The sequence below is a fragment of the Jannaschia sp. Os4 genome, assembly GCF_016820245.1.
Lineage (GTDB): Bacteria > Pseudomonadota > Alphaproteobacteria > Rhodobacterales > Rhodobacteraceae > Jannaschia.
The window spans coordinates 260,833-370,997 of sequence record NZ_JAFCAR010000003.1 but is presented as its reverse complement, the minus strand read 5'-3'; the positions used below and the strand labels follow the sequence as shown (position 1 = coordinate 370,997).

The following is a 110,165-nucleotide window of genomic DNA, read 5'->3' as shown; positions in this document are numbered from 1 at the left end:
AGGGCGAGGAGCGTGGTCGCGCCGCGGGGGCCGGGCTGCTCGGGGGCGATCTCGCGGGTGAACTGCGCCACGGTCGCGGCGTCGGGGTTCAGGGCGATCAGCAGGAATCCCGCGACGGGGAGCAGGACGAGGTCCTGCAGGGCGCGGCTGCGCTCGGCCCAGACGGCGAGGGCGGCGATCAGGACCGCGCAGGCGGCGAGGCCGGGCGCGGTGGCCATCGACGGGTAGGACGTGGCCGCGTCGAACACGATCAGCGCGACGGCCCCGGCGACGCCCAGCATCGCGGGGCGGGCCTCGGGGCGCGGGCGGGCGCGGGGCGCCTGCCAGAGCATCGGCCCGTCCTGGTCGGGACGCAGCCGCCCGTTGGGCAGCACCATCGCGAGCAGCGCGATCGCGACGGCGGCGGCATAGGCGACAGGCTCCCGCGTGCCCGCCCCCATCAGGAGGAACGTGCCCGCGAGCCCGAGGCCCACGGCCAGCAGAGAGACCCACATCCAGCGCCGCAGCGTGTCCACGGCGAGGCCGGTGAGCGCCACGAGGGCGAAGTACGCGTGCAGGAGCGAGGGGTCGTCCGACGCGCCGCCCACGGCGAAGGGGGCGACGGTCGCGCCGACGAGGCCCACGGCCACGAGCAGGGGGCCGGAGAACCAGCCCAGCACGATGGCGAGGGCGGCGACGGCCACGAGGGCGACGAGGCCGGCGACCGGCCCGATCAGGGCGTAGAGGTGGATGGCCGCGAGGACGGCGGCGAAGAGGGTGACGACGCCCGCGCCCGACAGCACGGAGGGGAGGTGGCGCGTGGCGACGTCCCCTTCGTCGCCGAAGCGGCGGCGGAGCCATTCGCCTCCACCGATCAGGGCGGCCCCGAAGGCGAGGGCGGCGGCGACGCGCATGGCGGGCGGCAGGAGGCCGCGCTCGGCGCCCCACTGCACGAGGTAGATGCCCGCCAAGGCCAAGGAGGCCGCGGCGACGAGGTAGAACCAGTTCTGCGCGGCCCATCGCGCGGCGCGGTCGAGGGGCGAGGGGTCGACGGGCTTCGGCGGCGGCGCGACGGCGGGCGTGCGCGGCGCGGGCGCGACCGCGTCCGCCGTCCGGGATCCGGCGCGTCCCCACGGGTCGGCCCGCCGCTCGGGGTCGGGCGCGGTCGCGGCGGGGGGCGGGGCCGCGGCGGCGGCGGGGCGCGTCGCGGGGGCCGGGGCTGCGGACGGGGCTGCGGACGGGGCGGCCTTCGCGGGCTCGGCAGCGGGCCTCCGGCGCAGGGTCTCCGCGAGGGTCAGCACGTCCTCCTCCAGATGCGCGACGCGGCGCCGCAGGTCGGAGGTTCGGGACAGCGCGACGAAGGCGAGCACGGGCGCGGCGACGATCGCCACCAGCGCCGCGACGGCGAGCAGGATGAGGAGGTCTTCCATGCCCGCCGGGATGGCAGGCGCCCCCCGCCCGGTCGAGACGGGGCACGCGGGACGCCCCCCCGCGGGGCGCCGGGCGTGGCGCGGACGCTACTCGGCGGCCTGCGCCGCCCCGGTTTCGTCGCGGACGCGGGCCACGTGCTCCCAGACCTTGGAGATGACCACCGAGCCCTCGCCCACGGCGGAGGCCACGCGCTTCACGGACCCGGCGCGCACGTCGCCCACCGCGAAGATGCCGTCGCAGGACGTCTCGAAGGGGGAGTCGCGCCCCACCGCGTCCCCGGTCAGCACGAAGCCCTTGGCGTCCGTCTCGATCAGCCCGTCGAGCCAGCCGGTGTTAGGCGCGGCGCCGACCATGATGAAGAGGGCGCGGGTGTCGATGCGCCCGTCCAGCTCCGCCGCCCCGTCGCCCTTGAGGCGGACGGCGGAGAGGTGGTCGTCGCCCTCCAGCCCCTCGACCTCGGTGTTGTAGTGGATCGCGACGCCCGCGTCGGCCTCCAGCCGGTCGCGGAGATAGGTGGACATGCTGTCGGCGAGGCTGTCGCCGCGGATCAGCACGTGGACGCACTTGGCGTAGCGCGACAGGAACATCGCCGCCTGCCCCGCCGAGTTGCCGCCGCCCACGATCACCACCTCGGTGCCGCGGCAGAAGCGGGCCTCGACGTCGGTGGCGGCGTAGTAGGCGCCCGCGCCCTCGAACTCCTCGAGGCGGTCGAGCGGAAGGCGGCGGTACTGCACGCCCGTGGAGACCACGATGGCGCGGGCGCAGACGGGCGTGCCGTCGTCGAGGGTGACGCGGAAGCCGGGACCGCCCTCGCCCGCGCCGATCCGCTCGATGGCGGAGGCGCGGCGGGGGACGGCGAAGCGGGTGCCGAACTTCATCGCCTGCACCTCGCCGCGCCAGCACAGGTCGGCGCCCGAGATGCCCGTGGGGAAGCCCATGTAGTTCTCGATGCGCGACGAGGTGCCCGCCTGCCCGCCGATGGTCGCATCCTCGACCACCAGCGCGCAGAGCCCCTCGGCCCCGGCATAGACGCCCGCCGCCACGCCGCCCGGTCCGCCGCCGACGATCAGCACGTCGTAGGTCCGCTCCTCGTCGAGGTCGAGGTCGAGGCCGAAGAGCTGGGCCACCTTGCGGGGGGTGGGGTCGTGGATGACGCGGTCCTTGCCGAAGACCACCGCCGGGCCCTTCAGGTCGAGCGAGCAGGCCTCGGCCACCTCGTGCGCCTCCTCCGGGTCGTCCTCGGGGGTACGGAACGGGATGCGGTTGCGGGCGGCGAAGGCGGCGATGGCGCGGATCTCCTTAGATTCGTCCATGCCGATCAGGGTGAGCGAGGCGTCGTTGGACTCGAGGAGGCGGCGGCGGCGCGCGGAGATGACGGTCACGATGATGTCCGACATCTCGGGCACGCGGGCCATCGCCTCGAGCAGCGCCTCGCGCGGGACGGCGATCAGGCGGCTGTCCTGCACGAGCCGCATCGGCAGCATCGAGCCGCCGCCGGTCAGGAGCGAGATCTCGCCCGCGAACTGCCCCGGCCCCAGCGTCGCGCCGTCGCCGTAGCGCTCGCCGGTGACGGCGTCGACGGCCTCCACCTCGCCGTCGAGCACGTAGTAGAACGTGTCCATCGGGTCGCCGAGGTCGAAGAGCACGTCGCCCGCCTTGCGCTCGACGACCTCGCCGATGTGGCGGAGATGCTCGACGTGCGAGTCGTGCAGCGGGGTGCGCTGCATCGTGCGGAGGTCGTGGGCGAGGCTTTCCATCGGGGTCAGTCCTTCCTGTCGGGCGTGTCTGGCGTGTCGGAGGCGGGGCCGAAGCCCGTCAGGGCGCGGCCGAGGAGGGCGGTGACGCGGGGCGGGCGCTCGGCGGCGAAGGGCAGCGGGCGGCAGACCTCCATCGCGGCGACGCCCACGCGGGCGGTGAGCGCGCCGTTTACCACGCCCTCGCCGAAGCGGCGCGAGAGCCGGGCGAGCACGGAGCCCCCCGCGAGGGAATGGATCACGTCGTCGCCCACCGCGACGGCGCCCGTGGCGACGAGATGGGCGGCCACGGAACGGGCGAGGCGCCAGTTGCCCAGCGTCCCGGAGCGCCCGCCGTAGATCTCGGCCACGCGGCGGATCATCCGCAGGTTGGCGGCGCCCGCGACCGCGACGTCGGCGAGGGCCAAGGGGACGAAGGCGGTGACGGCGGCGACCTGGCGCACGGCGGCCTCCACCTCGCGGGCGGCCGCGGCGTCGAGGGGGGCGAGCAGCGTGCGCTCGGCCAAGGCGATCTGGGCGTCGGCGTCGAACGTGTCGGCGGCCCCCTCGCGCAGCGCGTCGCGGCCCCAGCGCAGGTCGGGGCGGCGGGCGTAGAAGCGCAGCAGGCGGTCGGTGAGGACGCGGGCGCCCGCGAGGTCGGCGACGGAGGCCGCCTCGCGGTGAAGCGCGTCGATACGGCCCAGCCGCGACAGCGCGGCGAGCTCGCGGACCACGACTGCGAGGCAGGCGAGCACGAGGCTGCCCACGAGGGCGAGGGCGACCCAGCCCAGCCATTCGCGCTCGGCCATGAGCCCCTCGACGAAGGACCACGCAGCGACGGAGGCGGCGAAGAGCAGCAGCGCCCCGAGGCTGGCCCAGAACCACCGGGCGAGGCCCGAGCGCGGGCGCGCGGCCAGCGCCAGCGCGCCGCGCACGGCCCGCCCCTCCGCGGCGTCGGGGACGGCGGGGGCGTCGGCGGGCGTGCGGGCCGTCCCGTCGCCGTCGTCATGCTCGATCAGCAGCGCGCGGCGGGGGGTCTGCTCGGTCATGCGGCCCTCCCGGTCCGGTGCTGCCCCCCGGAGATAGGGGGGCGGGGACGGGGGGACAACGCCGCCCCCGCCGGGCCGTTTCCAATCGGGGCGCCCCGCCCGCCCCATGTCCGCCCCCGTTCCGCCCGAATCGGCGCGCATCCAGTCTCGCCATGTCCTGCCGCTCCCTGCCCCCCGCGCTCCGCCGCTTCGCCGCCGCCACCTCCGGCGCGGTGACGGTGGACTGGACGGTGCTGACCGCCGCCCTGGTCGGGATCGGGCTGGCGACGGGCGGCCTTCTGTCGGTGGCCGCCCAACGGCAGGGCGAGGGGGTCTCGGACCACTTGGACGGGCTGGAGCTGAACGACCGCTTCCGCACCGAGCTGGCCGACATCCAGTTCCTCGACGGGCCGGACGGGTTCCTGAACGACGGGCCGGGCGTGCTGTCCCACGCGGACGGGCCGGGCAGCGACGGCGCGCCGGGCTTCCTCCACTACCGGGACGGGGGCGGGACCGGCCTGATCCTCGCGCCGGAGGTGCTGTCGGGGGATCTGCGGGATCTCTACGGCGGGACGATCGCCTTCGACATGGCGGCGCTGGAGGGGTCGGGCGCCGGCGGGCCCACGGAGGCGGTGCCGCTGCTGACGATGACGACGGCGGACGGGCGGCGGCTGGAGCTGCATTCCGACTACGCGCCCGCGGGGGCCGGCTGGTCCTCGGCGGAGGTGACGCTGCGCGCCGACGCGGGCTGGCGGCTCGACGGGGCGGCGGTGACGGAGCCGGAGATGCGCACCGCGATGGCTGACGTGACCGAGACGCGGCTGCGGATGCAGCATCTCGACGGGCGCCCGGAGGCGACGGGGCTCGACAACCTGACGGTCACCACCGCCGGGTTCTGAGCCCCGCCCCCCTCAAATCGTGGCGTTGGTCGCGCCGCCGTCGAGCAGGACGTTCTGGCCGACCATGAACCCCGCGTGGACCGAGCACATGAAGGCGCACATGGCCCCGAACTCGTCGATCGTGCCGTAGCGCCGGGCCGGGATCGTCGCCTCGCGCTCGGCGCGGGCCTCCTCCATCGAGACGTTCTTCTGGCGCGTGACGGCCGTGTCGAGGGCCGTCGCGCGGTCGGTGTCGTGGATGCCGGGCAGGAGGTTGTTGATCGTCACGCCCTCGGGCGCGACCTGCCGGGCGGTGCCCGCGACGAAGCCCGTCAGCCCCGTGCGCGCCGCGTTGGACAGGCCGAGGACGGGGATCGGCGCCTTGACCGACTGCGAGGTGACGTTGACGACGCGGCCCCACCTGCGGGCCATCATCGCGGGCAAGGTGGCCTGCATCAGCGCGATGGGGGTGAGCATGTTGGCGTCGAGCGCGGCCACGAAGTCGTCGCGCGACCAGTCGGACCACATGCCCGGCGGCGGGCCGCCCGCGTTTGTCACGAGGATGTCGGGCTCGCCCGCCGCCGCCAGCACCTTCGCCCGGCCCGCCTCGGCGGTGATGTCGGCGGCGACGGCCTCGACCGACACGCCGAATTCGTCGCGGATGGCCTGCGCGGACGCCTCCAGCGCCTCGGCGCCGCGCGCGTTCATCACGAGGTCGACCCCCGCCCCGGCCAAGGCGCGGGCGCAGCCCAGCCCCAGCCCCTTGGACGACGCGCAGACCAGCGCCCGCTTGCCCTTGATGCCCAGATCCATGTCGCCCCCTTCGCTTGGTGTCAGGCGCTGTATGCCCGGCCTCGGCGGCGGCGTCCGCCCCTTTTCGCCGGGGGTGCGCCGATTGCCTGTTGACCCTAGGTCAGCTTCCTTTACGTAAGCCCCGTCCTTTACTTTAGGTCACGTAACCCGATTCGCGGGGCGCGCCGGATATGCCGTGCGCCTATGCGGACATCCCTCGGCGAAACATCCACCCTCCCCGGCCCGACGCGCTGCACCGTCTACTTGGCGGACGCGCTGCGCGTGGAGACGGGCGTGATGGAGGGCGAGGCGCTCGGCGCGGTCGAGGACTCGATGGCGGGGGATCTCTTCCGGTTCGAGGGGCGCGCGGTGCCCGCCGAGCTCCTGCTCGCGGGCGGCACGGTCGCGCCCGGCTCCTCGGTGGGCCGGCCCGGCGCGGCGGTGGCGGCCTTGGCCCGGCATCAGCTGATGGGCGAGCGCGGGGCCTTGGTCGAGGCGCTGGTGCTGGAACTGGACGGGGTGCGGCTGCTGATGCCGTTCGGGCCGCTCTCGGAGCGGGACGAGTACACGCTGCTGCGCTCGCGCCCCGCGACGGAGGGGGAGCTCGCGGGCGCGGCCTCGGTCGCCTTCGCCGCCGGGACCCGGATCACGATGGCGGGCGGCGCGCAGGCCGCGGTCGAGGACATCCGCGCGGGCGACCGCGTGCTGACGCGGGACAACGGCCCGCAGGCGGTGCGCTGGACGGGGCGGCGCACGGTGACGGCCGAGGGGTCGGACGCGCCGGTCGTGCTGGCGCCCGGGGCGATGAACAACGCCGACGAGCTCGTGCTGTCGCCGGACCACCGTCTCTACGTCTGGCAGCGGACGGACTTGCTGGGCGCGGGTGGCGCGGAGGTGCTGGTCCGCGCGCGGCACCTCGTGAACGGAACGAGCATCGTGCGCCGGGACATGCCGTCGCTGACGCTGTGCCACCTGCTGCTCGACGCCCATGAGATCATCTACGCGGAGGGCATCCCGGCGGAGTCGCTGCTCGTCGCGCCCGAGGTGCTGGCCGGGATGGGCGGGACCTTGGCCGAGGACCTCTCGGCGGCGGCGGGGGACGTGGACCACACGCCCCGCGCCGCGTGGGAGCCGTCGGCGGCGGACCTCGACGGGCTCGACGCGGCGGACGCGCTGCGGCGGGCGTCGCGGCGGTAGGGACTGGACCCTCCGCGCGAAACGCGGTCCCCTCGTCCGCGGGAGGATCGCGGATGACCGACAGGCTCAAGGACAAGGTGGCGCTCGTGACGGGGGGCGCGTCGGGCTTCGGCCTCGGGATCGTGCGCGCCTTCGCGGCGCAGGGGGCCTACGTCGTCGTCGCCGACTTGGACGGCGGCGGGGCCGAGGACGCGGCACGTGAAATCGGCGGCGACGCGATGCGGATGGACGTCTCGAAGGACGCGGACTGGCGGGACGTGGCGACGCGCGTCCTCGACGACCGGGGGCGGATCGACGTGCTCGTGAACAACGCCGGGATCACCCACCTGCCGCAGCCGATGGAGGAGGTGGAGGAGGCCGAGTTCGACCGCGTCCTCGCGGTGAACGCGAAGTCGGTCTACCTGTCGGCCCGCCACGTGGTGCCCGCGATGAAGCGCGCCGGGGCGGGCGCGATCCTGAACGTGGCCTCGACCGCGGGCGTCTCGCCCCGGCCCCGGCTCAACTGGTACAACGCCTCGAAGGGCTGGATGATCACCGCTACGAAGGCGATGGCGGTCGAGCTGGCGCCCCACGGCGTCCGGGTGAACGCGATCAACCCGGTGGCGGGCGAGACGCCGCTGCTCAAGTCGTTCATGGGCGAGGACACCCCGGAGGTCCGGGCGAAGTTCCTGTCCACCATCCCGCTGGGCCGGTTCTCCACCCCGGAGGACATGGGGCACGCGGCGGTGTTCCTGTGCTCGGACGAGGCGTCGATGGTGACCGGCGTGGCGATGGAGGTGGACGGGGGGCGCTGCATCTGAGCGCCGGGGGCGCCGCCCCCGGATCCCCGGGGCGTTCCCGGACCATCGAAGCGGCATCACGGATCGGCGTTGGACGCGGGCGTGCGCCTCGTGCGAGGCGGGCGGCATGGCCAAGATCACGCTCTCCGAGAAGCTCGCCCTGTTCGACACCCACTGGGACCCGAAGGTCGTCGCCGGCTACAACGGCGACGACGTGATGGTCGTGAAGGTGCTGGGGAAGTTCCCCTTCCACGCGCATGACGACACCGACGACCTGTTCCTGATCCTCGAGGGCGAGGTGGTGATGGACTACGAGGACGGGCCGTCCGAGACGCTGCGGGCGGGCGACCTCTGCGTCGTGCCGAGGGGCCGGATGCACCGTCCCCGGGCCGCGCGGGAGGCTAAGGTGCTGCTGATCGAGCCGCGCGGCACGCCGAACACGGGCGACCCGGCCACGGCGGCGGCCAAGGACCGGATCTGAGCCTGCTGGACGCGCCGGGCGGGCTGGGCCACGCTCGCGCGATGCGCCTCGCCGCCTCCATCGCCGTCCTCGCGGGGGACTTCGCCTCGCAGCAGCTGGCCTACGCGCACGTGCTGGACGCCTGCGAGCGGCAGGGCCTGTCGCCGGACCTCGACCACGTGGAGGTGGTGCGCGCGCCGTTCGGGCCGCGGCTGGCCGGCTGGTTCCCCGACGAGGTGGCGAAGGAGGTGGAGGCTGCCGCCGACGGGGCCGACACCTTGATCGTGGTGCTGCCGGGCGCGCTGCTCGGGCGGGAGATGGCGGCGACGGCGCGGCTGCGCGCCTTGGGGCGGTTCGACGGCACGGTGGTGCGGGCGTGAGGGCGGGGGCGCGGAACGCGATCACGGACGTTGCGGGCCTGCGCGTCGGGTGCGCCCATGACGAGGGCTTGCGGTCCGGGGTCACCGTCCTGATGGCGGATGCCCCCTTCGTGGCGGGCGTGCACGTGATGGGCGGGGCACCGGGAACGCGGGAGACGGACCTTCTGGCGCCCGACAAGCTGGTGCAGGAGGTGGACGCGCTCGTCCTCGCGGGGGGGTCCGCCTTCGGGCTGGGGGCCGCCGACGGGGTGGCGGACGGGCTGCGGCGGATGGGGCGCGGCTTCGCGGTCGGGGACGTGACCGTGCCGATCGTGCCGGCGGCGATCCTGTTCGACCTGCTCAACGGCGGGGACAAAGGATGGGACGGCTCGCCCTACCCCGCACTCGGGCGCGCGGCGCTGGAGGCGGCGTCGGAGGACGTGCCGTCGGGGAGCCACGGCGCCGGCCTCGGGGCGACGACGGACGGCCTGCGCGGGGGGCTGGGGACGGCGTCGGCGGTGCTCTCGACGGGGCATACGGTCGGCGCGCTCGTCGCGGTCAACGCGCTGGGGGCGGCGGTGGACGGGGCGGGGCGGTTCCTCGCCGCGCCGCTGCCGGGGGACGGCTTCGCGGGGGGCGGCGCGCCCGACCCGACCGCCGAGGCCGCGCCCCCGGGCGCGCCGGGCACGAACACCACCATCGCCATCGTGGCCACCGACGCCGCCCTCACCCAAGCGCAGGCGACGCGCATGGCGGTCGCCGCGCATGACGGGCTGGCCCGGTCGCTCTGGCCCGCCCACACGCCCCTCGACGGGGACCTCGTCTTCGCGGCCGCGACCGGCGCGCGGCCCGTCGCGGACCCGGTCGGCGACCCCATGCGCCTGGGCCACGCGGCCGCCGTGACGCTCGCCCGCGCGGTGGCGCGGGGCGTGCGCGCGGCGTCGCCTCCGCCGAAGGGGATGCCGCCCTCGTGGGCGGAGCGCTTCGGATCGTGATCGAACGCACCCGCCGCCCGCGGCGTTGAGGGGGCGATCCCACAGGAGGACCGACCATGCTCATGCGAACGCTCGCCGCCACCCTGATGCTCGCCCTGCCCGCCGCCGCGCAGGTCGCGACCCCGACGCCGGGGAACGACCGGCTCGCGCCGGTCGACACCTATCCCGGCGCCGACATCGAGCTGCCCGTGGCCGTCGCGCCGGAGTTCCGGCCCGCCGTGCCCGGCTGCGTCGGGGTCGGCCTGCCGGACCGCGGCTACGGCGACATCCTGTCGTGCCATTCCGTGACGGGGCGCCCGGAGCCGCGGCCCGGCATCGTGACCGTCCCGATCGACTGACCTACCGGCGCGCGGCGAAGAAGTCGCGCAGGAGGGCGGCGCAGGCCTCGGCCTCGACGCCCTGCACGATCTCGACATCGGCATGGGCCTGCGGTCGCGACAGCACGCGGGCCCCGTGCGCCACGCCGCCCGACTTCGGGTCGTCCGCCCCCCAGACGAGGCGGGCGGGCCGGGCGTGGGCGATGGCGCCCGCGCACATCGCGCAGGGCTCCAGCGTGACCCACAGCGTGCAGCCCGTCAGCCGCTCGGAGCCGAGCGCGGCGCAGGCCATGCGGATCGCGCGCATCTCGGCATGAGCGGTGGGGTCGTACCCGCCGCGCATCGCGTTGGCGGCGCGCGCGAGGATCTCCGTGCCGCGCGTGACGACCGCGCCGACGGGCACCTCGCCTGCGGCGGCGGCGGCGCGGGCCTCGGCGAGGGCGTCGAGCATGAAGGAGCGGAACATCCGGGCAGGCCTATTCCGGTTCCCCTGCCCGGTCCACGGCTGTAGGGGCGCGGGATGGACACGGAACGCATCGCCAAGCGCATCGCGCGCGCCGGGCTCGCCTCGCGGCGGGAGGCGGAGGCGTGGGTGGCCGAGGGCCGCGTCGCGGTGAACGGCGCGACGATCTCGGAGCCGGGGACGGTGGTGGGGCCGCGCGACCGCGTGACGGTGGACGGCGCGCCGTTGCCCGCGCCCGAGCCCGCGCGGCTCTGGCTGCACCACAAGCCCGCCGGGCTGGTCACCACCGAGCGCGACGAGAAGGGCCGCGAGACGGTGTTCGACGCGCTGCCCGAGGAACTGGGGCGCGTGCTGTCGGTGGGGCGGCTGGACCTGACGTCGGAGGGTCTGCTGCTGCTGACGAACGACGGCGGGCTCAAGCGCGAGCTGGAGCTGCCGGACACGGGCTGGATGCGGCGCTACCGGGTGCGGGTGCATGGGCGTCCCACCGAGGCGGCGCTGGACCGGCTGCGTCGGGGCGTGACCGTCGAGGGGCCGGACGGGCCGGAGGACTTCGCGCCGATGACGGTCGCGCTGGACCGGGAGACGGGGGCCAACGCGTGGCTGACCGTGGGCCTGCGCGAGGGGCGCAACCGCGAGGTGCGTCGCGCCTGCGAGGCGGTGGGCCTGACAGTGACGCGGCTGATCCGGGTGAGCTACGGTCCGTTCCAGTTGGGCGACCTCGCCCCCGGCGCGGTGGAGGAGGTGCGGCCCAAGGTGCTGCGCGACCAGTTGGGGCCCATCTGGGCCGAGAGGATCGACATGGCGGACGAGACGAAGGACGGGCCGAAGCGCGGGGCGCCGCGCGGGCCGAAGGGCGCGGGCAAGGGATCGGGCAAGGGACCGGGCCGGGACGGGCCGCCGAAGGGCAAGGGCGGCGGGCGCGACGGTGGCCCCGCGCGCGAGGCGCGGAGCGGGGGCGGCGGGCGTCCGGACCGGGCGAAGGGCGGTGGCCCCGGGCGGGGCGACGCGCCGCGCGGGGACCGGCCCCGGCGGGACGATCGGCCGAAGCGGGACGGCGGCGGGCCGAAGGGGGGGCGTCCCGATCGGGGCGAGCGGCCCGACCGCGGCGGTCCCCGCCGGGACGACCGGGGGGACCGGCCCGCGCGCCCCGCGCGCGACGACCGGCCCGACCGGCCGCGCCGCAGCGATGGCCCGAAGGGGCCGCGCCGGGACGGCGACGACAGGCCGTCGCGGGGACCGGGGCGTCCCCGGCCCGGCGGCGACCGGGTGGCGCGGGACGGCGCCCGCTCGGGCGAGGGGTTCGGCGACCGGCCCAAGGGCGGGCCGCGCGGCAAGCCCGGCGGCAAGCCGGGGACGCGGCCCGAGCGGACGGAGCGCCCGGCGCGGAAGGGCCCGCCGATGGGCAAGCCGCCGGTCACGCGCAACGACCGGACGGAGGCGGACAAGCCCGCGGAGCGGACGAAAGCCGAGAAGAAGCGCGCGCTGCGCGAGGACAGCAACGTGAGCCTGCGGACCAAGCGCATCGGATCGGGCACGCGACGGTTCAAGCCGAAGCCGAAGGGCTGAGACGATCCGCAGGGCGGACCTCGACCTCGCATGGAACCTAGTCGATCCGCGAGCGCATCGCAGGGCCGTGGCGCGGCGATCCGCCCCTCCCACGAAGCGATTTATCCCTCACCCCCGCACGACGCCCCGGCGGAGCGCCGTCGGAACGGGATCGCCGGGCCGGGGGACGGCCCGGCGATGCGCGGACCGCTGCGCGGTCGTATCGCGCGGTGGCATAGCTCATGGGCACCATGCGTGGGATAGGCGTTAGGTCCTACCGCCGCAGCCGCAGCACCCCCGCCGCCGGCACCGCGTGCCCCTCGAACCGCCGCGCGACGCTCGCATAGTTGGTCACGATCCGCTCGGCCCCGCAGTCGCGCACCCGCACGCCGGGCTCGAGGCCGAGCACCTCCAGCCCCGCCGCGCGGCACAGGCCGGTGACGATCCGCTCCGCCGCGTCGTCGTCGGGCCAGCCCGCGAGGTGCCAGCGCCGCCCGGCGCGGACCAGCACGGGATCGCCCTCGACGGTCCGCTCCACCACCTCCGCGCCCGTCTCCAGCCGCTCCAGCCAGACGCGCACCGCGCCGCCCTCCTCCAAGGGCCGCGCACCGGGGAACGTCTCGACCAGCACGGCCGTCGCCTCCAGCCCCGGCACGTCCGGCCCCAGCGGCGTGGGGATGGACAGCTCCGCCGTCGTCAGCGCCGTCCTCGGACCCGTTACGACATGTCCGGGGCAGTCTGCCATCGCGGCGCGCAAGCCTTCGGACAGCGTCTGCACCCCCGGCACGAGGACGAGCGAATAGGCGGAGAGGTCGGCGTGGTCGGGCGGCACGACGTCGACCGACTGCCCTACCCGCCGCAGCGCGCGGTAGAGCGAGAAGACGAGCGCGAAGTGGTCGAACCCCTGCCCCTGCGGCTGCACCTCCCACGCCCACTGGCTGCCGTAGTCGAAGACGAGGGCGACGGGCGACGGCCCCTCGGGCACCTCCGGCGCCTCGGCCAGCTCGCGCGCGACCGCCTCCACCTCCGAGAGCGCGGGCGCGGCGACGCTGTCGGGCCGCAGCAGGCCCGCATGGTGCTGCTCCTGCGCGAAGGGGGCCTGCCGCCAGCGGAACCAGCACACCGCCTCGGCCCCGTGGGCGAAGGCCTCCCACGCCCAGAGCCGCTCCATCCCCGGCAGGGGCGCGGGGTTCCACGGCGCCCAATTCACCGGGCCGGGCTGCTGCTCCATCACCCACCACCGGCCCTTCCCCACGGCGCGATAGAGGTCGTGGTGGAAGGCTTGGAAGTCCGGGTCGCCCTGCCGGAGATAGGCGTCGGCGTCGCCCTCCGGCACCCGGTCCAGCAGGAAGCCCAGCGGGTAGCTGTCCCACGTCGCGATCTCCATGTCCGCGCCCAGCGCGTAGTGGTCGAACTCGGTCACGCGGCCCATGTAGTTGTGAGAGACCGGCGCGTCCGTGTGGGGGCGGATCGCGTCCAGCTGTGTGCGGTTCCAGCGGACCACCTGGTCCGACGAGAAGCGGCGGAAGGCCAGCGCGTGCGACGGGTTCGGCTCGGTCACCGTCAGGTTGGGCAGGCCCACCTCCCCGAAGGAGCGATACTCCATCGACCAGAACACGTTGCCCCACGCGACGTTCAGCGCCTCGATCGCGCCGTAGCGGTCGGCCAGCCAGAGGCGGAACGCGTCGAGGGCGGCGTCGGAGTAGCTGACCACCGTGTCGTGACACCCGTACTCGTTGTCCGTCTGCCATGCGCCCAGCGCCGGGTGACGCCCGTAGCGTTCCGCGTAGAGCCCCGCGATGCGCGCCGCTTCGGCGCGGTAGCCGTCGTGGGAGAAGCAGTAGTGCCGCCGCGACCCGAACCCGCGGGGCCGGCCCTCCGCGTCGACGGCCAGCATGTCGGGATGGCGGTCCAGCATCCAGCGCGGCGGCGTGGCGGTGGGCGTGCCCAGCACCACGCGCAGCCCCGCCTCACCCAGCACGTCCATCGCCCGGTCGAGCCAGCCCCAGTCGAGGCGCCCCGGCTCCGGCTCAACCCGGGACCACGCGAACTCGCCGATGCGGACCCACGCGAGGCCCGCGTCGACCATGCGGCGGGCGTCGTCGGGCCACGTCGCCTCGGGCCAGTGCTCAGGGTAGTAGCAGACCCCCAGCGTCCGCTTCACGCGATCACCACGCGCGGCTCGTCCCGCCCGCGTCCGGTCACGTCCAACTTCCAGACCATGCCCGCACCGGGCATCGCCTGCAGCGCGACGGGGTCCATCCCTTGCGTCGCCGTCGTCACGAGCAGCCGCCCCTCCCCCGCGAAGCACGGGCAGGTCACGTGCGGCGCGGGCACGGAGGCGGCGCGCAGGAACCGCCCGTCGGGCGCGTGGACCGCCACCCGCGACGCGCCCCACTGCGCGATCCAGAGGTTGCCCTCGGCGTCGGTCACCGCCCCGTCGGGGGCGAGGCCCGCGGCGCGCAGGTCGAGGAACGGCTCGCGCTTGAGCGAGGGCCAGCCCGCCCGGTCCAGCCGGACGCGCCAGACGGTCGCCGCCGCGCTGTCGGCCATGTAGGCCCACGCGCCGTCGGGGCTGAAGCACAGGCCGTTGGGGATGGAGGCCGGGGCGTAGAGCTTGCGGACCTCCCCCCGGTAGTAGCGGTAGAACGCGCCGCGCCCGCCCTCGGCGCCGAGCCCCATCGTCCCCATCCAGAATCCGCCCATCGGGTCCGCGCGCCCGTCGTTGGAGCGCGTGCCGGGGTCGTCGGCCTCGAGGTCGACGAGCTTGGTCGGCTCGCCCGTGCCGAGGGCGAAGGACCAGAAGCCCGTCTCCCCCGCGAGGAACAGCGTCGCGTCGTCGATCCAGCCGAGGGCGGAGACGATCTCGGGCATCGCCCAGTCCGCCGGCCCGGTGCCGTCGGCGTCCCGCGCGAGCAGGCGGCGTCCGAGGATGTCGAGCCAGAACACGCGGTCGAGGCCGGGGTGGCGGAGGATGCCCTCGCCCAATTCGCAGCGGCGGTCGTCCCAGAGCTTCACGCCATGCGCTCCCCCTGAAGGGCATCCCATGCGGCGACGATGCGGCGGGCGCGGGCGGCGATCTCCTCCGTGGACAAGCCGGGGGTGAAGAGCGCGGTGCCCAGCCCGAAGCCGTCGGCCCCCGCGGCGACCCATTCGCCGAAGTTCTCGGCCCCCGCGCCGCCGACGGCGTAGACGGGCACGTCGCGGGGCAGGACCGCGCGCATTGCCTTGAGCCCCGAAGGCCCCGCCATGGACCCGGGGAAGAGCTTGAGGCCCGTCGCGCCCCAGCGGATGGCGCTGAACGCCTCGGTCGGGGTGAAGACGCCGGGCCACGACTGCAGCCCGCGCTCCCCCGTCCGGCGGATCACGGCCTCGTTCGCGTCCGGCGAGACGATCAGCGCGCCGCCGGCATCCGCCACGGCGTCGACGTCCTCGGGGGCGAGCACGGTGCCCGCGCCGATGGTGGCCGTGCCCCCGTGCGCGTCGGCCATCGCGGCGATCGAGCGGAGCGGGTCGGGCGAGTTCAGCGGCACCTCGACGGTCGTGATCCCCGCGTCGATCAGCGCGGCGCAGGCATCGACGGCTTGGGCGGGCTCGATGCCCCGCAGGATGGCGATCAGCGGTCTCATGCGTCCTCAGGCGGTGCGCGCGGCCGACAGGCCCGCGATGGTCGCATCCTTGGCCGGGATGGCCCGCGCGGTCACGCCTTGGGCGTCGAGCGCGGCCATATAGGCGGGCGTCGTCCGGTCGGAGCCGCAGACGACCACCTCGCGGCCCAGCCACCACGGGCGGGCGGCGGCGAGCTCCGCCCCGAGGAGGAGGCCCGACAGGGTCGCGCGGGCCGTCGCCGGATCCTGCCGGTCGAGCAGGTCGGCGGCGCGCAGGCGGAACAGGCGGGCGGTCAGCGCCTCGGGCCGGGAGAGCGCGTCCGAGACGGAGGCGGCGAAGGCCGCGTCGTCCCAGCCGTCGGCCCCGACGGAGTGGCGCAGGACGGATCGCTCGGAAAGGAGCGCGAAGACCTCGCCGGACATGACGGTCAGGAAGGAGATGACCTCGCCCGCGCTGACGTGGACCCATTTCGTGTGCGTGCCGGGCAGGCACAGGCAGCCGTCGAACTCGCCCGAGATGGCGAGGCATCCGGCGATCTGCACCTCCTCGCCGCGCATGACGTCCGGGTGGGGCGCGCGCTGGGACAGGCCCGGCACGATGCGGACGTCGAGGCGGGGATCCTTGGTCGGGACGGCCACCGCGTCGCCCAGCGGGGTGCAGGGGACCGCGCGGTAGGGCGCCTCGTGCCAGCCTTGGCGCGCGCCGACCATGCCCGCCGCCCGGACCTCCGCGGCGCCTTCCAGCCAGTCGTCGATCAGGGCCACGAGCGCGGGCTCGAACCCCTCGCGCGCGAGGCCGCCCATGCCGTCCGCGCTCTCGCGGGTCTCCAGCGGGCGGTCCCCCTCCATCAGGGTGGCGCGCAATCGGCTCGTGCCCCAGTCGACGGCGATCCACCTCATGCGGCGACCGTGACCACGCCGCCGTCCACGGCCATGACCTGCCCGGTCATCATCTTGGACGCCTCGGAGGCGAGGAACAGGGTGGGGGCGACCATGTCCTCCGGCTTCAGGTGGTCCTTCAGGCACTGCCGGTCGAGATGGGCCGCGAGCGCCTCGGGCGTGGCCCACTTGTCGAGCTGCGCCTGCGTCAGCACCCAGCCGGGGGCGAGGGCGTTGAGGCGGATGCCCTTGGGGCCGAACTCGCGCGCGAGCGACCGGGTGAGGCCCGTGATGCCCGCGTTGGCCGCCGTGTAGATCGCGTAGCCCGCGTTCCCCATCATGTAGCTGATGGAGGAGTAGTTCACAACGTGACCCGCCACGCCCGCGTCGAGCATCCCCCGGATCGCGTGCTGGCAGGCGAAGAGGTAGGACTTGAGGTTGATCTCGATGGACCAGCGCCAGAAGTCCTCGTCCACGTCGAGGGTCTCGTGGCGCTTGTCGTTGGCGGCGTTGTTGACGAGGCGGGTGACGGTGCCGTGCCGCGCCGACGCCTCGTCGAGGGCGGCCCGGAGCGCGGCGGTGTCGGTCACGTCGCATTGCAGGAACAGCGGCTCGTTGCCCGTGGCCTCGGCCATCTCGGCTGCGAAGGCGGCGTAGTCCGAGCGGCCCACGAAAGCGACCCTCGCGCCTTGGCGCAGGAAGCCCTCGGTCAGCGCGGCGCCGATGCCGGAGCCGCCGCCGGTGACGAAGACGGAGGCGCCCTCGAGGTCGGGGAAGGTGGGGGTCATGCGGGCCTCCTCGAATTTCCGTACGGAACGTGAAGCCGCCGGGGGCGGGTCTGTACAGTGTTCACAGGCGTCGGCCCTCCACGACCCACATGGTCTCGGGGAAGGACCACGGCAGCACCAGTCCATGCTGCATGAGCCAAGTGCCCGACAGCTCTACCGGGCCGTCCTTGAGGAGCGGCATCCCCCGGCTGAGCGCGGGGGCGTCGGCGCGGTTGACCAGCTCGATCCGGTAGGTGGCGTCGGCCTCCAGCGCGGTGAGGCGGAGGGGGCGGGGCGCGATCTGGGCGGAGGTGGCGGCCTTGCCGGCGAAGCAGACGAAGCGGGAGCCGTCGCGGGCCTGCTGCTGCTCGGCGAGCACGGCGGGGTCGGCGCTGTCGAGGCGGTGGATGTCGGCGGAGGTCATCCAGTCGCGGTTGGCCTTCCACCACGCCGCGACGTCGCGCAGCACGCGCGCCTCGCGGTCGTCCAGCTCGCGCGGGTCCATCTCGAACCCCATGTGCCGCTGCGCGGCGACCCACGCGCGGAACGCGATGTCGAGCACCCGCCCCGACGTGTGGCACCGGCGCGGCCCGACATGGGAGCCGGTCACCGCGAGCGGCAGCCACAGCGCGCCGTCGTGCTGGATGCGGAGCCGCTCCAGCGCGTCGTTCGAGTCCGACAGCCACACCCGCTGGGTGCGCTTCAGGATGCCGAAGTCGATGCGGCCGCCGCCCGACGCGCAGGACTCGATCTCGACCTGCGGGAAGTCCGTCCGCAGCCGGTCGATCAGCGCGTAGCTGCCGCGCGTCTGGTCGGCGTCCGGCATCGGCAGGACGCGGTTGTGGTCCCACTTCACGTAGTCGATCGCGTGACGCGACAGGATCGCGGCCATGCGATCGTAGATGAAGTCGCGCACCTCCGGCAGCGCCATGTTGAGCGCCTTCTGCTGGCGCCCCAGCGTCTGGTCCTCGCCGCCCAAGGCCCAGTCCGGGTGGGCGCGGTGGATGTCGCTGTCGGGGTTGATCATCTCGGGCTCGAACCACAGGCCGAAGGTCATCCCGAGGCCGTGGACGTGGTCGATCAGGGGGCCGAGGCCGTCGGGATACTTGCGCGGGTCCACCTCCCAGTCCGACAGCGACCGGGTGTCGTCGTCGCGCTGGCCGAACCAGCCGTCGTCGAGGACGAAGCGCTCCGCCCCGAGGTCGGCGGCGCGTTCCGCGATGTCCTTCAGCACGGGGAGCTTGTGGTCGAAGTAGACCGCCTCCCAGCAGTTGTAGTGCACCGGGCGCGGATGGGCCGCGCCCTTGGGCCACGTCACGATGCGGTCCCGGACGTGGCGCTGGAAGGCGACCGCGCAGCCGTTGAGCCCGTATTGCGAGTAGGTGACGTAGAGGGTCGCGCTCTCGAACCGGGTGCCGGGCTTCGTCTCCATCCGGGCGGCGTGGCCCCACTGGATCTGGCGGCGCCCGTCGGGCAGCTCCTCGGCGATCATCTTGTGGCCGCCGGACCAGCCGTAGTGGAAGCCGTAGCACTCGCCTTGGGTGTTGGTGGCGCCGCGCAGCGGGACAAGCAGGCCGGGGAAGTGCTCGTGCCCCGTCCGGCCCGTGCGGTTCTCGCGGTAGCGCATCCCCGGCGACCACGCGGTGCGGTTGAGCTGGAACTCCCCCACCCACCGCCCGGAAACGTCGATCATCTCGTCGGACTGCTGCGGCGCGGGCAGGACGGGCGCGGCGAGCCAGTGCAGGTGGACCGGGCGGTCGGCCTCGAGGACGGTCTTGGCCTCGACGATGCGAGTCGAGGGGTCGGGGCGGAAGCGGAAGGTCAGCCGCAGGCCGTTCTCCGCGTCGGCATAGGTAAGGGAGAGGCCGTCCGCCGCGTCCTCGGAGGCGTAGCGGAACTTGGGCAGCAGCGGCGTGCCGCCCTCGTCGCGCAGGATCAGGCCGGGCTGGCCGGGGAAGGTGCGGACCGCCTCGGGGGACAGCGACAGGTCGGGGTTCTCGTCCAGCATCCCGCCGGTGACGTCGATGGCGGCCGCCGCGTGGAGCGTGGCGAGGTCCGCCTCCGCGGGCAGCGGCGCGCCCCAGTAGACCACCTCGGGCAGCCGGTCGCCGGTCGCGGCGAGCACCATCGTCTGGCGCGCTCCCGTCTCCGGGTCGCGGTCGTCCAGCCGCCATGCGCGGGCGGCGCGGCGGGGGGCCGGCGGGGCGGGGGCGGTGCCGACGGGCAGGGCATCCGCCGTGGCGGGGGGCGGTGTCGCGGTCATGGTCGCGCGGCTCTACTTCACGGCGCCCAGCGTCAAGCCCGCGATGAAGTGCTTCTGCATCAGGAAGAACATCAGCACCGGCGGCAGGGCGGCGACGATGCTGCCCGCGCTCATCAGGTGGTAGGCCGCGCGGAACTGCGAGTTGAACGAGGTGATGCCCGCCGTGACGGGCTGGGCGTCCGGGCCTTGGGTCAGGACGATGGCCCAGAAGTAGTCGTTCCAGATGAAGGTGAAGATGAGCACGGCCAAGGCGGCGAGCGCGGGCTTCATCAGGGGCAGCACGACGAACCAGAAGATGCGCCACTCGGACACGCCCTCGACCCGCGCCGCCTCGATCAGCGGGAAGGGCAGCGCGCGGATGAAGTTGCGCATGAAGAGGGTGCAGAAGCCGGTCTGGAAGGCGACGTGGAACAGGACGAGGCCCAGCTTGGTGTCGTAGAGGCCGAGGTCCACGGTCAGGTCGCGCACGGGGACCATCAGGATCTGGAAGGGCACGAAGTTGCCCGCGATGAACATGAAGAAGATCCACAGGTTGCCCTTGAACCGGTAGATGCCCAGCGCGAAGCCGGTCATGCACGACAGCGCCACCGCGCCCACCACCGTGGGGATGGTGATGAGGAAGCTGTTGAGCAGGTAGCGCGGCATGTCGCTGTCGAAGAACACGCGCCCGTAGTTGGCCGCGAGGTCGAAGGACGACGGCATCCCCCAGTAGTTGCCGGTGGCGAAGTCGGCCTCGGGGCGGATCGAGAAGATGGCCACCGCGATCAGCGGCAGGAGCCACATGATCAGGGCCAGCGGCAGCAGCGTCTTGTAGGCGGTCTGGACCGCCGCCGACTGGGTCTGGATCGGGCGCGGGAACATGGTCAGAGCGCCTCCCGGACGCGCTTGGGCAGGGTGGCGACGATGGTGTCGTAGCTGACGGCGATGCGGTGGGCGGCCTCGTCCGCATCCGTGCCCTCGAAGGGGACGCGGACCCACGAGCGGTGGAAGTAGGGCGCGCGCCGCGCCACGCCCGCGTCGATCAGCATGGCGGCGGTCTCCACGTCGGGGCACTTCACGGAGAACCCGCTCGCCCCCTCGGTGGGGGCGGAGGGCTTGGACGCCTCGCCCGAGAAGCAGCAGAACATCTTGCCGCCCACCTTCCACGCGACGAGCTCCCCCGGCGCGGGGGGCGTGGCGCCGGGATGGGCGGCGCAGAGCGCGTCGACGGCCGCCCGGTTCACCGCGCCGCCGCCTTCTCGTCGCGCCACATCGACCACAGGAAGTAGGCGATGAAGAACAGCATGATGAAGAACAGCACCACCGCGATGGCCGAGCCGTAGCCCATGCGGAAGCCGTATTCCGACAGGGCCTTCTCGAACATGTAGAAGCTGAGCACCCGGGTGGAGCCGAACGGCCCTCCGTTGGTCATGATCGAGATCAGGTCGAAGGACCGGAGCGCGCCGATGATCGTGACGACGAAGGCGATGAAGGTCGCGGGCCGCAACTGCGGCAGCACGACGTGCCACAGCATCCGCCAGCCCTTGGCCCCGTCGAGGCGGCCCGCCTCGATCTGCTCGGGGTCCACGGCGTTGAGGCCCGTCAGGTAGAGGATCATGCAGTAGGCCGTCTGCGGCCACAGGCCCGCGGCGATGATCGCGTAGGTCGCGATGTCGGGGTCGCCGAGGAAGTTGACCCCGTCGATCCCGAACCAGCCGAGGACCACGTTCAGGAGCCCCACGCGCGGCAGGTAGAACCACGAGAACACGAGGCCCACGACCACTTGGCTGATGACGAAGGGGAAGAAGAACAGAGACTTGTAGAGGCGGATGCCCGTCACCGTCTGGTTCAGGAACAGCGCGATGAAGAGGCCCGCCGGGATGGCCAGCAGGTAGAGCACCAGCCACTTGAGGTTGTTCCAGAGGCTGATCTCGAACGCCCGGTCGGTGGCCAGCTCCTCGTAGTTGCGCAGGCCCACGAACTCGCCCTGCTCGGACAGCTCGCCCAAGCCGTTCCACTCGTAGAGCGAGACGTGGAAGGACTGGAAGATCGGGATGATGACGTAGACCGCGAAGAACAGGATGCCCGGCAGGAGGAACAGCCACGGCGTGATCGCGATCTCGTTGCGGCGGTACCAGCCGCGCCCGCGGACCGGCGGATGGATGTCGGGGACGGCGGGGGAGACGTTGGCCATGCTTATCCTCCGCAGGCGGACCGGATGGCGCGGGCCGATCCGGCGAGGTGGATGTCGCGCGTCTCGCCGGGCAGCGCGAAGGTCGCGCGGCTGCCCCGCGCCAGCGCCTCGAGGAGGCCGCTCGGGATCGGCGCCTGCCCGATGCCGACGAGCCCCGTGCGCGGGAAGCGGGTGCCCGTCCCCTCCAGCGCGAAGGCCCGCCCGTCGACGGAGACCCGCGCGCGGGCGGGCGCGCCCTCGGCCACGCGGGCGTCGGTGTCGATCTCGATCACGGGGATGGGGCCGTTGCAGGCGAGCAGGAAGAAGCCCTCGCCCGGCGCCTCGCAGGGGCCGAGCGCGGCGAGCGCGCCCTCGGCCCACCACATCGACCCGGCGGTGCACGCGCCCCGCACGGAGGCCCCCGCCGGGGCGGCGGCCAGCACGAGGAGGGTGGCGATCAGTCGGCGCATGGGAGGGGACCAGCGGTTCGGACCGGCCCCCGCCGATGGGTCGGAGGGGTGGGGGCGGCGCGGACGCCGCCCCCGGTGAGCCGTCACTCGTAGATTCGCGCGCGCGCCTGCTCGAGGCGGTTCAGGATGTCGTCGAGGTTGTCGGGGAACACCATGAACTCCTGCAGGCCCTCCATCGCGATGGACGCCATCTCGGCGTCGAGGTCGCGGTCGAAGAACTGCATGATCCCGCCCGTCGCGTTGTTCGACAGCATGTCGAAGCCCGCGTTCAGGAACTCGTCGTCGTCGACGGACGAGTTGGCGTTGACCGGGAGCTGGCCAAGCGCGTCCCCGCCGTTGATGCGGGTCTGCACGTCGGCCGAGGTCACGAAGCGGAGGAACTCCTTGGCGGCGTCGGGGTTCGACGCGCCCGAAGCGACGTGGAACGTGTCCGTCGGCGCGTCCTCGGCATAGGCCACCCCGTCCGTGATGGTCGGGAACTGGAAGAAGTCCAGCTGCTCGTCCGACAGGCCCGCGTCCCGCAGCGGCGCGACGGCGAAGTTGCCCATCAGGTAGTGGACGGCCTCCGGGTCCTCGCCGGTCATGAAGGGCAGCGCCTCCTGCCACGAGTAGGTCTGGTGGTCGTCGATGAACGCGCCCATGTCGATCAGCTCGCGCCAGTTGGCGAACGTCTCGCGCACGCGGTCGTCCGTCCACTCCACCTCGCCGCGGGCCAGCTCCATGTGGAAGTCGTAGCCGTGGGTCCGGGCGTTGATGTAGTCGAACCAGCCGCCGGCCGTCCAAAGGAACTTCGACCCGATGGTGAAGCACTTCTTGCCCGCGTCGAGGATCGCTTGGCAGTTGGCCTTCAGCTCCTCGTAGGTCGCCGGCTCCTCCAGCCCGAGGTCGTCGTAGACGTCCTCGCGGTAGTACACGCCCCACTGGTAGTAGGTGTAGGGCACGCCCCACTGCTTGCCGTCGATGGTCATCGCGCCCTTGGTCGAGGCCAGCGCCTCGAACTCCGGCTCGGCCCAGACGTCGGAGACGTCCATGAACAGCCCCGAGTCGACGTAGGGCCGCATCCGGTTGGCGGCGTACCAGTTCACGACGTCCGGCGGGTTGGCCGACAGCGCGTTGCGGATCTGGCTCTTCCACGCCTCGCGGTCGACGATCTCCAGCTCGACGGTGAGGTTCGGGTGCATCTCGTCGAACTCGGCCGCGAGCCCCTCCATCACCGCGCGCGGCGCGGGGTTCGACATGTCGGAGATGATCCGCATGGTGCCTTCGAGGGTCGAGTGCCCGTCGGCCAGCGCCGTGCCGGCCAGCATGGTGGTGGCGGCGAGCGCCGCGATGGTGGTGCGCATTGGTGTCCTCCCTTGCGCGCGGCCCCTCCTCCGGGCCGCGCTTGCGGCGCGACGATGCACCCATCCCCCCGCCGGGGGCAAGCGGCGTCGCGGGGGAGCCCGCGCCTCAGGCCGCCGCGTGCGCCTCGCGGAAGGAGATCAGCCGCCGCGCCGCCTCGTCCCACAGCGTCAGGCGCACGGTGGCGAGGCTCTCGCGCACGGTGATCCGCCCCATCCGCGCGAGGTCCGGGTGGTCGCGCAGCACCTCGGGCAGGCGGTAGAACGGGATCCGCGCCGCGAGGTGGTGGACGTGGTGGACGCCGACGTAGCCCGTGATCCACGGCAGCGGGCGCGGCAGCACGTAGTTGGACGAGCCGTGCAGCGCCGCATGGCCGAAGCGCCACTCCTCCTCCTCGGACCAGTGCGTCTCCTCGAACTGGTGCTGCACGTAGAACAGCCAGATGCCCGCCGTCGCCGCGATCAGCGTCGTGGGCAGCTGCACCGCCAGCACCGGCCCCCAGCCGAAGACCGACGCCAGAAGCAGCGCGGGCGGCACCACGGCCAGCGTCGTCGCCAGCGTCGAGACCCACGGCCCCGGCCCGTCCCGCATCAGCCCCACGGGCAGGCGGAACTGGCACAGGAACATCCACGCGGGCCCGATCCCGAACATCACCGCCGGATGCCGGTAGAGCCGGTAGCGCAGCCGCCCGAGGCGGGACTGCGCGCGGTACTCGGCCACCGTCAGCGTGGTGATGTCGCCGAGGCCCCGGCGGTCGAGGTTGCCCGCGCCCCCGTGATGCACCGCATGGGAGCGGCGCCAGTAGTCGTAGGGCGCGAAGGTCAGCACCCCGAGCAGGCGACCCGTCCAGTCGTTCGCCCGCTTGGACGCGAAGAGCGCGCCGTGCCCGCAATCGTGCTGCAGGATGAACACGCGCAGCAGGAACCCCGCCGCCGGGATCGTCAGGAGGAGGCCCCACCACTGCCCGCGGGCGACCAGCGCCGCCGCCGCGAGCCACAGCGCCGCGTAGGGCAGCAGCGTGATCGCGATCTCGAGGAGGCTCCGCCCGAGGCGGGCGTTCTGGTAGGGGCGCAGCTCGCGCGCCCAGTCCTTGTAGCTGCGCGGGGTCTCGGTCGCGGGGGCATGGCCCATGTCGGGTCCCTTCGGCTGCGGGGCGCGGGAGCCGACCTGCCGCCGCGCGTCGCGGGCGACGCGGGAGGGCGTTGCAATCCTCCTCCGCATGCCCTCCCATGACCGGGGGAGCAAGGGGAGGGACAATATGTCCGGAGTGACGCTCGACACCGTGGTCAAGCGGTACGGCGACACGCAGGTCATCCACGGGGTCGACCTTCAGGTCGAGGACGGCGAGTTCTGCGTCTTCGTCGGCCCCTCCGGCTGCGGCAAGTCCACGCTCCTGCGCATGATCGCGGGGCTGGAGGAGACGACCGAGGGCGCGATCCGCATCGGCGGGCGCGACGTGACCCGGGCCGAGCCGGCCGACCGCGGCGTGGCGATGGTGTTCCAGACCTACGCGCTCTACCCCCACATGACCGTCGAGGAGAACATGGGCTTCGGCCTGCGGATGAACGGCCATCCCAAGGCCGAGATCCGCGAGAAGGTCTCCGAGGCGTCCCGCATCCTCAAGCTCGACGAGTACCTCAAGCGCAAGCCCGCCGCCCTGTCGGGCGGCCAGCGCCAGCGCGTCGCCATCGGGCGCGCCATCGTGCGCGGGCCCGAGGTGTTCCTCTTCGACGAGCCGCTGTCCAACCTCGACGCAGAGCTGCGCGTCGAGATGCGGGTCGAGATCGCGCGCCTCCACAAGGAGATCGGCGCGACCATGGTCTACGTCACCCACGACCAGGTCGAGGCGATGACCTTGGCCGACAAGATCGTCGTCCTGCGCGCCGGGCACATCGAGCAGGTGGGCGCCCCCCTCGACCTCTACCGCGACCCCGACAACCGCTTCGTGGCGGGCTTCATCGGCTCTCCGGCGATGAACTTCGTCGCGGGCACCGTGCGGGGCGGCGGCGTCCACGTCCCCGCGCTCGGCACCACGGTCTCCCCGCCGGTGGCGCTGCCGTCCGAGGGGACGAACATGATCGTGGGGCTGCGGCCCGAGCATCTGGAGATGGCCCCCGGCGGCGACCTCGGCGTCGACCTGACCGAGGCCTTGGGCGGCGTCTCCTACGCCTACCTCACCGCACCCACGGGCGAGAAGCTGATCGTCGAGGAACGCGGCGACGTCCGCTCCTCCGAGGGCGACCGGGTGGGCGTCGCCATCGACCCCGCGCGGCTCTACCTCTTCGACGCCGCCACGGAGCGGCGCCTCCGGTAGGGGCGCTGCCCCCGATCCTGCGGGCCTCCCCCGGGATACTTGCGGCAGGAGGAAGGAGGGTCGGGCACCCGGTGCATCGACCGGGCGCCTTCCCCTTGCACGGCCATCGGCTTCCCAGCCTGTTCCGCGCGCCCTCGTTAGCGGGTGAATGGTTAAGGAACGGTTCTTCCTCTTGCCGGAAATATCCCGGGGTCCGGGGCGGAGCCCCGGTCGCTCAAAGGAAGCTCTGCGGGTCGATGTCGATGGACAGCCGGGTGGACCGCGGCAACTCCACCCCCGCCGCCCATTCCGCCAAGGCGGGCTGGATCGGCGACTGGCGCGGCGCCTTGACCAGCAGCCGCACCCGGTGCCGCCCCCGGATGCGGGCGATGGGCGCGGGCGCGGGGCCGTAGAGCTCGGCCCCCACCTGCTCCAGCACGTGCGCCCGGCGCGCCAGCGCGTTGCCCACGTCGAACGCCGTCCCCTGGTCCGGGTCCGAGATCACCACCCCCGCCATGCGCCCGTAGGGCGGCACGCCCGCCTGCTGCCGCCCGGCGGCCTCGGCGCGCCAGAACCCCTCCTCGTCGCCCGCGAGGATCGCGCGGATCACCGGATGGTCCGGCTGATGCGTCTGCAGCAGCGCCTGCCCCTTCCGGTCCGCCCGCCCCGCGCGCCCCGACACCTGCCGCATCAGCTGGAACGTCCGCTCGGCGGCGCGCAGGTCCGACCCCTGCAACCCGAGGTCGGCGTCGATCACCCCCACCAGCGTCAGCAGCGGGAAGTTGTGCCCCTTGGCCACGAGCTGCGTGCCGACCACGATGTCCGCCGCCCCCGCCGCGATGTCTTCCACTGCGGCCTTCAGCGAGCGGGCCGAGCCGAACAGGTCCGACGACAGGATCGCCACCCGCGCCTCGGGGAAGAGCGCCGCCACCTCCTCGGCCATGCGCTCCACGCCCGGCCCCACGGCGGCCATCTTGCCCTCCACCCCGCAGGAGGGGCAGGCGGGCGGCATCGGCGCGGTCTCGCCGCACTGGTGGCACATCAGCCGCTTGAGGAAGCGGTGCTCGACCATCCGCGCGTCGCATTGCGGGCAGCCCACCTGCTCGCCGCAGGCCCGGCACAGCGTGACGGGCGCGTAGCCCCGGCGGTTCAGGAACACGAGGCTCTGCTCGCCCCGTGCCAGCCGCTCGGCCATCGCCGCCTGCAACGCGGGCGACACCCACCGCCCCGAGGGCGTGGCCTCCGCCCGCATGTCGATGACGCCCAGGTCCGGCATCACCGCATCCCCGAACCGCGAGATGAGGTCGAGGCGGCGATACTTGCCCGCCTCCGCGTTGGCCCACGATTCCAGCGACGGCGTGGCCGAGGCCAGCACCACCTGCGCCCCCTCCTCGCTCGCGCGCAGCACGGCCATGTCCCGCGCCGAGTAGAGCACCCCGTCCTCCTGCTTGTAGGAGGTGTCGTGCTCCTCGTCGACGATCACGAGGCCGAGGTCCGGGTAGGGCAGGAACAGCGCCGAGCGCGCGCCCACGACCAGCCGCGCCTGCCCCGACGCCACCATGCGCCAGCAGCGCCGCCGCTCGGCCTGCGTCACGCCGGAATGCCATTCGGCGGGCCTCGCGCCGAACCGCGCCTCGACCCGCGTCAGGAACTCCGCCGTCAGCGCGATCTCGGGCAGCAGCACCAGCGCCTGCCGCCCGGCGGCGAGGCAGGCGGCCACCGCCTCCAGGTACACCTCCGTCTTGCCCGACCCCGTGACGCCGCGCAGCAGCGTCGTGCCGTAGGTCCCCTGCCCCACGGCGGCGCGCAGCACGTCGGCCGCCTCCTCCTGATCAGGGGCGAGGTCCTTGCCGGGCCGCCCGTGGTCCAGCGCGTCATAGGGCGCGTCGCGCGGCGCCTCCACCTCGGCCACGCCGTGCCCGACGAGGCCCTTCACCACCCCCGTGGACACCCCGGCGAGGTCCGCCAGCTCGGACAGTCCGAACAGCTCGCCGGGCCGCTCCTTCAGCGCGTCGAGCAGCTTCGTCCGCGCCGCCGTCACGCGCGGCGGCTCGCCCTCGCCCAGCGCGTAGAGCCGCCGCTTGCCCGGCGGCTCCCCCAGCCCGGGCACCCGCAGCGCGAGGCGCAGCATCGAGACCATCGGCGTCAGCGTGTAGGCGGCGGCCCGCTCGAGGAACGCCCGCATCCCCGCCGTCATCGGCGGCACGTCCAAAGCGCGCGTCACCGGGCGTAGCCGCTCCATGGGCCAGTCGCCCTCGGCCTCGCCCCAGACCACGCCCATCACCGTGCGCGGCCCGAGCGGCACCTCCACGAAGGCGCCCATCGCCACCCCGCCCTCGGGCGCGCGGTAGTCGAGCGGGCCGTCCAGCGGCTGCGTGGTCAGCACCGCAAGCGGCTCTCCGGGGGCGAAATGTCGGGGCATGGGTCGCATCGGACCCCCATATCGTGGGTCTTGGGCTGGAACGGTAGGGGGGGAGCGCCGCCGCCCTCGCATCGTCTTCGGCCTCGTCGCCTCCATCGCGCCGACGAGGTTCCGGCGCCCCCCCGCGGAGGATCGGTCCTTCCTCTTGCCGCAAATATCCCGGGGGTCCGGGGGCCGGCCCCCGGCGCCCTCAGCCCGCGCGGCGGATCAGGGCCGTCGCCGCCTCCATCGCCACCAGCGCGCCGCCCCCGAAGCGCGTCATCCAGCGCAGCGTGGCGGGCCGTTTGAGCCCCGTCCGCATCCGCGCCGCGAGCAGCGCGTAGAGCAGCGCGTTCGCCGTCGCGAGGCCGACGAAGGTCGCGACGAGGACGGCGAACTGCGGCCCCAGCGGGCGGCCCGGGTCGACGAACTGCGGCACGAAGGCGATGAAGAAGGCGATGGACTTCGGGTTGAGCGCGGTGACGAGCGCGGCGTGGCCGAAGATCGCGCGCGACGTCGTGGCGCGGCCCGCGGTCAGGTCGTCCAAGGCCGCGTCCCCCGCCGAGCGCCACAGCCTGACCCCCAGCCAGACCAGGTAGGCCGCGCCGATCCACTTGAGCGCGGTGAACAGCGTGGCCGAGGCCAGCACCAGCGCGCCGAGCCCCGCCAGCGAGGCGGTCATCGCCACGAGGTCGCCCAGCGCCACGCCCAGCGCCGAGGCGACGGCCACGCGGCGCCCCTGCGACAGCGCGTAGGACATCACCAGGAGGATCGTCGGGCCGGGGATGGCGAGCAGCGCCGCCGAGGCCAGCGCGAAGGCGATCCACGTGGTCGGGTCCATTTCGGTTTCCTCGCGCGTTGGGAGTGATAGGACGCACCCGACAGCCGCAGGCAGGAGGACGCAACATGAAATTCTTCGTGGACACCGCCGAGGTCGACGCCATCCGCGAACTCAACGACCTCGGGATGGTGGACGGCGTGACGACGAACCCGTCGCTCATCGCCAAGTCGGGCCGCGACATCGAGGAGGTCACGCGCGAGATCTGCGACATGGTCGACGGGCCCGTCTCCGCCGAGGTCGTCGCCACCGAGGCCGACGACATGCTCCGCGAGGGGCGCCACCTCGCCAAGATCGCCGACAACATCTGCGTGAAGGTGCCGCTCACTTGGGCGGGGCTGAAGACCTGCAAGACGCTCTCGGACGAGGGCACGAAGGTCAACGTGACGCTCTGCTTCTCGCCCAACCAGGCGCTGCTCGCCGCCAAGGCGGGCGCGACGTTCATCTCGCCCTTCATCGGGCGGCTCGACGACATCGTGCTCGACGGCATGGACCTGATCCGCGACATCCGCGAGATCTACGACAACTACGGGTTCGGGACCGAGATCCTCGCGGCCTCGATCCGCTCGGCCAACCACATGAAGGAGGCCGCGCTGATCGGCGCCGACGTCGCCACCGCGCCGCCGGGCGTGATCAAGGCGATGGTCAAGCACCCGCTCACGGATGCGGGCCTCGCCGCCTTCCTCAAGGACGCCGAGGGCGCGGGCATCAAGATCGGCTGACCCGGGCATGTGCCCGGGGGGGGCCGACCTGTTGCCCCCCGCCCCGCATGGACGCGCGGTCTCGCCCGGGGCCGCGCGTTTCGCTTGCGCGCCCGCCGGGGCGGGATGCTAAGGCTCGGGGCAAGCGCCGGCGTCAGATCGGCCGTTGCACGAGGCAGAGCATGGCAGACCCCCACCTCAAGGGGACCGATTGGCGCGACCGCGTCCTCGGCGACCCCGACATGATCCTTTCCGACCGCGACGTGATGGCCGCGCTGGTCGCGGCGTCGGAGCGGGCCGCCGGCCCCACCGTGGTCGACATGCGCGGGCAGGCGATGGACCGGCTCCGGGCGCGGCTGTCGCGGCTGGAGGACACCCATCGCAGCGTGGTGGGCGCGGCCTACGACAACCTGTCGGGCACCAATCAGGTGCATCGCGTGCTCCTGATGCTGCTGGAGGCGGCCTCGTTCGTCGAGCTGCTCGACGTGCTGACCTTCGACGCGGCGGAGGCGTTCCGGATCGAGACGGTGCGCCTCGTGCTGGAGACGACCGGCCCGGGCACGGTGCCGCACTCCGGCGTGGTCGCCGTGGGGGCGGGCTTCGTGGAGCGGCACATGGGCGCGCGGGCGGTGACGCTGCGGGCCGTGGGCGAGGGGTCGGCCCGGATCTACGACCGGTCGGGCCCGCGGCTGCGCTCGGAGGCCTGCGTCCGGCTGGACCTCGGGCCGGGGCGGCTGCCGGGCATGGTGGCGTTCGGCGCCGCCGACGCGGCGCAGTTCGGGCCCCACCAAGGGACGGAGCTGCTGGCCTTCTTCGGGCAGGCGCTGGAGCGGTTGATCCGGCGCCATCTCGACGGGTGAGCCTGTCGCTCAGCGAGGGCACGCGCGACGCGCTGGCCGCGTGGGGCGACCACATGCGCGGCGTCGAGGGGCGCGCGCCGAACACGGTGCGGGCCTACGGCGCCGACGTGGGCGCCTTCCTCGCCTTCCTCGCGGAGCATCGCGGCGGGCCGATGGGGCTGGCCGCGCTCGGCGGGGTGGCGACCCCCGACCTGCGCGCGTGGATGGCGCGGGAGCGGGCACGGGGCACGGGCGCGCGCTCGGTCGCGCGGCGGCTCTCGGCGGTCAAGGCGTTCTGGCGGTGGCTCTCGGACCGCGAGGGGTTCGACCCGACCGCAGTGCTGTCGGCCCGCGCGCCCCGCTTCCAGAAGCCCCTGCCCCGCCCCTTGGCCGCCGACGCCGCGAGCGCCTTGGTCGAGGCGGTCGGGATGCAGCACCCCGAGCCGTGGATCGCGGCGCGGGACGTGGCGGTCGTGACGGTCCTCTGGGGCTGCGGCCTGCGCATCTCGGAGGCGCTGGCGCTGGAGGGCCCCGCGCTGCCCGAGGTGCTGCGCGTCACCGGCAAGGGCGGCAAGGAGCGGGTGGTCCCCGTGATCCCGGCGGCGCGCGCGGCGGTGGACCGCTACGCCGCCGCCTGCCCGTTCGACCTGTCCGCCGGGCCGACGTTCCGGGGCGCGCGGGGCGGGCCGCTCAACCCGCGCCTCGTGTCCGGGGTGATGGCGCGGACGCGGATGCAGCTGGGCCTGCCCGCGACGGCCACGCCCCACGCGCTGCGCCACTCCTTCGCCACCCACCTGCTGGAGGCGGGGGGCGACCTCCGCGCGATCCAGGAGCTGCTCGGCCACGCCTCGCTGTCCACGACGCAGGGCTACACCGCCGTGGACCAAGTGCACCTGATGGAGACCTACGCGCGGGCGCACCCGCACGGCGGCTGACGGTCAGACGGTATAGTTGAGCCCCAGCCGCCCGCCGTCGACGTAGATCGTCTCGCCCGTGACGTAGGACGCCTTGTCGGAGGCGAGGAAGGCCACGACGTCCCCGATCTCCCGCGCCGTGCCCGGCCGCTTGAGCGGCGTGCGCGACATGGCCCGGTCGAAGGCGGCGGGGTCGGCGTTCACGGCGGCCATCATCGCCGTGTCGATGCTGCCCGGCCCGACCGCGTTGACGCGGATGTTGTGCGGGGCCAGCGCGAGCGAGGCCACCTTGGTCAGCTGCATCACCCCGCCCTTGGAGGCGCAGTAGCCCGCGATCTGCGGGATCGCGACCTGGGCGTTGATCGAGGACATGTTGACGATCGCGCCCTCGATGCCCTCACGCACCATCGCCTTGGCCGCCCGCTGGGTGGCGAGGAAGACGCCCACGAGGTTCACGTCGAGCACCTGCCGGAACTGCGCCTCCGACATCTCGAGGAAGTCCGCGCCCACCGCGATGCCCGCGTTGTTCACCAGCACCGAGGCCACGCCCACCTCCGCCTCCATCGCGTCGAAGGCGCTCGCGATGGCCGCCGGGTCGCCCATGTCGACGACGTAGCCCGTGCCGCCCAGCGCCTCCGCCGCGTCGCGCACCTCCTCCTTCACGTCCCAGAGCACGACCTCGCAGCCGTCCTCCTTCAGCGCCTCGGCGCAGGCGTGGCCGATGCCCTGCGCGCCCCCGGTGATCAGTGCGATGCGTGCCATGTCCGTGGTCCTCCCTGTCGGGGGCACGCTTGAACCCGCGCCCCGCGCGGGTCAACGTCCCGCCCATGAAGAGCGTGGCCGACATGGTGGCCGAGGCGCGCGCGCGGGTGCGCGAGGTCTCGGCGGAGGAGGTGATGGCGATGGACCCCGAGGGGGTCGTCGTCGTCGACATCCGCGACGTGCGCGAGCGGGCGAAGGGCCGGATCCCCGGCTCGGTGCACGCGCCGCGCGGGATGCTGGAGTTCTGGTGGGATCCGGCCTCGCCCTACCACCGCGAGGTCTTCGCCCAGCCGGGCAAGACCTACGTGCTGCACTGCGCGATGGGCTGGCGCTCGGCGCTGGCCGCCGACACGCTGCGCGGGATGGGCCACGAGGTCGCGCACCTGCGGGACGGCTACGACGAGTGGGTCGCGGCGGGCGGTCCTGTCGAGGAACCGGAGCCGAAGTAGGGGGCTCCGCCCCCGGCCCTGCGGGCCTCCCCCGGGATACTTGGAGCAAGAGGAAGGCCCGCTGCCGCGCAGGGGGCTGGGCAGCGCCCCCTCCAAGCCGCAGGCGCCGGACGCGTTCTTCCTCTTGCCCTAAATATCCCGGGGCCCGGGGGCAGAGCCCCCGGTCGCTCAGTCGGCGGCGCCTCCGGCGAAGGAGGGGAGGATCGATGGGTCGTGCGCGGCCTCCTGCATCTCCAAGTGGAGCCTGTCGCCGGAATAGGGGTTCGCGCGGGCGAGGTCCTCGTCGAAGGCGATGCCGAGCCCGGGCGCGTCGGGTGCACGGACGAAGCCGCCCTCCACGCGCGGCCCGGAGGCGAGCGCATGGTGGAACGGGGACTCGATCGCCTCGACCATCAGGAGGTTCGGGATCGCGGTGCCGAGCTGGACCGACGCCGCGAACTCGACGGGGCCGCAGTAGAGATGGGGCGCGAGCTGCGCGCCGAACCCCTCGGCCAGCGCGGCGAGGCGCGCGCCCTCGCGCAGGCCGCCGAGGCGGCCCAGCGCCGGCTGCAGGATCGACGCGCCGCCCGCGCGCAGCAGCTGCGCGAACTCCGACAGGCCGCAGAGCCGCTCGCCCGCCGCCACGGGGATCGGCTGGGACCGCGCGACGTGGGCGAGCGCATGGGGGTCGTCCGGCGGGCACGGCTCCTCGAACCAGAGCGGATCGTGGGGGACGAGCGCCTGCGCCAGCCGCACCGCGCCGGACGCGGTGAACTGCCCGTGCGTCCCCCAGAGGATGTCGGCGCGGTCGCCCACGGCGGCCCGCACCGCGCCCGCCATCGCGGCAGACAGCGCGATGTCGCGCCGCCCCGGCTGGTGCCCGCCCCGGATGGTGTAGGGGCCGGAGGGATCGAGCTTGACCGCCGTCCACCCCTCGTCGGCGCGCTTGGCCGCCACGGCGGCCTGCGCGTCCGGATCGGTCCAGAAGCCGTCCGCGTGGTCGTTGCCGCCGTCGTCGGGGTAGAGGTAGGTGTAGGCGCGCAGCCGCGCGTTCAGGCGCCCGCCGAGCAGTTGCCAGCACGGCACGTCCAGCGCCTTGCCCATGATGTCCCAGCAGGCGATCTCCATCCCCGCGAAGGCGCCCCACACGGTCGGGTCGGGCCGGCCCGTGAAGCCCGATCCCCAGACCCGCCGCGCCATGAGCGCGACGTCGAAGGGCGAGGTGCCGGCCATGTGGCGGGCGAACACGTCCGCGCAGACCCGCGCCAGCACGTGCGGGTCGATGGCCGAGGCGTAGCATTCGCCGTAGCCCGTCACGCCGCACTTGGTCGTCACCTTCGGGATCACCCACCAGCGCCCGCCCCAGCCCGGCGGCGGGGGGGCGACGACGAGGACCTCCAGGTCGGCCAGCTCCATCGCGGGGCGCATCTAGAAGACCACCACGTTGCGGCGGCCCTCGGCCCGGCGCACCGCGTCCATCGCGTCGTTGATCCGCTCGAACGGATAGGTGGCCGACACCAGTTCCTCCAGCTTCAGCCGCCCCTGCCGGTGCAGGTCCAAGAGCCACGGCACGTCGCGGCGCAGCACCACGTCGCCCATCCGCGTTCCGCGGAACCCCTGCCCGTAGAAGCCCATCGACACGGGGTCGAACCGCGTCTCGGTCCCCACATGCGGCAGGCCCACGAGGTAGGCCGTCCCGTGCGGCGCCAGCCAGCCAGGCGCCGCGTCGAAGGCCGCCGGATGCCCTACCGTCACGAAGGCGTGGTCCGCCAGCCGCCCGAGCCGCTTAAGCCCCTCCGGCCCCTCCGACACCAGCACCCCGTCCGTCGCGCCGAACGCCTTCGCCGCCTCCAGCTTCTCCTCCGTCAGGTCGACCGCCACGATCCGCGCCGCCCCCGCCAGCCGCGCGCCCTGCACCGCGTTCAGCCCCACGCCGCCGCAGCCCACCACCACGCACCAGTCGCCGGGCCGCACGCGCGCCGTGTTGACGGCGGCGCCCAGCCCCGTGACCACCCCGCAGGACAGGCAGGCCGCGCCGGGGGCGGCGACCTCCTCGCCCACCTGCGCCACTTGGGACCGGTGCACCGTCACCGCCTCGGCGAAGGCCCCGCAGGCCATCGCGGCGGCGATGACCTCGCCGTCCGCGTTGGTCAGGCCCGGATGGTCCCCCGGCGTGGCGCATTGCGTCGGTCGCCCGCTCGCGCAGGCCGCGCAGGTGCCGCAGGCGCGGATAAGCGTGACGAGCACGCGCGCGCCCGGCTCCAGATCGCCCACGCCGTCGCCCACCGCCGCCACGCGGCCCACCGCTTCGTGGCCGTAGACGGCGGGCAGCGCCCCGCCCCAGCCGCCGTCGGCGTAGGTCACGTCCGAGTGGCAGATCGCCACCGCCTCGAGATCGACCTGCACCTCGTCCCGCGCGGGGTCGGGCAGGAGCACCTCCTCCAGCGCGAGCGGCTCGCCATGGGCGCGGCACACGGCCGCCCGGATCGTTCGCATCTTCGGTATTCCCCCGCTCGACGTCCCGAACCTAGGCCACAGCCGGACGGTTGCGCCAAGCCCCCCGCGCGGCCATCGTCCGCCGCAACCGACACGAGGCGCCGCCATGTCCCGCATCCGCACCCAAGTCTGCATCGTCGGCGGCGGGCCGTCCGGCCTCCTGCTGGGGCAGATCCTCCACCGCGCGGGCATCGACACCCGCATCCTCGAGCGCCGCCCGCGCGCCCACGTGCTGTCGCGCATCCGCGCGGGCGTGCTGGAGGGCGGGACGGTCGACATGCTGCGGCGGGCGGGCGTCGGCGACCGGCTGGCGCGCGAGGGGTTCGTCCACACCGGCACGCGGGTGGCGTCGCGGGATCGGGCGTTCCGCATCGACTTCGCCGAATCGGCGGGCAAGCCGGTCACCGTCTACGGCCAGACCGAGGTGACACAAGATCTCTACGACGCGCGCGACGCCTCCGACGCGGCGCCCGTGATCCACGGGGTCGAGGGCGTGACGATCCACGGCGCCGACACGGACGTCCCGCACGTGACCTACGACGCGGGCGGCACCGCGCACCGGATCGACTGCGACTGGGTGGTGGGCTGCGACGGCTTCCACGGCGTGTCCCGCCGGACCATCCCCGAGGCGGTCCGCACGGAGGTGGAGCGCGTCTATCCCTTCGGCTGGCTCGGCGTCCTGTCCGAGACGCCCCCCGTCGACCACGAGCTGATCTACGCCAACTCGCCGCGCGGCTTCGCCCTCGCCTCCATGCGCAACGAGAACCTCAGCCGCTACTACGTGCAGGCCCCCGTCACGGACCGCGCGGAGGACTGGCCCGACGACCGCTTCTGGGACGAGTTGCGCCGCCGCCTGCCCGCCGACGCCGCCGAGACGCTGGTGACGGGGCCGTCCATCGAGAAGTCCCTCGCCCCGCTGCGGTCCTTCATCTGCGAGCCGATGCGCTGGGGCCGCCTCTGCCTCGTGGGCGACGCGGCGCACATCGTGCCGCCCACGGGGGCCAAGGGGCTGAACCTCGCGGTCTCGGACGTCCACTACCTCTCCGAAGGGCTGATCGCGGCCTGTGGGGGCGAGGCCGAGGGGATGGACCGCTACTCCGACCGCGCGCTGGCCCGCGTCTGGAAGGCGGTGCGCTACTCGTGGTGGTTCACCACCCTGATGCACCGCTACCCCGACGACACGGCCTTCCACCAGAAGATGCAAGAGGCCGAGATCGCCTATCTGGACGGCTCGCCCGCCGCCCGCACCGTGTTCGCGGAGAACTACGTGGGGCTGCCGTTTTGATCGTCTCCGCCCCCGGCGCCCGCATCGCCGCCCGCGTGGACGGCCCGGCGGACGCGCCCGCGCTCCTCCTCGCCAACTCGCTCGGCACGACGATGGCGCTGTGGGACGCGGTCGCCGCCCGCTTCCCCGGCCACCGCGTGATCCGCTTCGACCTGCGCGGCCACGGCGCGTCCGAGGTGCCGCCCGCCCCCTACCGCATGGGCCAGCTCGTCGCCGACGCCGAGGCGGTGATGGACGCGGCGGGCGCCAAGGACGCCGTGGTCGTCGGCCTCTCCATCGGCGGCATGATCGCCCAAGGGCTGGCGGTGAAGCGCCCCGACCTCGTGCGGGGCCTCGTCCTCGCCTGCACGGCGGTGAAGATGGGCACGCCCCAGATGTGGGACGACCGGATCGCGCGGGTCCGCGCGGGCGGGATGGAGGCGGTGGCCGACGCCGTGCTGGACCGCTGGTTCGCGCCGTCCTTCGCCGACCGCGCCGCGTGGCGCGACTGCCTGCTCGCCATCGACCCGGAGGGCTACGCCGGCTGCTGCGCGGCCATCGGGGGCGCGGACCTCATCACGCCCACCTCGGGCCTGCGCCTGCCCGTCCTCGCGCTCGCGGGGGCCGAGGATCGCGCCGCGCCGCCCGACCTCGTGCGCGAGACGGCGGACCTCGTCCCCGGCAGCCGGTTCGAACTGATCCGCCGGTGCGGCCACCTCCCCCCGGTCGAGCAGCCGGACGCGATGGCCGACCACGTCTCCACCTTCCTCGACGCGACGGGGCACCGATGACCGCCACCCCCTTCGACAGCCCGATCTTCTCCAAGCTCCTCGGCGACGCCGAACTGGGGCACCTCTTCTCCGCCACGGCGGAGGTGCGCGCGATGCTCATCTTCGAAGGGGCGTTGGCGAAGGCGCAGGGCGAGGTCGGCATGATCCCCGAGACGGCGGGGGCCTTCCTCCACCGCGCCTCGATGGAGGTGCAGGTCGATCCCGCCGGCTTGGCGGAGGGCACGGCGGCGAACGGCATCCCCGTCCCCGCCCTCGTCGCCGCCTTCCGCGCGGCCTGCAACGCGCCCGAATACGCGCCCTACGCCCATTGGGGCGCGACCACGCAGGACGTCGTCGACACCGCGCTGGCGCTGCGGCTGCGCCAAGCCCTCGCGATCCTCGAGACCCGGCTCGATGCTCTGCTCGACCGCCTCGCTGCATTGGCCGAGGCCCATGCCGAGACGCCGATGGCCGCCCGCACGTGGGGGCAGGTCGCCACGCCCACCACCTTCGGCGCGACCGTCGCGACGTGGGGCGAGGGCCTGCTGGCCGTCCGCGGGGAGCTGAAGGACGTGCGCCATGCGACCTGCATCCTCACCCTCAACGGCGCGGCGGGCACGCTGGGCGCGATGGGGACGGACGGGCCCGCGGTGCGGTCCAAGCTGGCGACCGCCCTCGGCCTGCGCGCCCCCCAACGGTCGCCCCACGCCGACCGGTCCCACACGCTCCGCCTCGCGGGCTGGTGCGCCCGCGTCCTCGCCGCCTCGGCCAAGATGGCGACCGACCTCCTGCTGCTCGCCCGCGACGGCGAGGTGGCGGTCGCGGGCGGCTCCTCCTCGACCATGCCGCAGAAGGCCAACCCCGTGGGCCCCTCCGTCGTCCGCGCGCTCCACGCCCACGGCGCGGGGCTGAACGCGACGCTGCAGGCGACGACCCACTGGGACGCCCGCGATGGCGGCGCGTGGATGGCGGAGTGGCTGGCCCTGCCGCAACTGGTGATCGCCGCCGGGCGGGCTTTGGCGGCGGCCGATGCGGAAGTGACGGTGGATGCCGCCCTCATGCGTGCCCGCGTCGACGACCCGACCGGCCTGATCCACGCCGAGGCGCTGTCCTTCGACATGGCCCGCACCATGCCCCGCCCCGAGGCGCAGGCGCGGGTGAAGGCGTGGGCGGCGGAGGTGCGGGTGGAGGGCGGGTCGCTGCTGGACCGCGCGGGCGCCGACCCGGCGGACTACGCCCCCGAGCGGCGGTGGGGCGAGGCGCCGGCCTTGGCCCGGCGGTTCGCGGCGAAGGTCCGCGGGGGTCCGCAAGAGCCCGCCTGAGCGGGGTCGCGGCGGCGCAACCCCTTCAATCCACGGGTAAACCCGAGGGCACCGCGTCGGGCCGCCCCAGCCGTCCGTGGCGCGAGGCGCCGCCCGTGAGGGCGCCGAGGAAGGCGACGAGGTCGGCGACCTCCGCGTCCGAGAGCGGGACGGGCGCGAGGTCGATGGTGGCCGCCACCCGCGCCATCTCGCGCGCGTCCTGGTGGATCACGAAGTCCACCGCCTCCAGCCACGGGGCGGCGGGCAGCTTTGCGAGGTCGGGCGTCCACGCGGCCAGCGCGGCGGCCGGATCGGCGTGGTGGCGCACGATCCCCTCCAAGGTCGGATAGGCCCCATTGTGGCCGTAAGGCGCTGTCAGGGCGACGTTCCTCAGGGACGGCGTGCGGAAGCGGTAGGCGTCGGCGAGGTCGTCCGTCTCGGCCATGCGGCCCACGTCCCGCGCGGTGGGGTCGAACCGCCGCGTCCGGCCCGGGCCGAAGGGCGGGAGGCCGATGGCGTGGAAGCCGTGATCGGTGAAGAGCGGGCCCGAGTGGCAGGTGGCGCAGCCCTTGTCGCGGAACAGGATCCCGCCGCGCCGCGCCGCGGCATCCATCGTGCCCAGATCGTAGGGGGAGTCGAGCGAACGCCACTCGGAGCCCATGAAATCCGCCAGCGCGACGGCGATATGTACGATTTGTACGTCCTCGGGTGCCTCGATTTCACGAAATGTACGAACGAACATCTCGCCATATGCGGGGATCGTCCGCACCCGCTTGGCGAGGATCGGCCACGCGTAGTCCACGCGGTCGTGGACCGCGCCCGCCACCTCGTTCTCGCGCGGGTTCCCGGCCATCTCGAACTGGGCGACCATCGGGAAGAGCGCCTGCACGGCGAGGATGTTGGGCAGGCCCTCGGGCAGCCACTCCTCGGCCGGCGTGTCGTAGCCGACCTCGTAGTGGGGCGAGACCGAGACGCGCCCATCGTGGAAGAAGGTCTCGAACTCGGTGGCGCCCACGTTCCACAGCGCGGGGGCGTGGCGGGGGACGCGCTTGCGGATGGCGTCGTCGCCGGTGCCCGCCGTGCGCTCCGGCCCGACGCCCGCGCCGCCCTCGCCGATGCCGAGGGACAGCGCGTCGGCGGAGAAGGTCTTGTGGTGGTGGCACGTCCCGCAGGAGATGTTGCGGTTGCCCGACAGGATGGGGTCGTAAAAGAGCAGCCGCCCGATCTCGGCCTTGGCGGGGTCGAAGGGGTGGAACTCCACTTCCTCCGCGGCGGCGGGCGCGGCTAGGATGGCGAGGAGGAGGGGGACGAGATGCTTCGACATGCCGCGATGATGACGGGGATGCTCCTCCTGTCCACCCCTGCGACCGCCGACATCGAGGCCGGGCGCGACCTGATGGAGGCGGGGCGGTTCGAGGAGGCCTTCGAGGCGTTCTGGCCCGCCGCGCGGTCGGGCAACGCCGACGCGGAGGAGCTGATCGGCGTGATGTACGCGCTGGGGCTGGGGGTCGAGAAGGACCCGGTGCGGGCCTTCGAGTGGTACCTGCGCTCGGCCATGAAGGGCCATCCGGGGGCGCAGTCGGGGGTCGGCTGGTATTACGAGGAGGGGATCGGGCTGCCCGCCCCGGACCTCGTGCGGGCCTACATGTGGTACGTGCTCTCGGCCATCGGCGGCGACCCGGACGCGGCCATCTCGCAGGAGGAGGTGGTGAAGAAGATGACCCCCGCGCAGGTGGCCTATGCGCTGGAGCTGGTGGGAGACTACAAGGCTTGGATGTATCCGTTTCGATAGCGTATTAGCCGCCACTCCGGGAAATCATATAGAATTCTTGCGCAAATCTCGAACCAGGAAACTGCTCTGCCAACATTCGAGTTTCCGATTCGCAACTTCCAGGTATGGGTGTACCACCAAATATCAGGCGGTAGATATCGGAAACAAAAGCAGGCTCATAGACCATCGAAAAGGCCTGTCCTGCGACACCGGCGACCAATCGAAATGTCTCTAACGAGCATGTTAGATGCGCTATCTCGATGCCAGAATCTGCTCCAGATATTCCAGAGGCCGCCGGATTAGAAATTGCTTCCGTCAGAAGTTTATTTAGCTCACTACGAGGCTGCCCTATCACCGATGTAGCGGCGATCACAAATACGGCGAGCGATACGAAGAAGTATATTAGTAGAAAGAATGAAACAAGAAAGGTTCGGCTCATGTGTGCGGTACGTCTAGAAGGCTGTGTCGATAGTCTACAAAGATGGAGCGGCAAACGCCGCTCCATCTTTTCTCTCACTCCATGTCCGCCATGCGCGCCGCGCCGATGCTCTCCTCGGCCTCGGCGATCGCCGCGCGGAAGTTGGCGAGCATCTCCTCGCCGCCGTCCACGTTGGCCGCGAACCAGTCGTACACGGGCGCCGCCGCGTCCTGGAACGCCTGCTTCTGCTCGGGCGTGGGGACGTAGAGGTTGCCGCCGCCGGCCACGAAGTCCTCGTAGGCTTGGATCGACTTGCGCTTGGGCGAGGCGAAGGTGGCCTGCTGCAGCGCGGAGAAGCCGTCGACGATGACGCGCTTCATGTCGTCGTCCATCGACATGAACTTCTCATTGTTCATGACCCAGATGGCCGCCATGTAGGCATGCCCGTCGAGCGTGACGTATTGCAGGCCGGCGTCGGGGAACTTCATGCCCATGATGTCGGTGATGCCGTTCTTGGACCCCTCGACCACGCCGGTCTGGAGCGAGGTGAACAGCTCGGGCCACGGGATCGGCGTGGGCGAGGCGCCCAGGGCGCGGACCAGCTCCTGGGGCAAGTCGGCCACCACGGTGCGGATCTTGAGGCCCGCGAGGTCGCCCGGCTCCTGCACGGGGCGCTGGGTGTTGGCGAAGTTGCGCCAGCCGCCGGTGTTGCCCACCGTCATGATGCGGATCGCGTCGCCCGAGTCCTCCAGCGCCTTGGCGCGCATCTGGCGGACGAGGTCGGTGTTGGTGAGCACTTCTTCCGCGATGCGGTCGTCGGCCATGAGGTAGGGCAGGTCGAAGATCTGCACGTAGGGGAAGATGCCCGCCGCCCCCCCGGAGGTGGTGACGAAGACGTCGATGGAGCCGTCGGCCACGCCCTGCAGGCACTCGGCCCCGTTGGAGCAGAGCTGCGTGCCGATGAAGAGCTCGACGGTGATCGCGCCGTTGGACGCGTTCTCCACGTAGTTCTTGAACACCACGAGGCCGTCGTAGTCCTCGTCGTTCTCGTTGGAGTTGGCGGTGGCGCGGATGTTGATCGCGTGGCCGTCGGCGAAGGCGGCCGTGGCGGGCCCCATCGCGATCGACGCCACGCAGGCGGCCTTGAGCAGTTTGTCGAGCATGAAGCTCCCTCCCTTGTGCGGGGACCCTCCCGGTCCCTCTGGGGGGAGGGTAGGCACAGGCGGAGGCGTGGGGCTAGGGGGGAATGCGCGCGGGCTCAGCCGGGCGGCGCGATCTCCAGCGTGGCGGCGGCGTACCAGTCGGCGGCGGCGCGCATCTCGGCGTCCGAGAGGTCGGCGGCGATGGCGCTCATCGCCTCGTGGGCGCGGGCGCCGGAGCGGAACGCCTTGAGTTGCGTGACGGTGTAGGCCGCCGCCTCGCCGGCGAGGTTGGGCGCGTCCGCCACCACCGCGATCCCGTCCGCGCCGTGGCACGACGCGCAGAGGGTCGGCGCCTCGCCCTCCGGCGCGACCGCCGTCGCGGTGGGCGCGGCGTACCACGCGGCCACGTCGGCGATCTGCCGCTCGGACAGCGTGGCGGCCACGATGCTCATCATCTCGTGCTCGCGCGCGCCCGACTTGAACGCGGCGAGCTGGGCCGCGAGGTAGGCCTCCGGCTCGCCCCCGATATGGGGGGCGACCGGGATGCGGGCGTAGCCGTCCAGCCCGTGGCACGTCCGGCACATGCCCGCCACCGCGCGCCCGGCGTCGAGATCCTGCGCGGCGGCCGGGCGCGGGGCCTCCCCGGCGAGCATCAGCCCGCCGAGGAGGAGGGCGCCCGCCCTCACCCGTCGCCGTCCTGCGGGGCGTAGGCGATGCGCCAGATCGCGCCCGCGAAGTCGTCGGACACCAGCATCGAGCCGTCGCGCAGGAAGGCCACGTCCATCGGGCGGCCGCGATACTCGCCCGTGGCCTCGTCCAGCCAGCCGTCGGCGAAGACCTCGGCCCCCACGGCGTCGCCCGTCTCCGGGTCGATCCGCGTGAACATCACGCGCGCGCCCACCGGCTCCGTGCGGTTCCACGAGCCGTGCTGCGCCCAGAAGATGCCGTCGCGGTACTGCTCCGGGAAGCTGCTCCCGCGGTAGAAGGACATGCCGAGGTCGGCGGCGTGGGCCGTCAGCTCCAGCTGCGGCTCCACGAACTCGACGCCCTCGGGGCGCGGATGCTCGGCCTCGGACATGATCTCGATGCGCGAGTTGGTCCACGGGAAGCCGAAATGCTGCCCGGCGGCGGTCTGGCGGTTCAGCTCGCCCGGCGGGATGTCGTCGCCCATCCCGTCCACTTGGTTGTCCGTCCACCACAGCTCGCCCGTCGCGGGGCTGAAGTCGTGGCCGACGGAGTTGCGGACGCCGCGCGTATAGACCTCGCGCCCCGACCCGTCGGTGTTCATGCGGACGATCCCGCCGATCCCGATCTCGTCGTAGAGGTCCACCTTCTCGGGCGGCTGCACGTTGTGCGGCTGGCCCAGCGACACGTAGAGCATCCCGTCCGGCCCGATCCGGCAGACGCGGGCGGAGTGGTTGAACGACTCCTCCTCCGGCGGGATCAACTCGCCCTGCGGCACGACCTCGCCCACGGCGATGTCGGGGGACTCGAAGAAGAACTCGGCCGCCGGGAACTGCAGGACGCGGTTGCGCTCGGCGATGTAGAGGAACCCGTCGGGCGAGAAGCACGGCCCGTTGGGGATGTCGAAGGCGATGGACGGGGCGAAGTCGAACACGTCGTCGGCCACCCGGTCGCGGTCGCGGTCGACGATGGACCAGACCTTGTCCTTGCGCGTGCCCGCGAAGACCACCGTCCCCTGCGGCGCCACGGCCATGCTCCTCGCGTCGGGCACGACGGCATAGAGGCTGATCTCGAAGCCCTCGGGCACGGTCACGTGGTCGAGGATCGCGCGCAGGGCCTCGGCCCGGTCGCCGCCTTGATCGACATGGGTGAAGGCGGCGTCGGTGCGCTTCATGGCGCCCAGCGTGTCGACGTCCTGCTGGGCGGCGGCGGGCAAGGCGAGCGCGGTCGTCGCCGCGAGCGCGGCGAGGGTGCGGGTCATGGTCATGTGGCGGTCCTCCCAAACCGAGCGGACCCCGCGCCTCCCTTCCCCAAGGGCACGCGGTCGGCCCGCCCAGCGTGGGCGAGGGGCTGCCCCTAGGTCAACGAAAAGTTCCGGATCGGCCCGAGCGGCGGGTCAGCGGTCGCGGCGGTCGCGGGCCTTGCGGTCGGCCGCGTCCAGCCACCGCACCCAGATCAGGGCGATGGGAATGAGGGCGAGCCCCATGAGCGCGACCTGAATTTCCACGGCGGTCATCGTTCGGCTCCGTCCAGACGTTTCAAGACATAGTGCGCGGCCCCGTGCAGTGCAAAGGCGATGCCCCCGTAGATCAGCGCGTCGATCTCCACGTTGGTCCGCTCGACCAAGGGTCGCACCAATGCGAAGCCCACGAAGGCGAGGCCGACCGTGTTCAACGATCCCGCCACGAGCTTGATCCGTTCCTCGCGCGCCTTCGACATGGCCCCGGCCTAGCGCGCCCGGGTTACCGGACCGTCAACGCCCCTACAGGAACCCCAGCGCCCGCGGCACCGCGAGCGACAGCGCGGGGACGTAGGTGATCAGGAAGATGACCAGCACCTCCACCGCGAGGAAGGGCAGGATCGCCTTCGCGATGGTCTCCACCCGCTCGCCGGACACCGAACTCGCCACGAACAGCACCAGCCCCATCGGCGGCGTCGCCAGCCCCACGGTCAGGTTCACCGACATGATGATCGCGAAGTGCACCGGGTCCACGCCCAGCGAGGTGAAGATCGGCCCGAGGATCGGGCCGAGGATGATGATCGCCGGCCCCGCGTCCAGGAACATGCCCACCACGAAGAGCAGCAGGTTGATCAGGAACAGCAGGATCAGCGGGTTCTCGGACAGGGTCAGGATGAACGCCGCCATCGCCTCGGGCGCGTGGGAGAGCGCCACGACCGTCTTGAACGAGATCGCCGCGCCCACGAGCAGGAGCACCACGGACGACGCCAGCGCCGCGCGCAGCAGCACGTCGGGCAGGTCGCGCACCCCCATCTCGCGCAGGACCACGAGGCTGACGACCAGCGCGTAGAACACGGCGATGGCCGAGGCCTCGGTGGGCGTGAACGCGCCGCCGAGGATGCCGCCGAGGATGATCACCGGGGTGAGCAGGGGGAAGAACGCCTTGAGCGAGGCGCGCCCCTTCTCCGGCCACGTCGCCCGGCGCTTGAGCGCGGGCATCGCCGCAGGGTTCCGGCGCGCCACGATGTTGGTCACGACCATCAACCCGATGCCCACCAGCGCGCCTGGGACGATCCCCGCGAGGAAGAGCGCGGCGACCGACTGCTCCATCACGTAGGCGTAGATGATCATGATCCCCGAGGGCGGGATGATCGGCCCGATGACCGAACTGGCCGCCGTGACGGCCGCGGCGAAGCGCCGGGTGTAGCCCTCGCGCTCCATCGCCGGGATCAGCATGGAGCCCAGCGCCGAGGTGTCGGCTACGGCGGACCCCGACAGCCCCGCGAACAGCATCGAGGACAGGATGTTCACCTGCGCCAGCCCGGCGCGGAAGTGCCCCACGCAGGCCTGCGCGAACTCCACCAGCCGCAGCGTGATGCCGCCCCGGTTCATCATCTCGCCCGCGAGCATGAAGAACGGGATCGCCATCAGCGGGAAGCTGTCCATGCCGTTGTAGAGGTTGCGGTAGAGCAGCACGAAGTCCCGCTCCTGCCCGCCGAGCCAGAGCATGATCCCCGGCGCCGCGAGCAGCGCGAAGAAGACCGGCAGGCCGATCATCAGGAAGACGAGGAAGAGGGGCAGGAACCAGACTAGCATCGGGACACTCCGGGCATCTATTCGGCCCCCACGCCCATCTCGGTGCCGGGGATGACCGGCAGGTCCTCGCCCCGGCCGAGGATCACCGCCACCTGCCGCAGGATCAGCTCGACCGTGACCGAGGCCAGCAGCACGAGGCCCACCAGCAGCGACGCCATCATCCACGAGCGGGGCATCTTCTCCCACCCGTCGAGCCACAGGTAGTAGAGCGAGGACGACTTGAACCGGCCCGAGAAGCCCGTCACCTCGGACCACCCGATCCGGACGGCGATCACCAGCACGATCAGCGACAGCACCAGCAGGGCCAGCGTCAGCAGCCCGCCCACGACGCGGGGCAGCGCGAGCTGGATCATGTCGATGGCCACGAAGCCCCCCCGCCGCAGCGCGGTCGGCGCCACGAGGCCGGTCATCCAGAGCATGAAGAAGCGGGCGGCCTCCTCCGGCCACGGGAGCGGGTTGTCGAGGACGTAGCGCCAGAACACCTGCACGAGGATGCAGGCCACCATGATCGCCATGAACACGATGCCGACGCCCCGCCCCGCGGCGAGCAGGCCCCCGTTCACCGCGCCCAAGGCCCGGACCGCGCCGACCAGCGCCCCCATCGCGTCCCTCCCTTTCGGCGCAGTAGGACCGCGGGACGGCCGGGGGTCAACGGCTAAGGCAGGTGCGCCCGGATCGCCGCCGCCGCGTCCTCGGGCGGGGTCCGCTTCTCCAGCGTCCCGCCCTCGACGAAGACGCAGGTGAACTCCCCCTCGAAGCAGGTCCGCCCGTCCTGCCGCGCGTCGACGCGGAACGACACGGAGGTCGTCCCGAGGCGGGTGGGCCGGACGTGGCAGAGCAGAGGGTGGCGCGGGGTGACGGGCGCGCGGAAGTCGAGCCGCATCGCCACGAAGGGCGTGCCGAAGCCGCGGTCGATCTCCATGTGATACCAGCCGCCTGGCGCCTCCAGCGCCCATTCCCACCACGCGTCGATGGCGCGCAGCGCGAAGCCCGGCAGGTGGCCCGTGTAGGCGATCCGCGCCGGGTCGCAGTCGCCCCAGCCGACGCGGATCTCGTGGACGAAGCCGTCCGCCACCTCAGTAGGTCTCGACGTGATAGCGCCCCTCGTCGCGCATCCGGTCGCGCAACGCGCCCCACGGCTCGCCGATCGACTCCGCGATGGAGGTGAAGGCGGCCTCCACCCCCTCCTCCATGCCCTTCAGGCCGCAGACGTAGACATGGGTGCGCGCGTCCTGGAGCAGTTCGGCCACGCGCTCCGCCTCGGCGCGCATCCGGTCCTGCACGTATTCCTTCGCCTCCGTCCGGGAGTAGACGAGGTGCTGCTCCAAGAGGTCGGCGGGCACCTTCTTCAGCGGTCCGAAATAGGGGAGCGCGTCGGGGGTGCGGGCGCCGAAGAACATCGTCATCCGCCCCGCGCCCCGGCCCGTCCGCTGGCGGCGCATGGTGAAGGCGCGCATCGGGGCGGAGCCGGTGCCGGTGCAGATCATCAGGAGCGGCGCGTCGCGGTCGTCGGGCATCAGGAACGTGCCGCCGAACGGGCCGGTGACGCGGACCTCGTCGCCCAGTTCGAGGTCGCAGAGGTAGTTGGAGCAGACGCCGCCCCCGCCCTCGTGCACGTCTCGCTTCACCGTGAGCGAGACGAAGTTGTAGTTCGACCGCTCCCCGTCGCGCGGGCTGCTGACCGAGTAGAGGCGCGGGAGGTGCGGGTTGCCGTCGGCGTCCTCGCCTGGCGGGATGATCCCGACGGACTGCCCCTCGAGCACGGGCATCGGCTGCGCGCCGAAGTCGAGGATCACGTGGCGCACGTCGTGGTCGGGATCGTCGGTCAGGCGGTGGTTGCCGATCACCTTGGCGACCGCCGGCTTGCCGAGGTTGTAGAGGTTGATCGAAGGCTTGGCCGCGGTCACCGGGGCCTTGGGCTTGCCGCCGGCGCCCGCATGGGCCTCGGCGAGGAGCGCGGCCATCGCGCCGTCGAGCGCCTCGTCCGCGCCGGGGGCCGCGTCGAGGACGATGTCCTCCTGCTCGGGCAGCTCGTCCCAGCCGTATTGCTGCTCCAAGGTGTAGGGCGTCTCGACCACCCGCCACTCGTCGATCGAGCCGGTGGGGCAGACGGGGATGCAGGCCATGCAGCCGTCGCAGACGTCCGGGTCCACCACGACGTTGTCGTCGTCGTGCTCGATCGCGTCGATCGGGCAGGTCATCTCGCAGGTGTAGCAGCGGATGCAGATCTCGGGGTCGATGAGATGCTGCTTGATCGGGGCCGTGTCCTTCATGGCGTGTCCTTCATCGCGCCACCGCCTCCGGCACGGTCAAGAGGTCGAGGAGCACCCGGCACATCCCCCGGCACCCCTCGCATCCGAGGCAGCCGGTCAGGGCGGCGGCGCGGGCGGCGGCCTGCTGTGCGCGGGGCGCGTGGGCGGCGGTCCGGTGGGTGTGCATCGCGTCTCTCCCGTGTGTCGGAACGGCGGAGGGCGGGGCGCGCGGCCCCGCCCCCGGACGCTCACGCCATGTGCAGCTTCACGTACTCGAAGTCGCCCGGCTTGTTGTCGATGCCGACCTTGGGCGGCGCGATCCACGAGGCGAACTCGCCCGGCTCGTAGCAGGGCACCATGAGCGAGGTGATGTAGTCGCCGTCCTCCTTGGACGGCAACCACTCGTCGCGGCGGCGGGCGAACTCCTCCTTGGAGATCAGGTCGCCCTCCGGCGTCGCCGCGATGGCCGAGAACACGCCGATCTGGCGGTGGAACGCCTCGTGCGGGAGCGCCAGCTCGAAGTCGATCCCGGCCTTCTTGATGGCCTTGTTCCAGCGGCCCACGCCGCCCGACGCGTCGCGCACGTAGTCGTCGCGCAGGCGCATGTTGATCGCCGTCAGCGCGGGCACCTCCTCGTCGACGATGCGCCCGTCCACGACCGACTTCACCACGTAGGTCGCGTCGCGCAGCTGGTGGTCGTCGTCGATCCGGTGCTCCATGTAGCGGCCCTTGATGCCCGCGTTGAAGGCGTTGGCCGCGTTGGTTGACACCTCGTTGCCGAACAGGTCCAGCGACAGCGAATAGTGCAGGTTCAGCTTCTTCTGGATGGTGGGCAGGTCGATGACGCCCATGTCGCGGATGCGGCCCACGTCGTGCGGGTCCGTGATGCCCGCGCGGGCCATCGCCTCGCAGGTCGCTTGGATGGTGCGCCCCACGCCCGTCTCGCCGACGAACATGTGGTGCGCCTCCTCGGTCAGCATGAAGCGGCAGGTGCGCGACAGCGGGTCGAAGCCCGACTGCGCCAAGGACTCCAGCTGCATCTTGCCGTCGCGGTCGGTGAAGTATGTGAACATGAAGAAGGACAGCCAGTCGGGCGTCTCCTCGTTGAAGGCGCCCAGCATCCGCGGCGCCTCGTCCGAGCCCGACGAGCGGCGCAGCAGGTCGTCCGCCTCCTCGCGCCCGTCCTTCCCGAAGTACTTCTGCAGCAGGTAGACCATCGCCCAGAGGTGGCGGCCCTCCTCCACGTTCACTTGGAACAGGTTGCGCATGTCGTAGAGCGACGGCGCGGTGAGCCCGAGGAAGCGCTGCTGCTCGACCGAGCCCGGCTCCGTGTCGCCTTGGATGACGATCAGGCGCTTGAGCATGTTGCGATACTCGCCCGGCACCTCCTGCCACGCGGCCTCGCCCTTGTGCTCGCCCATGGGGATCACGCGGTTCTCGACCTGGGGGGCGAGCAGCACGCCCCAGCGGTAGTCGGGCATCTTCACGTAGTCGAACTTGGCCCAGCCCTTGGGGTCCACCGAGACGGCGGTCCGCAGGTAGACCATCGACTCCTGGAAGTTCTGGGGGATCAGCCTGTTCCACCAGTCGAGGTAGCCCGGGTGCCACTTCTCGAGGGCCTTGAGCACCTTGCGGTCCTGCCCCAGCCCCACGTTGTTGGGGATCCGGGTGTCGTATTCCACGTCCAGCATGATCGTCCTCCCGTGCCGCGCGCCTAGACGCGCTCCATGTCGAAATCGCCCTTCACGCCCGAGCCGTAGCGCTGCAGCGCCCCGTCCTTGCCCACGGCGTTGGGACGGTTGAAGATCCAGTTCTGCCACGCCGTCAGGCGCCCGAAGATGCGCGTCTCCATCGTCTCGGGGCCGGCGAAGCGCAGGTTCGCCTCCATCCCCGTCATCGCGTCGGGGGAGAAGCTGGCGCGCTCCTCCAGCACGATGCGCACCTCGTCCTCCCAGTCGATGTCGTCGAGGATCATGGTGACGAGGCCCAGCTCGTCCGCGCGCTCCGCGTCCAGCGCCTCGCCCGCGGACGCCTCGGCGGCGGCGACCGCATCGTCGTCGCCCCAGAACCGCGTCCGCAGACGGGTGAGGTCGTTGCCCATCGGGTAGGCGCCGAGGTTGCCCTCCGTCGGCAGGATCGCCGCCTCGGGGCGGTCGTCGTCCTCGAACGCGCCCTCCATCATGTAGGCGCGGTCGGCGGCCCAGATCATCTCGGCCAGCATCCCGGCCCACGCGCCGCCGTTCTCGACCAGCGCGATGATCGACCGCGAGGTCACGTCGAGCCGCTTGAGCACGCGCTTCCAGTAGTGGCGCAGCTCCACCGCGAACCAGTGGTCCGACCCGAGCATGACCGCCTCGTGGGCGGCGACCTTGGCCGCGTCGCCCTCGGTCCGCAGCACCCAGAGGCCGCACTCCATCTCGTTCATCCGCAGGTGCAGGATCGCGTCCTCCACCTCCCGCGCGCAGCGCATCAGCCACGCGGCCGCGCCCTCGGCGTGCAGCGCGGCGGCGTCGGCGGGGGCGTCGCCCTCCGGCCCGCGCACGGTGATCTCGACCCGGCCCGCGTCGCGCAGCACCTTCACCGAGACGGTCGAGTACTCGACCCCGTCCGGGGTGAACGTCCGGTCCAACGGGGTCATCTCCACGCCCTCCGCCTCGCGGGGGGCGCGTCCGGCGATCTCCGCCGCCCGCTCGGCCACCGTCTCGTCGAAGCGGTTGTTGCCCACCGCCTCGTCGACGAGGCCCCATTCCACGGCGCGCGCGCCCTTGATCCCCTCCTCGGTCGAGCAGAACACATCGGCCCGGTCGCGGCGGACGTGCCGCTTGTCCGTCACCCGCGTCAGCCCACCGGTACCCGGCAGCACGGCGAGCAGCGGCACCTCCGGCAGCGACACGGACGACGTCCGGTCGTCCACCAGCATCAGGTGGTTGCAGGCCAGCGCCAGCTCGTAGCCCCCGCCCGCGCAGGCCCCTTGGATCGCGGCGATCCACGTCTGGCCGGACTCCGCCTCGGCCGCCTCGTAGGCGTTGCGGGTCTCGTTGGTGAACTTGCAGAACCCGACCTTGTGGGAGTGCTTCGCGCCGCCCAGCATCCGGATGTTGGCGCCCGCGCAGAACACCTTGTCCTTGGCGGAGCGCAGGACGACGGCGCGGACCTCCGGGTGCTCGAACCGCATCCGCTGCACGATGTCGTTGAGCTCGATGTCGACGCCGAGGTCGTAGCTGTTGAGCTTGAGCTGGTAGCCCTCGAACAGGCCCGCGTCCTCGTCGACGTCCATCCAGACGGTGGCCACCGGGCCCTCCACCTCCGTGCGCCAGTGGCGGTAGCGCGAGGGGTCGGTCTGGAAGTCGATGCGATCGGACATGGGGTCTCCTCCGCGTTCGGGCCTACCGGCCCCCTCTCCCTCGATCAAGGAAGAATATGCATGATTGTGCTATTTTGCATTATGATGCATAACCTCGGGCGAGATCTCTCCCGGAACCTGCAGGGTCGCTCCCCGGCGGGCCGCTTCCGCGCGCAGGTCGGCGGCGATCGCGGCGAGGCGGCGGGCCGCCTTCCCCTGCCCCATCCGCGCCTTCAGCCCGGCATTCGCCGCTTGGATCGCCGCGCGGACGGCGACGGCCTCGGCCCCCGCCGGCGGCTGTGCCAGCCACAGCGCCTCCCAGACCTCGTGCGCCTCCCAGAAGTAGCCCTCCGCCATCAGCGCGAGCCCCGCCCGCCATGCGAGCGTCGATCCGGGCGGGCCGTCGGTCCGCTTGAGGTGGTCGAACATCCCCTCGGGGTGCCGCGCCGTGCGTCCCGGCACGTAGGCATGCGGCGGGCGCCAGCCGTCGAGCGGGTCAGGCGGGGGCACCCGGGCGCGCCTCCATCGCCATGAGCCGGGCGCAGAAGGCGGCGACGGCGCCGGTCGTGGCATCCCGGGCCTCGTGGTGCGGGGCGTGGCCGACGCCCGGCAGCACCAGCCGCTCGACGGGGGCGTAGCTGCGCGCCTCCGTCGCCTCCAGATGGGCGAGGGAGCCGTAGGGGTCGGCGTCGCCTTGGATCACCAGCGCGGGGATGCGCCAGTGGTCGATGGCGTCGGTGACGTCCCAGTCCGCGAAGGCCGGGTCCAGCCACGTGCCCGCCCAGCCGCCGAAGGCCGCGTCGGGATCGTCGTGGTGCTTGGCCATGCGGGACCGCAGGTCGCCCCCGTCGAAGGCGCGCTTCGTGGCGGCGATGGCCGACAGCCCCTCGGGTTCGGCGAAGAAGTGCGGGGCGACGAGGATCAGCCCCCGGACGCGGGGGTCGGCCACCCGGCCCGCGTGGAGCGCGGCGATGGTCGCGCCGTCGGAGTGGCCGAGGAGGATGCAGCGGCCCACGCCCGCGCCGTCCAGCACGGCGGGCAGGACCCGCGCGGCCTCGGCCTCGAACCGGCTCGCGTCGCGCGGACCGTCGTGGGGGACCGATCGCCCGTGCCCCGCGCGGGAGTAGGCGAGCGCGCCCAGCCCCGTCGCCGCCACGAGGGCGTCCGGCCAGTCGCGCCACAGGCCCACCGAGCCCAGCCCCTCGTGCAGCAGCACCAGCGTCGGCGCCTGCGCCGGGGGCGGACCCCATGCGGCGACCTCCAGCCCGTCGATGCGCTCCGGGGCCCAGGTCACGCCGGGGCGCGGAGCTTGAAGCGCTGGATCTTGCCCGTCGCGGTCTTGGGCAGGTCGTCCACGACCTCGACCCAGCGGGGATACTTGAACTTGCCGATGCGGTCCTTGACGTGGTCCTTCAGCGCGCGGTCCAGGCCCTCGGCCAGCGACCGGTCCCGCAGGACGACGAAGGCGGCGGGCTTGGTGAGGCCCGTGCCGTCGTCGCGGCCCACGACGGCGGCCTCCAGCACGGCGGGGTGGGCGCAGAGCGCCTGCTCCACCTCGAAGGGCGAGACCCAGATGCCCGAGACCTTGAGCATGTCGTCGGTGCGCCCGCAGTAGACGTAGCGCCCGTCGGCGCGGCGGACGTACTTGTCGCCGGTGCGCGTCCACTCACCCTCGAAGGTGGCGCGGCTCTTGCCCCGCTGGTTCCAGTAGCCGTCCGCCGCCGAGGCGCCGCGGACCAGCAGCTCGCCCACCTCGTCCGGCCCGGTCACGTCGGCCCCGCCCTCGTCCACCAGCCGCAGGTCGTAGCCCGGCACCGCCGTGCCCGAGGTGCCGTACTCGACGTCGCCGGGGCGGTTGGACAGGAAGATGTGCAGCATCTCGGTGCTGCCGACCCCGTCGAGGATGTCGACTCCCCATGCGTCGAGCCAGCGCGTGCCGACGTCCGAGGGCAGCGCCTCGCCCGCCGAGATGCACAGGCGCATCCGGCCCGGCGGCACCCCCCGCTCGGCCATGCGCGCCAGCGTGGCGGCGTAGAGGGTGGGGACGCCGCAATAGACCGTCGGCCCCTCGCGCGCGATGATGTCGAGCACCCCGTCCGGGGTGGGCCGTCCGGGGTTCAGCAGCGTCGTCGCGCCGACCGCCATCGGGAAGGTCACCGCGTTGCCGAGGCCGTAGGCGAAGAAGATCTTGGCCGCCGAATGGACCACGTCGTCCTCGCGCAGGCCGAGCACCTGCGCGCCGTAGGTCTCGGCGGTCGCCCGCAGCGCGCCGTGGACGTGGCGCACGCCCTTGGGCGCGCCGGTCGAGCCGGAGGAGTAGAGCCAGAAGGCCCCCTCGTCGGCGCGGGCGGGGATCGCCTCCGTCGGCTCGGCCCCGTCGAGGAAGGCGTCCCACGGGACGGTCCCCGCGGGCGCGTCGCCGATGACGACCACGGCGCGCAGGTCCGCGAGGTCGCCGAGGATCGGGCGGACGAGGTCGAAGAGCGGCGCCGAGACGACGAGCATCGCGGCGCGGCAGTCGGCGAGGATCGTGCGGTAGATGTCGGGGGCGAGCAGCGTGTTGAGCAGGACCGGCACCACCCCGGCCTTGAGCGCGCCGAAGAAGAGGGCGGGATACTCGATCTGGTCGAGCACGAGGCAGGCCACCCGCTCTTCCCGGTGCAGCCCGGCCCGGCGCAGCGCGCCCGCGACGATGGCCGAGCGGTGCTTCAGGTCCCCGTAGGTGACGGTCCGGCCCGCACCCTCGCCCACCTCGCGGAAGGCGGTCTTGTCGGCGCGGCCCTCCTCGGAATGGCGATCCAGCAGCCAGACGGCGGCGTTCGCGTTCTGCATGGCATCCTCCCGCCGGACCCTCCCCGGCCCGGACGGGTTCAGCGTAGCCATGTGGCAGGATGATGCAACGTTTTCCTGAAGATGCACTATCGTGCACCTCCGGTTTCAGCGCGGGGGCAGTCGGGTCGCCCCGTCGAGGCGGATCGTCTCGCCGTTGAGATAGGAGTTCTCGGCGATATGGGCGACGAGCCTCGCGTATTCCTCGGGCGCGCCGAGGCGGGGCGGGAACTGCACGTTGGCGGTGATGCCCGCCACCACGTCCTCGGGCAGGCCTGCCATCATCGGCGTCTCGAACAGGCCGGGCGCGATGGCGCAGACCCGGACGCCCATCCGCGCCATCTCGCGGGCGGCGGGCAGCGACATGGCCGCGACCCCGCCCTTGGAGGCGGCATAGGCGGTCTGGCCCATCTGCCCGTCCTCGTAGGCGATGGAGGCGGTGTTCACGATCACGCCGCGCTCGCCCGTCTCCAAGGGGGGCAGGTCCATCATGCCTTGGGCGGCGTAGGACATGACGTTGTAGGTGCCGATGAGGTTCACCTCGATCACCCGGCGGAAGAGCGGCACGGAGGTCTTGCCCTCGCGGCCCACGATCCGCGCGGCGTCCGCGATGCCCGCGCAGTTCACCGCGAGGCGCGGGGCCTGCCCGAAGCGGGCCATCGCGGTCGTGACGGCGGCGGCGACCTCCTCGGCGACGGAGACGTCGGCCTGCACGGAATGGCCCAGCACCTCGGCGGCGACCTGCGCGGCGCGGTCGCCGTCGCGGTCGACCACGGTGACGTCCGCGCCGCGCTCGGCGAGGTGGCGGGCCGTGGCGGCGCCGAGGCCGCTGCCGCCGCCCACGACGATCGCGCCGATGCCTTCGATGTTCATGCGAGATTCCTCTTGAGCGATGCACCCGCGCGGAACGCGAGGCGCAGCCGAGCCGCGCATCGCCGGGCCGTCCCCCGGCACGGCGATCCTTCAACGGTACCGCGACGCATGGGCGTTGTGCAGGGGTGAGAGATAAACCGCATCGCGCAGGGCGAAGATCGCCGCGCCACGGCCCTGCGATGCGCTACCCTCACCACGGCAGGACGAAGAGCACAATGGCCGGGAACGCGACCAAGAGCGCCACGCGGATCAGGTCGCTGCCGACGAAGTAGAGCACCGCGCGGTAGGTCGCGGTCATCGGCGTCTCGCGGTCCATGGCGTTGATGACGAAGAGGTTCATGCCGACCGGCGGCGTGATGAGGCCGACCTCGACCACGATCAGCACGAGGATGCCGAACCAGATCGCGACCTGCTCGGCGTTGATGCGGTTGACCGCCGCTTGGTTCACGCGCCGCAGCTCCAGCGCGCGGACCTGCTCGCGCGCCAGCTCGCCGCCCGCGGCCAGCGTGTCCTTGATGGAGGCGAGCATGTCGGCGGCCACCTCGACGGGGGGCGCGACCCCGGCGGCCAGCGCGGCCTCGATCTCGGCCAGCACCGGCGCGGCGGCGTGGGCGTGCAGCTCGGCCAAGGACACGAAGCCGAACTCCAGCCCCTGCACCACGGGCCAGAAGATCGGGATCGTCAGGAGGATCATCGACAGGCTGTCCATCACGCAGCCGAGCAGCAGGTAGAAGGCGAGGATCACCACGATGACCATCAGCGGCGCGAAGCCGGAGTCGGCGACCCACGCGGCGATGCCCTGCGGCACGCCGGTCAGCGCGAGGAAGCCGTTGTAGAAGGCGGCACCCAGCACGATGAAGAAGATCATCGCGGTGGACTTGCCGGTGACCACGAAGCTCTCGCCCAAGCTGCGCCACGTGAGGCCGCGATTGGCCAAGGCGATCAGGCCGGTGCCGAGCGCGCCCACGGCGGCGCCCTCCGTGGGGGTGAAGAGGCCGCCGTAGATGCCGCCGACCACCACGAGGAAGACCACCAGCACCGGCCACACGGCGAGCAGCGCGCGCATCCGCTCGCCCCATGGGACGCGGGGGCGGGTGCCCGCCGCGTGCGGGTTGATCCGGACGTAGACGGAGATGGCCAGCACGTAGCCCAGCGCGGCGAGCACGCCGGGGACGAAGGCCGCGAGGAAGAGCTTGGCGATGTTCTGCTCGGTGAGGATCGCGTAGATCACGAGGATGACCGAGGGCGGGATCAGGATGCCCAGCGTGCCCCCGGCGGCCAGCGTCGCCGTCGAGAAGCCCCCGTCGTAGCCGTAGCGCCGCATCTCGGGCAGGGCCACGCGGCTCATGGTGGCCGCCGTCGCCAGCGACGAGCCGCAGATCGCGCCGAACCCCGCGCAGGCGCCCACGCTCGCCATCGCCACCCCGCCCTTGCGGTGGCCGAGGAAGCCCTCGGCGGCCTTGAACAGGGCTTGGGACATCCCGCCCAGCGTGGCGAAGTGGCCCATCAGCAGGAACATGGGGATGATCGAGAGCGAGTAGTTGGAGAAGGTCGTGTATGTCTCGGACTTGAGCCGTCCGAAGGGGACGGTCGTGTCCCCGGTCACGACGACCAGGCCGACGAGGCCGGTGACGAACATGGCGAGCCCGATGGGCACGCGAAGGAAGATCAGGGCCAGCAGCGCCGGGAAGCTGATCAGGCCGACGGCGACGTCGCTCAATGGTCCGCCCCCTCGGCGGCGGGCAGGATCGCGCGGCCCGCGACCATCTCCCGGAGGCGCATCGCGGCCATCCAGCAGGCCACGAGGGCGGCCAGCGCGGCGGGCACCATGGCGAGGGCGTAGGACCACCAGAGCGGGAACTGCAGCCGCAGCGTCGTCTGGCCCGAGCGGAGCTTGCTCTCCAGCCCGCCCCAGAGCTGCACCGCGATGAGCACGAGCACGGCGGCGAACACCACCTCGGTCAGCGCGCGCGCGGCGCGGTCGGTGCGGGGGCCGAAGCGGTCGGCGAAGATGTCGACGGAGGCGTGCGCGCCTGTGACGTGGGCCAGCGGCAGGAAGGCGAAGATCGCGAAGGCGATGCCGGCCTCGAGGAGCTCGAAGTCGCCGTTGATTGCCCCCACGCCCAGCGTGTCGAGCAGGAGGCCGCGCAGCGGGCCATCGGACATCCCCTGCGCCACCTCGTTCAACTCGCGCCCGAGGATGGACGCGCAGGTCAGCCCGATCAGCGCGACCAGCATCAGCCCCCCGGCCCATGCCATCGCCACCGCCAGTCCGGTCACCGCCCGGTGCATCCCGCGTCCCCCCTCAAGCGAAGGGCACCCCCGCAGGGGTGCCCCGGTCGATCCCGACGGGGATCAGTTCGACAGGGCCTCGTAGCTGTCGAGCGACGGGTCGTACTCGGCCATCAGCGCCTTGGCGCGGTCGATCAGGGCCTGCCCGTCCTTGCCGCGCTCGGACATCTCGGCGATCCACGTGTCGTAGATCGGCTGCACCGTCTCGGCCCACGCCTCGGCGTCGGCGGAGGAGACGGTGATGATCTCGTTGCCGTTGTCGACCGCCGCCTGACGGGCGGGGCCGTCCGCGTCGGCCTGCGTGCCGCCCGCGTAGATCGAGAAGGCCTGCCCGGACACCGAATCGATGGCGGCCTTGTTCTCGTCCGAGAGCCCCTCGTAGACGCCCTTGTTCATCGCCAGCACGAAGGTCAGCGTGTAGAGCGCGTTGCCCTCGAACTCGGTGTGATACTCCACCAACTCGGGGATCTTCAGGGCGGCGGTCACCTCCCACGGGATGGTGGTCCCGTCGATCACGCCCTTGGACAGGCCCTCCGGCACGGCGGGGACGGGCATCCCGATCGGCTCGGCGCCGGTCAGCTCGAGCAGCTGGTTCACGAGGCGGGAGCCGCCGCGGATCTTCATCCCCTCGAGGTCGGCGGGCACGTTCACCGGATCGGCGGTGTGGAACATGCCGGGCCCGTGCACCCACGTGCCGACGATGTGCACGTCGGAGAACTCCTCCTGCATCTCCTCCTCGAACATGTTCCAGTAGGCGTAGGAGGCGGCGCGGGCGTCGCCCACCATGAAGGGCAGCTCGAACACCTCGGTCGTGGGGAAGCGGCCGGGCGTGTAGCCGACCACGGTCCAGACCACGTCGGCCACGCCGTCGGCGGCTTGGTCGATCAGCTCCGGCGGCACGCCGCCCAGCTGCATGGACGGGTAGCGCTCCACCTCGATGCGGCCCTCGGAGGCGGCCTCGACGTTGTCGGCCCAGACGTCGAGGACGAGCTTCGGCACGTTGGCCTGCGCGGGCAGGAACTGGTGCAGCTTGAGCGTCACCTCCTGCGCGAAGGCGGCGGGGGCCAGCGTCAGGGACGCGGCGGCGGCGAGCAGCGCTCTCCGGGTGGTCATGGGGTCTCTCCTCCCTGTCGAGACATGGTTGCGGCATGATAGCGCACGAGGGGCACTTTAGTGCAACCTTCACCTGCGCGCCGCGACGGGGGGAGGGTGGCCGGAGGGCGGACGGTTCGCAAGCCTCTCGGCCCGTCGGATTGGAGCGATCAGGTCCGCCGACCCTCGCGCAGCCACGCGCCGACGGCGAGCAGCGCGGCGAGGAGGAGCATGACCCATGCGGGCGCCAGCGGGGTCAGGCGCAGGTCCGCGAGGAGGTAGGCCTCGCGCGGGACGTAGCCGATCCAGCCGCGCCCGGCGGCGGCGCGCCCCTCGGCCACCGGCCGGAGGTCGGGCGCCCCCGCCTCCAGCGCGATCGCCCCGCCCCGCCGCGTGGCCACGGCGTCGGCCAGCACCGCGTCGGTCGCCACCGTCTCCACGAACTCGGCCGGCGCGGGCGGGCCGAGGCCGATCACCGTCGTCCGCTCGCCCTCCTCGAAGCGCCACAGCCCCTGCTGGTCCGCGTCGACGGTCGCGCTGAACTGGCCGGGGCCGGTCTCCGACAACGCCAGCACCGACTCCATCCCGTCCGGAGCCGTCACCGTCACCGCGCCGGGCGCGTCGCCCAACGTTCGCCGCACGACCGTGATCTCCTGCCCGAGCGCCGTGGCGAGCAGCGCCTCCTCCTCGAGGTCGGGCTCCTTCATCAGCCAATGGGCCACGCGGCGCAGGAGCTCCGCCTGCGGGCCGCCGCCCTCGAAGCCCCGGTCCCACAGCCACGCGTGGTCCGACGCCAGCAGCGCCACGCGCCCCTGCGCCTCGGGCACCGGGCCGACGCGGTCGAGCAGCAGGAGCGGCTCGTCCTCGTAGCCGGTCATCACCTCCTGGGCGGTGGGCGAGGGCTTGACCTGCACCTGCCGGAACCAGCGGCCCCATTCGTCCTCGGGCTGCTGCAGGTCGAGACCGGAGGTCACCGGGTGGCGGTCGCCCGTCTCGCTGACCTGCGGCTGGAACGGCCCCTCCAGCAGGATCGAGGAGGGCGAGCCCGGCAGCACCGGCGCGAGCGGGGAGCGGTAGAGCGAATCGGCGGTGGCGAAGTCCGGCCCGGCGGCGATCAGCACCGCGCCGCCGTCCTCGACGTAGCGCCGCACGTTGTCGAGGTAGATCCCCGGCAGGATGCCGCGCCGCTGGTAGCGGTCGAAGATGATGAGGTCGAACTCGTCGATCTTGTCGATGAACAGCTCCCGCGTCGGGAAGGCGATCAGCGACAGCTCGGTCACGGGCACCCCGTCCTGCTTGCCCGGCGGGCGCAGGATCGTGAAGTGCACGAGGTCCACCGCCGAGTCGGCCTTGAGCAGGTTGCGCCACGTCCGCTGGCCGGGATGCGGCTCGCCCGAGACGAGAAGCACGCGCAGCCGGTCGCGCACCCCGTTGATCTGGACCACGGCGGCGTTGTTGCGCGCCGTCAGCTCGCCCTCGGCCTCGGGGATGGTGAACTCGATGACGTTGCGCCCCCCGTGGGGCAGCGCGAGCGGCAGGTCGAGGGGCCGCCCGATGGGCATCTCGTAGGTCTGCGGCTCGCCCCCGTCGACGGAGACGGTGATCGGCGTCGTCAGGTCGCCCGGGGCCGCGCCTTGGTCCTCCACCTCCAAGGTGATGGTGAACTCCTCGTCGAGGATGGCGAAGGCCGGGGCGTTCGACACCACGAGGCGGCGGTCCCAGTCGCCGGTGCGCCCGGTGCGCAGCAGGTGCAGCGGCGCGGGGAGGTCGGGCGCGAGGCCCGCGTCGGCCACCCGCCCGTCCGAGACGATCACGGCGCCCGCCACCCGGTCGCGCGGCACCTCGGCCAAGAGTTCCGACAGGGCGGCCATCGCCAGCGTCCCGGTCGGGTCGTCGCGCACGGTCGTGACGCGCAGGTCCAGCCCCGCGTCCTCCGCCTCGGCCTCCAAGGCGGCGAGAGCGGCGTCGGTCTGCTCGGTCCTATCCGAGAGCGTCTGCGACGCCGAGCGGTCCACCACGGCGAGGAGGATGTCCGAAAGCGCCTCGCGCTCCTCGGACTGGAGCGAGGGGTTCAGCAGCGCGGCCAGCAGCACGGCGAGCGAGCCCAGCCGCAGCCACCAGCCCGGCGAGCGGCGCCACAGCGTCAGCACGACGATGGCGGCGGCCAGCGCGGCGAGGCCAATCACCAGCCAGAGCGGCAGGAGCGGGTCCAGGACGATGGAGGTGGTCATGCGCCTAGTTCCCCAGCCGGTCGAGCAGCGCGGGCACGTGGACCTGGTCGCTCTTATAGTTGCCCGACAGCGCGTGCATCACGAGGTTCACGCCGAAGCGGTAGGCCAGCTCGCGCTGCTGCTCGCCCGCGAAGCCGCGCCCCACGGGCAGCATCGGCAGGCCGCCGGGCGTCACCGCCCACGCCGCCGCCCAGTCGTTGCCGCCTATCAGCACCGGCGTCACCCCGTCGTTGAGCGTGCGGAAGGGCAGCCCCTCGACCTCGACCGGCGCTGGCGCCGCCTCGACCCACACGTCGCGGGAGGCGTAGCGGCCGGGGAAGTCCTGGAGGAGGTAGAAGGTCCGCGTCAGCACGTGGTCCTCGGGCAGCGGCTCCAAGGGCGGGACGTCCAAGGGGGCGGCGAGGTCGCGCAGGCGCGCGGCCGCACGCGAGCCGCCGTCGCCGTCGCGCGTGTCGAATAGGATCATGCCGCCCGAGCGGAGGTAGCGGTTCAGCTTGGCGTAGGCGTCCGCCGAGGGGATCGGCTGATCTTCGGTCACGGGCCAGTAGAGCACGGGCAGGAACGCGATCTCGTCGGTCTCGAGGTTGACCGAGCGCGGCGGCGCGGGCTCGACGCTCGTGCGCTGGGTCAGGATGCGCGACAGGCCGTCGAGGCCCGCCAGCGCCACCTCGTCCACGCGCGGGTCGCCGGTGACGACATGGGCGAGCGACACCTCCTCCGGGACGGGCGGGACGTCCTGCGCGTCGGCGGGCTGGCCCAGCAGCATCAGCGCGAGCAGCGCCGTCGCGGGCGGCGCCCGGCGCAGGCGTCCGCCCAGCCACAGCGACAGGAGCGCGTCGATCACGAGCAGCAGCACCGCGAGCGCGAGGAGCGGCGGCGCGAGATCCTGCTCCTCGGCGCCGTCCAGCCCCTCCACCACGGTGCCCGCCGGGTACGTCGCGGGCGCGATCACGCTCTCGGCGCCGAGCACGTTCACGGCGAGCGAGCGGCCCTGCCCCTCGTAGAGGCCCGGCGCGAGATCGGGTCCCGGCACCGGCTCCGCCAGCGCCTCGCCCGGAACGCCCGCGAGCGTCCCCGCCTCCCACGCGGTGCCGAACCCGTCGAGCACGACGCGCGGGGTCCACGTGGTCCCTTCCAGTTCCTCCGCCGTGGGCGCGGCGGGCCGGGTCGAGACGGCGAGCCGCTCCAGCATCTGCACGAACAGCCCCGACAGCGGCAGCGTCGACCACTCCGCGTTGGCAGTGACGTGGAACAGCACGACCTGCCCCTGCCCCAGCGCCTTGCGCGTCACGAGCGGGGTGCCGTCCTCCAGCGCGGCCAGCACCCGGTCGGCCAGCGTCGGGTCGGGTTGCGCGACCACTTGGCTCGTCACCTCCACGTCGTCGGGGATCGCCAACCCCGCGAAGGGCGAATCCTCGGCGAAGGGGCGCAGCGCCTTCGGCTCCCCCCAAGACAGCGCGCCCCCCACGGTCCGCCCCCCGGTCCGCAGCCGCACGGGCAGAAGCGGATCCTCGGCGTCGCGGCCCATGTCCGACCCCGCCAGCCGCGGCCCGGCGAAGCGCAGCAGCAGGCCGCCCTCCTCGACCCACCCCGTCACCTCCTCGGCCTCGGCGGGCGACAGGGTGGCGACGTCGGCCAGCACCAGCACGTCGGGCGCGGCGGGCAGCAGGTCGGGCAGGTCGCCCTCGATCAGGTCGGCGGTCGGCGCGAGCGCTTGGCGCAGGTAGTAGAGCGGCGCGAGCAGGTCCTCGGCCTCGGCCTCCGCCCGGGTCAGCAGCGCCACCTCGCGGCGCGCCAGCGACGAGTCGGCCAGCGCGACGGCCCCGGCGGACCGTTCGCCCGCCACCTCGAACCGGGCCACGCGGTTGCGCAGCTCCGGCGGCAGCGCGACCTCCACCTCGCCGACCGTCTCTCCTTCCACGAAGGTCAGCGTGGCGACGCCCAGTTGCGCCGTCGCCCCGTTCGGCCCCGGCCCGACGGCCGAGATCGTCACGCTGCGCGACGGCCCCGCGTCGGCGCGCACGCCGCGCAGTCGGATCGTCCCCTCCTCGAAGCGCGGCGGCGACAGCGCGGTGACGGGGCGGCCCGACGCGACCACGCGCGCGGCCAGCGCATCGCGCCCGTCGCGGGCCAAGCCGTCCGAGATCCAGACCACCTCCGCCCCTTCGGTGTCGAGGCCCGCCAGCCCGGCATAGTCCGGCGCCCACGGGCGCGGCTGCACCGAGGGCAGCCGCTCGATCCACGTGCGCGCGTCTTGGAACGGCACCGCCTCGGGCACCGGATCGGTCAGGGGCAGCACGGCGGCGGGGCGCCCGTCACGCGCGGCCTCGCGCAGCATCGCGTCGACCTTCTCGATCCGCGCGTCCCAGTCGCGCGCCGACGCCCACGAGGCGTCCATCAGCACCAAGAGCGGCCCCCGCCCCTGACCGGCGGGCTGCGGGTTCAGCACGGGCCCCGCGAAGGCCACGATCGCGGCGGCCAGCGCCAGCATCCGCAGAAGCAGCAGCCACCACGGCGTCGTCGCCACTTGGCTCTCGTCGTCGCGCAGGCCGAGCAGCAGGACGATGCCGGGGAACCGCCGCCGGATCGGCGCGGGCGGCACGGCGCGCAGCAGCCACCACAGCACCGGCAGCGCCGCCAGCGCCAGCAGCAGGAGGGGGGCGGTGAACGCGATCACCGGGCGAGCCGCGTCCAGAGCGGCAGCAGCGCGGTCGAGGCGGGGCGGTCCGTGTGGTGGGTGATCAGCGTCCAGCCGGTGCGCCGCGCGAGGTCGCGCAACTCCGCCCGCCGCGCCGCCAGCCGCGCGAGGTAGTCGTCGCGCAGGCGTCCGGCCTTCAGCGTCTCGAAGGACAGCGTGCCCGCCATCGACTCGAACACCGTGCGCCCGTCATAGGGGAACGCCTCCTCCTCGGGGTCCAGCACCTGCAGCAGCACGCCCCGGACCGAGCGGTCGGCGGCCGACGTCAGCGCGCGGCGCACCGCGTCCAGCGGCCCGAGGAAGTCGGACGCGAACACAGCCCGCGCGCCCATCGGCATGATCCGGGGCCGCACCGCGCCGTAGTCCGGCGCGTCGCCCCCCTCCAAGAGCGCGTCGGCGATGCGGATCAACTGCGCCCGCCCCCCGCGCGGCGGCTCAGGCAGCTGCGCCAGGCCCGCCCGCTCGCCCGCCCGCGTGGCGAGGGAGGCGAGCGCCAGCGCCAAGGTCTGCGCCCGGCGCAGCTTGGTCGGGCGCCCCTCGCCCGCGAAGCGCATCGACGCCGCGTCGTCCACCCAGAGCATCAGCGTCTGCGCCGCCTGCCATTCGGATTCGCGCACGAACTGCGCCTCGCCCCGTGCCGAGGCGCGCCAGTCGATCGCGCGCCGCGCGTCGCCCGTCTGCGCGGGCCGGTATTGCCAGAACGTCTCGCCCGGCCCCGCCCGGCGACGCCCGTGCTCGCCCAAGAGCACCGTCGCGGCCAGCCGCTCGGCCTCCAACAGGAGGGGCGGCAGGCCTGCGGCGGCGCCCTCGGCGCGGGCGCGTAGGGTCTCGGGGGTGTGGGCGGAGAGGCTCACGCGGCGGCTGCGGCCCGGGTCGCGCGCGCGGCGGCCTCGTCGATCACGGCGCCGAGGTCGATCCCCTCGGCCCTGGCTGCGAAGCTGAGCGCCATGCGGTGCATCAGGACGGGCCGCGCCAGCCGGGCCACGTCGGTCGCGTCCGGGGCCAGCCGCCCTTCCAAGAGCGCCTGCGCCCGGACCAGCAGCATGAAGGCCTGCGCCGCGCGCGGCCCCGGGCCCCACGACACGTGCTCTCGCACCGCCTCCGGCGCGGTCGGATCCTCGGGGCGGCAGGCGCGCACGAGGTCGAGGATCGCCTCGACCACGTTCTCCCCCACGGGCATCCGGCGCACCACCTCCTGCGCCCGGATCAAGGTGAGGGGGTCGAAGATCATCGGCGCCTCCGCCTCCTCGACGCCCGTGGTGGCCAGCACGATGGCCCGCTCGGTGTCGCGATCGGGATAGGCGACGTCGATCCGCACGAGGAAGCGGTCGAGCTGCGCCTCGGGCAGCGGGTAGGTGCCCTCCTGCTCCAAGGGGTTCTGCGTCGCCAGCACGTGGAACGGGCACGGCAGCGGCCGGGTCTCGCCCGCCACCGTCACCTCGCGCTCCTGCATCGCCTGCAGCAGCGCGGACTGCGTGCGGGGCGAGGCGCGGTTGATCTCGTCGGCCATCAGGAGCTGCGCGAAGATCGGCCCCTCGATGTAGCGGAAGCTGCGCGCCCCGTCCGGCGCCGTCTCCAGCACCTCCGCCCCGAGGATGTCCGACGGCATCAGGTCCGGCGTGAACTGGATGCGCGCGCCCGACAGGCCCATCACCGTCGACAGCGTCTCGACCAGCCGCGTCTTGCCCAAGCCCGGCAGGCCCATCAGCAGCGCGTGCCCCCCCGACAGCATCGCCGCCAGCGTCAGCGACACGACCTCGTCCTGCCCGATGATCCGCGTGGCGACGGCGCGGCGCGCCTCGCCCAAGCGGTCGCCCAAGGCCTCGATCTCGGCCAGCAACTCGTCCGCCATTGGCGCGCTCCCTCTCCGCGTTAGGATGCAACAGGTATGACGGACGGGCACGGGGGCAAAGGGCGATGAGCGATCACGGGCGCGCGAGCGGGGGCCCATCGGCGAATGTCCTCGCATCCCTGACCGAGGCCGCCCGGAAAGAAGGCGGGTCCAAGCGCGGGGGCCCGCCCCCCGTCCACCTCTGGAATCCCCCCTATTGCGGCGAGATCGACATCGTCATCCGCCGCGACGGCACGTGGATCCACGAGGGCACGCCGATCGGGCGGCCGGGCCTGGTGCGGCTCTTCGCCTCGATCCTCAAGAAGGAGGACGGGCGCTTCTTCCTCGTGACCCCCGTCGAGAAGGTCGGCCTGACGGTCGAGGACGCGCCCTTCGTCGCCGTCGACTTCGAGCGCACCGAGGGCGGGATCGCCTTCGAGACCAACGTGGGCGACCGCGTGGTGGCCGACGCGGACCACCCGATCCGGGTGGACACGGCCCCGGACGGCGAGCCGTCGCCCTATGTCGAGGTGCGGCGCGGGCTGGAGGCGCTGATAGACCGCAAGTCCTTCTACCGGCTGGTCGAGATGGGCGAGGCGCGCGACGGAACGTTCGGCGTCGAGTCGGCGGGCACCTTCTTCGCCATCGGCGCGATCGACTGACGCCCGCCGCCCCTCACGCGTGCCCGAAGACCCGCCGGATCACCGGCAGCACCCGCGCCAGCGTCCGCGCCTTCCCCGTGGACCGCTGCGCGGGGAGCGCGGGCACCGTCGACAGGATGCGGACGAGTTCGGCCCGGCAGAACAGGTCGAGCACGGGATCGTCCGGCTCCATCGCGCCATACCCCTCGAGGAACGCGGCGCGGGTCGCGGGCGGGACCGGGTCGCCGGGCTCCACGTCCTCGGGCGCGTGCACCACGGTCGTCACGTCCATCAGCAGCTTGGCCACGTCCTGCGCCGCCGCCGAGCGCCCGCGTGGGTAGAGGTCGTAGCCCCAGAGCCGCCCGTCCGGCCCCCAGAGGAAGTTGCCGAGATGCGCGTCCCCGTGCGGCAGGACGCGGGCGCTGTCCGGGGCGCCCGCCTCCGCCAGCGCGCCCGCCCGGCGGCGCAACTCCGCCACCGCCCCGAGGAAGACGGGACGCTGCGCCACCCGCGCCGCGCCCGCCCGGACGGCCTCGGCCATCTCCCGGTAGCGCGCGATCGACGCGCGGGGGTGGAACGGCTCGGCCTCCACCCCGCCGGCACCGTGGAGAGCCGCGAACCAGCGGCCCAGATGCCGCAGCGCGTCGCCCCGCGCGGCGGGCGCGAGGCGGCGCAGGCGGGGCGCGCCCTTCTCGCCCTCGACGTAGCGCAGCGCGCAGGCGAGGCCCTCCGGATCCTCCCACACGAGTTCCGGCACCGAGAGGTCCGGCGCATGGGGGAAGACGTCGTGCGCGCGCCGCTGGTAGGCCACGTCGCCCGCATGCTCGGCCGCGTCGGAGGGCCGGGTCTGCGCCTTGATCACGAGCGACGGGTGCGCGCGGTGGTCGCAGCGCAGCACCGCGCGCGCGAGGTCGGGGTCCGTGCGCCGCATCAGGCGCGTGGCGCGCCAGCCCGTCGGCGGAAGTCCGAGGTCGGCCAGCATCTCCGGCATCGCCGCGTGGGCGCGCAGCTCGGGGTCGTCGTCGGGATGGGGCGGGCGCATGGACGTCCTCAACCAAGCCGACGTGGCCGCATCAAGGCGGACGCACAGTCGCTGCGCGCGACGGCGCATGGACGCCCCTCCACGGTTCGGGCCACATGGCCCGCAGGAGGATCCGCCCCATGCCCCATGCCCTCGTCGTCGGCGCCGGCCCCGGCCTGTCCGCCTCCGTGGCCCGCGCGCTGGCGCCGGACCACGACCTCACGCTCGTCGCCCGCACGACCGACGACCTCGCGGACCTCGCGGCCGGGACCGGGGCACGCCTCGTCGCAGCCGACGCCTCGGACGCGGATGCGATGGCGGCCGTATTCGCCGACCTCCCCGCCGACCTGCGCGTCGCGGTCTACAACCCCTCCGCCCGGTCGCGCGGCCCGATCACCGACCTCGATCCGGCGGACGTGCGCCGCGCGCTCGACGTCACCGCCTACGGCGCGTTCCTGATGGGGCGCCTCGCCGCGCGCGCCATGCTGGCCAACGAGGGGGCGGCCAAGGGCACCATCCTCTTCACCGGCGCCTCCGCCGGGGTGAAGGGCTTCCCCCGCTCCGCCCCCTTCGCGATGGGCAAGTTCGCCCAGCGCGGCCTCGCCCAGTCCATGGCGCGGGAGCTGCACCCCCGCGGGGTGCACGTCGCGTGGATCAACGTCGACGGGGCCATCGGCACCGGCGAGGGACAGCTGCACCCCGACGCCATCGCCCGGACCTACCGGCACCTCGTCGACCAAGACCCCTCCGCGTGGTCCGAGGAGGTCGCCGTCCGCCCGATGGGCGAGACGTTCTGATGATTCCCGCCCGCCTCGCGCCCGTCGCCTTCGGCTTCGTGCTGTCCGGCCTGATGAGCCTCATCGTTTCGGGCATCTCGACCCTGCGCGCGATGGGCTGGGCCGAGGGATTGGGAGCCGCGTGGTTGGGCGCATGGCTCACGTCGTGGGCCGTGGCCTTCCCGGTCGTGCTCGTGGTCGCGCCGATGGCGCGCCGGATCGTCGCGCGCCTGACGCGCGCGGACTAGATCCGACGGCCCGCCCGGCCGGCCTAGGACGCCATGCCGCGCGGCGGGTAGGCGTTCTCGCGGATGAACCCGACCTTGGAGCGCAGCATGTCCATGTCGGGCCTCACGAAGGGCGTCGACGCCACCTCCATGAACCACAGCGTCCCGTCCGGCTTCACCCACGCGAGGCCCGGCTCGGAGAACAGGTCCGGCTCCTTCTCGGCGCGCGACGACGACAGGTACAGGCCCCACGCCTCCGCCGTCGCCCGGTCCATCGAGTGGCCCAAGGCCAGCGGCGCCAGCCCGTCATGGTCGTCCCACCCCTCGTAGACGTCCCGCGCACGGTCCTCGTCGTCCATCGACACCGCGAGGACGTCGATCCCCGCCTCCAGCCATTCCGGCAGGTCCGCCTTCAGCTTGTCGAGGTGGTTCAGGCAGATCGGGCAGTGCCGCCCGCGGTAGAACACGATCATCGTGAACGCCTCCGGGCTGCGCTCGGACAGGGTCCAATGGTGCCCGTCGATCAGGGGGACGGACAGGGCGGGGGCGGGCTGGCCCGGCGTGGGGGTGGTCGGCATGGGCGGTCTCCTCGGTGTCGCGCGGCCCCAACGCGCGACGGCCGGGTCCGGGTTCACCGCCGGAAGACCGATGGCCGCAGCCCGGCGGCCGCGGAGGCGCGGACGTCCTCGATCCGCTTGGCGCGGGTCGGCGCGGTCCGGGCCTGCTTGATCCACTCCAGCGTCCCGCGCGTGACCGAGCGGGGCCAGCCGTCCCAGACGCCGCGCAGGTCCCCCAGCGCGGCGGCGAGGTCGTCGGGCACCACGCCGTCCTCCACGTCGTCGAGCCATGTCCACATGCCGCTCGCCTGCGCCGCCGCGACCGCCGCCTCGCCCGCGTCCGTCATCGCGCCCGCCGCGCGCGCCTTCTCGACCAGCCGCTTGTTCACCCGGCTCCATGCCGAGCCGTGCCTGCGCGGGGCGACCAGGTGCGCGGACCGCTCGGCATCGACCTTCTGCGACACCGCGTCGATCCACCCCCAGCAGAGCAGCTCCTCGACGGCCTCGATCCACGGCAGATGGTCGGGATGGGCCTTCTTGTAGGTCGTGAGCCACACGCCCTCGGCCCGCCCGTGGTTCGCCTCCAGCCACGCCCGCAGGTCCGCCCGCGACCGCACCGTCACCACGGGCCGCCCCTTGATCTCCTCCGTCACGCCGCCCGCCATTCGCCCGGCGCCAGCCCGTCCACCGACCACTCCCCCACCGACCACCGCACCAGCCGCAGCACCGGCAGGCCGACATGGGCGCACATGCGCCGCACCTGCCGGTTGCGACCCTCGGTGATCGTCAGGCGCAGCCACGCGTCCGGCACCGTCTTGCGGACGCGGACGGGCGGATCGCGGGGCCAGAGGCCGGGCGGGTCGATGGCCTCCACCTCGGCGGGCCGCGTCGCGCCGTCCTTCAGCGTCACGCCGCGGCGCAGCGCGTCCAGCGCCGGTCCGTCCGGCACCCCCTCCACCAAGGCGAGGTAGGTCTTCGGCGTCTCCCGCCTCGGGTCGGTGATCCGCGCCTGCAGCCGCCCGTCGTCGGTCAGCACGAGCAGCCCCTCGCTGTCCCGGTCCAGCCGTCCCGCCGCGTAGACGTCCTTCGGCAGCCCCAGCCCGGCCAACCCCGGCCACCGGCCCTCGGGCGTGAACTGCGACAGGACGTTCATCGGCTTGTTCAGCAGCAGGATCATCGCGCGGAGGATGACGCGCCTCGCCCGGGATGGCCACCGCCCTACCTCCGGCCTCCGCCCTTCGCATGGACCCGCCCGTGACCCTCTCCCTGCTCGTCGTCGCGAGCGAGACCCCCGACCAGATGGCGGACCGGCGCCGCCGCAGCGGCCAAGCCTCCCACGAGACATTCGCCGGGACGCTGCGCCAGCTCGACGACGGCGTGGCGCTGACGGAGACCAACTGCGTCACCGGCACGGACCTGTCCGAGGCCGACCTCGCGCGCCACGACGGGATCCTCTACGCGGGCTCGCCCATCCAGATGCACGAGGACACGCCGGAGGTCCGCGCCGCCGCCGCGTTCGCGGCGATGGCCTTCGCCTCCGGCACGCCCTCCTTCGGCTCCTGCGCGGGGCTGCAGATCGCGACGGCGGCGGCGGGCGGCACCACCCGCGCCCGGCCCGAGGGGCTGGAGGCCGGGTTCGCCCGGGGCATCGTCGCGCTGGCCGACCACCCGATGCTGGCGGGGCGCCCCTGCTCGTGGGACGCGCCCGCCATGCACTCCGCCGAGGTCGACCGCCCCGCACCGGGCACGACCGTCGTCGCCCGGACCCCCGACACCCCCGTCGAGGCCGCCGAGATCCGCTGCGGCCCCGGCGTCCACTGGGGGGTGCAGTATCACCCCGAACTGGCCCTCTGGGAGATCGCGGACGCGCTAGAGAGCAAGGCCGACACGCTGGTCGCGCAGGGGATGGCCGAGGACGAGGCGGCGGCCAAGGCCTTCGCCCGCACCGTCCGCACGCTCGACGCGGACCCGTCCCGCCGCGACCTCGCGTGGCAGATCGGGGTCGGTGCCGAGGTGCTGGACCGCCGCCGCCGGGGCCGCGAGATCGTCAACTTCCTCGCCCACCTGCGGGGACGGTGAGGAAAAAGGGCCGCCCACGCCCCCCTCCCGGGGCATGGGCGGCCGAGGGTCCGCGCCCTGTCCGGCGCGGCCCTAGTCGAGGAAGTCGGGCCGGGTCGCCTCCAGCTGCGCGTAGAGCGTCTGGAAATGGAGCCAGCCGATGTACTCGGACCCCACGTGCTCCCGCGAGTACCGCGCGCGCTCCGCGGGGATGCGGATGCGCTCCAACGGCGTCGCGTGCAGCGCCAGCTGCTGCTGGCAGCACCGCTCCAGCGCGATGAACCAGAAGGCGGCGGCGTCGATCGAGTGGCGCGAGGCCGTCAGCAGCCCGTGGTTCTGGTGAAGCGCCGCCTTCACCCCCGCGAAGGCCGCCGCCACGTCCGTGCCCGCGTTCTCCTCGACGGCCACCTGCCCCGCATGGTCCCCGATCACCACATGGTCCTCGAAGAACGCACAGGCGTCCTGCGTGATCGGCTCGATCGGCAGCCCCGTCGCGCACCACGCCGTCCCGTAGGGCGTGTGGGCGTGGCACATGGCGAGGATGTCGGGATGCGCGTCGTGCACCTTCGCGTGCAGCACGAAGCCCGCCCGGTTCACCGCGTGCGACCCCTCGACCACCGTCCCCTCGTGGTCGACGAGGATCAGGTTCGACACCCGCACCTGATCGAAGTGCACGCACATCGGGTTCGTCCAGTAGAGATCCGGCCGCTCCGGGTCGCGCACCGTCAGATGCCCTGCGAAGCCGTAGTCGAACCCGTGCTGCGCGAAGGCGCGGCAGGCGGCCGCGAGGTGCCGCTTGCGGTAGAGCCGCTCCTCGGCGGGATCGGAATGCTCCGGCTCCCACGGGAAGGCGAGGCCCTCCTGCGCGGGCTGGTAGATGCTGGTCCGGTCGCCGAGATCGAGCATGGGTCGTCCTCCATTCCGCCATGCGGGCTACATCGCCCGCCGGTTCCGGGTCGACGCCGCGGCGGCGATAACTGTTATGGTCCACCCCATGCGCGACGACCGGCTCACACAGATGCGCGTCCTTCTCGCGGTAATCGAGACGGGGGGCTTCTCTGCGGCCGCGCGCTCGCTCGGGGCCTCGCAGCCCTTCGTCTCCGAGACCGTGGCCCGCCTGGAGGAGCGGCTGGGCGCCCGCCTGCTCGACCGCACGACGCGCACGATGGCCCCCACGCCCGAGGGGCTGCGCTACGTCGAGGGCGCCCGCGCCGCCGTGCTCGCCGCCGACGCGGCCGAGGAGGGGCTGACGGGCGGACGGCTCGACGGCACGCTCCGCCTCACCGCGCCGTCGGCCTTCGGGCTCGACCGCGTCCGTCCGGCGCTGCCCGCCTTCCTCGACGCCCATCCGGGGCTGGAGGTGGAGCTGATCCTCACCGACGACCGCGTCGACCTGATCGGCGAGCGCATCGACGTGGCCGTGCGGATGGGCCGCCTGCCCGACTCGACGCTGGTCTCGCGCAAGCTCTGCGACCTCCACCGGATCCTCGTCGCCGCGCCGTCGCTGGTGGACCGCCTCGGGACGCCCGCCGCCCCCGCCGACCTCGCCGGCTGGCCGCTGCTGGCATGGACCGGTCCGCGCGCCGGGCTGAACCGCTGGCGCTTCCTCGACGGCGCGGAGGTCCATGCGCGGGGCCGCTTCCGCTCCGACGACGGGCAGGCTCTGTTCGCCGCCTGCGTTGACGGCCACGGGGCCATGCGCTGCGCCGAGCACCTCGCCCGCCCCGCCCTGCGGGACGGGCGCCTCGTCGAACTGCTCCCCGGCCGCTCCGAGACCCATGACGGCGCCATCTACGCGGTCACCCTCCCCGGCCGCCGCGAGGCCCGGCTGCGCGCGCTGGTGGCGCATCTCGTCCAGACGTTCCGCGCCGCGGCGTGGTGACGGGCCGCGCGCGGCGCCCCCTGCCTCACCGGCCCGGACGCGCGGCCAGACCGAAGGCGAGGAGCGACGCCGCGGCCAGCGCGCCGGCGCCCGCGCCCCATGCCGCCGGGACGCCCGCCCGGTCCCCGATGCCGCCCAGCACGAGCAGCCCGATCATCGCGCCCATCTGCTTCACCAAGGACTGCAGCGACAGGAGGGTGGAGCGCCGGTCGTCGGGCGCGTGGGCGTGCAGGACGCTCGCGGCGGGCGATTCCGACAGGCCCAGCATGAGGGAGAAGGCGAGGAAGGCACCGACGAAGCCCCACGCCGTGCCCTGCCACGCGAGCGCGATCTGGCAGAGCGCGAGGCCCGCGAGCACCGCGCCGAGCATCCACGCGTCCCGCCCCTCGAGCCGCGCGCCGATCCGCGCGGCGACATGCGCCCCGAGCGCGATGGCGAGGAAGTAGGCCGCCGCGAGCAGTCCGACGGCCGCCGCCGCGCGTTCGGGCTCCAGCATCGCCTGCACGACCGTGGGCCAGAGCACCTCGACCGGATTGGTGGCGAAGAGCATCAGCGCGAGCGCCGCGAGGAGGAGGCGGAGGGCCGGGTCGGAGACGGCGAGGCGGGCGCCGTCCCGGATCGTCGCCGGCACCGCCCGCGCCACGCGCAGGACCGCCCGACCGTTCCGCTCGCGCGGCGGCTCCCGGACGAGGAGGACGGTGTAGGCGAGCACGCCCGCGGACACGGCCATCCCCGCCGCGTAGGAGACGTCGTAGATCGTCCGGCCGACGATGGGCGCGCCCGGCGCGTTGCCCGGCAGCAATCCCGGCAGGAGGCCGCCCGCGATCGCGCCCGAGCCCAGCCCGGCGAAGGCCGCCGTCTGCGCCCGTGCGAGGAGCGGCTGGAGCGCGGCCCCCGGCGCATGGGCGCGGAGGCCCTCGACGTACCACGCGTCCAAGGTTCCCGAGCGGAGCGCACGTCCGAGCCCCACGAGCGCGAAGGACGCGGCGAGGGGCCAGAACGTCCCGGACGCGAGGAACACCAGCGAGGCGGCCAAGCTCGCCGCCACGGCCGACAGGAAGACCGGCTTGCGCCCTATCCCGTCCGCGAGCCCGCCGAAGGGCAGCTCCGCCGCCATGGCCACGGCCGCATAGATGGCGAAGAGGGCACCGACCTCGCCCACGTCGAGGCCCCGGCCCTGCAGGGCCAGCACCGTCGCCGCCACGGTCAGCCCGGCGGCGAAGCGGTCGAGGAACTGGTGGACCTGGAACAGCCGCACGTGCCGCCGCGCCGGTACGGGGAGGGATCGGGCGGGCGGCTGCATCCCGCCACCTTCGCGGCGCCCCGCGTGGGGCACAAGCGTTCCCGGTCAGGGCCGGCCCCATGTCGGCCCTCGGGCGTCAGTGCGCCTCGGCCCAGTTGCGCCCCACGCCCCCGTCCACGACGATCGGCACCGAGAGCGGCCGCACCGGCAGGTGGGCGCGCACCATCACCTCGCGCGCCCGCTCGATCAGCGACTCGGCGGCGTCCTCGGCGGCTTCGAACAGCAGCTCGTCGTGCACCTGCAGCAGCATCGTCGCGTCGAGGTCGGCGATGGCGTCCTCCATCCGCACCATCGCGCGGCGGATGATGTCGGCGTTGGACCCTTGGATCGGCGCGTTGATCGCGGCGCGCCGCGCATAGCCCGCCGCCGGCCCCTTCTGGCCCACGCCCGGCGTGTTGATCCGCCGTCCGAACAGGGTCTGGACGTAGCCGTGCTCCTTCGCGAACGTCGTCGTCTCGGACATGTAGTCCCGGATGCCGGGGAACTTCTCGAAGTAGGTGTCGATGAAGTCCTGCGCCTGCTCGCGCGGGATGCGGAGGTTCCGCGCCAGGCCGAACCCGCTGATGCCGTAGACGATGCCGTAGTTGATCGCCTTGGCCGAGCGCCGCACGTCCGGCGTCATCTCGTCCAGGGGGATGTCGAACATCTCCGACGCGGTCACCGCATGGACGTCGTCGCCCCGCGTGAACGCCTCCTCCAGCCGCGGCACGTCCGCGAACTCGGTCAGCAGGCGCAGCTCGATCTGGGAGTAGTCGAGCGAGACCAGCACCCGGCCCTCCGGCGCGACGAAGGCCTCGCGGATGCGCCGCCCCTCCTCGGTACGGACGGGGATGTTCTGGAGGTTGGGGTCGCTGGAGGCCAGCCGCCCCGTGTTCGCCCCCGCGATGGAGTAGGACGTGTGGATGCGCCCCGTGTCCGGGTCGATATGGGTCTGCAGGTTGTCGGTGTAGGTGCTCTTCAGCTTGCTGATCTGGCGCCAGTCGAGCAGCCGCCGCGCGAGGTCGTGCTCGGTCGCGAGGTCCTCCAGCACGTCCGCGCCGGTGGCCCACTGCCCGCCCTTGGTCTTCTTGCCGCCGGGCAGGCCCATCTCGCCGAAGAGGATCTCGCCCACCTGCGCGGGGCTGCCAACGTTGAACGGCCGCCCGGCGAGCGCGTGGATGTCCTCCTCCAACGCCGCCATCTTCTGGCTGAACGCGCCCGACATGCGGCTCAGGTGGTCGCGGTCGACCTTGATCCCCGCCATCTCCATCCGCGCGAGCACCGGGATCATCGGGCGCTCCAAGGTCTCGTACACCTTGGTCACGTGCGCCTGCGGCAGCCGCGGCTTGAGCACGTGCCACAGCCGCCACGTGATCTCCGCGTCCTCGGCGGCATAGGGCGCGGCCTTGTCGATCGGCACTCGGTCGAAGGTGATCTGGGACTTGCCCGAGCCGATCAGCTCCTTGATCGGGATGGGCCGGTGGTTGAGGTAGCGGTCCGACAGCTCGTCCATGCCGTGCCCGTGCAGGCCCGCGTGCTGCGCGTAGGAGATGAGCATCGTGTCGTCGACCGGCGCCACGTCGACGCCGTAGCGGCGCAGGATCTTCCAGTCGTACTTCATGTTCTGCCCGATCTTCAGGACCGCCGGATCCTCCAAGAGCGGCTTGAGCATCTCGACGGCCCGCTCGAGTGGCATCTGCCCCTCGGCCAGCCGGTCGGGATCGGCGGCGGCGAAGAGGTCGCCCGTGTCGTCGTCGGCCTGCGCCTTGTGGCCCAAGGGGATGTAGCAGGCCGACCCCGGCCCCGCCGACAGGCTGATCCCCACCAACTCCGCCTGCATCTCGTCGAGCGACGTCGTCTCGGTGTCCACCGCCACGACGCCCAGATGGTTGATCCCGTCGATCCAGGCCTGCAGCGCCGCCTCGTCGCGCACGACCTCGTAGTCGGCGTGGGAGATCGGCGGCAGCTCCTTCTCCTCCGGCTCGCGCGGCGCGGCGTCGCCGTCGACCGGCACCACCTCCGGCGCCTCCGGCACGGGCGCGTCCAGGCGGTCGGCGATCTTGCGGACGAGGGTGCGGAACTCCATCCGGTTGAGGAACTCCAGCAGGTCGTCCGCCACCGGATCGCGCAGTTCGAGGTCGTCCAAGGCGGGCACCTCGTCCGACTCCATCTCGCAATCGAGCTGCACCAGCCGCTTCGACATCTCGATCTGGTCGCGCTTCTCGATCAGCGTCTGGCGCCGCTTGGGCTGCTTGATCTCCTCGGCCCGGTCCAGCAGCGTCTCGAGGTCTCCGTACTCGGTGATCAGCTGCGCGGCCGTCTTGATCCCGATCCCCGGCGCGCCCGGCACGTTGTCGGTCGAGTCGCCCGCCAGCGCCTGCACGTCCACCACCTGATCCGGGCGCACCCCGAACTTGTCGTAGACCCCGTCCACGTCGATGCGCTGGTTCTTCATCGGGTCGAGCATCTCGACCCCGTCGCCGACCAGCTGCATCAGATCCTTGTCCGACGACAGGATCGACACCCGCCCCCCGGCGTCGCGCGCCCGGCAGGACAGGGTGGCGATGATGTCGTCCGCCTCGAAGCCCTCGATCTCGACGGTGAAGAGGTTGAAGGCCCGGCTCGCCTCGCGCGTGAGCGGGATCTGCGGGCGCAGATCCTCGGGCATCTCCGAGCGGTTGGCCTTATACTGGTCGTAGATCTCGTTGCGGAAGGTCACCGAGCCCTTGTCGAACACAACCGCCACATGCGTCGCGGCGTCCGACCCGGTGTTCCCCTGCACGTAGCGGTCCAACATGTCGCAGAAGCCGCGCACCGCGCCCACGGGCAGGCCGTCCGACTTGCGGGTCAGCGGCGGCAGCGCGTGGAAGGCCCGGAAGATGTAGGCCGATCCGTCGATCAGATGCAGGTGGCAGCCCTTGCCGAACGCCATGTCGGACCCCCTTGTTCGGTGCCTCGCGGTGATGCCACGGGCCGGGTCGGAGGGCCACCGGGGAGACGGCCCCGCGCGTCTCAGCCCACGGGCGGGTCGAGCGTCACCGTCGCCGCCACGGGCGCGTGGTCCGACACCCAGTGGAAGGGGATCGAGCCGCCGCCCTCGGCGAACCGCTCGACCTTGGCGCAGTCCGAGACCCAGCCCGGCGGCGCGTTCCGACTGTAGAGGATGTGGTCGATCCAGACCTCGTGGCGCGTCGCCTCGAAGATCGGGTCCTGGAACGAGGTCGTGGCGAGGTCGCGGAAGTCGAGCGCGCGGCGCCTGCCCTCCGGCAATGCGTCGAAGGCGGCGTTGCCCAAGGTCAGGTCCGGCTTCCAGACGCTGCCCATCAGTGTCTCGATCCCCGACGCCTTCAGCCGCATCTCGGACGTGTCGAAGCCCGGCCCGTCGTTCACGTCGCCGCACACGATCAGGGGGACGTCCGCGGTCTCCGGATCGCGGAGGTAGGGGTCGAGGAAGTCCTCGCGCAGGTGGCGGCACTGCGCCAGCAGCCGCTCGCGTGCCGCGTCCGCCATCACCCAGTAGCGCGACCACTCGAAGGCCGAGGCGACGAACTTCGACTTGAGGTGAACCCCCAGCACCCGGAACCGCGCGCCGTCCGCCAACGTGACCTCGGCATAGGCGGGGCGACGCTCGAAGCGGTACCATTCCACGACCTTGTCCGCCCCGGTGTCGAGGAAGAACGGCTCGGATACGGCATGGATCGCGCCCGCCTCCGGGTCCATCGCGTCCCAGACCCGCAGCGGCGGGTCGGCGAAGGCGCCGCGGTCGGTGCGGGCCATGATCGCCACGTTCTGCTGCGAGGTGAACACGTCGCGGCGCCCCGGCCCGTTGGGGGACTTGGACGGCTGCAGGAACCCGGTCCAGTCGCCGGGCGCGAGGTCGCTAAACAGCAGGTCGATCTCCGCCTGCCGGGTCGGCCCCTCCACGACGACCAGCAGGTCGACGTCCAGCGCCGCGAGGCCCGTCGCAAGCCGGTCCATGCGCCGCCGCAGGACGCGGATCGCCTCGGCCTCCTCGGCGGGGTCCAAGGCGTCGGCCCTCCAGCGGACGGCCTCGGAGTCGCGGGTGAACAGCGTGTTCAGCCACTCCATGTTCCAGACGGCGATGCGGATCGTGCCCATGCCCGGCCTCCCTCTGAGGCCGCAGCCTAGCACGTCGCGCGTGGCGGCGCTCAGGACATGGACTGCGCGGCGTGGAGCAGCACGGCGGCGAAGTAGATCACCGATGCGGCGACCACGAAGACGTGCCAGATCGTGTTGTGGAACCGCAGGCGGCGCGCGACGAGGAAGGGCGTCCCGGCGGTGTAGAGCAGCCCGCCCGCCACCATCAGGATCAGCACGGGCCACGACACGGTCTCGATCACGCCCTGCCCGCCGAGCAGGACGGCCCACCCCATCGCCAGCCCGATGCCGATGGACACGGCGGTCGAGCGGGTGCGGCGGACGAACACCGTGACCGTCGCCACCAGCGCCGCCGTCCACATCGCGGCGAGGAACGTGCCGCCCGCGCCCGAGAGCAGGGCGAACGGCGTCACCGTGCCCGCGATCTTGAGGTAGATCGCCGACATGTCGAGGCGCCGCAGCCGCTCGGTCCAGCCGGGGTGGTAGACGTGGTTGTAGGCCAGCGAGCAGCCCAGCATCGCGATGAGCGAGGCGCCGTAGACCGACACGCCCACGATCCCCGTCAGCGTCCCGTGCCAGACCGCGGTGAGGGTGATCAGCACCGGCACGGCGGCGAGCGCGGCGATCAGGGCGGCGAGGTGGACGACCGCGTCCGACATGCGCTCCGCCCGGTCGTAGGGGCGCTCGGCGGCCTGCGCCGGGTGATCCGAGGGCGGGGGTCTCATGTCGGCGATCCTAGCAGGCCTCTCGCAATTCGGTGGTGACGTTGCCGTCATCCCGGACCGTCGGCCCCGGGTCGGACGGGATCGTGGCGTTCCCGTGCCGTTCTCAGGCCAACCCCCGCGCCGTGCGCTGGTTCCGCCCCGCCGCGGTCCCGCACCCGCCTGAACCCTGGGTCGTAGGGCGACGGCGGGATCACGCGCGCGGGGCGGGCGGTGCCGAGGACGTCCACCGCAAGCGCCGTGCCCGCCGCGGCGCGGTCCGGGCGGACGTAGGCGAGGGCGAGCACGAGCCCGGTGCGATGGCCCTTGCCCCCCGAGGTCACGGTCCCGACGACGGCGTCCGCGTCGCGCACGGACGCCCCGGCGTGAGGCGGCGCGTCGTCGGCCTCGACCGCCAACGTCACGAGGCGGCGCGCGGGCGTCCGGGCGGCGAGCGCCGCCGCGCCCACGTAGCCGCCGCCCGCGCGCACGAAGCGCGACAGGCCCGCCTCGTGGGGGTCCACCTCGTCGATCACCTCGGCCTTCCAGTGGAGGAAGGACTTCTCCAGCCGCATGGACTCGACCGCCCGCGATCCGAACAGCGTCGTCGCGCCCGCCGCGCGGAGGGCCCGGTAGGCGGCGGAGAGGCTCTCGCTGGGGACGTGGATCTCGTAGGCCAGTTCCCCCGAGAAGCTGACCGACATCACGGTCGCCGGGGCGATCCCCACCTCGGCCTCGCGGACCGAGAGCCACGGGAAGGCCTCCGCCGACCAGTCGCCACGCGCCGCCGCCGACAGCACCTCGCGGGACCGGGGCCCTGCCAGGAGCAGGATGGCGTGCGTGGTGGTGAGGTCCGCCACGCGCACGTCCTCGCCCGCGCGGAGGTGGGCCCGCATCCAGTCCCGGTCGTGCCACTGCGCCGCCGCCGCGGAGCCGAGCCAGACCCGCCCCGGCGCGACGTTGGCGACCGTGACCTCGGAGCGCAGGCAGCCGCGATCGTCCAGCCAGTAGGTCAGCCCGACCTTGCCCGCCTCGGTCGGGACGCGCGAGCACGAGAGCCGCTGGAGGAATGGGACCACGTCCGCGCCGGTCAGCTCGAAGCGCGAGAAGCCCGACACCTCCGTGATCGCGACGTCCTCGGAGACGGCGCGCACCTCGGCGGCCACCAGCGGCTCGGCGTTGGTGAAGCGGAACGAATGGTCCTCCGCGAAGCCCTCGGGCGCGGCGTACTCCACCCGCTCCCATCCCGCGACGACGCCCATGCGCGCGCCATCGGCTACCAAGGTCTCGGTCAACGGCGTCGTCCGCACGGGGCGCCCCGCCGGGCGGTGCTCGTGCGGGAAGTGGAAGCGGAACTCGTTGCGGTAGTCCTCCACGGCCTTCTCCGCCGTGTAGGCGACCGTCGCGTGGGCGAGGAAGCGGCGCGGGTCGAGGCACCACGTGTCCACCTCCGCCGCGCCGTGCACGATCATCTGGGCGAGCAGCCAGCCGTGGCCGCCCCCCTCGCCCAGCCCCGCGCGCAGGCCGGTGATGCAGTAGGCGCCCCCGAGCCCGGGGATCGGCCCGACCAAGGGCGCCCCGTCGATCGTGTAGGTGATCGGCCCGTTCACCACCTGCTTGATCCCGGCGGTGGCCAGCGCGGGCATCCGGGCCATCGCCCCTTCGATCACCGGCATCACCCGGTCGAGGTCGTCGGGCGACAGGTCCATCGTGAAGCCCGGATCGATCCCGTCGAGGCCCCATGTCCGGCAGTCCTGCTCGTAGAAGCCGACCAGCAGGCCGTCCCGCTCCTGCCGCGCGTAGAAGTCGCTGATCGGGCACCGGATCAGCGGGATGCGCTGGCCCGCATCGCGGACCTCGGGCATGTCCTCGGTAACGAAGTACTGATGCTCCATCGACGCCACGGGGAGGCGGTGGCCCATCATCGCGGCGATCTCGTTGCAGCGGTAGCCGCCCGCGTTGACGACCACCTCCGCCTCGATCTCGCCCTGCGGCGTGGTCACGACCCACGCCGCGCCGCGCCGCGCGATCGCCATGACGGGGCAGCGGCGGTGGACCTCGGCCCCGGCCCTCCGCGCCCGCGCGAGCAGTGCGTTGCAGAGCTGCGTGGGGTCGATGTGCCCGTCATGCGGGTCCCACAGGCCCCCGACGATCCCCCCGGTGGACAGCAGCGGATGGCGCCGCGCGCATTCGGCGGCGTCGATCACCTCCCATTGCTGGCCCATCCCCTCGGCCATGGAGGCGAAGTGGCGGTAGCCCTCCATCGTCCGTTCGTCGCCCGCCAGACGGATGCCCCCGTCGCCGTGGTTGTAGCCGACGGGATGGTCCGGATCGGCGGCGAGGTCGCGGTAGAGCGCGATGGAACGCGCCTTCAGCGCCACCATCGTCTGGTTCATCCCGAAGGACTTCACCTGCGCCGCCGAGTGCCACGTGGTGCCGGACGTGATCTCGTCGCGCTCGAGCAGGACGACGTCGGTCCAGCCCTCCCGCGTCAGGTGATAGAGCGCGGAGCAGCCCGCGATGCCGCCGCCGATCACCACGGCGCGTGCGCTTGTCCTCATGGGCGTCCCCCCGATGGCCTTGGTGCCGGGGGGGCGCGAACCTGTCTAGTGCCCGTCGCCGCGCAGCACGAAGCGCTTGTCGCAGTAGCCGCAGTCCACGTGCCCCACCTTCGGGTCGATGGTCAGCCAGACGCGGGGATGGCCCAGCGCGCCGCCCGCCCCGTCGCAGGCCACGCGCAGCACGTCGACCTCCTCCACCTCGGGCGGCGGCAGGTCGCTCTGGCGCGAGGGATAGCGGGGGGTACCGGTCGTCATCTCGTCCTCCGTCGCAGGGGCGTCGGTGCGGGAATGCCGAGTTGCCGCACCCCCTGCCCCCGGCTAGGTGCGTCCGGCCTAGGGGAACGCCCCCCGCCCCGCAAGACCGACCCAGCCAGACCGGAGCCGCGCATGTCCCCCACCACGTCCAACGCCATCGAGATCGAGGGGCTGCGGAAGGTCTACGCGGGCGAAGGCGGCGCGCCGGAGAAGGAGGCACTGAAGGGCCTCGACCTCGACATCCCCCAAGGGTCCATCTTCGGGCTGCTCGGCCCCAACGGCGCGGGCAAGTCCACCACGATCAACATCATGGCCGGGCTGGTCCGCAAGACCGCCGGCAAGGTCCGCATCTGGGGCTTTGACCAGGACCGCAACCCGCGCCAGTCCCGCGCCGCCATCGGGGTCATGCCGCAGGAGCTGAACCTCGACCCGTTCTTCACGCCCGCGGGCGCCTTGGAGGTCCAGGCGGGCCTCTACGGGGTGCCTAAGCGCGACCGCACGACGGCGGAGATCCTCGACCTCGTGGGGCTCGCCGACAAGGCCGACGCCTATGCGCGCACCCTGTCGGGCGGCATGCGCCGCCGCCTGCTTTTGGCCAAGGCCTTGGTCCACCATCCGCGCATCCTCGTGCTCGACGAGCCGACGGCGGGCGTGGACATCGAGCTGCGCCAGATGCTGTGGCGCAACGTGCGGCGGCTGAACGAGGAGCGGGGCACGACGATCATCCTGACGACCCACTACCTCGAGGAGGCGCAGGAGATGTGCGACGAGATCGCCATCATCGGGGACGGCGCCCTGATCGCGCGGGACCGGACCGAGAACCTCTTGGCGCGGCTGGACGGCAAGACGATGGTGATCGTGCCCGAGGGCGAGGCGCCCGCGGACGTGACCGTCCCCGAGGGCGTGGAGGTCGCGCGCCGCGCGGACGGCTCGCTGGCGCTGACCTACTCGCGCGCGAAGGTGTCGGCGGAGGCGCTGCTCGACGCGATGCACCGGGCGGGCGTCGCGATCCGCGACGTGCGGACCGAGGAGGCGGACCTCGAGGACGTGTTCGTCGCCCTGACCCACAAGGACTGAGGCGGGGCGGCGGCACCGCCCCGACCCGGCGCTCACTCCGGCGGCAGCAACTCGGAGTTGCGATGCGCGAGGCGCCACGCGTCGCCCTCGCGGGTCCAGATGTTCACGAAGCGAAGGTCGCCCTCGAACGGATCTGCCCCGAGCAGGCCCGCCACCGGCCCCTGCCCGTAGGTGACGACCACGTCGCCGTAGTCGCGGAACGCCAGCGCCGGCGTGTCCGCCCGGGTCACGACGGCCGCCTCGGCCTCGATCAGGTCCGCGAAGGCGTCGGGGCCGAACTCGACGCCCGAGCCGTGCTGGTAGACGAAGTCGTCCGCGAAGACGGACCGCATCGCGGCGCCGTCGCGGGCGAGGAAGGCGGCGTAGAAGCGGGCCTCGGCGGCGCGGACCGCGGCGATCGAGGCGGCATCGGCCGCCGCGGCGGCGGGCGCGAGGAGGGGGAGGGCGGCGAGGAGGATGGAGCGCATCGCGTGTCCTTACTTGGTTGTTTGACCAAATACTGGATAGATGGTCGATCCGCCAATAACAAGGAGGACCGCATGCCCCGCCCCAAGGGATACGACCCCGCGACCGTCGCCGCCCGCATGCGGGACGCGTTCTGGACCCACGGCTACGACGGCACCTCGCTGGGCACCCTCTCCGGCGCGACGGGCCTGCGGTCCGGCAGCCTGCATGCGGGGTTCGGGCAGAAGCCCGCGCTCTTCGCCGCCGCGCTCGACGCCTACGATCCCGCCTTCCTCGGCGCGATGGAGATCGAGGGGCGCGGGCGCGCCAAGCTCCGCGCCTATGCCGACCTGCTCCACGACCGCGCCGTCGCGGACCCCGACCGGCGCGGCTGCTTCGTCGTCGCCTCCGCCGCCGAGCTCGACCGGCACACCGACGCGAACCGCGCCGCCATCCTGTCCCGCCTCGCCCGGATGCGGCGCTTCATCGACGACGCCTTGGCCGAGGACGGCATCGACGACGCGGAGCGGGCGGCCGGGTTCCTCGGAGCGGTGGTCGGGTTGCTGGCCTTGGCCCGCTGCGGGACCGACGCGGCGACCCTCGGCGCGCTGCGGGACGCGGCGAAGCGGGGCTTGGACGGCTAGCCGCGCCGCAGCATCCCGGACGCCGCCAACGCCGCGCCTCCGGTGATCAGGACGCAGGCCAGCGCCAGCGTCCATGTCGCCTCGGCCAGCCTCAGAGCCACCAGCAGCATCGTCGAGAGCAGTGGCGCGGCGTAGCTGGACGCGCCCAGCACGGCGAGGTCGCCGCGCTTGCAGCCCACGTCCCACAGGAAGAATGCCGCGCCGACCGGCCCGAGCCCGAGACCCACGATGGCGATCCATTGCCGCGTGTCCGGGACCACGGGCGTCTCGACGGCGAGGCTCGCCCCGCCGCAGAGCAGGGCGGCCACCAGCAGGAAGCCCGTCACGGCCGTCGTGGGGACGTCCGCGTAACGCCGCTGCGCCACGGAGTAGCCCGTCCACACGAACGCGGCGAACAGCGCCACCGCGTGTCCCGGCGCGGGCGCGAAGCCGAGGCGCCCGCCGGTCACGACCAGCGCCGCCCCCGCCAGCCCGAGCAGCGCGCCCGCCACGTGATACCACCGCAGCCGCTGGACGAGCGCCGAGGCCAGCACGATCAGCAGAGGCCAGAGATAGGCGACCAGCGACGCCTCGACCGGCGGCGCCAGCCGCAGGGCGAGCACGTAGAGCAGGTGATAGGCCGTCAGCCCCCCGACCCCCAGCGCCCACGCCCCCGCCGGCACCCCGCGCGGCAGGCCCCGCGTCAGGCCGAGCAGCCCGCCGATCCCGAAGCACGTCGCGAGCAGCTGCAGCGGCGGCACCCCGTCCGACAGCGTGGCGAAGGCGGCGAGCGTGGCCCAGAGCAGGACCGCGCCGAAGCCGATCAGGGTGGCGGTCGACCGTGTCATCGCGGCGTCCTGACGCGCGGGACGGCGCGCGGCAAGGCTTGCGCCGACGGGACGCGCCGGGCCAACTCCGACGCGAGGGAGAACGCGGCATGACGGACGTGGTGATCGTGGGCGGGGCCATCATGGGGTCGAGCCTCGCGTGGTGGCTGACCGAGCTCGGCCACGACCCGGCGCGGGTCACCGTGGTCGAGCGCGACCCGACCTACGAGAACTGCGGCACGGCCCACACCAACAGCTGCATCCGCCAGCAGTTCGGCAACCCGCTCAACGTCGCGGTCAGCCGGTTCGGCGTCGAGTTCCTCAAGGACTTCCGCGCCCATATGGGCGGGGACGAGCGGGTGCCCGAGGTGCTGCTGCACCCGTTCGGCTACCTCTACCTCGCGGGCGACCCCGCCGAGGAGGACCGCCTGCGGGCGGCCCACGCCGCGCAGCAGGCGCAGGGCTCCGGCACCGTCCTGATGGCGCCCGAGGAGATCGCGGCGAGGTGGCCGTTCTACGATCTCGACGGCATCACGCTGGGCTCGTGGGGGTCGCGCGACGAGGGCTACTTCGACGGGACGACGATGTTCGAGTGGTGGCGCCGCATCGCGCGCGAGCGGGGGGTGTCCTTCGTCCACGGCGAGGTGGCGGGCGTGGACACCGCCGGGGGGCGCGTCGCGGGCGTCGTCCTCGCCGACGGCACCCGGATCGGCGCGGACGTCGTGGTGAACGCCGCCGGGTCGCGCGGCGCGGCGGTCGCCCGCTCGGCCGGCCTCGACCTGCCGGTCGAGCCGCGCAAGCGCTACACGTGGGTCTTCGAGGCCGCCCGGCCCTTGGGGCAGGACCTTCCGCTGACCATCGACCCCTCGGGCGTGCACTGCCGCCAGGACGGCGTGGGACCGGCCAACCAGTACATGGCCGGCGCCACGCCAGCGCACGACCCCGCCGTCGATCCCGACGACTTCGGCGGCGAATGGGAGATGTGGGAGGAGACGATCTGGCCCGCGCTGGCCACCCGCATCCCCGCCTTCGAGGAGATCCGCGTCAAGCGGGCATGGGTCGGGCACTACGACCTGAACGTGCTGGACGCCAACGCCATCCTCGGCTTCCACCCCGGCCTCGAGGGCTTCGCGATCATGAACGGCTTCTCCGGCCACGGCCTGCAGCAGTCGGCGGCGATGGGCAGGGGCCTCGCCGAGCGGATCGTGCACGGGCGCTACGTCAGCCTCGACCTCTCGCCCTTCGGCGTGGAGCGGGTTCTGGCGGGCGAGCCGTTCGCGGAGCGCGCCGTAATCTGACCGCACGGGCGCCACGGGTGCCGGATTCATTCCCCCAAACCGCCCGGCCCCGTCCCAACCCCGCCCCCGTTCGGATGCGATCGAAGGGGCATGAAACCCGTCCTCCACCGACTCGCCTGCGCCGCGTTCCTCGCGGCCGCCCCCGTGGCGGCGGGCGCGGCGACGCTGGGCGTGTTCACCCACGACTACGGGAACGGGACGTCCGGCACCGCCGGCGTGGACGACTACACGCCGAACGGCAGCTACACGACGCTCGAGGCCGACCACGCCTTCTTCAACAACGACTCGAACGCCAACAACGTCTTCGCGTTCGACTCCTTCGACCTGTCCTCGCTGTCCGGGGCCACCATCGAGTCCATCGACTTCACCTTGGAGTTCAACGGCGCGAACACCGCGCCCGACGGCGAGCAGTGGTACTTCGACATCTACGGCAGCGATCCGAGCACCTACACGGACAACCGCTGGCAGGTCCTTCCGGACGACGGCGACCCGATCGACGTGCTGACCTTCACCCTCGACGCATCGACCGACACCGGCGGGATCGACGCCTTCTCCCACATCCTGAACACGATGGAGCTCGCCTTCGGCTTCGAGGAGGCGACGGCGAGCAACCCCGACTGGCTGAGCGTCTACTCGGCCTCGATCACCGTCTACGGCAGCCCCGAGGTGGTGCCCCTGCCCGCGACCGGCGTGCTGCTTCTGGGCGCGCTCGCCTGGCTGGGGTGGCGCCGCCGGGACGGGGCGTCCCCGGCGGACGGGTCGGGAGCGGTCGCATGAGCGCGTGGTGGTCCAAGGCGGCCTGCGCGGCGGCGGTCAGCCTCGCCTGCGCGATGCCCGCACCGGCGGCGGTCCTCGGCGTGTTCAGCTACGACTACGGCAACGGCACCACGGGCGGGAACGACGTCCCGCTCGACTTCAACCGCCTCGAGACCGACAGCGTGCGCCTGCAGGACTCGACGCAATCCTCCCCGGGCCTGCCCGGCGACGTGGCGTTCGACCGCTTCGACCTGTCGTCCTTGGGCGGCGCCACGATCGACTCCTTCGAGTTCACGCTCGTCTTCGACGGCGCCCGGTCGAGCAACGGGGAGACGTGGTTCCTCGACATCTACGGCAGCATCCCCGGCCCCTTCGTCGACAACCGCTGGGCGCGGCTCGAGGACGACGCGGGGATCGACACGCTGACGCTGACGCTGGACGCGCTGACGGACGCGGCGCCGATCGACGCGTTCGCGCATATCGTGTCGACCTTGGACTTCTCCTTCGGGTTCGAGGAGACCTCGACCGGTCGGGACCGCATGAACATCTACTCGGCCTCGCTGTCGGTCTTCGGCACGACCGCCGCCGTTCCGATCCCGGCGCCCGGCGTCCTGCTCCTCGGGGCCCTCGGCGCGCTGGCGTGGCGCCGCCGCCGCGCCGCGGCGACCGCCTAGAGCCCCCGCGTCGCCGCGTGGGCTGCGCGGTAGCGGGCCACGCCGTCCTCGTAGGCGCCGCGCAGGTCGGCCACCGGCTCGACCACGCGCTCGATCCGCGGCGGGGCCGCGACTTCCGCCCCCGCCCCGCCCGCCATCCGCGCGAGCCGTGCCGCGCCGAGCGCCGCGCCGTGGGACGCGCCCGCCGCCACCTCCAGCGGATGGTCGAGCGCCGTGGCGACCATGCGGAGCCACCCCTCCGACCGCGCGCCCCCGCCCACGGCGAGCAGCGGCCCGATCTCGGTCCCCGTGGCGGCGAGCGCGTCGCGACAGTCGCGCAGCGCGAAGGCCACCCCTTCCATCACCGCCCGGCCCAAGGCCGCGGCGTCCGTGGCGTGGTCGATCCCCAGCAGCGTGCCCCGCAGCGCCGCGTCGTTGTGGGGCGTCCGCTCGCCGCCGAGATAGGGCAGAAACGTTGTCCGTCCCGGCGCCGCGATGTCGGCGGAGGCCAGCTCCGCCGCCGCCCGCCCCGTGAGGCGCGCGGCCCATTCCAGCGCGTCCGTCGCCGCGAGGATCACGCCCATCTGGTGCCATGTGCCGGGGACCGCGTGGGCGAAGGTGTGGACGGCGGTCGCCGGGTCGGGGTCGTAGGAGGCGGAGGACACGAAGAGCACGCCGGACGTGCCGAGGCTGACGAAGCCCCGCCCCGGCGCCACCGCGCCCGTGCCCACCGCCGCGGCGGCGTTGTCGCCCGCCCCGCCGGCGACGGGAACGCCCTCGGGCAGCCCGGTGAGCCGGGCGCCCTCGGCGGAGATGCGGGCAGTCGCCTCGGACCCTTCGGCCAGCCTCGGCATCCGCTCCCGCGACAGCCCGCCCCGCGCCAGCAGCGCGTCGGACCAGTCGCGCGCGCCGACGTCCAGCCACGCCGTCCCGGACGCGTCCGACATCTCCGACCATGCCTCTCCGGTCAGGCGCAGGCGCAGGTAGTCCTTGGGCAGCAGCACGAGGCGGGTGGCGGCGAACACCTCCGGCTCGTGGCGGCGGACCCATTCGACCTTGGGCGCGGTGAAGCCCGGGAAGGCGATGTTGCCGGTGACCCGGCGCGCCTCGGCATCGTCCCACTCCGCCGCCTCCGCAGACGCCCGCGTGTCGTTCCAGAGCAGGCACGGCCGCAGCGCCGTGCCGTCCGCGCCGACGAGGCAGGCCCCGTGCATGTGGCCCGCGATCGCGAGCCCCTCGAGCCCCGACAGGTCGTGGTCCAGCGCCGCCACCGCCGCGCGGGTCGCCGTCACCCAAGACTCGCAATCCTGCTCCGCCCACCCGTCGCGGGGCCGCTGCACCGAGAGCGGGGCCGAGGTCTCCGCCACCGCGCGGTCGCCGTCCACCAAGAGGACCTTCACCGACGAGGTCCCCAGATCGATCCCGAGATGCATGGCGTGTCCTCCCCGCCCCAGAGACGCGAACGGGGCGGGACCGCGCAAGGCCCGCCGCCCCTTTCTTGGCACAAGTATCCCGGGGGTCCGGGGGCGGCGCCCCCGGTCCGTCAGGCGGCCTCGCGCACCGGGTTCTTGCCGAGGATGATCATCGACAGGATGTCGTCCTCGGTCACGTCCTCGACGCGCTCGGTCCCGACCATCTTGCCGTTCTTCATCACCGAGACCCGGTCGCACAGCTCCATCATCTCCCGCGTGTCGTGGGAGATGAGGAAGATGCCGAGGCCCTGCGCCTTCAGCTCGTCGATCAGGTCGGCCACCATCTTGGTCTCGTGCACGCCCAGCGCGGCCGTCGGCTCGTCCATGATGAGGATGCGCGCGTTGAAGTAGACGGCGCGCGCGATGGCGACCGACTGGCGCTGCCCGCCGGAGAGCGCCGAGACGGGCACGTTGAACTTCTTGAAGTTGGGGTTCAGCCGGGCCAGCACCTTGCGGCACTCCGCCTCCTGCTTGGCGTCGTCGACAAAGCCCAGCCCGTTCGTCAGCTCGCGCCCGAGGAAGAGGTTGGAGGCGGCGTCGAGGTTATCGGCGAGGGCCAGCGTCTGGTAGATCGTCTCGATGTTGAGGTCGCGCGCGTCGCGGGGGCTGTCGATCTCCACCTCCTTGCCGTCGACGCGGATCGTGCCGGAATCCTTCTTGTAGGCCCCCGACAGGATCTTGATCAGCGTCGACTTGCCCGCGCCGTTGTGGCCGAGCAGGCCCACGACCTCACCCGCGTGCAGGTCCAGCGAGACGTGGTCCACGGCCTTGATGCCGCCGAAGGCGATGGAGATATCGCGCATCTCCACGAGGGGGGTAGTGGTCATGCGGACCTCCGGCGGTAGAGGATGTCGAGGAACACGGCGAGGACGAGGACGGAGCCGACGACGACTTGCTGCACCGCAGCATCGAAGCCGATCAGCACCATCCCCGTCTGGAGCGACTGCATCACCAGCGCGCCGAGGATCGCACCGTAGATCGTACCCACGCCGCCCGCGAGCGAGGTGCCTCCGATGACGGCGGCGGCGATGACGTAGAGCTCGTCGAGTTGCCCGAGGTTGTTCGTCGCCGAACCTAGGCGGGCCGAGGCGACGACGGCGGCGAGGCCCGTCAGGGCGCCCATCAGCGCGAAGATCTTGATGGTCATCCACTTGCGGTCGATGCCCGCCAGCTCCGCCGCCTCGGGGTTGCCGCCGATGGCGTAGACGTAGCGCCCGAACCGGGTGCGGGTCATCAGCACGTGCATCGCGATGCCCACGGCGGCGAGGATCAGGACCGGGATGGCGAAGCCATGGGAGATGAACAGCCCGCCCTCGGGTATCTCGATCCCCGCGTCGGCGGCGTAGCGGCGGACGATGCCGCGCGGCCAGGGATAGGCGTTGACCAGCAGCACCGCGCCGATCACCGCGCCGCAGCCGATGGCCGCCAGCACGCCCTCGGCCCAGATGGGCCGGAGCGGGAAGCCGAAGGCCTTGCGCTGGCGCCGCCCGTTGACGAGCAGCAGGACGATGGCCGCGCAGATCGCAAGGCCCACGACCCACGACCAGAAGCTGCCGATCGCGCCGTAGGGCCCGCCGCCGAGGATCGAGAAGGTCTCGTCCACGGGCGAGATCGTCTCGCCACGGGCCACGAGGAAGGCCGCGCCCCGCCAGACGAGCAGGCCGCCCAGCGTCACAATGAAGGCCGGGATCTGCCCGTAGGCGATCAGCGCGCCTTGGAAGCCGCCGATCAGGGCGCCCAAGCCGATGCCCACCGCGATGGCGAGGATCCAGATCAGCGGGTGCCCGAGGCCGAGGATGCCGGGCAGCACGTTCACCTGCACCACGCCCATCACGATGGCGATGAAGCCCAGCATGGAGCCGACCGACAGGTCGATGTTTCGGGTCACGATCACCGCGACCATGCCGCAGGCCATGATGCCGACCGAGGAGGTCTGGACGGACAGGTTCCACAGGTTCCGGGGCGTCAGGAAGGCCGCGAAGCCGTTGGCCAGCCCGCCATAGACGTGGAAGCCGATCCAGATGATCGCCAAGGCGGCGAGCATGCCCAGCAGGCGGGTGTCGATCTCGGTCGCGGTCAGGAACCGCGAGAGGGGGTTGGCGCGCGGGGCGTTCGGATCGCCGCCCGCGCCCGCCGGGAGGGCGTCGCTCGTCTGGTCGGTCATGTCGGTCTCCGAATGGCGGGGCCGATTGGCGCCTCTCGCCGGTCAGGGATTTGGGTCGTCCGCGCCGGAGGGTCGGTCCGCGCAGCCCCACCCTCGCACGGATGGGGTCGAGGGCGCCCGCGCGGGGCGCCCTCGGGTGGTCAGGTCACTGGCAGGCGGCGACGCTGTCCATCGCGCCTTCGCAGACCTTGTCCTTGGCGATGTGGCCCGCGTCGATGACGACCTGCAGGTTCTCCGCCGTGACCGGGGTCGGGTCGAGCAGGATGGCGTTCATGTCGACGCCGTTCTCGCCGTCGGAGAACACGGTCGCGCCCTCGACGTCGCCCATCTCGGTGCCGCCGGCCAGCGCCACGGCGATCTCGCCCGCCGCGGTGCCCAGCGCGCGGGCGTCCTTCCACACGGACACCGTCTGGGTGCCGCGCGCGACGCGGTTCAGCGCGGCGTGGTCGCCGTCCTGCCCGCCCACGGGGACCGAGAGGCCTTGGGACTCGAGCGCCGCGATCGCGCCGCCGGCCATGCCGTCGTTCTGCGACAGCACCGCGTCGACGTCGTTGTCGTTGGCCGTCAGGATCTGCTCCATGTTGGCCTGCGCGTTGTCGGGCTGCCAGCCGTCGGTGAAGGACTCGCCCACCACGGTGATCGCGCCGCTGTCGATGGACGGCTGGAGCACCTCCATCATGCCCTCCAGCAGGAAGCCCGCGTTCGGGTCGCCTTGGTCGCCCTTGATGATGGCGTAGTTGCCCTCGGGCTGAACGCCGGTGACGGTCTCGGCGATGATCCGGCCCACGCCCTTGTTGTCGAAGGTCAGGTAGAAGGCGCGCTCGTCCTCGATCAGGCGGTCGTAGCCGATGACCGGGATGCCCTCGGCGTCCGCCGCGTCCACGGCCGGCCCCACGGCGTCCTTGTCCACGGACAGGATGATGAGCGCGTCGGCGCCCTGCGCGATCAGCGACTCGACGTCCGAGAGCTGCTTGGAGGCCGAGAGCTGCGCGTCCGCCGAGATGTAGGTGGCGCCGGCAGCCTCGAGCGCGGCCTTGATGGCGGCTTCGTCGGTCTTCCAGCGCTCCTCCTGGAAGTTGGACCACGACACGCCCACGGTGGGCGCATGGCCGTCGGCGTGGGCCATGCCGGCCAGCATCGAGACGGCGGCGGCCGTCGTCATCAGGTACTTCATCGATTTCCTCCCGTTGGTCCGCCGCGGTCTCCGCCACGACGGGATGGGGGGAGGGGATCATATCTTTCGTTCGGTTGTCAAAAATAATTTGACGGGGCGGGCCGAATATTTCTTCATTCCGTTCAAGGAGCGCTTGGATGGATGGAATTTCAGCGTGGGGACGCCGCCGGATTGAGCGGACGCGCCCACGTGAGAGGGGATTATGTTGGGTGATCGAATGAAAGGGGCACGCGCATGAGCCTCGACGACACCCTTCCCGACGCCTCCGCCGGGGTCGGCCCGATTCGCGCCGCGCCGCGGGACGGCGCGGCCTCGCTGCGGCTGCAACTCTACGAGGCGGTGCGCGCCGAGGGCCGGGTCAGCCGCGCCTCGCTGGCCAAGGCGCTGCGCGTCTCGCCCGGCTCGGTCACGCCCGCCGTCGCCGACCTGATCGGCGCGGGCCTCCTGCGCGAGGTGGCGGACGCGGCCCCCGCCTCGGGCCGGGGCCGCCCGCCCGTCACCCTCGCCGTCGAGCCGGGCGCCGCGCTCGTGGCGGGCCTGCGCCTGTCGGATCGCGAGCACACGGCCGCGCTGATCGACGCGGCCGGGCGAACGGTCGCCTCGGCCTCGGCGGGCCGGGCGCCGGGCGACGGCACCGTGGCCGCGCTGGTGGAGGAGGCGGGCGCCCTGCTCGACCGCCTGCTTGCGACCGCAGGCGTCGCCATCGGCGCGGTCCGCGCGGTCGGCGTGGGCCTGCCGGGCCTCGTGGAGCACGGCTCCGGCACCCTGCGCTGGTCCCCCATCGCCGAGGGCACGGACGCCCCGCTCGCCGCGCTGCTGTCGGACCGGATGGGGGTCGCCGCCTCCGTGGACAACGACACCAACCTGCTGACCGTCGCGGAACTGTGGTTCGGCAAGGGGCGCGGCCTGTCGGACTTCGCCGTCGTCACGGTCGAGAACGGGGTGGGCATGGGTCTCGTAGTGGGCCACGCGACCTATCGCGGCGCCCGGGGCGTGGGGATGGAGCTGGGCCATCTCTGCGTCGAGCTGGACGGCGCACTGTGCCGCTGCGGGCGGCGCGGTTGCCTCGAGGCCTACGTCGCCGACTACGCCTTGGAGCGCGAGGCGGGGCCGGACCTCCCCGAGGGCGAGATCGTCCCGCTCTTGGAGGCGCGCATGGCGCAGGGCGACCCGGTCGCGGGCGCGGTGCTGGAGAAGGCCGCGCGCTACCTCGCCTTGGGGCTGGGCAACGTGTCCAACCTGTTCGACCCGCGCCACGTGATCCTGTCGGGCTCGCGCAGCCGCTGGTCCCCCGCCGACGCGGCGACGCTCGCGGCGGCGGTCGCGGCGCACACCCTGTCCGCGCCGCCCCCCATCGAGGTGAACGCATGGGACGACCTCATCTGGGCGCGCGGGGCGGCCGCGCTCGCCCTGTCGGACGCCACGCCGGGGCTGGTGGCGTGAGGGCGGCGGTCCTGCTGCTGCTCGCCGCCCCCGCGAGCGCCGACATCCGGTTCGAGCCCGTGGAGGTGCCGGTCCACGAATACGTCGGCGGCTGGGAGCACTTCGTCGGCGGCGGCGCGGCCGTGTTCGACTGCGACGGCGACGCCCTGCCCGAGATCGTGGCGGCGGGCGGCGAGGCCCCCGTCGCGCTGTGGCGGAACCGCGGCGGTATGGACTTCGAGCCGGGGGCCTTCCCCGAGACCACGGGCGCGACCGGCCTCTACGCGCTGGACCTCGACGCAGACGGCCCGCTCGACCTCGTCGTGACGCGCGTCGGTCCGAACCTCGCGTTCCGGGGCGACGGGGCCTGCGGCTTCTCCCCCCTGCCCCTGCCCGATGGCGGCGACGCGTGGACCACCGCCTTCACCGCCGTCTGGCAGGGCGCGCGCCCGACGCTGGCCTTCGGCAACTACGTCGACCGCGCCGACCCGGACGGCCCGTTCGGCACCTGCGACGACAACCTGCTGCTGGAGCCGGAGGGCGCCGGCTGGCGCGAGACCGTCCTTTCGCCCGGTCACTGCGCGCTCTCGCTCCTCGCCTCGGACGAGGACCGCGACGGGGTGCCGACGCTGCGGCTGTCGAACGACCGGCACTACTACCTGTCCGGCGGGCGCGAGCAGATGTGGTCGCTCGCCGAGCGCCGCTTCCTCGGCCCCGCCGACGGGTTCGACGCGCCCTCGCTCTGGGGCATGGGCATCGCGTCGGGCGACGCCACGGGCGATGGCCTGCCCGAGATCGTGCTGACCTCGATGGCGGACCAGGTGGCCTACCTGTCCTCGCCCGAGGGCCTGACCCGCGCGCCCTATGAGGCGGGGCTGACGGCGCACCGGCCGCATGCGGGTGGGGACGGGCGGCCCTCGACCGGCTGGCACGCCGAATGGGCGGACGTGGAGAACGACGGCGACCTCGACCTGCTGATCGTGAAGGGCAACGTCGATCAGATGCCCGGCATGGCGATGAAGGATCCGAACAACCTGCTGCTGAACACGGGCAACGGCTTCGTCGAGGCGTCGGTGGAGGCGGGCGTCGCCTCCGACCATCGCGGGCGCGGCGGGGCGTGGGCGGACCTCGACGGCGACGGGCGGCTCGACCTCGTGGTGGTGAACCGCCGCGCGCCCTTGGAGGTGTGGCGGAACGTCTCCGACGCGGGGAACGCGGTGGCGGTGGAGCTGCGCCAGCCGGGCGGCAACCGCCACGCCGTCGGCGCATGGGTGGAGCTGCGGACCGAGGCGGGCGTGCAGGCGCGGGAGCTGACCGTCGGCGGCGGGCATGGCGGCGACGCGGTCGCGCCGCTCTGGTTCGGGATCGGCGCGGCGGAGGCGGCGGAGCTGCGCGTGATCTGGCCCGGCGGCGCGGCCGGGCCGTGGCGCCCCGTCGCGCCCGGCCGCGTCGAGATCGTCCGCTAGGGCCCGAACCCGATCCGCCGCGCCCTCACCGGATGGCCGACCAGCGTGTCGCCCACCGGGCCCTCGTCGACGCCCCCCTCCCGCAGGTAGAACGCAAGGCCCCGGGGGTTGCTTTCGAGCACCGTGAGGTAGGCGCGGGGGAGCCCCCGCTCCGCCAGCACGTCCCGCACCGCCCGCAGCAGCCGGGCGCCCGTCCCGCGCCCCTGCGCGCCGGGGCGGACGTGCAGGTTGTCGATCAAGGGCGGGTCGCGGTCGGCGAGCGCGCAGACGAAGCCGTCCAGCCCGTCCGGCCCGTCCGCCACGAGGATGGCCTCCGGCCACGCGAAGCGGCGCGCGCGCCACTTCGCCGCCAGTTCGCCCGGCAGCACGTCGCGCAGGTAGGCCGCGTCCAGCTCGGCGCGGTAGTTCGCCCGCCAAGAGGCGAGGTGCAGCGCCGCCACCGCGTCGCGGTCGTCGGGGGTCGCCGCGCGGATCACGGGCCGACCTCGTCGCCCAGCGCCACCGCGCCCGGCGCCACCACCTCCGCGCACCAGCCGCCATGGTGCCGCACCGCCGAGTAGCCGCCCGGCCCCAGCGTCTCCTCCATCCGCGAGCAGGGCGCGCAGGGACCGACGATCCGCACGGTCGCGGTGCCGAGCCGCAGGTCCCGCCCCTTAAGCGCGGCGAGGTTGATGCCTTCGACGAGGACGTTGCGCCGCAGCCGCTCCGGCTCCACGACCTCGCGCCGCGCCAAGGCGGCGATCACCGCCAAATGCTCCGCCTGGATCAGGGTCACCGCCCGCTTGCCGGGGCTCGGGTGCCGGTCGCCCACCAGCCCCGCCGCGTCGACCTCGGCCCGCTCCACCGGCACCATCGGCGCGCGCCGCGCGGGCCGGAGCCCGATCCACGCGACCGTGCCCGCCCCCGCATGGGAGGCCATCAGGTCGCGCAGCGTCCTCACCGCCCGAAGACCTCCGCCATCAGCCCCTCCAGCCGCCGCGCGTCCTCCCCGTCGAAGGCGGCGGGCCTGTCGCTGTCGATGTCCAGCACCGCGATCAGGTCGCCCGCGCGGTCGAGCACCGGCACCACGATCTCCGACCGCGTGGACGAGGCGCAGGCGATGTGGCCCGGGAACGCGTTCACGTCCTCCACGACCTGCGTCTGCCGCGTGGAGGCGCAGGCCCCGCACACGCCCCGGTCGAACGGGATCGAGAGGCATCCGTGCCCGCCCTGATAAGGCCCGATCTTCAGCAGGCCCGGCGCGACCACCCGGTAGAACCCGGTCCAGTCGAACCGGTCGTCCGAACGGTGCAGTTCGCACGCCACCGTCGCCATCAGCGCGACCGCGTCCGTCTCGCCCTCGCAGAGCGAGAGCACCCGCCCCCGCAGCTCGTCCCAGTTCATTCGATGGTCCTCAGGTACTCCGGGGGTCCGGGGGTGGGCCCCCGGCGCGGCCTCACCGCTCCAGCGCCATCGCGATCCCCTCGCCGCCGCCGAGGCAGATCGCGGCCACGCCGCGCTTGACGTCCCGCCGCTCCATCGCGTGCAGCAGCGTCACGAGGATGCGCGCCCCCGACGCCCCGATCGGATGGCCCAGCGCGCAGGCGCCCCCGTTCACGTTCACCACGTCGCGGGGCAGCCCCATCTCGCGCATGAACGCCATCGGCACGACGGCGAAGGCCTCGTTCACCTCCCACAGGTCCACGTCCGAGACCGCCCAGCCCAGCCTATCGATCAGCTTCCGCGCCGCCGGCACCGGCGCGGTCGTGAACCAGCCCGGCGCCTGCGCGTGCGTCGCGTGGCCCATGACCGTCGCCCGCGCGGGCGCGTCCGTCCCCTCGGCGGCCAGCACCAGCGCAGCGGCCCCGTCCGAGATCGACGAGGAGTTCGCCGCCGTCACCGTGCCGCCCTCGCGGAAGGCGGGCTTCAGGTGCGGAATCTTGTCGGGCCGCGCGGATCCCGGCTGCTCGTCCACCGCGACGGTGACGGCCCCCCTGTGCGACCGGACCTCGTAGGGGACGACCTCCGCCCCGAAGGCCCCGTCCGCGATGGCCGCCTGTGCCCGCTCGAGCGAGCCCAGCGCGTACTCGTCCTGCTGCTCGCGCGTGAACTGGTAGTGCGCGGCGCAGTCCTCCGCGAAGGTGCCCATCAGGCGGCCCCTGTCGTAGGCGTCCTCCAGCCCGTCGAGGAACATGTGGTCCACCACCTGCCCGTGGCCCAGCCGCGCGCCGCCGCGCATCTTCGGCAGCAGGTAGGGGGCGTTCGACATCGACTCCATGCCGCCCGCCACCATCGCGCCCGCGTCGCCGAGCGCGATCCGGTCATGCGCCATCATCGCGGCCTTCATCCCGGAGCCGCACATCTTGTTGAGCGTCGTCGCCGGGACCGACTCGCCCAGCCCCGCCGCGAACCCGGCCTGCCGCGCAGGGGCCTGCCCTTGGCCCGCGGGCAGCACGCAGCCCATGAGCACCTCGTTGGGGGCGGGCGAGCCGGCGTCGGCCAGCGCGCCCGCGATGGCGGCCCCGCCGAGGTCGGCGGCGGCCACGCCGGAGAGCGCCCCTTGGAACCCGCCCATCGGGGTCCGCTTCGCGCCGGTGATGACGACTTTAGGCATTCGGCCCGCCTCCGCTAACGTTGTGGCAAGGTTTGCGCCCCAGACCTGCCACCGATGCCGCGGAGGTGCCAGTCGCGGCCCGACCGATGGAGGTGGCCCATGATCGAATCTGTGCGGCGGGGCGAGGTCCTCGTGCTGACGGTGAACGGACGCCGCGTCGACGCGGCGGGCTCCGTCGCGTTCAAGGAGGCGGTCCGCGACGCGCTCGCGGGCGCGGACGGGCGGGTCGTGATGGACCTGTCCGCGGTGGAGTTCATCGACAGCAGCGGCCTCGGCGCGCTCGTGGCCTCCGCCAAGGCGGCGGGCGAGGGCGGGCTGGAGCTGGCCGGCGCGGGCCCCTTGGTCCGCAAGGTCCTCGCGCTGACGCACATGGACCGGGTGTTCCCCCTGCACGACGACGTGGAGGCCGCGCTCTCGGCGCGGGACGCCGCATGAACGCCCCTTCGCCGATCCCCCAGCCCGTCCGGCGCGCGCGCGTGCGCGCGGCGCTCGACGCGATCGCGGGCGAGCTCACCGCCTTAGGCGAGGCCGTGACGGGGCAGTCCATCCCCGGCGCGACGCGCGACGACCTGCTGATGGTGCTGGCCGAGGTGATGAACAACATCGTCCTCCACGCCTATGCGGGCGCCGAGGGCGGGTGGATCGAGATCGACGTCCACCGCACGCGCGACGGGCTCACGGTCGAGACGCGGGACGCGGGGCGCCCCCTGCCCCCCGCCCTCCTCGAGGGCGGCGAGGCGCCCCCGTTGGGCGAGACCATGGACGACCTGCCCGAGGGCGGGTTCGGCTGGTTCATCATCCACAACCTCGCGCAGGACATGATGTACGCGCGCGAGGCGGGGGAGAACCGCCTGACCTTCAGCCTGCCGACGGCCTGAGGGTCCGCCCCCCCGTGCCCCGCACGGGCCCCGGCGGAACCGGCCCGGCTCGGCCCCGCCCGAGCGCCCCGACCCCCATGACGCGGGCACGTCGCGATCGTCCGGCCCGGTCGGGGGCCGGGCCGTCCGCCGCCGCCCGTTTGGCGCGCGCCGAGGGGCCGCCGCCGCACCGCGGAACGCAGCGCGGCCCGCCGCGCCGCGCCGCTTCCTGCGGCCTGCGCCTTTCCCCCCGCGCCCCGCCGCCCTAGCCTCCAGCGCGACCTTCCCAAGCGAGGCCTCCATGCGCGACTTCCACCTCCCCGGCCGCTCGCCGGTCCTTTCCGACACGGGCATGGCGGCGACCTCCCACCCGCTCGCCGCCAAGGTCGCCCTCGACACCTTGGCGCGGGGCGGCAACGCGGTCGACGCGGCCATCGCGGGGGCGGTGCTGCTCGGGCTGCTGGAGCCGCAGATGACGGGGCTGGGCGGCGACGCCTTCGTCCTGCTCAGGCCCGCGGGCTCCGACGGCATCCTCGCGCTCAACGGCTCCGGCCGCGCGCCCGCCGGGGCCTCGGCGGAGGCGCTGCGCGACGCGGGCCACGAGACGGTCCCGCTCGGCGCGGTGGACTCCGTCACGCTCCCCGGCGCGGTCGACGCGTTCTGCCGCCTGTCGGACGCGCACGGCACCCTCGGGATCGGCGACACGCTCGCCCCCCTGATCCCCTACTTCGAGGCGGGCGTCCCCGTCGCGCCGCGCGTCGCCTTCGACTGGGCCGAGGCGGCGGACCGGCTGCAGGGGGCGGCCCGCGGCCCCTACCTCGACGGGGGCGCGCCCTACGCCACCGGCCGCCGCTTCGCGCTGCCCGGCCAAGCCGAGGTGCTGCGCCGCATCGCCGCCGAGGGCCGGGCGGGCTTCTACGCGGGCGCCGTGGCCGACGACATGATCGCCGCGCTGCGGGCCGCCGGAGGATCCCACACCCTCGACGACCTCGCCGCCGTCGAGGCGACGTGGACCGACCCGATCTTCGGCGACTGCGCGGGCGCCGACCTCGTCGAGCATCCGCCCAACGGGCAGGGCGCGACCGCGCTGCTGATGGCGAACGTCCTGCGACGCTTCGACCTCGCCGCGCTCGACCCATGGGGGGCCGACCGCGCCCACTTGGAGGCGGAGGCGACCAAGCTCGCCTACGACGCGCGCAACCGCATCCTCGCCGACTCGGACCACACCGCGCGGCTGGAGCACATGCTTTCGCAGGACACCGCGGACCGGCTGGCCGACCTGATCGACCCCAAGCGCGCGATGGCGGCCGCCGCGCCGCTGGCCGAGGCGGTCCACCGCGACACGATCTACATCACCGTCGTGGACCGCGACCGCATGGCCGTCTCGCTGATCTACTCGATCTTCCACAGCTTCGGCTCGGGGCTCGCCTCCGAGCGCTTCGGCCTGCTGTTCCAGAACCGCGGCGCGGGCTTCTCGCTGGCGCCCGGCCACCCCAACGAGATGGCCCCCGGCAAGCGCCCGATGCACACGATCATCCCGGCCATGCTGCGCGAGGGCGGCGACCTCATGCCCTTCGGCGTCATGGGGGGGGCCTACCAGCCCGCCGGGCACGTGCGCTTCGTTCACAACATGCGCCTCTTCGGGCTCGATCCGCAGTCCGCGATCGACGCGCCGCGCTGCTTCGCGGACGGCGGCGCGCTCAAGGTCGAGCGGGGCTACGCGGAGGGCGTGCGGGCCGACCTCGCCGCGCGGGGCCACAGGGTCGAGATCCCCGCCACCCCCATCGGCGGGGCGCAGGCGATCCGCATCCACGCGGACGGCCCCCTCGAGGGCGCGTCCGATCCCCGCAAGGACGGCTGCGCGCTGGGCTACTGACGGGCGCGGGCGGGGGGGCTTCACCCCCCGGCTCCCGCACCCTAGATGGCCCCCCATGAACGAACACGACGGCAGACTGACCCGCGACGGCATCCGCATCCACGCGGAGGCGGACTTCGAGGGGATGCGCGCGGCGGGGCGCCTCGCCGCCGAGATCCTCGACCGGATCGCGCCGCACGTGGTGCCGGGCGCGACGACGGGCGCGCTGGACGGGCTCATCACCCGCTGGGTCGAGGAGGCGGGGGCGACTTCGGCCACGATCGGCTACAAGGGCTACCAGCACGCCTCCTGCATCAGCGTGAACCACGTCGTCTGCCACGGCATCCCCGGCGACAAGGTGCTCAAGCCCGGCGACATCCTGAACATCGACGTCACGGTGGTCGTCGACGGCTGGTTCGGGGACACGTCGCGGATGTACGTGGCCGGCGGGCATCCGGCGCTCACCCGCAAGGCCGAGCGCCTGATCCAAGTGACCCACGACGCCCTGATGAAGGGGATCGAGGCGGTCCGCCCCGGCAACACCTTCGGCGACATCGGCTTCGCCATCCAAGCCTACGTCGAGGCGCAGCGCATGTCCGTCGTCCGGGACTTCTGCGGGCACGGGCTGGGCCGGGTGTTCCACGCGCCGCCCAACGTGCTTCACTACGGACGGCGCGGGCAGGGGCCGGTGCTGGAGGAGGGCATGTTCTTCACCATCGAGCCGATGGTGAACCTCGGGCGCGCCGAGACCAAGGTGCTGGCCGACGACTGGACGGCGGTGACGCGGGACAAGTCGCTCTCGGCGCAGTTCGAGCATTCGGTCGGCGTGACGGCCGACGGGGCGGAGATCTTCACCCCCTCCCCCGCCGGCCTGTTCCACCCGACCTACGCCTGAGCGCTAGCCCAGCAGCGTCCGCTCGATCACCCACCACGCGCCCACCAGCGCGATCAGGATCGAGCCGACCACCGAGACCGCGCGGAAGGCCTCGGCCTCCGGGTGGAAGCGGCGGTGCAGCACCCGGAACGCGACCCAGACGAGGATCGCGGCCGCCGCGATGACGGCCAGCTGGCCCAGCTCCACGCCCACGTTGAACGCGATCAGCGAGGCGACGAGGTGCTGGCCGAGCCCGAACTCCGACAGCACGGAGGCGAAGCCGAGCCCGTGCAGCAGGCCGAACGCGAACACGATCCCGATGCGCGCCCACCCGATCTCCGGGGTCTCGAGCGCGGCGTCGGGGATGGGACCGTTGCCGTTGGCCGCCGCCGGCAGCTCCCGTGTGCGATGCGCGACGAGGAGGTTCTCGACGGCGACGTATACGATCGAGAGCGCGATGACGCTCTCCACGATCCACATGGACCCGTCGGGGATGTCCACCACGCCCACGGTCGCCAGCGCGAGCGTCACGGTATGCGCGGCGGTGAAGGCGGTGACCTGCCAGAGCAGCGGCCGCCATGCGAAGGCGTAGAAGAGCAGGCCCAGCACGAAGAGGATGTGGTCGAGCCCCTTGGGGACGATGTGGTCGAAGCCCGACACGAGGTAGCGGGCGACCGCCTCGCCCAAGCCCGCCTCCGCCGCGCCGCCGCGTGGCAGCGGGTCGGTCGTGCCCCCCGCCGACAGGAAGGCGGAGTAGGCGTCCTCCCCCTCGCCCTGGCGCACGATCAGGCCGCCCAGGCCGCCGTCCCATCCCACCGTCACCGGCGACCCGTCGTCGGGCAGGGCCGCCCGGATCGTGAGCCGCGAGTCGCGGCGGGTGTCGACGTCGCCCACGGGCGGGATCACGACCTCCTCCAGGACCGGGTCCAGCGCGGCGTCCCCCGCCCGCAGGTCCATGCGGGCCGCGATGGCCGGCCACGCGCGGGCGAGCTCCGCCGCGAGCGCCTCGGGCTCCATCGCCCGCAGGCGGTCGCTCAGGCCCGCCAAGGGCGACTCGTCGGTGTCCTCGACCGCCGAGAGGTCGATCCCCGCGACCAGCGGCTCGATCGCGGTGCGCAGCTCCATCACCAGCGCGTCCCCGGTCACCGTGACGTCGGCCACGGAGGGCTGCACCTCGTGCGCGCGCCCGGCGGCGATTGACACCAGCAGCGCCAGCGCCATCGTCGCTCCCAGTCTCAGGAAAGCCGCCATGCCCCGCATCCCCACGTTGTTCGCCGCCGCACTCTGCCTCGCCATGGGTCAGGCGCAAGCCCACGAGTTCTGGATCGAGCCGGAGTCCTTCGAGGTGGAGGCGGGCGATCCGCTCGCCGCCACCTTCCGCAACGGGGAGGCGTTCGTCGGCTCGACCTTCAGCTTCCTGCCGACGCGGTCGGAGCGGCTCGACCTCGTGGCCGGCGGGGCGGCGGCGCCGATCGACGCGCGCGTCGGTGACAACCCGGCGATCCAGCTGGACGAGGCGCCCGACGGCCTCGTGGCGCTGGTCCACGAGACCGGCGAGTCCGCTCTCACATACCGCCCGCGCGCGGGGCGCAGCGGGTGGGAGCGGTTCGTGGGCTTCGTGACCCACAAGCAGATGACGGGCATCCTCGAGGCCCACAAGGCGGCGGGCCTGCCCGAGGAGGGCGTGACCGAGGGCTACGTCCGCTACGCGAAGGCGCTCGTGGCGGTGGGCGACGGCGCGGGGCAGGACGCGCCCACGGGCCTGCGCACCGAGATCGTGGCGCTGGCCAACCCCTACACCGACGACCTCGCGGACGGCCTGCCGGTGCGCGTGATCCTCGACGGGGAGCCCCGCTCCGGCGCGCAGGTCGAGCTGTTCGCGCGCGCGCCCGACGGGACGGTCGAGATCACGCTCCACGACGCGGACGCGGACGGGGTCGCGGTGCTGCCGGTCGAGCCGGGGCACGTCTACCTCGCCGATTCGGTGGCGATGAAGCCGGGTCCGGGCTTCTCCGGCGGGGACGGGCCGATGTGGCGCTCGCTGTGGGCCGCGTTGACCTTCGCCGTGCCGGAGGCGTAATCCCGGCCCCGACCGGAGAGGGACACCATGGACAAGTTCGAGACCGTGACCGGCGTCGCCGCGCCGCTGAACCTGATCAACGTCGACACCGACATGATCATCCCCAAGCAGTTCCTGAAGACGATCAAGCGCTCGGGGCTGGGCGTGCACCTCTTCGACGAGATGCGCTACGCCGACGACGGGTCGGAGGTGGCCGACTTCGTCCTCAACCGCCCCGCCTACCGGGGCGCCGAGATCCTCGTCGCGGGCGACAACTTCGGCTGCGGCTCCTCGCGCGAGCACGCGCCGTGGGCCCTGAAGGACTTCGGCATCCGCGCCGTGATCGCCCCGTCCTACGCGGACATCTTCTACAACAACTGCTTCAAGAACGGCATCCTGCCCATCGTGCTCCCGCAGGAGCAGGTCGACGTCGTGATGGCCGATGCCGAGAAGGGCGAGAACGCCCGCATCACCGTCGACCTGGAGGCGCAGACCGTCACCACGACCGACGGCACCAGCTTCGCCTTCGAGGTCGACGCCTTCAAGAAGCACTGCCTGCTCAACGGCTTGGACGACATCGGCCTGACGGAGCAGAAGGCTGCCGCCATCGACGCCTTCGAGGCGGGGGCCGCCGACGCGCGTCCTTGGGTGTGATCCCCAAGCTTTCGGGGCCAACTCCACGCTAGACACAACATATGGGCGCCGGATCCGATCCGGCGCCCATATCTGTTTTCGGGACCCATGCTTGCGGCGGGCGGGACACACCCGATCCGACATTGTGGTTTTCGCATGTCGCCAATCGGTTGCGAGGCGACCTTCATCCGGGCAATCCTGTGTCCACGAGGCAGGTGCACCGGGGATCAACCTTGGGCCGATGCAGGCAGTGAACCATCAGGAGGCCCGGACGACGTATCCGGACCCCGCAGGCACGAGGTGCACAGGGCAGTGATCACCCAGCTTCCAGGCGCGGGCGTACGGGCGCTCATGGTCATCGGCGCGATCCTGCTGCCAATGGTCCTGATCCCCGGACAACCGCCCCGCGTCGTGGAAGCGACGGTGCTCATCGCCCTGTTCGCCGGCCTCTTCACCCTCGTGGAATACGCCGCCGTCTACCCGGGCCTCGTCGAGTTCCGCGACGCGCCGCCGCTCAACCGCGTGCGCTTCGGTATCCTCGTCGCGACCCTCCTCGCGATCTCGGCCGCCATCGGCACCGGCCCCGACGCCTCGACGCTCGGGCGCTTCCTGCAGGCCGTGGGGATGCTGCTCGGGCAGTCGATCGACATCCCCTACACGCCCGTCCGCGTCATCATGGAGAGCCTTCCCGAAGGCACCACCGCCGAGGAGGCGCGCATGGTCCGCATGTCCGCCGGCCTCGCCTACCTGATCAGCCTCGTCGGCCTGACCGTCTTCTCCATCCTGATCCGCCTGCGCTCGTGGCCGACGCCCTCCGGGTCGTTCAACGTCTGGGTCAACCTGCCCACCTTCGACCCCACCGCCGGGGCGGACGTGGTCGCCCGCCTGCGCCGGGACGGCACCATTAACGTCCTGTTGGGACTCGTGCTGCCATACCTCTCCCCGCCGCTGATGCTGTTCGTCGCGCGCGGCCACGGGATCGAGATGCTGGAGAGCGGGCTCGCGACATGCTGGATCATGACCCTCTGGGCCTTCCTGCCGGCCTCACTCTTCCTGCGCGGCATCGCGCTGCGCCGCCTCGCCCTGATGATCGAGCTCAAGCGCCGCCGCCTCGCCACCGAGCGGGTCGAGGCCGAAGGCGGCGTGGCGCACGCCTGATCGCGGCCGCGCTTCTCGCGCTCGCGCCGCTCGCCGCCCCCGCCGAGCCGATCCGCCTCGCCACCTTCCACGCCGGCCTGTCGCGCAAGGGGCCGGGCCTCATGGTCCGCGACATCGCGAAGGGGGAGGCGCAGGCGGCGGCCGCCCTCGACGCGATCGCCCATGTGGGGGCGGACGCGATCCTGCTGCTCGACGTCGACTGGGACGCGGGCGGCGCGGGCCTCTCGGCGCTGCGGTCCGCCTTGGCGGAGCGGGGCGCGCCCTATCCGCACGGATACGCGGGAATGCCCAACGCGGGCGTCCCCTCGGGCCTCGACCTCGATGGCGACGGCACGGCCCACCGGGCCCGCGACGCGCTGGGCTACGGACGGTTCACCGGAGACGGCGGCATGGCGCTCCTGTCCCGCTGGCCGGTCGCGGTCGTCGCCCACGACCCGCTCTGGGCCGACGTCTCGGCGGAGGCGGCCGCGCTCCTGCCGGAGGGCGGGGCGACGGTCGTCCCCCTCGCGACCGTCGCGCAGTGGGAGGTGACGCTCGACGCGCCGGGCGGACCGGTCACGCTGATCACCCTCGCGGGGGGGACGCCCGTGTTCGACGGGCCGGAGGACCGGAACGGCCTTCGGAACCGGGACGAGCTGCGCTTCGCCGCCGGCCTCGCGGCCGCCGCGCCCCATCCGGTCGTGGCCCTCGGGCGCGCCAACGTCGACCCGCTGGACGGCGAGGGGCGCCGGGACGGGCTCGCGGCCCTGCTCGCGCATCCCCGCCTCGCCGACCCCGAGCCCCGCGGCGCGGGCGGCGGCGGCGAGGGCCATGCGGGCGACCCCGCGCTCGACACCGCCGCGTGGGACGGGCCGGGACCGCTCCGGGTCGACTACGTCCTGCCCGACCGCGCGTTCGAGGTGGTGGGATCCGGCGTCCTCTGGCCGATCGACGGACCGCTCGCCGAGACGGTCGCCGCGGCGGGTTCCGGCCGCGTGGTCTGGGTCGATCTTCGGCGCCGACCTTGACACCACCCCCCCGGCCATTACCCCCGCGACCGACCGCACAGAGGGAACCTCCGACATGGCCAACACGCTCCTGATCCTGCCCGGCGACGGCATCGGCCCCGAGGTGATGGCCGAGGTACGGCGCGTGATCGACTGGTTCGGCGCGCGCGGCCTCGCGTTCGACGTGTCCGAGGACCTCGTCGGCGGGTGCAGCTACGACGCCCACGGCACGCCGCTCACGGACGCGGCGATGGAGACGGCCCAAGCGGTCGACGCCGTGCTGCTCGGCGCGGTGGGCGGCCCGAAGTGGGAGGACCTCGACTTCGCGGACAAGCCCGAGCGCGGATTGCTGCGGCTGCGAAAGGAGATGGACCTCTTCGCCAACCTCCGCCCCGCGCAGTGCTTCGACGCGCTGGCGGACTTCTCCTCGCTCAAGCGCGACCTCGTGGCGGGCCTCGACATGATGATCGTGCGCGAGCTGACCTCCGGCGTCTACTTCGGCGAGCCGCGCGGCGTCTCCCACGACGGCAACGAGCGGGTGGGCATCAACACCCACCGCTACACCGAGTCCGAGATCGCCCGCGTCGCCCGCGCCGCCTTCGACCTCGCGCGCAAGCGCGACAACCGCGTCTGCTCGATGGAGAAGCGCAACGTCATGGAGGCGGGCATCCTCTGGAAGGACGTCGTCGAGGAGGTGCACGCCGCCGAGTATCCGGACGTGGAGCTAACCCACATGCTGGCCGACGCGGGCGGCATGCAGATCGTGCGCGCGCCCAAGCAGTTCGACGTGATCCTGACGGACAACCTGTTCGGCGACATGCTGTCGGACGTGGCCGCGATGCTGACCGGCTCGCTGGGGATGCTGCCCTCCGCCTCGCTCGGCGCCCCAATGGAGAACGGGCGGCCCAAGGCCCTCTACGAGCCGGTGCACGGCTCCGCCCCCGACATCGCCGGGCAGGGCAAGGCCAACCCGATCGCCTGCATCCTCTCCTTCGCGATGGCGCTGCGCTACTCCTTCGACGCGGGCGACGAGGCCGCGATGCTGGAGGGCGCGATCGAGGACGTGCTGGAGCAGGGCACCCGCACCGGCGACCTGATGGGCGCCGAGGGCGGCACCCCCGTCTCGACCTCGGAGATGGGCGACGCCATCCTCGCCGCGCTGGACGCCCGCGCGGCCTGATCCGGACGACCGGCGCGGCAGGGGAGGGCCGCGCCGACCAGCATAGGACGCCCCATGCCCGCCAAGCCCTCCCCCCTCGTCGGCATCCTGATGGCGCTCGGCGCCTTCGCGCTGTTCTCGGTCCACGACGTCGTCATCAAGTTCCTCGGCTCCGGTGACGGCTACGCCGTCTTCCAGATCGTGTTCTTCAGCGTGCTGCTGACCTTCCCGCTCTCGACGGTGATCCTGCTGCAGTCGAACGTGGCGGGCACCCTGCGCCCCGCGCACCCGTGGTGGTCGCTGCTGCGCACCGCCTGCACCGTCGTCGCCGCGCTGCTGGTGTTCACCGCGTTCACCACGCTGCCGCTGGCGCAGGTCTACGCGATGATCTTCACCATGCCGCTGATCATCACCGTCCTCTCGATCCCGATCCTCGGCGAGAAGGTCGGCCCCCACCGCTGGGGCGCCGTGATCGTGGGCCTCGCGGGCGTGCTGATTGTGCTGCGGCCCGGGGGCGCGGACCTCGGCTGGGGCCATGCGGCGGCCTTGGGAGGCGCGGTGTTCTCGGCGCTGGCCTCCGTGATCGTGCGCCGCATCGGGCGGGACGAGCGGACGATGGTGCTGCTGCTGTGGCCGCTGGTCGCCAACTTCGTCGTGATGGGCGCCGCCCTGCCCTTCGTCTACAGGCCCGTGCCGCTGCCCGACCTCGGCCTCTGGGCCCTGATGGCGCTCTGCGCGCTGCTCGCGTCGCTGCTGATGATCGGGGCCTACAAGCGGGCCGACGCGGTGCTGGTCGCGCCGATGCAGTACAGCCAGATCATCTGGGCCGCGCTCTACGGCTGGATCCTGTTCGACGAGGGGATCGACCTCTGGACCGGCGTGGGCGCGGGGGTGATCGTGGCGTCGGGCCTCTACATCGTCGCGCGCGAGGCGGGGGGCCGCTCCGCCACCGCCCCGGTGCTGCGCTCGCGGACGCGGGCGGGCACGCCGGGGGCCCCGCGGATCGGCGCCCTGCTCACCACGGGGGAGCGCGACGCGGGCTTGCCCGGCGGGGCGATGCGCCGCGCCTTGGATGAACGGGCCGCGCATGCGCGCCACGATGGACGCGGCGCGACGTAGAATGGTGTTGCGGCGAAGCCGCGACGTGACGCGGATGAGGCCGACGCCCTACCGGCTCGCCGCACACAACCTAGAGGAGTGCGACCACCCTCAACCTGCACCCGAAGGTCCTTCCTATGAGAAAGCTTCTCGCCTCCGCGGCGTTCGTCGCCGCTGCCACGCCCGTCCTTGGCGGCAACATCGAGCCCGTCGCCACCATCATCGTCCCCGGCGCGCCGATGACGTGGACCGGCTTCTACGCCGGCGCCCAGCTCGGCTACGCGAAACTCGACACGCGCGGCGTCCGCCAGATCGGCGGCGTCGACCTGACCGAGGCGCTGGTCGCGGACTGCGAAGATGGCGACATCGACGGCTCCGACAACAACGGCCCCGTCGATTCGGACGCGGGCAGCATCGATTCGGACGTCGACTGCGACGACGTGAACCGCGCCGCCGACGGGGCCGGCGTCGGCGCCACCAGCCGGTCGCGCGAGGGCCTGACCTACGGCGTCCACGCGGGCTTCCTGAAGCAGCTGACGAACTCGCCGCTCGTGCTCGGCACCGAGCTGGAGTACGACCGCCTCGACCTCGACGGCGCCGCGGGCGCCGCCGACGTGGTCCGCCTGAAGGCGAAGGTCGGCTACGGCACCGAGCGCTTCCTCGGCTACGGCGTGGTGGGCCCGGCCTACATCGACTACGCAGGCGAGGACGAGACCGGCTTCGTGTACGGCCTCGGCGCAGGCTACCGCGCGACCGACAACATCGTGATCGGCGCCGAGGTGCTGCAGCACGAGTTCGACGACGCCTTCGGCTCGCGGGACTTCGACCTCGACGCGACGACGGTGAACCTGCGCGTCTCCTACCAGTTCTGACGCCCGGGCGGGGACGCCGGCCGCGCGCCGCGTCCCCGCTCCTCTCGGGGGGGCCACGCCCCCTTGCACCGTCCCCCACCCGCCGCTAGGGGCACCGCACGGTCGGGCAGTGGCGCAGCCTGGTAGCGCACCTGCTTCGGGAGCAGGGGGTCGGAGGTTCGAATCCTCTCTGCCCGACCAAGTCGCATCGCCCGCGATGCGACGACGTCCACCCCGGATCCTTCGACCGAGAGCGCGATCCCAGGATCGTCCGGAACGGCCCCGGACCGTCTCGGCATGGCGCACGCGCCCCGCACGCCCCCCCGAGGCCCCGCCGGACCTCGCCGTCCGCGTCGCCCCCGGCGCCCCCGAATGCCCGATAATCGCGCAGCTCGCCCGCTGGACCCCTTCCCCCGGCCCGCCTAACGTCCCCCCGTACGGCCCGCACGAGGCCGACAGGGAGGACAACCATGACCACCAAGATCATCGCCGCCGCCGTCGCGGGGGCCATCGCGCTCCCCGCCCTGCCCGCCTTCGCCGAGGAGTGGGACGTCAGCCTTTGGGGCAAGCGCCGCGCCTTCACCGAGCACGTCGAGAAGCTGGCCGAGCTCGTCTCCGAGAAGACGGGCGGCGAGTTCACGCTCAACATCTCCTACGGCGGGCTGTCGTCGAACCGCGAGAACCTCGACGGGATCGAGATCGGCGCCTTCGAGATGGCGCAGTTCTGCGCGGGCTACCACCCGGACAAGAACCCCTCGATCACGGTGCTGGAGCTGCCCTTCCTCGGCGTCGAGACGCTGGAGGAGGAGGCGCGCATCTCCCGCGCCCTCTACGACCATCCCGCCGTGCAGGAGGATCTGGGCCGCTGGAACGCGGTGCCGCTGATGCCGTCGCCGCTGCCGCAGTACAACCTCGTGGGCAAGGGCGACGTGCCCGCCGACCTCGCCGGCCTGTCGGGCCTGTCGGTGCGCGCCACGGGCGGCATCGGCGCCGCGATGGCCGAGCTGGGCGCCACGCCCACCTCGATGACCGCGACCGAGGTGCGCCAGGCGATGGACTCGGGCGTCGTGCAGGCGGTGGCCTTCGCGCCTCACGCGCACATGTCCTTCGGCACCGTCGAGGCCGCCGACTGGTGGACCACCAACCTCGACCCCGGCACCGTGAACTGCCCCGTTGTGGTAAACGCCGACGCGCTGGAGGGCCTGTCCGACGCGCACCGCGAGGCGCTGCTCGGCTCCGTGGACGAGGCGATGGACCACTACCTCGCCTACTACGCCGACGAGACGATGGCCGCGTGGGGGCCCCGCATGGAGGAGCTGGGGGTCGAGCAGGTGACCTTCGACGACGCCGCGCTGGCCGACCTGAAGGAGCGCGTGGCCGCGCCGGCCGCCGCCGCGTGGGTCGAGGAGAACGCCGCGCGCGGGCTGCCGGCGCAGGAACTGCTGGACATGGTGCAGACCATGGCCGCCGAGCAGTGACCGCTTGACGGGGCGGCCCTCCGGGGCCGTCCCATCCTCCGGGGAGGGGAGAGGGACATGGCGGGCGCGTCCAACGTCCGCGCGGACGACACCCGGCTCAGCCGGGCGGACCGCGCGCTGCATCGGCTTGAGGCGGCGCTCGCGCTGATCG

General features: G+C 73.1%; 109 protein-coding genes and 1 tRNA gene (2 of these 110 only partly in view). 43 read left to right on the top strand and 67 right to left on the bottom strand.

Going from position 1 to position 110,165, the window contains the following annotated elements; all coding sequences use genetic code 11:
• The 3 genes from JQC91_RS06805 to JQC91_RS06795 form a co-directional block, all read right to left on the bottom strand.
• Positions 1–1,409, bottom strand: the 5' portion of a protein-coding gene (locus tag JQC91_RS06805; protein WP_203286049.1) for a DUF2339 domain-containing protein. The gene continues 1,360 nt to the left of window position 1, outside the view; only the first 1,409 of its 2,769 coding nucleotides appear in the window; it begins with the start codon at positions 1,407–1,409; its stop codon lies beyond the left edge, outside the window.
• Positions 1,410–1,496: 87 nt separating this feature from the next.
• The gene (locus JQC91_RS06800; protein WP_203286048.1) at positions 1,497–3,167 is read right to left on the bottom strand and encodes an FAD-dependent oxidoreductase; all 1,671 of its coding nucleotides are present in this window, start codon (positions 3,165–3,167) and stop codon (positions 1,497–1,499) included.
• A 5-nt stretch (positions 3,168–3,172) separates the two neighbouring features.
• The gene (locus JQC91_RS06795; RefSeq protein ID WP_203286047.1) at positions 3,173–4,192 is read right to left on the bottom strand and encodes a TIGR01620 family protein; all 1,020 of its coding nucleotides are present in this window, start codon (positions 4,190–4,192) and stop codon (positions 3,173–3,175) included.
• Positions 4,193–4,344: 152 nt separating this feature from the next.
• Here JQC91_RS06795 and JQC91_RS06790 point away from each other — a divergent pair, with 152 nt between their 5' ends.
• Entirely contained in the window at positions 4,345–5,070 is a 726-nt protein-coding gene (locus JQC91_RS06790; RefSeq protein WP_203286046.1) for a laminin B domain-containing protein, read from the top strand.
• A gap of 12 nt (positions 5,071–5,082) precedes the next feature.
• Here JQC91_RS06790 and JQC91_RS06785 read toward each other — a convergent pair whose 3' ends face one another.
• Entirely contained in the window at positions 5,083–5,862 is a 780-nt protein-coding gene (locus JQC91_RS06785) for an SDR family oxidoreductase (RefSeq protein ID WP_203286045.1), read from the bottom strand.
• A gap of 183 nt (positions 5,863–6,045) precedes the next feature.
• Between JQC91_RS06785 and JQC91_RS06780 the strand changes: the two genes are divergently transcribed.
• The 6 genes from JQC91_RS06780 to JQC91_RS06755 all read left to right on the top strand — a co-directional run bounded on the left by JQC91_RS06780 (position 6,046) and on the right by JQC91_RS06755 (position 9,969).
• Positions 6,046–7,038: a Hint domain-containing protein gene (locus tag JQC91_RS06780; RefSeq protein WP_203286044.1), complete on the top strand. Its 993-nt coding sequence runs from the start codon at positions 6,046–6,048 to the stop codon at positions 7,036–7,038.
• Between the two features lie 53 nt (positions 7,039–7,091).
• Positions 7,092–7,838 (top strand): SDR family oxidoreductase, encoded by a 747-nt coding sequence (locus JQC91_RS06775; protein WP_203286043.1) that lies wholly within the window; start codon positions 7,092–7,094, stop codon positions 7,836–7,838.
• 106 nt (positions 7,839–7,944) lie between these two features.
• A complete protein-coding gene (locus JQC91_RS06770) occupies positions 7,945–8,298 on the top strand; it encodes a cupin domain-containing protein (RefSeq protein ID WP_203286042.1) in 354 nt (117 codons plus the stop codon).
• A 41-nt stretch (positions 8,299–8,339) separates the two neighbouring features.
• A complete protein-coding gene (locus JQC91_RS06765; protein WP_203286041.1) occupies positions 8,340–8,657 on the top strand; it encodes a hypothetical protein in 318 nt (105 codons plus the stop codon).
• The gene (locus tag JQC91_RS06760) at positions 8,654–9,631 is read left to right on the top strand and encodes a P1 family peptidase (RefSeq protein ID WP_203286040.1); all 978 of its coding nucleotides are present in this window, start codon (positions 8,654–8,656) and stop codon (positions 9,629–9,631) included. The genes JQC91_RS06765 and JQC91_RS06760 overlap by 4 nt, the downstream gene beginning before the upstream one ends.
• A 56-nt stretch (positions 9,632–9,687) precedes the next feature.
• A complete protein-coding gene (locus JQC91_RS06755) occupies positions 9,688–9,969 on the top strand; it encodes a hypothetical protein (RefSeq protein WP_203286039.1) in 282 nt (93 codons plus the stop codon).
• A gap of 1 nt (position 9,970) precedes the next feature.
• Here the strand turns inward: JQC91_RS06755 and JQC91_RS06750 are convergent, their stop codons facing one another.
• Entirely contained in the window at positions 9,971–10,414 is a 444-nt protein-coding gene (locus JQC91_RS06750; RefSeq protein WP_203286038.1) for a nucleoside deaminase, read from the bottom strand.
• Positions 10,415–10,468: 54 nt separating this feature from the next.
• Between JQC91_RS06750 and JQC91_RS06745 the strand changes: the two genes are divergently transcribed.
• Positions 10,469–11,980 (top strand): pseudouridine synthase, encoded by a 1,512-nt coding sequence (locus JQC91_RS06745; RefSeq protein WP_203286037.1) that lies wholly within the window; start codon positions 10,469–10,471, stop codon positions 11,978–11,980.
• Positions 11,981–12,233: 253 nt separating this feature from the next.
• On the opposite strand, the gene JQC91_RS06740 is transcribed toward JQC91_RS06745, so the two are convergent.
• The 12 genes from JQC91_RS06740 to JQC91_RS06685 all read right to left on the bottom strand — a co-directional run bounded on the left by JQC91_RS06740 (position 12,234) and on the right by JQC91_RS06685 (position 24,570).
• The gene (locus JQC91_RS06740) at positions 12,234–14,123 is read right to left on the bottom strand and encodes a beta-galactosidase (RefSeq protein ID WP_203286036.1); all 1,890 of its coding nucleotides are present in this window, start codon (positions 14,121–14,123) and stop codon (positions 12,234–12,236) included.
• Complete coding sequence (locus JQC91_RS06735; RefSeq protein WP_343069921.1) at positions 14,120–14,977, bottom strand: SMP-30/gluconolactonase/LRE family protein; 858 nt, start codon at positions 14,975–14,977, stop codon at positions 14,120–14,122. The genes JQC91_RS06740 and JQC91_RS06735 overlap by 4 nt, the downstream gene beginning before the upstream one ends.
• The gene (locus JQC91_RS06730; RefSeq protein ID WP_203286034.1) at positions 14,974–15,588 is read right to left on the bottom strand and encodes a 2-dehydro-3-deoxy-6-phosphogalactonate aldolase; all 615 of its coding nucleotides are present in this window, start codon (positions 15,586–15,588) and stop codon (positions 14,974–14,976) included. The genes JQC91_RS06735 and JQC91_RS06730 overlap by 4 nt, the downstream gene beginning before the upstream one ends.
• A gap of 6 nt (positions 15,589–15,594) precedes the next feature.
• On the bottom strand, positions 15,595–16,467 hold the full coding sequence (locus tag JQC91_RS06725; RefSeq protein ID WP_203286033.1) for a 2-dehydro-3-deoxygalactonokinase: 873 nt from the start codon (positions 16,465–16,467) through the stop codon (positions 15,595–15,597).
• On the bottom strand, positions 16,464–17,234 hold the full coding sequence (locus JQC91_RS06720; RefSeq protein WP_203286032.1) for an SDR family oxidoreductase: 771 nt from the start codon (positions 17,232–17,234) through the stop codon (positions 16,464–16,466). Before JQC91_RS06720 ends, JQC91_RS06725 begins: the two co-directional genes overlap by 4 nt.
• 61 nt (positions 17,235–17,295) lie before the next feature.
• Positions 17,296–19,341: an alpha-galactosidase gene (locus tag JQC91_RS06715; protein WP_203286464.1), complete on the bottom strand. Its 2,046-nt coding sequence runs from the start codon at positions 19,339–19,341 to the stop codon at positions 17,296–17,298.
• A gap of 147 nt (positions 19,342–19,488) precedes the next feature.
• Positions 19,489–20,337 carry a carbohydrate ABC transporter permease gene (locus JQC91_RS06710; RefSeq protein WP_203286031.1) on the bottom strand — a complete coding sequence of 283 codons (849 nt, stop codon included), beginning with the start codon at positions 20,335–20,337 and terminating at the stop codon, positions 19,489–19,491.
• A gap of 2 nt (positions 20,338–20,339) precedes the next feature.
• Positions 20,340–20,699 carry an MmcQ/YjbR family DNA-binding protein gene (locus JQC91_RS06705; RefSeq protein ID WP_203286030.1) on the bottom strand — a complete coding sequence of 120 codons (360 nt, stop codon included), beginning with the start codon at positions 20,697–20,699 and terminating at the stop codon, positions 20,340–20,342.
• Entirely contained in the window at positions 20,696–21,649 is a 954-nt protein-coding gene (locus JQC91_RS06700) for a sugar ABC transporter permease (RefSeq protein ID WP_203286029.1), read from the bottom strand. Before JQC91_RS06700 ends, JQC91_RS06705 begins: the two co-directional genes overlap by 4 nt.
• A gap of 2 nt (positions 21,650–21,651) precedes the next feature.
• Entirely contained in the window at positions 21,652–22,098 is a 447-nt protein-coding gene (locus JQC91_RS06695; RefSeq protein ID WP_203286028.1) for a hypothetical protein, read from the bottom strand.
• Between the two features lie 83 nt (positions 22,099–22,181).
• Positions 22,182–23,441 carry an ABC transporter substrate-binding protein gene (locus JQC91_RS06690; protein ID WP_203286027.1) on the bottom strand — a complete coding sequence of 420 codons (1,260 nt, stop codon included), beginning with the start codon at positions 23,439–23,441 and terminating at the stop codon, positions 22,182–22,184.
• 106 nt (positions 23,442–23,547) lie between these two features.
• Positions 23,548–24,570, bottom strand: coding sequence for a fatty acid desaturase (locus JQC91_RS06685; protein WP_203286026.1), 1,023 nt, complete (start codon positions 24,568–24,570; stop codon positions 23,548–23,550).
• A gap of 127 nt (positions 24,571–24,697) precedes the next feature.
• Here JQC91_RS06685 and ugpC point away from each other — a divergent pair, with 127 nt between their 5' ends.
• Positions 24,698–25,753 (top strand): sn-glycerol-3-phosphate ABC transporter ATP-binding protein UgpC, encoded by a 1,056-nt coding sequence (gene ugpC / locus JQC91_RS06680; RefSeq protein ID WP_203286025.1) that lies wholly within the window; start codon positions 24,698–24,700, stop codon positions 25,751–25,753.
• Positions 25,754–25,967: 214 nt separating this feature from the next.
• On the opposite strand, the gene JQC91_RS06675 is transcribed toward ugpC, so the two are convergent.
• Complete coding sequence (locus tag JQC91_RS06675; RefSeq protein ID WP_203286024.1) at positions 25,968–28,163, bottom strand: primosomal protein N'; 2,196 nt, start codon at positions 28,161–28,163, stop codon at positions 25,968–25,970.
• 181 nt (positions 28,164–28,344) lie between these two features.
• The gene (locus JQC91_RS06670; RefSeq protein ID WP_203286023.1) at positions 28,345–28,974 is read right to left on the bottom strand and encodes a LysE family translocator; all 630 of its coding nucleotides are present in this window, start codon (positions 28,972–28,974) and stop codon (positions 28,345–28,347) included.
• 65 nt (positions 28,975–29,039) lie between these two features.
• Between JQC91_RS06670 and fsa the strand changes: the two genes are divergently transcribed.
• From fsa to JQC91_RS06655, 3 genes are all read left to right on the top strand, one after another.
• Entirely contained in the window at positions 29,040–29,693 is a 654-nt protein-coding gene (gene fsa / locus JQC91_RS06665; RefSeq protein WP_203286022.1) for a fructose-6-phosphate aldolase, read from the top strand.
• A 161-nt stretch (positions 29,694–29,854) separates the two neighbouring features.
• Positions 29,855–30,532 carry a DUF484 family protein gene (locus tag JQC91_RS06660; protein ID WP_203286021.1) on the top strand — a complete coding sequence of 226 codons (678 nt, stop codon included), beginning with the start codon at positions 29,855–29,857 and terminating at the stop codon, positions 30,530–30,532.
• 2 nt (positions 30,533–30,534) lie between these two features.
• A complete protein-coding gene (locus tag JQC91_RS06655; protein WP_275296992.1) occupies positions 30,535–31,446 on the top strand; it encodes a tyrosine recombinase XerC in 912 nt (303 codons plus the stop codon).
• A 3-nt stretch (positions 31,447–31,449) separates the two neighbouring features.
• Here the strand turns inward: JQC91_RS06655 and JQC91_RS06650 are convergent, their stop codons facing one another.
• On the bottom strand, positions 31,450–32,187 hold the full coding sequence (locus JQC91_RS06650) for an SDR family NAD(P)-dependent oxidoreductase (RefSeq protein WP_203286019.1): 738 nt from the start codon (positions 32,185–32,187) through the stop codon (positions 31,450–31,452).
• 65 nt (positions 32,188–32,252) lie between these two features.
• On the opposite strand from JQC91_RS06650, the gene JQC91_RS06645 reads away from it, so the two are divergent.
• On the top strand, positions 32,253–32,636 hold the full coding sequence (locus JQC91_RS06645; protein WP_203286018.1) for a rhodanese-like domain-containing protein: 384 nt from the start codon (positions 32,253–32,255) through the stop codon (positions 32,634–32,636).
• A gap of 168 nt (positions 32,637–32,804) precedes the next feature.
• Here the strand turns inward: JQC91_RS06645 and JQC91_RS06640 are convergent, their stop codons facing one another.
• A complete protein-coding gene (locus tag JQC91_RS06640) occupies positions 32,805–34,043 on the bottom strand; it encodes a mandelate racemase/muconate lactonizing enzyme family protein (protein WP_343069920.1) in 1,239 nt (412 codons plus the stop codon).
• Positions 34,044–35,111, bottom strand: a complete 1,068-nt coding sequence (locus JQC91_RS06635; protein ID WP_203286017.1) for an alcohol dehydrogenase catalytic domain-containing protein — start codon at positions 35,109–35,111, stop codon at positions 34,044–34,046.
• A gap of 115 nt (positions 35,112–35,226) precedes the next feature.
• Between JQC91_RS06635 and pobA the strand changes: the two genes are divergently transcribed.
• Genes pobA through JQC91_RS06620 form a run of 3 tightly spaced genes read left to right on the top strand, consistent with a single transcriptional unit; the run spans position 35,227 to position 38,467 of the window.
• Positions 35,227–36,396 (top strand): 4-hydroxybenzoate 3-monooxygenase, encoded by a 1,170-nt coding sequence (gene pobA, locus JQC91_RS06630; protein WP_203286462.1) that lies wholly within the window; start codon positions 35,227–35,229, stop codon positions 36,394–36,396.
• A complete protein-coding gene (pcaD, locus tag JQC91_RS06625; RefSeq protein WP_203286016.1) occupies positions 36,393–37,166 on the top strand; it encodes a 3-oxoadipate enol-lactonase in 774 nt (257 codons plus the stop codon). Before pobA ends, pcaD begins: the two co-directional genes overlap by 4 nt.
• Positions 37,163–38,467, top strand: coding sequence for a lyase family protein (locus JQC91_RS06620; RefSeq protein ID WP_203286015.1), 1,305 nt, complete (start codon positions 37,163–37,165; stop codon positions 38,465–38,467). The genes pcaD and JQC91_RS06620 overlap by 4 nt, the downstream gene beginning before the upstream one ends.
• 25 nt (positions 38,468–38,492) lie before the next feature.
• On the opposite strand, the gene JQC91_RS06615 is transcribed toward JQC91_RS06620, so the two are convergent.
• On the bottom strand, positions 38,493–39,770 hold the full coding sequence (locus JQC91_RS06615) for a cytochrome c peroxidase (RefSeq protein WP_203286014.1): 1,278 nt from the start codon (positions 39,768–39,770) through the stop codon (positions 38,493–38,495).
• Between JQC91_RS06615 and JQC91_RS06610 the strand changes: the two genes are divergently transcribed.
• Positions 39,759–40,238 (top strand): tetratricopeptide repeat protein, encoded by a 480-nt coding sequence (locus JQC91_RS06610; RefSeq protein ID WP_203286013.1) that lies wholly within the window; start codon positions 39,759–39,761, stop codon positions 40,236–40,238. The genes JQC91_RS06615 and JQC91_RS06610 overlap by 12 nt on opposite strands.
• Positions 40,239–40,730: 492 nt before the next feature.
• Here the strand turns inward: JQC91_RS06610 and dctP are convergent, their stop codons facing one another.
• The 22 genes from dctP to JQC91_RS06500 form a co-directional block, all read right to left on the bottom strand.
• Positions 40,731–41,798: a TRAP transporter substrate-binding protein DctP gene (gene dctP, locus JQC91_RS06605; protein WP_203286012.1), complete on the bottom strand. Its 1,068-nt coding sequence runs from the start codon at positions 41,796–41,798 to the stop codon at positions 40,731–40,733.
• 95 nt (positions 41,799–41,893) lie between these two features.
• Positions 41,894–42,430 carry a c-type cytochrome gene (locus JQC91_RS06600; RefSeq protein ID WP_203286461.1) on the bottom strand — a complete coding sequence of 179 codons (537 nt, stop codon included), beginning with the start codon at positions 42,428–42,430 and terminating at the stop codon, positions 41,894–41,896.
• A 29-nt stretch (positions 42,431–42,459) separates the two neighbouring features.
• Entirely contained in the window at positions 42,460–43,728 is a 1,269-nt protein-coding gene (locus tag JQC91_RS06595) for a PQQ-dependent sugar dehydrogenase (protein ID WP_238941359.1), read from the bottom strand.
• Positions 43,729–43,973: 245 nt separating this feature from the next.
• On the bottom strand, positions 43,974–44,180 hold the full coding sequence (locus tag JQC91_RS06590) for a hypothetical protein (protein WP_203286011.1): 207 nt from the start codon (positions 44,178–44,180) through the stop codon (positions 43,974–43,976).
• Between the two features lie 43 nt (positions 44,181–44,223).
• Complete coding sequence (locus tag JQC91_RS06585; protein ID WP_203286010.1) at positions 44,224–45,516, bottom strand: TRAP transporter large permease; 1,293 nt, start codon at positions 45,514–45,516, stop codon at positions 44,224–44,226.
• Between the two features lie 17 nt (positions 45,517–45,533).
• Positions 45,534–46,118 carry a TRAP transporter small permease gene (locus tag JQC91_RS06580; RefSeq protein ID WP_203286009.1) on the bottom strand — a complete coding sequence of 195 codons (585 nt, stop codon included), beginning with the start codon at positions 46,116–46,118 and terminating at the stop codon, positions 45,534–45,536.
• A 53-nt stretch (positions 46,119–46,171) separates the two neighbouring features.
• Entirely contained in the window at positions 46,172–46,591 is a 420-nt protein-coding gene (locus JQC91_RS06575; RefSeq protein WP_343069919.1) for an acyl-CoA thioesterase, read from the bottom strand.
• Position 46,592: 1 nt separating this feature from the next.
• Positions 46,593–47,789: a benzoyl-CoA 2,3-epoxidase subunit BoxA gene (gene boxA, locus JQC91_RS06570; RefSeq protein ID WP_203286008.1), complete on the bottom strand. Its 1,197-nt coding sequence runs from the start codon at positions 47,787–47,789 to the stop codon at positions 46,593–46,595.
• Between the two features lie 10 nt (positions 47,790–47,799).
• Entirely contained in the window at positions 47,800–47,955 is a 156-nt protein-coding gene (locus JQC91_RS06565) for a hypothetical protein (RefSeq protein WP_203286007.1), read from the bottom strand.
• A 61-nt stretch (positions 47,956–48,016) separates the two neighbouring features.
• On the bottom strand, positions 48,017–49,459 hold the full coding sequence (gene boxB, locus JQC91_RS06560; RefSeq protein ID WP_203286006.1) for a benzoyl-CoA 2,3-epoxidase subunit BoxB: 1,443 nt from the start codon (positions 49,457–49,459) through the stop codon (positions 48,017–48,019).
• Between the two features lie 23 nt (positions 49,460–49,482).
• A complete protein-coding gene (gene boxC, locus JQC91_RS06555; RefSeq protein ID WP_203286005.1) occupies positions 49,483–51,132 on the bottom strand; it encodes a 2,3-epoxybenzoyl-CoA dihydrolase in 1,650 nt (549 codons plus the stop codon).
• 69 nt (positions 51,133–51,201) lie between these two features.
• Positions 51,202–51,621, bottom strand: a complete 420-nt coding sequence (locus JQC91_RS06550) for a DUF309 domain-containing protein (protein WP_343069918.1) — start codon at positions 51,619–51,621, stop codon at positions 51,202–51,204.
• A complete protein-coding gene (locus tag JQC91_RS06545; RefSeq protein ID WP_203286003.1) occupies positions 51,608–52,405 on the bottom strand; it encodes an alpha/beta fold hydrolase in 798 nt (265 codons plus the stop codon). Before JQC91_RS06545 ends, JQC91_RS06550 begins: the two co-directional genes overlap by 14 nt.
• The gene (locus JQC91_RS06540; protein WP_203286002.1) at positions 52,402–53,943 is read right to left on the bottom strand and encodes a benzoate-CoA ligase family protein; all 1,542 of its coding nucleotides are present in this window, start codon (positions 53,941–53,943) and stop codon (positions 52,402–52,404) included. The genes JQC91_RS06545 and JQC91_RS06540 overlap by 4 nt, the downstream gene beginning before the upstream one ends.
• A 105-nt stretch (positions 53,944–54,048) precedes the next feature.
• Entirely contained in the window at positions 54,049–54,813 is a 765-nt protein-coding gene (locus JQC91_RS06535; protein ID WP_203286001.1) for an SDR family NAD(P)-dependent oxidoreductase, read from the bottom strand.
• Positions 54,814–55,003: 190 nt separating this feature from the next.
• On the bottom strand, positions 55,004–56,533 hold the full coding sequence (locus tag JQC91_RS06530) for a TRAP transporter large permease (RefSeq protein ID WP_203286000.1): 1,530 nt from the start codon (positions 56,531–56,533) through the stop codon (positions 55,004–55,006).
• A complete protein-coding gene (locus tag JQC91_RS06525) occupies positions 56,530–57,093 on the bottom strand; it encodes a TRAP transporter small permease (protein ID WP_343069917.1) in 564 nt (187 codons plus the stop codon). Before JQC91_RS06525 ends, JQC91_RS06530 begins: the two co-directional genes overlap by 4 nt.
• Before the next feature lie 75 nt (positions 57,094–57,168).
• Positions 57,169–58,218, bottom strand: coding sequence for a TRAP transporter substrate-binding protein (locus JQC91_RS06520; protein ID WP_203285998.1), 1,050 nt, complete (start codon positions 58,216–58,218; stop codon positions 57,169–57,171).
• Positions 58,219–58,367: 149 nt separating this feature from the next.
• On the bottom strand, positions 58,368–60,428 hold the full coding sequence (locus JQC91_RS06515; RefSeq protein WP_203285997.1) for a hypothetical protein: 2,061 nt from the start codon (positions 60,426–60,428) through the stop codon (positions 58,368–58,370).
• Between the two features lie 4 nt (positions 60,429–60,432).
• Positions 60,433–63,105 carry a DUF4159 domain-containing protein gene (locus JQC91_RS06510; RefSeq protein ID WP_343069916.1) on the bottom strand — a complete coding sequence of 891 codons (2,673 nt, stop codon included), beginning with the start codon at positions 63,103–63,105 and terminating at the stop codon, positions 60,433–60,435.
• Positions 63,102–63,980, bottom strand: a complete 879-nt coding sequence (locus tag JQC91_RS06505; RefSeq protein ID WP_203285996.1) for a DUF58 domain-containing protein — start codon at positions 63,978–63,980, stop codon at positions 63,102–63,104. Before JQC91_RS06505 ends, JQC91_RS06510 begins: the two co-directional genes overlap by 4 nt.
• Positions 63,977–64,978, bottom strand: a complete 1,002-nt coding sequence (locus tag JQC91_RS06500) for a MoxR family ATPase (protein ID WP_203285995.1) — start codon at positions 64,976–64,978, stop codon at positions 63,977–63,979. The genes JQC91_RS06505 and JQC91_RS06500 overlap by 4 nt, the downstream gene beginning before the upstream one ends.
• A gap of 65 nt (positions 64,979–65,043) precedes the next feature.
• Between JQC91_RS06500 and JQC91_RS06495 the strand changes: the two genes are divergently transcribed.
• The gene (locus JQC91_RS06495) at positions 65,044–65,619 is read left to right on the top strand and encodes a DUF1285 domain-containing protein (RefSeq protein WP_203285994.1); all 576 of its coding nucleotides are present in this window, start codon (positions 65,044–65,046) and stop codon (positions 65,617–65,619) included.
• A gap of 13 nt (positions 65,620–65,632) precedes the next feature.
• Here the strand turns inward: JQC91_RS06495 and JQC91_RS06490 are convergent, their stop codons facing one another.
• Positions 65,633–66,640: an aminoglycoside phosphotransferase family protein gene (locus JQC91_RS06490; protein WP_203285993.1), complete on the bottom strand. Its 1,008-nt coding sequence runs from the start codon at positions 66,638–66,640 to the stop codon at positions 65,633–65,635.
• 119 nt (positions 66,641–66,759) lie between these two features.
• On the opposite strand from JQC91_RS06490, the gene JQC91_RS06485 reads away from it, so the two are divergent.
• Both JQC91_RS06485 and JQC91_RS06480 read left to right on the top strand, forming a co-directional pair.
• Positions 66,760–67,416, top strand: a complete 657-nt coding sequence (locus JQC91_RS06485) for an SDR family NAD(P)-dependent oxidoreductase (RefSeq protein ID WP_238941358.1) — start codon at positions 66,760–66,762, stop codon at positions 67,414–67,416.
• Positions 67,416–67,643, top strand: coding sequence for a DUF2798 domain-containing protein (locus JQC91_RS06480; protein WP_203285991.1), 228 nt, complete (start codon positions 67,416–67,418; stop codon positions 67,641–67,643). The genes JQC91_RS06485 and JQC91_RS06480 overlap by 1 nt, the downstream gene beginning before the upstream one ends.
• Before the next feature lie 23 nt (positions 67,644–67,666).
• Here the strand turns inward: JQC91_RS06480 and JQC91_RS06475 are convergent, their stop codons facing one another.
• From JQC91_RS06475 to JQC91_RS06465, 3 genes are read right to left on the bottom strand one after another with little or no spacing between them, the layout of a single operon-like run.
• Positions 67,667–68,200: a redoxin domain-containing protein gene (locus JQC91_RS06475; RefSeq protein WP_203285990.1), complete on the bottom strand. Its 534-nt coding sequence runs from the start codon at positions 68,198–68,200 to the stop codon at positions 67,667–67,669.
• 53 nt (positions 68,201–68,253) lie between these two features.
• On the bottom strand, positions 68,254–68,832 hold the full coding sequence (locus JQC91_RS18215; RefSeq protein WP_203285989.1) for a YdeI/OmpD-associated family protein: 579 nt from the start codon (positions 68,830–68,832) through the stop codon (positions 68,254–68,256).
• Positions 68,829–69,356: a pseudouridine synthase gene (locus JQC91_RS06465; protein ID WP_203285988.1), complete on the bottom strand. Its 528-nt coding sequence runs from the start codon at positions 69,354–69,356 to the stop codon at positions 68,829–68,831. The genes JQC91_RS18215 and JQC91_RS06465 overlap by 4 nt, the downstream gene beginning before the upstream one ends.
• Before the next feature lie 65 nt (positions 69,357–69,421).
• On the opposite strand from JQC91_RS06465, the gene JQC91_RS06460 reads away from it, so the two are divergent.
• Complete coding sequence (locus tag JQC91_RS06460; RefSeq protein WP_203285987.1) at positions 69,422–70,258, top strand: gamma-glutamyl-gamma-aminobutyrate hydrolase family protein; 837 nt, start codon at positions 69,422–69,424, stop codon at positions 70,256–70,258.
• 72 nt (positions 70,259–70,330) lie between these two features.
• On the opposite strand, the gene JQC91_RS06455 is transcribed toward JQC91_RS06460, so the two are convergent.
• Entirely contained in the window at positions 70,331–71,143 is an 813-nt protein-coding gene (locus JQC91_RS06455) for a class II aldolase/adducin family protein (protein WP_203285986.1), read from the bottom strand.
• Here JQC91_RS06455 and JQC91_RS06450 point away from each other — a divergent pair.
• Positions 71,142–72,119, top strand: coding sequence for a LysR family transcriptional regulator (locus tag JQC91_RS06450; protein WP_203285985.1), 978 nt, complete (start codon positions 71,142–71,144; stop codon positions 72,117–72,119). The two genes, JQC91_RS06455 and JQC91_RS06450, sit on opposite strands and share 2 nt — an antisense overlap.
• Before the next feature lie 25 nt (positions 72,120–72,144).
• Here JQC91_RS06450 and JQC91_RS06445 read toward each other — a convergent pair whose 3' ends face one another.
• The 6 genes from JQC91_RS06445 to JQC91_RS06420 all read right to left on the bottom strand — a co-directional run bounded on the left by JQC91_RS06445 (position 72,145) and on the right by JQC91_RS06420 (position 81,037).
• Positions 72,145–73,422, bottom strand: a complete 1,278-nt coding sequence (locus JQC91_RS06445; RefSeq protein ID WP_203285984.1) for an MFS transporter — start codon at positions 73,420–73,422, stop codon at positions 72,145–72,147.
• Between the two features lie 76 nt (positions 73,423–73,498).
• Positions 73,499–76,333 (bottom strand): DNA polymerase I, encoded by a 2,835-nt coding sequence (polA, locus tag JQC91_RS06440; RefSeq protein ID WP_203285983.1) that lies wholly within the window; start codon positions 76,331–76,333, stop codon positions 73,499–73,501.
• Between the two features lie 80 nt (positions 76,334–76,413).
• Positions 76,414–77,520: an endonuclease/exonuclease/phosphatase family protein gene (locus tag JQC91_RS06435; RefSeq protein ID WP_203285982.1), complete on the bottom strand. Its 1,107-nt coding sequence runs from the start codon at positions 77,518–77,520 to the stop codon at positions 76,414–76,416.
• Between the two features lie 50 nt (positions 77,521–77,570).
• Positions 77,571–78,245 carry a hemolysin III family protein gene (locus JQC91_RS06430; protein WP_203285981.1) on the bottom strand — a complete coding sequence of 225 codons (675 nt, stop codon included), beginning with the start codon at positions 78,243–78,245 and terminating at the stop codon, positions 77,571–77,573.
• 47 nt (positions 78,246–78,292) lie between these two features.
• Complete coding sequence (locus tag JQC91_RS06425) at positions 78,293–80,782, bottom strand: FAD-dependent oxidoreductase (RefSeq protein WP_203285980.1); 2,490 nt, start codon at positions 80,780–80,782, stop codon at positions 78,293–78,295.
• Between the two features lie 45 nt (positions 80,783–80,827).
• Complete coding sequence (locus JQC91_RS06420; protein WP_203285979.1) at positions 80,828–81,037, bottom strand: zinc-finger domain-containing protein; 210 nt, start codon at positions 81,035–81,037, stop codon at positions 80,828–80,830.
• A gap of 132 nt (positions 81,038–81,169) precedes the next feature.
• Here JQC91_RS06420 and JQC91_RS06415 point away from each other — a divergent pair, with 132 nt between their 5' ends.
• On the top strand, positions 81,170–82,114 hold the full coding sequence (locus JQC91_RS06415; protein WP_203285978.1) for an ABC transporter ATP-binding protein: 945 nt from the start codon (positions 81,170–81,172) through the stop codon (positions 82,112–82,114).
• Between the two features lie 32 nt (positions 82,115–82,146).
• Here JQC91_RS06415 and JQC91_RS06410 read toward each other — a convergent pair whose 3' ends face one another.
• Complete coding sequence (locus tag JQC91_RS06410; protein ID WP_203285977.1) at positions 82,147–82,581, bottom strand: nuclear transport factor 2 family protein; 435 nt, start codon at positions 82,579–82,581, stop codon at positions 82,147–82,149.
• Between the two features lie 72 nt (positions 82,582–82,653).
• On the opposite strand from JQC91_RS06410, the gene JQC91_RS06405 reads away from it, so the two are divergent.
• Complete coding sequence (locus JQC91_RS06405) at positions 82,654–83,202, top strand: hypothetical protein (RefSeq protein WP_203285976.1); 549 nt, start codon at positions 82,654–82,656, stop codon at positions 83,200–83,202.
• On the opposite strand, the gene JQC91_RS06400 is transcribed toward JQC91_RS06405, so the two are convergent.
• A complete protein-coding gene (locus JQC91_RS06400) occupies positions 83,199–84,029 on the bottom strand; it encodes an EamA family transporter (RefSeq protein WP_203285975.1) in 831 nt (276 codons plus the stop codon). The genes JQC91_RS06405 and JQC91_RS06400 overlap by 4 nt on opposite strands.
• A gap of 89 nt (positions 84,030–84,118) precedes the next feature.
• On the opposite strand from JQC91_RS06400, the gene JQC91_RS06395 reads away from it, so the two are divergent.
• From JQC91_RS06395 to JQC91_RS06385, 3 genes are all read left to right on the top strand, one after another.
• The gene (locus JQC91_RS06395; RefSeq protein ID WP_203285974.1) at positions 84,119–85,306 is read left to right on the top strand and encodes an FAD-binding oxidoreductase; all 1,188 of its coding nucleotides are present in this window, start codon (positions 84,119–84,121) and stop codon (positions 85,304–85,306) included.
• Positions 85,307–85,396: 90 nt separating this feature from the next.
• Complete coding sequence (locus JQC91_RS06390; RefSeq protein WP_203285973.1) at positions 85,397–86,083, top strand: hypothetical protein; 687 nt, start codon at positions 85,397–85,399, stop codon at positions 86,081–86,083.
• Positions 86,080–86,736 (top strand): hypothetical protein, encoded by a 657-nt coding sequence (locus JQC91_RS06385; RefSeq protein WP_203285972.1) that lies wholly within the window; start codon positions 86,080–86,082, stop codon positions 86,734–86,736. Before JQC91_RS06390 ends, JQC91_RS06385 begins: the two co-directional genes overlap by 4 nt.
• Here JQC91_RS06385 and xylB read toward each other — a convergent pair.
• The 4 genes from xylB to JQC91_RS06365 form a co-directional block, all read right to left on the bottom strand.
• Positions 86,733–88,148: a xylulokinase gene (xylB, locus tag JQC91_RS06380; protein ID WP_203285971.1), complete on the bottom strand. Its 1,416-nt coding sequence runs from the start codon at positions 88,146–88,148 to the stop codon at positions 86,733–86,735. The genes JQC91_RS06385 and xylB overlap by 4 nt on opposite strands.
• 110 nt (positions 88,149–88,258) lie before the next feature.
• Positions 88,259–89,014, bottom strand: coding sequence for an ATP-binding cassette domain-containing protein (locus JQC91_RS06375; RefSeq protein ID WP_238941357.1), 756 nt, complete (start codon positions 89,012–89,014; stop codon positions 88,259–88,261).
• Entirely contained in the window at positions 89,011–90,351 is a 1,341-nt protein-coding gene (locus JQC91_RS06370) for a sugar ABC transporter permease (RefSeq protein WP_203285970.1), read from the bottom strand. The genes JQC91_RS06375 and JQC91_RS06370 overlap by 4 nt, the downstream gene beginning before the upstream one ends.
• 145 nt (positions 90,352–90,496) lie before the next feature.
• Entirely contained in the window at positions 90,497–91,489 is a 993-nt protein-coding gene (locus tag JQC91_RS06365; protein ID WP_238941421.1) for a substrate-binding domain-containing protein, read from the bottom strand.
• A gap of 270 nt (positions 91,490–91,759) precedes the next feature.
• On the opposite strand from JQC91_RS06365, the gene JQC91_RS06360 reads away from it, so the two are divergent.
• Positions 91,760–92,968, top strand: a complete 1,209-nt coding sequence (locus JQC91_RS06360; RefSeq protein ID WP_238941356.1) for an ROK family protein — start codon at positions 91,760–91,762, stop codon at positions 92,966–92,968.
• Entirely contained in the window at positions 92,965–94,413 is a 1,449-nt protein-coding gene (locus JQC91_RS06355) for a CRTAC1 family protein (protein WP_343069915.1), read from the top strand. The genes JQC91_RS06360 and JQC91_RS06355 overlap by 4 nt, the downstream gene beginning before the upstream one ends.
• Here the strand turns inward: JQC91_RS06355 and JQC91_RS17955 are convergent.
• From JQC91_RS17955 to JQC91_RS06335, 4 genes are read right to left on the bottom strand one after another with little or no spacing between them, the layout of a single operon-like run.
• Positions 94,410–94,889: a GNAT family N-acetyltransferase gene (locus tag JQC91_RS17955; RefSeq protein ID WP_203285967.1), complete on the bottom strand. Its 480-nt coding sequence runs from the start codon at positions 94,887–94,889 to the stop codon at positions 94,410–94,412. The genes JQC91_RS06355 and JQC91_RS17955 overlap by 4 nt on opposite strands.
• Entirely contained in the window at positions 94,886–95,353 is a 468-nt protein-coding gene (locus JQC91_RS06345) for an MOSC domain-containing protein (protein WP_343069914.1), read from the bottom strand. The genes JQC91_RS17955 and JQC91_RS06345 overlap by 4 nt, the downstream gene beginning before the upstream one ends.
• Positions 95,350–95,796 carry a GAF domain-containing protein gene (locus JQC91_RS06340; RefSeq protein WP_203285966.1) on the bottom strand — a complete coding sequence of 149 codons (447 nt, stop codon included), beginning with the start codon at positions 95,794–95,796 and terminating at the stop codon, positions 95,350–95,352. Before JQC91_RS06340 ends, JQC91_RS06345 begins: the two co-directional genes overlap by 4 nt.
• Before the next feature lie 52 nt (positions 95,797–95,848).
• Positions 95,849–97,006 carry an acetyl-CoA C-acyltransferase gene (locus JQC91_RS06335; RefSeq protein ID WP_203285965.1) on the bottom strand — a complete coding sequence of 386 codons (1,158 nt, stop codon included), beginning with the start codon at positions 97,004–97,006 and terminating at the stop codon, positions 95,849–95,851.
• Positions 97,007–97,105: 99 nt separating this feature from the next.
• Between JQC91_RS06335 and JQC91_RS06330 the strand changes: the two genes are divergently transcribed.
• From JQC91_RS06330 to map, 4 genes are all read left to right on the top strand, one after another.
• On the top strand, positions 97,106–97,441 hold the full coding sequence (locus JQC91_RS06330) for an STAS domain-containing protein (protein ID WP_203285964.1): 336 nt from the start codon (positions 97,106–97,108) through the stop codon (positions 97,439–97,441).
• Entirely contained in the window at positions 97,438–97,884 is a 447-nt protein-coding gene (locus JQC91_RS06325) for an ATP-binding protein (protein ID WP_203285963.1), read from the top strand. The genes JQC91_RS06330 and JQC91_RS06325 overlap by 4 nt, the downstream gene beginning before the upstream one ends.
• A 280-nt stretch (positions 97,885–98,164) precedes the next feature.
• Positions 98,165–99,739: a gamma-glutamyltransferase family protein gene (locus JQC91_RS06320; RefSeq protein WP_203285962.1), complete on the top strand. Its 1,575-nt coding sequence runs from the start codon at positions 98,165–98,167 to the stop codon at positions 99,737–99,739.
• Between the two features lie 55 nt (positions 99,740–99,794).
• Positions 99,795–100,613 (top strand): type I methionyl aminopeptidase, encoded by an 819-nt coding sequence (map, locus tag JQC91_RS06315; protein WP_203285961.1) that lies wholly within the window; start codon positions 99,795–99,797, stop codon positions 100,611–100,613.
• 3 nt (positions 100,614–100,616) lie between these two features.
• Here map and JQC91_RS06310 read toward each other — a convergent pair whose 3' ends face one another.
• Positions 100,617–101,843, bottom strand: a complete 1,227-nt coding sequence (locus JQC91_RS06310; protein ID WP_238941355.1) for a HupE/UreJ family protein — start codon at positions 101,841–101,843, stop codon at positions 100,617–100,619.
• Here JQC91_RS06310 and JQC91_RS06305 point away from each other — a divergent pair.
• The 10 genes from JQC91_RS06305 to JQC91_RS06265 all read left to right on the top strand — a co-directional run.
• Positions 101,842–102,672 carry a DUF4198 domain-containing protein gene (locus tag JQC91_RS06305; protein WP_203285960.1) on the top strand — a complete coding sequence of 277 codons (831 nt, stop codon included), beginning with the start codon at positions 101,842–101,844 and terminating at the stop codon, positions 102,670–102,672. The genes JQC91_RS06310 and JQC91_RS06305 overlap by 2 nt on opposite strands.
• Before the next feature lie 27 nt (positions 102,673–102,699).
• Entirely contained in the window at positions 102,700–103,305 is a 606-nt protein-coding gene (gene leuD, locus JQC91_RS06300; RefSeq protein WP_203285959.1) for a 3-isopropylmalate dehydratase small subunit, read from the top strand.
• A 291-nt stretch (positions 103,306–103,596) separates the two neighbouring features.
• The gene (locus JQC91_RS17950; protein WP_343069913.1) at positions 103,597–104,442 is read left to right on the top strand and encodes a hypothetical protein; all 846 of its coding nucleotides are present in this window, start codon (positions 103,597–103,599) and stop codon (positions 104,440–104,442) included.
• A 101-nt stretch (positions 104,443–104,543) separates the two neighbouring features.
• On the top strand, positions 104,544–105,449 hold the full coding sequence (locus JQC91_RS06295) for an endonuclease/exonuclease/phosphatase family protein (protein ID WP_238941354.1): 906 nt from the start codon (positions 104,544–104,546) through the stop codon (positions 105,447–105,449).
• A gap of 55 nt (positions 105,450–105,504) precedes the next feature.
• The gene (leuB, locus tag JQC91_RS06290) at positions 105,505–106,608 is read left to right on the top strand and encodes a 3-isopropylmalate dehydrogenase (RefSeq protein ID WP_203285957.1); all 1,104 of its coding nucleotides are present in this window, start codon (positions 105,505–105,507) and stop codon (positions 106,606–106,608) included.
• Between the two features lie 54 nt (positions 106,609–106,662).
• Positions 106,663–107,706, top strand: coding sequence for a DMT family transporter (locus JQC91_RS06285; protein WP_203285956.1), 1,044 nt, complete (start codon positions 106,663–106,665; stop codon positions 107,704–107,706).
• Positions 107,707–107,822: 116 nt separating this feature from the next.
• Positions 107,823–108,557 (top strand): outer membrane beta-barrel protein, encoded by a 735-nt coding sequence (locus JQC91_RS06280; protein WP_203285955.1) that lies wholly within the window; start codon positions 107,823–107,825, stop codon positions 108,555–108,557.
• Between the two features lie 103 nt (positions 108,558–108,660).
• Positions 108,661–108,737, top strand: a tRNA-Pro gene (locus tag JQC91_RS06275).
• A 269-nt stretch (positions 108,738–109,006) separates the two neighbouring features.
• Positions 109,007–110,014, top strand: a complete 1,008-nt coding sequence (locus tag JQC91_RS06270; RefSeq protein WP_203285954.1) for a C4-dicarboxylate TRAP transporter substrate-binding protein — start codon at positions 109,007–109,009, stop codon at positions 110,012–110,014.
• A 57-nt stretch (positions 110,015–110,071) separates the two neighbouring features.
• Positions 110,072–110,165 carry the 5' end (the start) of a TRAP transporter small permease gene (locus JQC91_RS06265; RefSeq protein ID WP_203285953.1) on the top strand. It continues 542 nt past the right edge of the window, so 94 of the gene's 636 nt are visible here — the first part of the coding sequence; it begins with the start codon at positions 110,072–110,074; the stop codon falls past the right edge of the window.

Excerpts from the sequence above, each read along its gene's own strand:
- JQC91_RS06285 (WP_203285956.1), top strand. The coding sequence starts at position 106,663 with ATGCCCGCCAAGCCCTCCCCCCTCGTCGGCATCCTGATGGCGCTCGGC.
- JQC91_RS06640 (WP_343069920.1), bottom strand. The coding sequence starts at position 34,043 with ATGCGCCCCGCGATGGAGCTGGCCGACCTGGAGGTCCTCGTCGTCGCC.
- JQC91_RS06335 (WP_203285965.1), bottom strand. The coding sequence starts at position 97,006 with ATGCCTAAAGTCGTCATCACCGGCGCGAAGCGGACCCCGATGGGCGGG.
- JQC91_RS06325 (WP_203285963.1), top strand. The coding sequence starts at position 97,438 with ATGAACGCCCCTTCGCCGATCCCCCAGCCCGTCCGGCGCGCGCGCGTG.
- fsa (WP_203286022.1), top strand. The coding sequence starts at position 29,040 with ATGAAATTCTTCGTGGACACCGCCGAGGTCGACGCCATCCGCGAACTC.
- JQC91_RS06770 (WP_203286042.1), top strand. The coding sequence starts at position 7,945 with ATGGCCAAGATCACGCTCTCCGAGAAGCTCGCCCTGTTCGACACCCAC.
- JQC91_RS06795 (WP_203286047.1), bottom strand. The coding sequence starts at position 4,192 with ATGACCGAGCAGACCCCCCGCCGCGCGCTGCTGATCGAGCATGACGAC.
- JQC91_RS06535 (WP_203286001.1), bottom strand. The coding sequence starts at position 54,813 with ATGAACATCGAAGGCATCGGCGCGATCGTCGTGGGCGGCGGCAGCGGC.
- JQC91_RS06725 (WP_203286033.1), bottom strand. The coding sequence starts at position 16,467 with ATGAGGTGGATCGCCGTCGACTGGGGCACGAGCCGATTGCGCGCCACC.
- JQC91_RS06500 (WP_203285995.1), bottom strand. The coding sequence starts at position 64,978 with ATGGCGGACGAGTTGCTGGCCGAGATCGAGGCCTTGGGCGACCGCTTG.
- JQC91_RS06400 (WP_203285975.1), bottom strand. The coding sequence starts at position 84,029 with ATGACACGGTCGACCGCCACCCTGATCGGCTTCGGCGCGGTCCTGCTC.
- JQC91_RS06750 (WP_203286038.1), bottom strand. The coding sequence starts at position 10,414 with ATGTTCCGCTCCTTCATGCTCGACGCCCTCGCCGAGGCCCGCGCCGCC.
- JQC91_RS06540 (WP_203286002.1), bottom strand. The coding sequence starts at position 53,943 with ATGCAGAACGCGAACGCCGCCGTCTGGCTGCTGGATCGCCATTCCGAG.
- JQC91_RS06305 (WP_203285960.1), top strand. The coding sequence starts at position 101,842 with ATGCCCCGCATCCCCACGTTGTTCGCCGCCGCACTCTGCCTCGCCATG.
- JQC91_RS06645 (WP_203286018.1), top strand. The coding sequence starts at position 32,253 with ATGAAGAGCGTGGCCGACATGGTGGCCGAGGCGCGCGCGCGGGTGCGC.
- JQC91_RS06280 (WP_203285955.1), top strand. The coding sequence starts at position 107,823 with ATGAGAAAGCTTCTCGCCTCCGCGGCGTTCGTCGCCGCTGCCACGCCC.
- JQC91_RS06565 (WP_203286007.1), bottom strand. The coding sequence starts at position 47,955 with ATGCACACCCACCGGACCGCCGCCCACGCGCCCCGCGCACAGCAGGCC.
- JQC91_RS06675 (WP_203286024.1), bottom strand. The coding sequence starts at position 28,163 with ATGCGACCCATGCCCCGACATTTCGCCCCCGGAGAGCCGCTTGCGGTG.
- JQC91_RS06420 (WP_203285979.1), bottom strand. The coding sequence starts at position 81,037 with ATGACGACCGGTACCCCCCGCTATCCCTCGCGCCAGAGCGACCTGCCG.
- JQC91_RS06430 (WP_203285981.1), bottom strand. The coding sequence starts at position 78,245 with ATGAGACCCCCGCCCTCGGATCACCCGGCGCAGGCCGCCGAGCGCCCC.
- JQC91_RS06520 (WP_203285998.1), bottom strand. The coding sequence starts at position 58,218 with ATGACCACCCGGAGAGCGCTGCTCGCCGCCGCCGCGTCCCTGACGCTG.
- JQC91_RS06415 (WP_203285978.1), top strand. The coding sequence starts at position 81,170 with ATGTCCCCCACCACGTCCAACGCCATCGAGATCGAGGGGCTGCGGAAG.
- JQC91_RS06465 (WP_203285988.1), bottom strand. The coding sequence starts at position 69,356 with ATGATCCTGCTGCTGAACAAGCCGATGAACGTCCTGTCGCAGTTCACG.
- JQC91_RS06375 (WP_238941357.1), bottom strand. The coding sequence starts at position 89,014 with ATGACCACTACCCCCCTCGTGGAGATGCGCGATATCTCCATCGCCTTC.
- JQC91_RS06720 (WP_203286032.1), bottom strand. The coding sequence starts at position 17,234 with ATGACCCCCACCTTCCCCGACCTCGAGGGCGCCTCCGTCTTCGTCACC.
- JQC91_RS06580 (WP_203286009.1), bottom strand. The coding sequence starts at position 46,118 with ATGGGGGCGCTGGTCGGCGCGGTCCGGGCCTTGGGCGCGGTGAACGGG.
- leuD (WP_203285959.1), top strand. The coding sequence starts at position 102,700 with ATGGACAAGTTCGAGACCGTGACCGGCGTCGCCGCGCCGCTGAACCTG.
- JQC91_RS06360 (WP_238941356.1), top strand. The coding sequence starts at position 91,760 with ATGAGCCTCGACGACACCCTTCCCGACGCCTCCGCCGGGGTCGGCCCG.
- JQC91_RS06765 (WP_203286041.1), top strand. The coding sequence starts at position 8,340 with ATGCGCCTCGCCGCCTCCATCGCCGTCCTCGCGGGGGACTTCGCCTCG.
- JQC91_RS06320 (WP_203285962.1), top strand. The coding sequence starts at position 98,165 with ATGCGCGACTTCCACCTCCCCGGCCGCTCGCCGGTCCTTTCCGACACG.
- JQC91_RS06425 (WP_203285980.1), bottom strand. The coding sequence starts at position 80,782 with ATGAGGACAAGCGCACGCGCCGTGGTGATCGGCGGCGGCATCGCGGGC.
- JQC91_RS06395 (WP_203285974.1), top strand. The coding sequence starts at position 84,119 with ATGACGGACGTGGTGATCGTGGGCGGGGCCATCATGGGGTCGAGCCTC.
- boxC (WP_203286005.1), bottom strand. The coding sequence starts at position 51,132 with ATGTCCGATCGCATCGACTTCCAGACCGACCCCTCGCGCTACCGCCAC.
- JQC91_RS06365 (WP_238941421.1), bottom strand. The coding sequence starts at position 91,489 with ATGCTGGCCGGCATGGCCCACGCCGACGGCCATGCGCCCACCGTGGGC.
- JQC91_RS06445 (WP_203285984.1), bottom strand. The coding sequence starts at position 73,422 with ATGCAGCCGCCCGCCCGATCCCTCCCCGTACCGGCGCGGCGGCACGTG.
- JQC91_RS06340 (WP_203285966.1), bottom strand. The coding sequence starts at position 95,796 with ATGAACTGGGACGAGCTGCGGGGGCGGGTGCTCTCGCTCTGCGAGGGC.
- JQC91_RS06490 (WP_203285993.1), bottom strand. The coding sequence starts at position 66,640 with ATGCGCCCGCCCCATCCCGACGACGACCCCGAGCTGCGCGCCCACGCG.
- boxA (WP_203286008.1), bottom strand. The coding sequence starts at position 47,789 with ATGAAGGACACGGCCCCGATCAAGCAGCATCTCATCGACCCCGAGATC.
- JQC91_RS06775 (WP_203286043.1), top strand. The coding sequence starts at position 7,092 with ATGACCGACAGGCTCAAGGACAAGGTGGCGCTCGTGACGGGGGGCGCG.
- JQC91_RS06435 (WP_203285982.1), bottom strand. The coding sequence starts at position 77,520 with ATGGGCACGATCCGCATCGCCGTCTGGAACATGGAGTGGCTGAACACG.
- leuB (WP_203285957.1), top strand. The coding sequence starts at position 105,505 with ATGGCCAACACGCTCCTGATCCTGCCCGGCGACGGCATCGGCCCCGAG.
- JQC91_RS06595 (WP_238941359.1), bottom strand. The coding sequence starts at position 43,728 with ATGACCATGACCCGCACCCTCGCCGCGCTCGCGGCGACGACCGCGCTC.
- boxB (WP_203286006.1), bottom strand. The coding sequence starts at position 49,459 with ATGCTGGACGTGGAATACGACACCCGGATCCCCAACAACGTGGGGCTG.
- JQC91_RS06370 (WP_203285970.1), bottom strand. The coding sequence starts at position 90,351 with ATGACCGACCAGACGAGCGACGCCCTCCCGGCGGGCGCGGGCGGCGAT.
- JQC91_RS06330 (WP_203285964.1), top strand. The coding sequence starts at position 97,106 with ATGATCGAATCTGTGCGGCGGGGCGAGGTCCTCGTGCTGACGGTGAAC.
- map (WP_203285961.1), top strand. The coding sequence starts at position 99,795 with ATGAACGAACACGACGGCAGACTGACCCGCGACGGCATCCGCATCCAC.
- JQC91_RS06620 (WP_203286015.1), top strand. The coding sequence starts at position 37,163 with ATGACCGCCACCCCCTTCGACAGCCCGATCTTCTCCAAGCTCCTCGGC.
- JQC91_RS06800 (WP_203286048.1), bottom strand. The coding sequence starts at position 3,167 with ATGGAAAGCCTCGCCCACGACCTCCGCACGATGCAGCGCACCCCGCTG.
- ugpC (WP_203286025.1), top strand. The coding sequence starts at position 24,698 with ATGTCCGGAGTGACGCTCGACACCGTGGTCAAGCGGTACGGCGACACG.
- JQC91_RS06600 (WP_203286461.1), bottom strand. The coding sequence starts at position 42,430 with ATGCTCGCCGGGGAGGCCCCGCGCCCGGCCGCCGCGCAGGATCTCGAC.
- JQC91_RS06610 (WP_203286013.1), top strand. The coding sequence starts at position 39,759 with ATGCTTCGACATGCCGCGATGATGACGGGGATGCTCCTCCTGTCCACC.
- xylB (WP_203285971.1), bottom strand. The coding sequence starts at position 88,148 with ATGCATCTCGGGATCGATCTGGGGACCTCGTCGGTGAAGGTCCTCTTG.
- JQC91_RS06755 (WP_203286039.1), top strand. The coding sequence starts at position 9,688 with ATGCTCATGCGAACGCTCGCCGCCACCCTGATGCTCGCCCTGCCCGCC.
- JQC91_RS06650 (WP_203286019.1), bottom strand. The coding sequence starts at position 32,187 with ATGGCACGCATCGCACTGATCACCGGGGGCGCGCAGGGCATCGGCCAC.
- JQC91_RS06615 (WP_203286014.1), bottom strand. The coding sequence starts at position 39,770 with ATGTCGAAGCATCTCGTCCCCCTCCTCCTCGCCATCCTAGCCGCGCCC.
- JQC91_RS06710 (WP_203286031.1), bottom strand. The coding sequence starts at position 20,337 with ATGTTCCCGCGCCCGATCCAGACCCAGTCGGCGGCGGTCCAGACCGCC.
- JQC91_RS06700 (WP_203286029.1), bottom strand. The coding sequence starts at position 21,649 with ATGGCCAACGTCTCCCCCGCCGTCCCCGACATCCATCCGCCGGTCCGC.
- JQC91_RS06590 (WP_203286011.1), bottom strand. The coding sequence starts at position 44,180 with ATGTCGAAGGCGCGCGAGGAACGGATCAAGCTCGTGGCGGGATCGTTG.
- JQC91_RS06670 (WP_203286023.1), bottom strand. The coding sequence starts at position 28,974 with ATGGACCCGACCACGTGGATCGCCTTCGCGCTGGCCTCGGCGGCGCTG.
- JQC91_RS06390 (WP_203285973.1), top strand. The coding sequence starts at position 85,397 with ATGAAACCCGTCCTCCACCGACTCGCCTGCGCCGCGTTCCTCGCGGCC.
- JQC91_RS06270 (WP_203285954.1), top strand. The coding sequence starts at position 109,007 with ATGACCACCAAGATCATCGCCGCCGCCGTCGCGGGGGCCATCGCGCTC.
- JQC91_RS06515 (WP_203285997.1), bottom strand. The coding sequence starts at position 60,428 with ATGACCACCTCCATCGTCCTGGACCCGCTCCTGCCGCTCTGGCTGGTG.
- JQC91_RS06450 (WP_203285985.1), top strand. The coding sequence starts at position 71,142 with ATGGGTCGTCCTCCATTCCGCCATGCGGGCTACATCGCCCGCCGGTTC.
- JQC91_RS06730 (WP_203286034.1), bottom strand. The coding sequence starts at position 15,588 with ATGAGACCGCTGATCGCCATCCTGCGGGGCATCGAGCCCGCCCAAGCC.
- JQC91_RS06785 (WP_203286045.1), bottom strand. The coding sequence starts at position 5,862 with ATGGATCTGGGCATCAAGGGCAAGCGGGCGCTGGTCTGCGCGTCGTCC.
- JQC91_RS06460 (WP_203285987.1), top strand. The coding sequence starts at position 69,422 with ATGGACCCGCCCGTGACCCTCTCCCTGCTCGTCGTCGCGAGCGAGACC.
- JQC91_RS06405 (WP_203285976.1), top strand. The coding sequence starts at position 82,654 with ATGCCCCGCCCCAAGGGATACGACCCCGCGACCGTCGCCGCCCGCATG.
- dctP (WP_203286012.1), bottom strand. The coding sequence starts at position 41,798 with ATGCTCGACAAACTGCTCAAGGCCGCCTGCGTGGCGTCGATCGCGATG.
- JQC91_RS06385 (WP_203285972.1), top strand. The coding sequence starts at position 86,080 with ATGAGCGCGTGGTGGTCCAAGGCGGCCTGCGCGGCGGCGGTCAGCCTC.
- JQC91_RS06780 (WP_203286044.1), top strand. The coding sequence starts at position 6,046 with ATGCGGACATCCCTCGGCGAAACATCCACCCTCCCCGGCCCGACGCGC.
- JQC91_RS06745 (WP_203286037.1), top strand. The coding sequence starts at position 10,469 with ATGGACACGGAACGCATCGCCAAGCGCATCGCGCGCGCCGGGCTCGCC.
- JQC91_RS06695 (WP_203286028.1), bottom strand. The coding sequence starts at position 22,098 with ATGCGCCGACTGATCGCCACCCTCCTCGTGCTGGCCGCCGCCCCGGCG.
- JQC91_RS06585 (WP_203286010.1), bottom strand. The coding sequence starts at position 45,516 with ATGCTAGTCTGGTTCCTGCCCCTCTTCCTCGTCTTCCTGATGATCGGC.
- JQC91_RS06790 (WP_203286046.1), top strand. The coding sequence starts at position 4,345 with ATGTCCTGCCGCTCCCTGCCCCCCGCGCTCCGCCGCTTCGCCGCCGCC.
- polA (WP_203285983.1), bottom strand. The coding sequence starts at position 76,333 with ATGGCGTTCGGCAAGGGCTGCCACCTGCATCTGATCGACGGATCGGCC.
- JQC91_RS06690 (WP_203286027.1), bottom strand. The coding sequence starts at position 23,441 with ATGCGCACCACCATCGCGGCGCTCGCCGCCACCACCATGCTGGCCGGC.
- JQC91_RS06310 (WP_238941355.1), bottom strand. The coding sequence starts at position 101,843 with ATGGCGGCTTTCCTGAGACTGGGAGCGACGATGGCGCTGGCGCTGCTG.
- JQC91_RS06475 (WP_203285990.1), bottom strand. The coding sequence starts at position 68,200 with ATGCCGACCACCCCCACGCCGGGCCAGCCCGCCCCCGCCCTGTCCGTC.
- JQC91_RS06295 (WP_238941354.1), top strand. The coding sequence starts at position 104,544 with ATGGTCCGCGACATCGCGAAGGGGGAGGCGCAGGCGGCGGCCGCCCTC.
- JQC91_RS06660 (WP_203286021.1), top strand. The coding sequence starts at position 29,855 with ATGGCAGACCCCCACCTCAAGGGGACCGATTGGCGCGACCGCGTCCTC.
- JQC91_RS06685 (WP_203286026.1), bottom strand. The coding sequence starts at position 24,570 with ATGGGCCATGCCCCCGCGACCGAGACCCCGCGCAGCTACAAGGACTGG.
- JQC91_RS06410 (WP_203285977.1), bottom strand. The coding sequence starts at position 82,581 with ATGCGCTCCATCCTCCTCGCCGCCCTCCCCCTCCTCGCGCCCGCCGCC.
- JQC91_RS06715 (WP_203286464.1), bottom strand. The coding sequence starts at position 19,341 with ATGGTGCTCGCCGCGACCGGCGACCGGCTGCCCGAGGTGGTCTACTGG.
- JQC91_RS06495 (WP_203285994.1), top strand. The coding sequence starts at position 65,044 with ATGAGCGATCACGGGCGCGCGAGCGGGGGCCCATCGGCGAATGTCCTC.
- JQC91_RS06480 (WP_203285991.1), top strand. The coding sequence starts at position 67,416 with ATGATTCCCGCCCGCCTCGCGCCCGTCGCCTTCGGCTTCGTGCTGTCC.
- JQC91_RS06455 (WP_203285986.1), bottom strand. The coding sequence starts at position 71,143 with ATGCTCGATCTCGGCGACCGGACCAGCATCTACCAGCCCGCGCAGGAG.
- JQC91_RS06485 (WP_238941358.1), top strand. The coding sequence starts at position 66,760 with ATGCCCCATGCCCTCGTCGTCGGCGCCGGCCCCGGCCTGTCCGCCTCC.
- JQC91_RS06635 (WP_203286017.1), bottom strand. The coding sequence starts at position 35,111 with ATGCGAACGATCCGGGCGGCCGTGTGCCGCGCCCATGGCGAGCCGCTC.